Genomic DNA, 113,733 nt, shown 5'->3' with positions numbered 1-113,733 from the left:
GGCGTACGTAGTCCCGGCGCAGTCCCTCCCGCAGCAGCCGCTCGCACTGTTCGAGCAGGGCGGCGGCGACCAGGTCGGCGTAACCGTCGGGCCCGGTGGCCCACCGCCTGGCCGTCGCCGGGACGGGCGTGCCCAGGGCGTAGGCGAGCCAGCTCATGAGTTGCTCTCCCGAAATGGCGAACTTGGGTGCGATGACCACGCGGACACGGTCCAGGACCAGGACCCCGACGGTCGCGTCGGCCTTGAGCCGCCACCCGGTGCGCTCCCCGGTCAGGGTGAGGCAGCCCCGTGCCTGGAGGGCGTGCAGGCGGTCGACGTCCCGGGGAGTGAGCTGATCGGGTTCCAGCGTGGCGGACTCGTACTCGCCGAGCTGGACCGGGGTGCGGTCAGGCATCCGGGCCGGGAACGCCGCTGGTGAACTCGGTCGCCAGCGCGTCTGCCAGATCCTGCGGGGGCATGAAGAGCGCACGCCCGGTCTCGGCGTCGACCAGGCCGCCGAGAATACGGTGCAACAGGTCCGCCCGGCCGAGGCAGTAGTCCTCCAGGAGCGGGATCACCTCGTAGTGGAAGGCCGCGGCCAGATCCTCCTCGGTGGCGATCGGCTCACCGTCCCGCAGCAGGTAGGCGTGCCCGATCTGGTGGTCGGCGTCGAGATGGCGGGCGATGCGGGTATTGAGGGACTCGAAGAACGCGGCCAGGTCCAAGGGACCCACGGCCCCAGAGACCACGTCCGGGTCCGGGCCCACGGGCAGGAAGGCGAACCGGCGGCGAACTGCGGCGTCCAGGTGGCTGATGCTTCGGTCGGCGGTGTTCATCGTGCCGATGACCCGGACGTTCGGCGGTACGGAGAAGCGGCGCTTGCTGACGGGCAGGGCGACCGGAAGATTCCGTTTGTCGAGTTCGAGGAGCGTGATCAACTCACCGAAGATCCGCGGCAGGTCACCGCGGTTGATCTCGTCGATGATCAGCAGAAACTTCTGGTCGGGATGGGCCTCGGCGGCCCGGCTGCACAGATTGTGGAACAGGCCGTCCGTGAGGGTGAGGGTGAGCCCCGGGCCGGTGGCGCTCAGGTCCGGCTTGAAGCCCTCGACGAAGTCCTCGTAGCCGTAGGAGGGATGGAAGGTGACCAGGCGGACACGGTCGCCGTGCAGCATTTCGGCCTGCGCCTCGGCACGTTGGCCGGCGTCGGCACCGAGCACGCCCGCGCGGCCGTCCAGGGCGAGAGCGGCGGCAAGCGCGAGCCGGGTCTTGCCCGTACCGGGCGGCCCATGCAGGATCACCTGCCCCTTGCGCTCCAGCGCGTCCAGTACGACCTGCACGTCATCGGGCAGCGCGACGGGCGTGCCCGCCTGTGCCTGGCCCGTACCCGGGACGGAGTCGGAGCCGGAGTCGGCGTTGTGTGCGGTGAACCTGGCGAAGAGGGACGGGTCGACCTTGGCGAAGGTGGACCGCCACCCGTGCTGGGGCTTCGACAGTTTCTGCGCGTGGGAGACGTCCCAGGCCACCGGGACGACGTGGTGGAACTCCGGCCGGTCCGGGTCGTAGCGGTAGCTCCCGTCGACCCGGCCGGTGGCCAGGACCTCGTCCATCCCGCGGTTGGCGACGACCCGGTCTCCCGCCTCCAGGTCCCGGAAGGCCAGCAGCCGGCGGGCGAGGGTCAGGCTGCCGCCACTGCTGCGCGGCCAGTGCGCGTCCAGGGCCTGCTTCAGTTCCGTGTCGCTCTGATACTGGCCGAGATCGCCGAGCTCGTCCCACCCGACGCAGATGAACTCGCCTTCCCGGCATTCCTCCCACAGACGGCCGCGCTCGCCGGGGGCGATCTTCCAGATGGTGCGTTGCCTGGGATTGAAGTGCTTGTACAGGAAGCGCATCACTTCCTGTCCCGTCCAGCCCTCGAACTCCTCACGGGTCCGCACGAGTTCGCGCAGTTGACGGTTCGTGCGCGAGGCGGGGACGCCGGCCTGCGCCTCGCCGCCGAGCAGCCTGACGAACGTCCGCAGATGCTCGGCCGCGTAGATTGGCAGGAAGCGCTGGGGGAAGTAGGTCGCCAGGGACTTCGTCACCAACGTCGGTCCGTATCGCAGCACTTCAAGGTCGTCCAGCGCCTCGAAGTCTCCTGCCCCGACGGCGTCGAAAGCCCGGACGAACTGTCCGCGCAGTTCCGCCCAGGCGTCCTGCGGGCCCATACCCCTCAGCGGAGCGGCCAGCCGCCATTCGCCGGAGTTGTGGTGGTACATGATGTGCTTCGCGGCACTGCCGCCCCTGATGCTGCCAAGACTCGGGGTGAGGAACTCCAGCAGCCGGCAGTACGTCGGCGCCGAGCCGGGCGGCGCGGCCTGCCCGAGGGCGTAGCGCTCCAGCGGCAGCTCCGCCCACTTCTCCAGCGGGAACTGGGACAGCACCTGCTTGCGCTCGTCCTCGGCGGCCGCCTCGGTGTCCGCCACGGCGGTCCGGTCGAACTCGGCTGCCGCTGTGCGCAGATCCACCCCGTCTGTCATGGGGGCCATGATGCCGGAGCGCGACGTGGCGTTCCCATCGCCCGGCGAAGTTGGGCAACTTCCGGCGTGCGACTCAGGTGGCTGGCAGGGAAACACTGCAGGTACGCACTGAAGGAAGTTGCCGCAGGATCAACGCCCCTCAGCCGACGACGAGTCACCGGTACTCGGTATTCCGGGGATCGTCTGCGACCTAGGTCAGGACTCCTTCAGACAGGGCCTTGAACACGCGCGTACGTACCTGGAGGCCTGCGCCGCTGCCGGAACGGCTCGTGTCCCGGCAGCGGTGTCATTTCTCAACGCGTCGCGGTCAGAGCTCCCATACTTGATCCGGGTCGTCCAGTGCCGCCCGGACCTGCGAGAGGTCTCCGATGTCTGCGAGCGGCGAGCTCTTGGCGATGTCGACGATCCCCCGCACGACGGTCTGCAGCACTTCGCCGTTCCCCTCGTCGAGTGCCCTGTCCAGCCGGGTGAACATCTCCTCGTAGATGTTGCGTCGTTCCGCGAATGCCTGTGCGAAGTAGTCCTTGAGGATGGCTTCAGCGGCCCGGATCCGAGCGACTTCCGTGGCTTCGTAGGCCTCCAGCCGGGCTCTCTTGGTGCTCTCAACCTCGTGAATGTGGATGCACTCTCGGGTGGCATCGACAATCTGGTTCAACGCAGCGAAGCCGTCCATCGCCCGAACGGAGCCCTTGGCCGCGTTGACGACCTTGCCTACATGCACCTTGGGCCGGTCAGTCATCCTGAGTCTCCTCGGTCAAGGGTCTGTACCTGATGGTGAGGTTTGCGCTGCGCTCGTCCAGCTTGCCTTCACTGTCGACAATCGGAGTCGCTGCCACGTCGCGGACCGCCATGGTCAGTGTCATGGCCCGCTGGAAGCGCGCGGCGTGCCTCGGCGGATCGAACGGCTCGGACTCCAGAAGCTCCAGCGCGTCGAGCGCTCGGAAGGTGAGGTCCGTGAGAAGCCCGCGCAGCTCCGCGGCGCGGGCGTCGACGCCCTTCAGACGGGCGTCCGTCTCGTCAAGCTCAGCCATTGCCACGGCGATCTGCGCCTCGAACTCTCTCGCCCGGGTGATCGCCTTCGTGCCTTGACCCTTGACGACCAGGCCACCGACAAGCAGCGCGGGACCGATGGTGACGAAGTTGAGCGCCGTGGCTCCCAGGGCCATCCCGCCGCCACCCGATGCAAGCGACCCACCGCCCAGGAAGGCGAGGGCCGCACTCTCGGCCGCGGCACCCGTCAGGCCGGAGATCGCCACTCCGGTGCTCGCGACTCCGAAGCTGCTCGCTGCCGCCGTGATCCCAGCGCCCGCGCCCGCTCCCGCCGCCGCGGATCCGAGAGCCCCGCCGATCCATGCCACCGCGTCGACATCGAGGCCGCGAAGCCCGGGCATCTTGGTCATGGTGGCGTCGACGCCCTCCACCAGCAGCCGCTCGCTCTCGCGCACCTGTCGCTCGTGGCGACGCAGGAAGTCGCCCATGCGTACGACGACGTCGGTGAACGCCTGTCTCTGCTGCTCCCCCAGTGCCTCAAGGGCAGTGTTCGTCGCCGCCAGTGCGTCCTCGGTCTGGGCTCGGCGTCGCTCGTAGCCCTGGCCCGCCTCCTTGAGCCGGTCCCTCGAACGCTTCAGGTCGTGGAAGCCTTTGCCGCCGAGGATGGCCCCGCTACCACCGGTCGCCACCCCGACACCAATGAGCAGGACGGGTATGAAGAATGGCACGATCTCCCCCTTGGTACCCCATGACCCTGGGCGAACCAGTAACTTCAACCGTCTGTCCCCGTTGCTGGGTGCGGCGGAAGGGGCCACGCGTGCTATGGATGCGCCTTGTTGGCGCTTCAAGCATGGCGGTAGCTTGTTAGCGCCGTCAACGCGCTTGCGTGATTTCCGAGGATCCGAATTTGTGTACGCACTGGGGGTGCCGGGCCGGTCGAGCGATCCCGCCAAGGTGCTGCTACTGGGCGCCTCGGTTGGGCCGTTGAGTGCTTCAGTCGGCCACTACCGCAACTCCTGTCCGTCCTCGGGCGGCTTCGCGGTCCGGCGCGGCTCGTCGCGCCGGACGATAAGGGCCCGTACGTCGACACGCCCCGACGGCGGGGCCTGGGGCGGCCGGATGCCGGCCTCGTCGAGTTCCCGCTCGGTTGCACGCGAATCGGCGCCGCTCAGGGCCGCGATGGCGACGGCCCGCACCCCGATGCGCCCGGCCCGATAGGCCTCGACGGCCCGCTCCATGATCCGGCGCGGCGGACGCACGCGCGCCGCGGTCTCGCACTCCACGACGTACCGGGGACCCCAGCCGTAGGCCCGCGTCAGCTCCCGGCCCAGCTCATCCGATTGCTGGGGCGGTCCTCACTTCGGGGCTGTCGATCTCGGCCCAGGCGGTCCTGCCGCTCGGCGGGTACGGCTCCACGCCCCAGCGGTCGGCGCTTGGAAGCCCGTTGCCGCGTCGGCGCCGTTAGCCTGTCGGTATGTCAGAGCGTGTCATGTCCGGTCGCACGGACGGCCTGATCACCCTGAGTGTCGCGGACGCTCTGTGGGTCGATCTGACGGCCGACAGTGCTGTGCCGACGGCTTCTGGGGCATTCACCTGCTCTCCTGCCCATGCCCGGGTGGGGTACGTCCTGCTCGGCGGCCATGTGGTGGCGACGGTGAGGGCGAGCGGCGGTCAGTGGAGTGTTCCGGAGGGTGAGGTGCGCCGGGCGGCCGCGGAACTGAACGCGGTGGGGATGGATCGGCAGGACCTGGTCCGCATCGGTCCGTTTCGTGGGGCGCCGAGGCAGGAGTGCGACGAGGAGACGCCGCTGCGTTGGCGCCGACGCATCACGGGGGAACTGCGGGAGCCGGGCGGCCCCGAGCGGGCAGCACGACGTGACCTCGGCCGGCCGTACCATCTGGCGGGGATCGACTGGCGACAGTTGCTCGTGGAGCAGACCCGCGACGGGACGCAGCGGACGTGGTGGCTGCCGCGCGCCATGGTCAGGCTGCTCGACGCGGCCGAGCACGCCGAAGCGCAGTGGGTGCAAGCCGCGCGGACCCGCCGGGCAGGCGCAGCCGCCACCGAGCCGCCCTCCCACCCCGGGCGGGCCCGAGACGCCGACGGTCGGCGAGACGTCGACGGTCGGCGGACGACGAGCCCCGAGGGTCCCGCCGCCTCACCGCGCCCGTACAAGGCAGAGCTGGAAGGCCAGCTGTACTCGGTGCTCAGCAGGAAGCCCGGTACCTCCCGCAGGGTGGCCGGGTGGGCGTGCGCCGTCTGCCGCGGCGCGCCCGCCGCGGTCCTCGACCACTGCCACGAACACGGCTACGTCCGCGCCCCCGTCTGCCAGTCCTGCAACACACTGGAACGTCCCGACCACCTGTACAGCAACGACATCCGGGTGGCGAACCGCTACACACGCCTCTTCCACACCGACACCGACGACTGGCTCCGCCACTGGCACCGCTGCCCCGGCTGCCGCGCCCGCACCACCCTGCCCCTGCCGCACCTCGCCGCATGGACCGCCCACATAGCCTGCCGATCACTGCGCCCGACCCACCGAGTCCCCCGCGGGCGCACGCCGTGCGGTGTTCTGCGCGTGTCCTGGACGGGCAGTCAGAACGCGCCCCGTTCCTGCCTGCTCACTGTCGCCGTCGACTGCTGCCCCTCCGGCGAGCACCGTGTCCTGGCGCGAGTCCCCTACCGCGAAGCCGTCGAGCGGTTTCGCGTCTGGTTGGCCGAGACGGCCCCTGCCGTGGCCGCCGCGGCCGGTCCTGACCGCGTGGACGACCTCCCTGCCCAGTCCCGGCCAGTCATCGCGGACACCGGCGGCGAGGGCCTGGCACTGTTCTGAAAGACGTCCATCGGCGGGCGGCGCCGCGTGCTGTACGCGGACAGAGGGTCGTCGGCATCCATGGTGGGACCGCGCGGGATGGCTGGTTCGGGGGTCCGGGTCAGCGGTGCTTGCCCATGCGCTCGATGGTCTCAGGCCGCCGGCACTGGGTTGGCACTCGCGGGCGGACCATTCCGTGGGCCATGAAGTGGCCCCGCTCGGCTACGGAGGATCCCGGCCGGGGCCGTGACGCGACTGTCAGGCGCGGGCCTGGACGACGAGCGTGCCGATGTGCCCGGCTTTCGGGGCATCCACCACCGTCGCCTCAGCGGACGTGAAACCAGCCCGGAACAGGTGCCGCTCCCACACTGCGGGCTTGTAGCTGTACCGGTACGTGAACATGGCCTTCCCCGCGAACCCGCCCTTGTACATGCCCTGCGGCCCGTAGGCGCCCGGGATGGCCGGCGGCTGGGAGAACACGAAGACGCCGCCCGGGACGAGGTGCTTGTGGACGAGGGGGAAGAGACGGGACGGGTCGGTGAACCAGGCCGCGCCGAAGATGGAGTACACGGCGTCGTACCGCCCCTCGTCGGCGGCGAGCCAATCGACGATCTCTCCCGGCTCGATCCGCACCCCGAGCGGCGCCCACCTCTCGCCCGCGAGCGCCACCATGCGCGGCGACAGGTCGACCCCGGTGGCCTTGACGCCTTGTTGTGCGAGGTGGGCGAGGGCGCGGCCGGTGCCGCATCCGATCTCCAGCACGGTCTCCGGGCTGCCGAGGAGTTCGGGGCCGGGGCCGTGGCCGGGGTACTGGGTCCAGCAGAATGACGGCTCGGCGTCGTCCTTGAACGCGGACTCGGCGTATGCGTCCCACAGTTCGGTCTCGGCGGCGATGTCGTGCGGTACGGGCACAGCTGTTCCTCTGGTCGTCGGGATGCGGGAGCCCCCGCCCTCGGGGAGCCGTGAGGGCGGGGGCGACTGTAGCCGGGGTCAGTGGCTGTCGGGGACCTTGTCGTCGCACGGTGAGCAGTCCGTGCCGTCGATGGCCCACAGCTCCTCGTCGATCGCCCAGCCCTGGGAGCGGAGGAAGTCGCCGGTGCGCAGGCACAGGCCGTCGCGGCGGCGTTCGATGAACGGCGCGTGGTGCTTGAACCGACCGCCGTTGTACAGGCGGCAGATGCCCCACCAGACGGGGGTGTCGAGGATGAGCTGGTGGACGCCGATGTCGACGAGCTTGCCGACGCCCAGGTGGACGTCGGGGTTCTCGATGGAGCCCATGACGTACGTGACGGCGTTGCCGAGGATCCGTTCGGCCATGTCGCGGACCATGGTGTGGTCGCGCAGGAGCAGGGAGACCTCGCGGTCCCACAGGCTCATGCGTGCACCGGGCCGTGGCCGAGGGTCGGCACCCTCACCGTGTGCCCGCCGCTCACCGATCGCCACCACCGCGGCGGGACGCGGGCGGCAGCGACAGGACATCAGGCACGCGTGGGAAGTGCGGGGCGCAGTCCCGGCACGCGTACACCGTGAAGCCGGGACCGGAGCCCTGGTGCACCTCGGAGACGACGACCGGCGCATCGGTGATCGCACAGCAGCGCACACACATGCGCACCGGCGCACGCGTCCCACCCGGGGCCGCCTCGGAACGCTCGCTCTGCTCGCTCACCGGGCCACCGCCTCAGCGCCGAGCACATGCAGGTCAAGATCGATGCCAAAGTCCGCCGCCAGAACCATGGCGACACGGCGCTGCCGCTGCCGCGCCCGCTCACACTCCTGCTCAGCGACAACGACATACGGTCGGACCACGGCCGTCGCCTCGCCGGGCAACGGCTCTTCGAGGCCGTACGGCGACCGGCGCACCGGAGGCCACGGCGCGGGCGGGCGGGGCACCTCCGGCATACGAGCGAGGGTTTGCCCGGCGGGGCGTGTGTCCGCCCTACGCCTGCCGGTACCGGGCGCGAACAGGCCCAGGATCCACAGCGCGAAGGCGTGGATAATGCTCACTGTCATCAGCTCCTCAGAGGCTGGTGGCCATGCCCCCGGACCGGTCGGACGGTCGCGGGGGTCTTTCTGTCTGGACGGTAGCCCTGAGGACGGAGGCTTGTCTACCTATGTCTAATAGAAGCACCTGTATGTAGATGGACAAGCAGGGCTGTACCTCATTGCTTACGGTCAGACCCATGGGTGAGATCGACTACGGCTCGTACATCCCGCCGTACCAGCAGATCGCGGCGGAGATCATCGCCGACATCAAGAGTGGGGCGCTCCAGCCGGGCCGTGCGATCCCCTCCGAACCGCAGCTTGTGCAGCGATACGGCGTCGCACGCGCCACGGCCCGACGCGCAGTGGCGTACCTCCGAGATCAGGGGTACGTCTTCACGATCGCGCACAGAGGCAGTTACGTCTCGCTCGACCTTGCTGAGCGTGGCCTTCTGCCCGAGCCGCCCGTCGAGGCGTCTGAGGCTGACGAATCCGCCGACTGACGTATGACGCATGGAGTCCGGCCCGGTGTGCCCTGGCGACTCTGCGCCCGTTCATGGCCACTCCACCGAACGCGAACGCATCAAGGATGCCTAACTCCGCAGTCGGACGTGAGGAGTGGGCGCGGTTCGTGGGGTTCGCGGCGGAGGCCTGAGCGGCGCGGTCGTGTGAGGAGGCGGTCCTCGCGGGGCGTGTCGCACCGCCTCCTCACTTTGATGGCGCAAGTGGGGTCGGGCGTCTTGTCGCTTGGGTGACGGACGGTCCGCACGGCGAGGGGCTGAGCGGCGACCCCGTCCAGCGTCACGAGGCCGCCCCACGCCAGGGCGGCCTCGTGACAGGGGCGGGCTAGGCGACGCCCTTGCGCACCTCGTCCAGCCGCACCGGCCGGTGCTCCGCCACCGACAGGGTCGCCGCCTCGGCGATCCAGCTGGCCTCGATGGCGTCGGCGACGGTGCAGGGGGAGGTGCGGGTGCCGGCGACGACCTCGGTGAAGGCGATGAGTTCGGCGCGGTAGGCGGGGGCGAAGCGGTCCATGAAGAAGTTGTGCGGGGGGCCGGCGGGGAAGGTGACGCCCGGCTCGGCGGAGCGCAGGGGGAGCTGGGTGTCGAGGCCGGCGGCGATGCTGTCCTTCATGCCGTGGAGTTCCAGGCGGACGTCGTAACCGCGGGCGTTGTGGCGGGAGTTGGAGATGACGCCGATCGTGCCGTCGTCGAAGGTGAGGAGCGCGGAGGCGGTGTCGACATCGCCGGCCTCCTTGATGAAGGCCGCGCCGCGGTTGCCGCCGGTCGCGTAGACCTCCACGACCTCCCGGCCCGTCACCCAGCGGACGACGTCGAAGTCGTGCACCGCGCAGTCCCGGAAGATACCGCCCGAGGACGCCACGTAGCCGGCCGGCGGGGGCGCCGGGTCAAGCGTCGTGGAGCGCACCGTGTGCAGCTCGCCGAGTTCGCCGTTGAGGAAGGCCTCCCGTGCGGTCACACAACCCGCGTCGAAGCGGCGGTTGAAGCCGATCTGGACCTGCACGTCACTGGCCTGGACGGCCCGCAGCACGTCGAGGCTCGCCTCGATCGTCTTGGCCACCGGCTTCTCGCAGAACACGGGGATGCCCGCCTCGACCGCGGCCAGGATCAGCCCCGGGTGCGCGTCCGTCGCGGCGGTGACCACGACTCCGTCGATCCCGGAGGCGAACACGGCCTCGGGCGAGTCGGCCACCGTCGCGCCGAACTTCTCGGCGGCGGAGGCGGCGGCCGCGGCCAGCGGGTCGGAGACCACCAGCTGCTCCACGACGTCGAGCCCGGCGAGAGTCCCGGCATGGAAGGCGCCGATACGGCCCAGCCCCAGAATGCCAATGCGCATGACGAGTGTCCCTTTCGGAAAGTGCAGATGTAGCAGATGTGACGGGAGGGGAAGCAGGTCAGTCAGTCGGAGGTGCCCAGGACGTTCTGGTCCCAGTCGATCACCGAACCGGTCACCACGCCGCTGCGGGCGGACAGCAGGAGGACGACGAAGTCGGCGATCTCGTCGACCTGACCGAGCTTGCCCATCGGCAGGCTCGCGGCGGCCCGCTCGCGCCAGTCGTCGCCCGCGCCGTGGAAGTCCCGCTGGATCGCGTCCTCGCCCTCGGTCTCCGTCCAGCCGATGTTGAGGTCGTTGATGCGGATGCGGTCCCAGCGGTGGGCGTGGGCCGCGTTACGGGTGAGGCCCGCGAGGCCGGCCTTCGCGGCGGAGTAGGGGGCCAGGTGCGGTGGGCCGCCGTGCGCGCAGTTGGAGCCGATGTTGACGATCGTGCCGGGCGCCTCGCGGGCGACCAGGTGCTCCACCACCGCCTGCATGGCGAAGAAGGGGGCGCGCAGGTTGATCGCGATGTGGGCGTCGAACAGTTCGGGCGAGGTGTCGAGGAGCGAGCCCCGGGAGGTCAGACCGGCCGCGTTGACGAGGCTGTCGACCCGCCCGTGGGCCGCGATCACCTGTTCCACGGCGCCGCGCACCTGCGCCGGGTCCGCCAGGTCGGCCCGCACGAAGGTGGCGCCGGTGTCCGCCGCGAGCTTCTCGCCGACCTCGGCCCGGCGGCCCGTGAACGCGACGGTCGCGCCCTCGCGCAGGGCCGCCCGGACGATGCCCGCGCCGACGCCCTGGCTGCCGCCGTTGACGAGGACGACCTTGTCCTTCAGTAGTGCCATGTGAGGGCGTGTCCTTTCGATCGGCTCCCGGTCGGCTCCGGCGGGCCGTGCCGGAGCCTGTCACGGTCCAAGCCGTACGGCTTTCCCAGTCCACGGTCCAAGCCGTACGGGCTTTCCCAGCGCCGTCGCCTCTGTCAGTGTTGGGGCGCGGGGGCCCTCGTACAACCCGCAGCCGACCATCAAAAACCCATCATTCGGCCCACCGCCCGACCACCGCCCGACCACCGTCGGTCCACGGCCGGACCACCGCGAGATCCGGGACGCACCGCCATGACACACCCCTACACGATCCGTGAGATCGCCCGTCAGGCCGGGCTGAGCCAGGCCACGGTCGACCGGGTTCTCAACGGCCGGGGCGGGGTGCGCGAGAGCACCGCCCGCGAGGTGCACCAGGCCGTCAAGGACCTGGACCGGCAGCGGACGCAGGTGCGCATCGGCGGCCGTACGTTCATGGTCGACATCGTGATGCAGACCCCGGAACGGTTCTCCACAGCGGTGCGGGAGGCGCTGGAGGCCGAGCTGCCGTCCCTTCATCCGGCCGTCGTGCGGTCCCGCTTCCACTTCCGGGAGACGGGGTCCGCCTCGGAGATGGTGAGGGTGCTCGACCGGATCGGCCGGCGCGGTTCGCAGGGCGTGATCCTCAAGGCGCCGGACGTCCCGGAGGTGACCGCCGCCGTCGGACGGCTGGTCGCGGCCGGGGTGCCCGTGGTCACCTTCGTGACGGACCTGCCGAGCAGCCCGCGCGGCGCGTACGTCGGCATAGACAACAGGGCCGCCGGGGCGACCGCCGCGTATCTGCTCCGGCAGTGGCTCGGCGACCGGCCGGGTGCCGTGCTGGTGACGATCAGCCGCAGCTTCTACCGCAACGAGGAGGAGCGCGAGATGGGCTTCCGCGGGGTGATGCGGGCCGTCGAGCCGCGGCGGACCCTCGTCGAGGTCAACGACAGCGACGGCCTCGACGCCACCCAGCGGGACCTCGTCCACGAGGCGCTGAAGCGGGAGCCGGGGATCGCCGCCGTCTACTCGATCGGCGGCGGCAACACCGCGACACTCGACGCCTTCGTCGCGCTCGGCCGCGAGCCGCACGTCTTCGTCGCCCACGACCTCGACCACGACAACACCCGGCTGCTGCGCGAGCACCGTCTCTCCGCCGTGCTCCACCACGACCTCCGCCAGGACGTACGCCGCGCCTGCCAGATGATCATGCGCGCCCACCAGGCACTCCCCGACGAGGGCCCGTTCCTCCCGTCGGCGATCCAGGTGGTGACGCCGTACAACATGCCGCCGGGGGCCGGGGCGGTCACCGGCTAGCCCCGGAGGGGGCGTCGGTTCCCGCCCGGAAGGTACGTCGACACGTCAGCGGCGGTACTCCGATCGCCGCCTGTACGTGCAGGTGTAGGTGCCGACGCAGTGACGTGCCCGTGGCGAATCCGACGTGGCCGGTGATCTCGTCGACCGGGAGGTCGGTGGATTCCAGGAGGTGGCGGGTGCGGGCCACGCGTTGCTAGGCGAGAGAGCGAGCGGGCCGGGACTCAGGCCGACCTAGTCGTCGAAGCGGCGGGCGAAGGTGCGCAGGCTCATCCGGACGTACTGGGCGAGGCGTCGACCACGCGGCCTTCCCGTCGGCCGAGGCCGCCAGGGCACACGCTCACGGGGAGACCGACCGGACGAGGCAAGACCGTTCTCACGGTTCGTTGAGCAGGGCCCGTACGAGGTCGGCTCGCGGTGAGCCCGTCGGTCAGCTGGAGACGAGCTCGGCGGTCCGGCGCTCTGCGGGGGCCATCACGGCCACGCTCACCGTCTCGTTCACGGCCGCCGGGGCCGTCGGCACGTTCCGGCCCTCGCGGTGGCGGAACAGCCAGGCGATGTCCCGCCCGAACGACCAGAGCAGCGAGCCCAGCGCCAGTGCGACCAGGCCGAAGCCGGCCGCGTACGGCAGCAGGCCGGAGGCGGCGACCAGCAGGAAGACGCCCTGGACCGCGGCGACCGTCTTGCGGGCCATGCTGTGCGGGAGGGAACCGTTCAGCCACGGCGCGACCTTGGCGGCGGCGACGAAGACGTACCGCATGAGACCGATCAGCAGCACCCACGGGCCCATCGACATGGAGACGTACACGCTCAGCACCAGGATCAGGAACGCGTCGACCTCCATGTCGAAGCGCGCGCCCAGCGCGGTCGAGGTGTTCGTGCGCCGGGCCACCTTGCCGTCGACGCCGTCGAGGATGAGTGCCACGGCGGTCAGGCCGACGAAGAGCGAGACGGGCGGCGAGCTCTCGAAGGAGTCGGCGACCAGGGCGGTGACGGCGCCGACGAGTATCGCCCTGCCCAGGGTGACGCGGTTGGCGGGGCCGAAGGTGCGGGTCCGGGTGCGCAGCAGGGCGCGGTTGAGGACGGCCCAGGTGGCGAGCCCGAAGGCCAGCCCGGTCAGCCAGCCCGCCGGGCCCAGTCCGATCGCCGTGCCCAGGAAGGCGAGGAGCAGCACTTGGGCGCCCGCGCCCACGGTCGTCTCCGAGAGCAACAGCCGGCCGTTGTATGTGTTGATCAGGGCCACCGCATACCTTCCGAACGTGTGACAAGTGGATCATCGCCGCGTACCGTGTCCGCGACTTCCACCGCTGCGTACGTGGCGAACCGCCCGACCGTTCACGGAGACGCACATGAAACCGACAGCCAAGGCCTTCTGGCTACGCTCCCCGGGACAGGGTGAGATCCGCGAGGAGACGCTCGTCGAACCCGGCGAGAACGAGGTGCTCGTCCGTGCGCTGTACTCAGGAGTCAGCCGGGGCACCGAGACGCTCGTGTTCCGCGGCCAAGTGCCCGAGAACCAGCACGCGACCATGCGCGCGCCCTTCCAGGAGGGCGATTTCCCCGCTCCCGTGAAGTACGGCTATCTCAGCGTCGGGCGGGTGGAAGAGGGGCCGGACGCACTGCTCGGCAGGACTGTTTTCTGCCTGTATCCGCACCAGAGTCACTACGTCGTGCCCGTGAGCGCCGTCACGGTTGTGCCGGAGTCCGTGCCCGCGGCGCGGGCCGTCCTGGCCGGGACCGTGGAGACCGCCGTCAACGCCCTGTGGGACGCGGCTCCGCTCATCGGGGACCGGATCGCCGTCGTGGGCGGCGGCATGGTCGGCTGCTCGGTCGCCGCGCTGCTCGCCCGCTACCCGGGCGTGCGCGTCCAGTTGGTCGACGCCGACCCGGCGCGCGCCGGCGTCGCCCGCGCGCTCGGCGTCGACTTCGCGCTGCCCGAGGACGCGTTGGGGGAGTGCGACCTCGTCGTGCACGCCAGCGCCAGCGAACAGGGACTCGTCCGCTCCATCGAACTGCTCGCCGCCGAGGGCACGGTCATCGAGCTGAGCTGGTACGGCGACCGCCGGATCGCCCTGCCGCTCGGCGAGGCCTTCCACTCGCGCCGGCTCACCATCCGCAGCAGCCAGGTCGGAACCGTCTCCCCGGCCGGGCGCGTCGGACGTACGTACGCGGACCGGCTGGCGCTCGCCCTCGAGCTCCTCGCCGACGCCCGCTTCGACGCACTGGTCACCGGAGAGTGTGCCTTCGAGGAGCTCCCGGACGTCATGCCGAAGCTGGCGAGCGGAGAACTGCCGGGGATTTTGTGCCACCGGGTCCGCTACGGTGCCGAGTGAGCCGGAGGTCGAGCGTTCTGGGTTGTCCCACCCGCCCCTGAACTGCCCGAACGGAACATTGACCTCCAAAGAAACCGCAAAACTCGGCTGAACAACGGGTAGGGAGCAGCCGTACTACACGGCATGCCCCGGCCCGGGGGCAGACGTACCGCACTGGAGGGTCGTCCGTTGTTCAGCATCACCGTCCGCGATCACATCATGATCGCCCACAGCTTCCGCGGGGAGGTCTTCGGACCCGCGCAGCGCCTTCACGGCGCCACGTTCCTCGTGGACGCCACCTTCCGGCGCGCCGAGCTGGACGACGACAACATCGTCGTAGACATCGGGCTGGCCACGCAGGAGCTCGGTGCCGTGGTGAGCGAGTTGAACTATCGCAACCTCGACAACGAGCCCGTCTTCGCCCACACGAACACCTCGACGGAGTTCCTGGCCAAGGTGATCGCGGACCGCCTCGCCGAGCGGATCCACAACGGCGCCCTGGGGGAGAACGCCAAGGGCATCGCGGGAATCACGGTCACCCTGCACGAGTCGCACATCGCCTGGGCGAGTTACGAGCGTGCTCTGTGACCGACGTGACCATCGACCGGGCGGCCGTCGGCACCAGCGCCCAGGCAAACGGGGGAGAGCAAGTGAGGCTCGGCTATGTGCCCGTGCAGAACGCGGCGCTGAAGAACGCGGCCATCGTTCCGATGTCGCTGCGTTCCCTGCACTTCGTGATGCCGGGTGGCGTGGACGACCTGGCCCGGCCCAGCGGCGGCAACGCCTACGACCGCCGGATCTGCCTCGACCTGCCGGGCTTCGGCTGGCAGGTGCACAAGCACGCGATCGACGGCAGCTGGCCCAGCCCGTCCGAGACGGCACGCGCCGAACTCGCCCGTACGCTGCGCGAATTTCCCGACGGCACGGTCGTCCTCCTCGACGGCCTGGTCGCCTGTGGCGTCCCCGAGATCATCCTCCCCGAGGCCGAGCGCCTCTGCCTGGCCGTGCTGGTGCATCTGCCGCTCGGCGACGAGACGGGTCTGGAGCCCGAACTCGCCGCCGAACTCGACGCCAAGGAGCGGGCGACCCTGCGGGGTGTGTCCGCCGTGATCGCGACCAGCGAATGGGCCGTCCGCAGACTCGTGTCACACCACGGGCTCGCCCCCGAGCGGGTCCATGTCGCCGCCCCCGGCGCCGACATCGCACCCCTCGCCTCCGGCACCGACGGCGTCTCCCGGCTGCTGTGCGTGGCCGCGGTCACCCCGCGCAAGGGGCAGCACCGGCTGGTGGAGGCTCTCGCGACCGTCACCGAACTGCGCTGGAGCTGTGTGCTGGTGGGCAGCCTCGACCAGGAGCCCGAGTACGTCGACCACATCCGCACGCTGATCGCGAAGTTCGGGCTGGAGGACCGGTTCCACCTCGCCGGACCGCAGGCCGGCGCGCGACTCGACGCCAGCTACGCCGCCGCCGACCTGATGGTCCTCACCTCCTACGCCGAGACATACGGCATGGCGGTCACCGAAGCCCTCGCGCGCGGGATCCCCGTCCTGGCCACGGACGTCGGCGGTCTCCCCGAGGCCGTCGGCCGAGCCCCCGACGGCGGGGTCCCCGGCATCCTCGTACCGCCGGAGAACCCGGCGGCCATCGCGGCGGAGCTGCGCGGCTGGTTCGGGGAGGCCGACGTACGGCGTCGGCTGAAGGCCGCGGCGCGCGGGCGCCGGGCCGCGCTGGACGGGTGGGCGACCACGGCCCGTAGCCTCGCCCATGTACTGGGACGGTTGCGGCACGAACCTCGGAGGGCGGCATGACCACTTCTGCCGATATGACCGCGTCCGCGGGTGGGCCACTGTCCGTGGGTGGCACCGCCGCGGCGGGTGCGTCCGCTTCCGGGGCCGCGCTGAGCATGGCGGGGCGCGGTGGTGACACGCCGGCACCCGAGGGGCACCAGTACGCGCCGCAGTGGCTGGAGTTGCGCGAGAGCGCCGACGCCGACGCCCGCGCGGCGGATCTGCTGGACCCGCTGCGGATCCGCCTCGCGAACCTGCCCGGCCGGGCCACCGGGCTGACCGTCCACGACCTGGGCTGCGGCACCGGCTCGATGGGCCGCTGGCTCGCGCCCCGGCTGGACGGCGCCCAGCGGTGGGTGCTGCACGACCAGGACCCGAATCTGCTGCGGCTGGCCGTCGCGCGGGCGCCCCGCGCGGCCGCCGACGGCAGCCCCGTCACGGTCTCCACGCGGCGCGGCGACATCGGGCGGCTGACGGCGGACGACCTGGCCGGCGCCTCGCTGGTCACCGCGTCCGCGCTGCTCGACGTGCTCACCCGCGAGGAGATCGAGGCGCTCGCCGCGGCCTGCGCGGGCGCCGGGGTCCCCGCCCTGCTGACCCTGTCGGTCGTGGGACGCGTGGACGTCGTTCCCGCGCATCCCATGGACACCGAGATCGCCGAGGCGTTCAACGCCCACCAGCGCGCGAGCGATCTGCTCGGCCCGGACGCGATCACCACGGCCTGCGAGGCCTTCGCCCAGCAGGGCGCCACGGTCCGGGTCCACCCGAGCCCCTGGCAGCTCGACACGCGGCACACCGCCCTCACCGAGGAGTGGCTGCGCGGCTGGGTCGGTGCCGCCTGCGACCAGCGCCCCGAACTCACCGGGCGCGCCGACGCCTACCTCCGCGACCGCCTGGAGGCCAACGCGGCCGGCGAACTCCGCGTCGTCGTCCACCACAGCGACCTCCTGGCCCTGCCCCGGCCGACGGGCGGAGTGTCATGACGGCGCCGGCGGAGGAGACGGTCGCGGCCCACCCGCCGGCGACGGAGGACCGCGTACGCGTACGTCCACGCGGAGTCCGGGCCCGCGTGAGGGCGAGCACGCCCGGGGCGCGGGCGAGGGTACGCGCGCTCACACCCGGCGCGGGCCCGCGCGACCTGCCTGCCGCGGCGGTGGAACCGGGCACGGACCTGCGCGGGGCGGCCCCGGACGAGGGTTCCGAAAGGGGCTCGGCGGCGACGTCCCCGGCCGCGGCGGCCGGCCGTACCGCGTCGCCGACGGCCGCCTCGGACGTGGGCGCCGACTCGGTTACGCCGATCCTCGGTGCGACCTCGCTGTCGATCACCGCCTCTGAGGCCGCCTCCGACTCGTCCATGCCGCACCGCCCTACGGCGGTGCCCGTCGCGACGCCGGACGCCACCTCACCGGAGGCCCCCTCGACCGAGGCCTCCGCCCCGCCCCGCCCCGGTGCCAAATTCACCCGTGCCCTGCGCACCCACTTCGGCACGCTCGCCGGAACGGTCATCCTCGCCGTCGTCTTCTGGCGGATGGGTACCGGCGTGTTCGTGGACGGGCTGCGGCGGATCGACGTCGGGACGCTGGCGGCGGCGGTCGGGATCGGCGTGTTCACCACGGTGTGCAGCGCGTGGCGCTGGTGCGCGGTGACCCGGGCGCTCGGGATCAGGCTGCCGCTCGGGCCGGCCGTCGCGGACTACTACCGTGCACTGTTCCTCAACGCGGCACTGCCCGGCGGTGTCCTCGGCGACGTGCACCGCGCGGTGCGGCACGGCCGGAGTTCCGGGGACATGGGCCGGGGCGTGCGTGCGGTGGTGATCGAGCGTACGGCGGGCCAGTTGGTGCTGGCAGCCGTGGGCGTAACGGTTTTGCTGGTGCTGCCGTCGCCGGTGCTGGAGCAGACCCGTCACGTGGCGGGTGTGGCCGTGCTCGTCGGGCTCGGCGCGCTGGCGATCTGGGCGGCGGTCCGGATGGGCCGCAGGCCGAGCGCGGCAGGAGGCCGGGGCCGCAGGGTCAGGGCCGCCCTCACCGAGGCGCGCGGCGCGCTGCTGAACCGCGACAGCGGCCCGGCCGTGCTGGTCTCGTCGGTGGCGGTACTGGCCGGATACGTGGTGACGTTCCTGCTCGCCGCACGCGTCGCCGGGTCCGCCGCGACCCCGCTGGAGCTGCTGCCCCTCGCGCTGCTGGCCCTGATCGCCATGAGCCTGCCGCTCAACGTCGGCGGCTGGGGCCCCCGTGAGGGCGTCACCGCCTGGTCCTTCGGCGCCGCCGGTCTGGGCGCCTCCCAGGGGCTGACCGTGGCCATCGTCTACGGTGTGCTCAGCTTCGCGGCCGCCCTGCCGGGGGCCCTCGTGCTCGTCGGACGCTGGTACGGCTCCCTGCGGGCCCGCCGTCAGCCGACGGCCGAGGCGGGTGCCGACGGCGCCTCGGGCGGAACCGTTCCCTTGTCCCAGGTGTCCGAGGTGACCAACGAGAAGTACGCCCCGAAGGATTCGACGAACCCTGCCAGCAACTCCTTCCCCTTTTCGGCTGATGCCAGGGACGGACGGCCGATGACACCGGAATCGGTGTAGGCCGACATACCGAGGGAGAGGAGATGACGGCGGTCGTCGGCAAGGAAATCGGTGGTCTCGTGACCGGGCCGGACCAATTCGGGGTGGCAATGCAGAAGTATGGAGGTCTCTATTTCTCCCGCATGCATATCGCTGAGCAACGAGGTCTGTACGCCCGCCCGTTCGCGGGCGGATTCCCAGTCCTCCATCGCCGGGAAAAGCGCCATTCGATGTCCCGCCGCGGTGGATTCCTGGACGACATTGCCCAGAACGTAATTCCCGCCGTGTCCGTTCACCACCACCAGCGCCTCGACGCCCGACCGGCGCAGGGACGCGGCGATGTCGCGGACCATCGCGTGCAGGGTCGTCGCGGAAATGCTGACGGTGCCCGGCCAGGCCGCGTGCTCGTGCGAGCAGGCGATGGTCACGGGCGGCAGGAGATGCACCGGATACGCGGCCGCTATCTCCCTGGATATGGCGCAGGCGACGAGTGTGTCGGTGGCCAGCGGCAGATACGGGCCGTGCTGCTCGTAGCTGCCGACGGGAAGCACCGCGACCTGTCGGCCGGCCTCCGCCCCCCGCGCGCGGACGTCCGCGGTGGTGTCCGTCGGTACAAGACTCGAACTGCTCATCTTTTCAAGGCCTCTCGTCTCTGCTGATGCTCCGTCATTTTCGCATGACGCCAGGGCTTACCAGATTGGAATCAGATCATGACAGAAAATGTTGGTGTACTCGGCACGAACGCCCAGTCCTCCGGCGCCGTACGCGTGGTGAACGCCCCCCTGCCCACGACCTATGGTGACTTCGAGGCCGTAGGTTATCTCGACCAGGACCGCGGCGAGGAACAAGTGGCGTTGGTGTACGGCGACATCAGCGGCGGTGAGGGAATTCTCATACGGCTGCACTCGGAGTGCCTGACCGGTGACGCGTTCGGTTCCCAGCACTGCGAATGCGGCGAGCAGCTGGACAGCTCGCTCCGGGCGATAGTCGCCGAGGGGCGCGGCGTTCTCGTCTATCTGCGCGGCCACGAGGGGCGCGGTATCGGCCTGCTGGCGAAGCTCCAGGCGATGAAGCTCCAGGCGGAGGGCCTGGACACCGTCGAGGCGAACCTCGCCCTCGGGCTGCCGGTGGACGCCCGCGACTACCGGGTGGCGGCCGAGATGCTGCACGACCTCGGCGTACGGTCGGTCCGGCTGATGTCGAACAACCCGCGCAAGCGGGAGGCGCTGCTGCGCCACGGCATCGCGGTCTCCGAGCAGGTGCCGCTGCTGATCACGCCGTGCGAGGACAACATCACCTACCTGCGCACCAAGCGGGAGCGGCTCGACCACTACCTGCCGCACCTGGACGCGGTGGTCCACTCGTCCTGAGCTCCGGGGTTCGCGCGGCGGCCCGTTCCGGAGGCGACCTACGGCTCCGACATCGGCCGCCGCGCCCGCCCGGAGCCGCGCACGCACTGTTCCTTCGGCAAGTACGGGGGTGCTCCGCATGAACGTTCGCCCGCGGTGGAAGACCTGACTCCGTCGGGCCATCCGACCTCGGTCGGCCGAAAGGAGCGTTCGTGATCCGCAGCGCACGGGTCGTCGTCATCGGCGGAGGCGTCATCGGGACGAGCATCGCCTACCATCTGGCCGCCGCCGGAGTGGACGACGTCGTCCTCGTCGAACGCGACGAACTGGCCTCCGGATCGACCGCGAGGGCCGCCGGCGGGGTCCGCGCGCAGTTCTCCGACGAACTCAACATCCAGCTCGGCGCCCGCAGCCTGGAGGCGTTCGGCCGCTTCAGACAGGAGCTGGGCCACGACATCGGACTCCACCGGGTCGGCTACCTCTTCCTCCTGACGACCCCCGACGAGGTCGCCCAGTTCGAGGCGGGCGTACAGCTCCAGAACGACCTGGGTGTGCCCAGCCGCATGGTCGACCCCGCCGAGGCCCAGCGGCTCTCCCCGCTGATCTCCACCGAGGGTTTGCTCGCCGCCGCGTTCTCGCCCGACGACGGGCACTGCACCCCCGAGTCCGTGGTTCACGGCTACGCCGCCGGGGCCCGCCGCCACGGGGTGACCGTGCTGCGCAACTGCGAGGTCGTGGGCATCGAGACCTGGCGGGACACGATCACCGCGGTGGTCACCAGCAAGGGCCGTATCGTCACCGACACGGTCGTGTGCGCGGCCGGCGCCTGGTCCCGGTCCGTCGGCGCCATGGTGGGTGTGGACCTCCCGGTGGAGCCCCTGCGCCGCCAGATCGCCGTCACGGAAGCGGTCCCCGGCCTCCCGCCGAACCTCCCCATGACGATCGACTTCACCAGCAGCCTCTACTTCCACACCGAGGGCCCCGGCCTCCTTCTCGGCATGTCCGACCCGGACGAACGGCCCGGCTTCGCCACCGACACCCACGACCGCTGGATCCCCCGCCTGTACGAGGCCATGGAGCGCCGCGCGCCCGGCCTGCTCGACCTGCGCCGGACGGGCGGCTGGGCAGGCCTGTACGAGATCACGCCGGACCACAACGCCCTGATCGGCGAGGCCGGTTCGTGCTCCCGTTTCCTCTACGCGACCGGGTTCTCCGGCCACGGATTCCTCCAGGGTCCGGCGGTCGGCGAGGTGGTCCGTGACCTGTACCTCGGGCGCGTACCCTTCGTCGACATCAGCCCGCTGAGCGTCGACCGGTTCACGGCCGACTCCCTGCGCCCGGAGGCCAACCGCGTATGACCGATCTCCACTTGTGGCTCCGCCACGAGACCCGCGCCACCGAACGCCGCACCCCGATCGTGCCGTCCGACGCCCGGCGGCTCGTCGGGAGCGGAGTACGGATCACCGTCGAGGACTCCCCCCAGCGGATCTTCCCCGTGGAGGAGTACGAGGAGGCGGGCTGCCAGGTCGCCGACCCCGGCTCATGGGTGTCGGCGTCGGCGCGAGCGGTGATCGTGGGCCTGAAGGAACTACCCGACGCGCCGGTCGAGCTGACCCACCGTCATATCTTCTTCGGGCACGCCTACAAGGGGCAGCCCGGTGCCGGGACACTGCTGCGCAGGTTCGCGGCCGGGGGCGGCGCGCTGCTCGACCTGGAGTATCTGGAGGACGACCGGGGACGCAGGCTCGCCGCCTTCGGCTTCTGGGCCGGCTATCTGGGCGCGGCCCTCGCCGTGCTCCACCACCGGGGCGTCCTGCGGGCCCCACTGCGGCCCACGTCCAAGGAGGCGATGGAGGCCGAACTCCGCGCGTCGACCGGTGACGTGAGCGCGCTGGTGATCGGCGCCCTGGGCCGCAGCGGCCGGGGTGCGCGCGCGGCGCTCGCCGAGGCGGGCGTCGAGCCGACCTGCTGGGACCTGGCCGAGACCCGCGACCTGGACCGACCGGCCCTCCTGGCGCACGAGTTGATGGTCAACACGGTTCTGACGACCAGCCCGGTCCCGCCCTTCCTGACGGACAAGGACCTCGACGGCCCGGACCGCGGGCTCAGGACGCTCTGCGACGTCACCGTCGACGTCGGCTCACCGATGAACGTCCTGCCGGTCTACGACACGACCACGGAATGGGACCACCCCGTACGGCGGCTGCGCGAGCACCCTCCGCTCGATCTCATCGCCATCGACAACCTGCCCTCCCTGCTGCCCCGGGAGGCGAGCACCGACTTCTCGGCCGCGCTGCTGCCGCAGTTGCTGGACTTCGAGACCGGCGGGGCGTGGGGCCGCTGCCTGGACCGATTCCGTCAGGTGAGCGTCGAACTGGGGCTCACAGAAAGGTAGTTGCCCGATGACCGAGGTGGTCCCCGCGAGCGGTACCGTCCACTGGGTCGGTGCCGGCCTGTCCACGGGCAGCGGCCTGGCGGCGCTGTGCGACACCGCCGCCCGGGTGCGGCTGTGGCACCGCACCGAGGAGCGTGCCGGGCGGGCCCTGGCCGCGCTGGGCCTGGCGGACCGCGCCGAGCCCCGCGCGTACACGCTGCCGGGACTGGCGGCCGAGCTGGTCCCCGGGGACATCGTGGTCTCGATGCTCCCGGCCCCGGAGCACGGCCCGCTGCTTCACGCATGTGTCGGGGCGCGGGCCCACTTCGCCTGCTCCAGCTATGTCTCGGACGCGGTCCTGGAGCAGGTACCGGCGGCCGGGGCCGCGGGGGTCACCGTCCTCACCGAGGCGGGCCTCGACCCGGGCCTCGACCACCTCTTCGCACACAGCCTGATCACTCGGGCGACCGCGGCGATCGGACCGCGGACCGCCGCCTCCTACACCCTCACCTCGTACTGCGGCGGCGTCCCGGCCGTGCCCAACGACTTCAGGTACCGCTTCAGCTGGGCACCGGCCGGTGTGCTCAACGCCCTTCGCTCGCCCGCCCGTTACATCGAGGACGGCGCCGAGACGACGGCCGACCGTCCCTGGACGGCCACCCGCCCCCATGTCATCGACGGCGAGACCTTCGAGGCCTACCCGAACCGCGACAGCGTCCCCTTCGTCGCCCAGTACGGCCTCCCACCGGCCTGGAAACCGAGGACCTTCGTCCGCGGCACCCTCCGCCTCGACGGCTGGCTCACCGCCTGGGCGCCGGTCTTCGCGGAGCTGGAAGCCGGCGACGACCAGCGCATCGCCGCGCTGGCGGGGGAGTTGGCCGCCCGCTATCCGACCACCGACACGGACCGCGACCGAGTCGTCCTGGCCGTCTCCCTCGACGTGCGGGCAGGTTCGGGCGAGCACTGGTCCGGCCGCTACCTCCTCGACACCGTCGGCACGAAGGAGGAGAGCGCGATGGCCCGCCTGGTGTCCCGCCCCCTCGCCCTGGGAGTGGGCCACATCCTGGACGGCTCACTGCCGGCGGGCCTCAGCCGCGCGGCGGAAACAGGCGGGCGATCCGAGACATGGCTGGCCGAACTGGCCCAGTCCGGTGTGGAGTTCAGGTCGCGGACCGACTAGGAGGTGTGGTCCGCCCCTGTTCGGGAGCGCGGGGGTGTGTCCGATATACGGCTCCCCCGCGCGGGCGCGACAAGCCCTGCCCACCCGCGGTCATGCCACCGGGCTCAGCCCACCACGGCCTCATGCACCAGCCGCTTCAACTCCGGATACACGGAGAACGAGGACCTCCTCCGTACCTGCGTCATGAACTGAACGGTCAGATCACGCCGCGGATCCACCCAGAAGATCGTCGTCGCGGCGCCGGTCCAGCCGAACGTGCCCAACGAGGACGGGCATTCGGTCACGGAGGGGTCGATGACGACGGAGACCCCGAGTCCGAAGCCGACGCCCACATTGCCCGGCTGCCGGTGGAACGCACTGCCGTGGGTGTGGATGTCGGCGCCACCCGGCAGCTGGTTGGTGGCCATCAGGTCGACGGACTCGGCGGAGAGCAGCCGTACGCCGTCGAGTTCGCCGCGGCGCCGCAGGAACTCGGCGAAGCGGTGGTAGTCCCGGGCGGTGGCGGCCAGGCCGCCGCTGCCGGAGAGGAAGCGCGGCCGGCCGCGCAGCGGCAGACCGGGAACGGGCGCGATCGAGCCGTCCTCCTGCTCGCCGTACAACTCGGCCAGCCTGCCGCCCTGTTCGGGGGTGACCTGGAAGCCCGCGTCGGTCATGCCGAGCGGGCCGAGGATCCGCTCGGCGAAGAACTCGTCGAGGGCCTGCCCCGACACCACCTCGACGATCCGGCCGAGGACGTTGGTGGAGACGGAGTAGTTCCACTGCGAGCCCGGCTCGAACTGCAGGGGAAGGCGCGCGTACTGGGCGCACGTCTGCGCTAGATCGGCACCCGGCCGTACGGAGTTCTCCAGGCCCGCGTCGCGGTAGAGCGCGTCGACGGGGTGGTCGTAGTAGAAGCCGAACGTCAGGCCCGAGGTGTGGGTCATCAGATGGCGGACGAGGATCGGCTGCTCGGCCGGGCGGGTCCGGACGTCGGCGCCCGCACCGGACTCGTACACGCGCGGCTCGGTGAATTCCGGGAGGTAGCGGGAGACCGGGTCGGTGAGCGACAGTTTCCCCTCCTCGATCAGTATCAGTGCGGCGACCGACGTGACGGGTTTCGTCATGGAGTAGACCCGCCACAACGTGTCGGTCTCGACGGGGAGTCGTGCCTTGCGGTCGCGCTGTCCGTACGTCGTCAGGTGGGCGACGCGACCGCCGCGGGCGAGGGACAGCAGGTAGCCGGGCAGCCGGCCCTCGTCGACCTGAAGGGCCAGGTACGTGTCCAGACGGGCCAGGGTCTTCGGGTCGAGGCCCGCCTCGCGCGGCTCGACCTCTCGGCGCAGTCGTTCCATGGTGGTTCTCCTCCGGTGGCCCGGCCTACGGCTCTCGTTCATCGTCCTTGTCTTCATCGTTCCGTACTGATCGCGTTCCATCCCTCGCGGGGCGGGCGGGTCGGGGCATTCGTACGGCGAGAGGCGCGCCGAGCGCGGCCACACCGGCCAGGACCAGCAGCGCGGGACCCGTGCCGAGCGGCATGAGCGTGGTCGCGACGGCCACCCCCAGCGTGGGGCCGACGTTCATCGCCGTCTGCTGCAGCCCGCCCGCCACCCCCGCCGACTCCGCCGGCGCATGCCGTACGACGACGGCGGTCGCGGTGACCATCAGCGCGCCGAAACCGGCCCCCAGCAGCAGGAATCCGCCCCCGATCACCACCGTCGACGATCCCGGGCCGAGCGGGGACAGCGCCAGGACCCCGGCGGTGAGCAGCGCCGACCCCGTGAGGGCCGTGGGACGGGCGCCCCACCGGCGCAGCAGTACGGCCGACAGCGGCGCCCCGAGCACCATCATCACGCCGCCGGGCAGCGCGACGAGGCTTGTGCGCAGTGGATCCATGCCGAGTACGTCCTGGAGGACGAAGCTGCACACGAACAGCGCGCCGAGCATCGCCGCGGACGCGGCCACCAGCACCCCGAGCGCCGCACCCACCGTGGCCGAGCCCAGCAGGGCGGGCGGCAACAGCGGATCCGGGGTACGCCGTTCATGCCGTACGAGGGCGGCGGCGGACGCGGCGGCGATCAGCAGGCCGAGCACACCGGTCGCAGTCCAGCCGTGCTCCGCCACCCCGACCAGGGTGTGCACGAGAGCGGCCAGGGACACGGCGAGCAGCGCGGCGCCGGGCAGGTCGAGGCGGGTGCCGGAAACCCCCTTCGCGTCCGGTGTCTCCGGGGCGCGCACCACCAGCGCCAGCAGGCCCATCCCCAGCGCCGGTACGACGTTGAGGAAGAACACTGCCCGCCAGCCCAGCTGGGCGACGAGCACCCCGCCGACCAGCGGACCGGCGGCGACCGCCACACCGATGGCGCTGGTCCGCAGCGCGATGGGCATTCCCAGCCGGTCGGGCGGGAACGCGGCCCGCAGCATCCCGAGCGTGGCGGGCTGCAGCAGCGCGCCGAAGACGCCCTGGACGACCCGCAACCCGATCACCCAGCCCACATCGGGCGCGAACCCGATACCGGCGGAGGCCGCGCCGAACCCCAACACCCCCCAGGCGAAGACGCGTCGATGCCCGAACCGGTCACCCAGCCGCCCCGCGAACACCAACAGCCCCGCCACCGCGATCAGATAGCCGGTGCTGGTCCACTGCACCTCGGTGAGGGACGCGTCCAGGTCTCGCCGCAGGGTCGGCTGAGCGATCATCAGCACCGTTCCGTCGAGGGCGACGATCACGGCACCGAGCACGCTGTTCATGAGGGTGAGACGGCGGTGCGGCGCGGAGGTCGGTGCGCCGCGTTCGGCGCCGGCTTCCGTCGTGGCCGCCGTCATCGTTTCTCGCTCCCCAGGTGCGCGTCCAGCGCGGTGTGCAGCAGGGGCGTGAAGTCGTCCGCGCCAGTGGTGAGTTGGAGGCTGCCCCAGTTCCACAGCTGGGCGACGCCGTAGAGGTTCGCCAGCAACGCGCCCGCGACGAGCCGGGCGTCGGCGTCGGGCCGGGCCCGTCCGACGAGGTCCACCAGCAGGGAGAAGATCGGCAGGCTGGCGTCACGCAGCCCCAACTCGTTGCTCTCCAACAGATCGTGACGGAACATCAGTTCGTGCATGCCCCGGTGGGTGAGTGCGAAGTCGAGATACACGCGCCCCAGCGTCGCGATCTGCTCACGCGGGCTCGCCTTGCCGTCCCCGAGCGCGGTGATCCCCCTTCCCGCCAGCTCCTCGAAGCCCCGGCGAGCGATGGCCGACAGCAGCTCCAGGTGGGTCGGGAAGTAGCGCCGCGGTGCCCCGTGCGACACCCCCGCCCGCCGTGCGATCTCCCGGAGGGACAGCGCCTGGACGCCCTCCGCCGTGACCAACTCGATCCCGACATCGACCAGCCGGGACCGCAGCCCCGTGTTCGGCTCGCTCATAGACACTGTCTACCAAAGATGGGTAGACAGTGTCTACTTCGTGGTCCGTCTGTTCGGTCTACTTGCTGGTGTGGCCGGCCGCCCGCTCCAGTACGCACAGGACGCCTTCGTCGGGATCGCCGATGTATGTCCACAGGACGGGGTTCTTGGGCGTGCCCCGGGCCTCGTACTGGGCCCGAATCCCGTCGGGCGTGAACGTGATGTGGACCGTCGAGACCTGGCCGTCCGTCCCGATGTCCGCCCCGGTGCGGTGTTCCCAGCTGCCCGCGCCGGGAGCCGGGGTGACGACGTCATCGAAATGGTCGTCATCGTTGTCGTCGAAGTCGCCGCAGACCTTGTCCGAGACGAACGTCCCGTTCTCCTTGAGCGTTATCCGCCCGCCCTCCCCGTCCACCCAGGTGCCCGTGACCTCGGCCGTGCTCATGGCCAGGGGCTCCCCGTCGGGAATGGGGATCGACAGCCGGCTCACTATGAGCAGCAGTGCGAACGCGCCGATCCCGAGCAGGAACAGCAGCCCGCACCCCGCCGCGCCGGCGAGCGGGACGAGCAGGGCGATCTGCCAGCGCCGTCGACTCGTCTCGGCCGAAGGCCACCCCTGCCATGGCGGCTGGGTGGCTCTGTACGGGTCCTCGCCGCGCTTCAAAACGTCCCCCTGACGTGGTGCCGCGTTGTCGCGGCCATGCGGACATCATGCCGCTGAGCTGCGCGGGCCTCGCATCGGGGGCGCGCTCGTGCCGCCCGACGCCACGCACGGGTCCCCGGACACCTCGGGGGTGTCCGGGGACCCGGAGCGGAACCCGGTCGCGGCTCAGGCCGCGACGCGCTCCCGGTCGGTCTTCTCGCGCGGGGTGCGGACGCCGAGGAGCTCGGTCGGGATCTTGTGGGTCTCACGGGCGGTGAGCGCGGCGATGACCGGAGGGATGCACAGGGCCGTGGTGAAGAGGGCCACGGCGAACCAGTCGTCGCCGTCCGGGCCGGCGATCTGCGCGGCGAAGGTGACGGCGAAACCGGCGACGGCGAAACCGATCTGGGTGCCGATGGCCATGCCGGACAGACGGACCCGGGTGGAGAACATCTCGCCGTAGAAGGAGGGCCAGATGCCGTTGGCCGCGCTGTAGACGACACCGAAGGTGACGATGCCGAGGACCAGGACCAGCGGGTAGGAGCCCGTGGAGATCGCCCACAGGTAGACGAACATCATCACCGCGCTGCCGGCCGCGCCGATCGCGAACACCGGGCGGCGGCCGACGCGGTCCGAGAGCGTGGCCCACAGCGGGATGGCGCCCAGCGCGACCAGGTTGGCGAGCGCGCCCACCCACAGCATGGACGACCGGGACAGGCCGACCGACTCGCTCGTGCCGTACGCCAGTGCCCACACGGTGAAGATCGTGGAGACCGAGGCGACCAGCGCGCCCGCGATCACCCGCAGCACGTCCGCCCAGTGCTCGCGCAGGAGGATGGCCAGCGGCAGCTTCGCGACGCCCTCGGACTCGGTCTGCTGGGTGAAGGCCGGGGTCTCCTCCAGCGTGCGGCGGATGACGTAGCCGACGACGGCGACCGCGATGCTCATCCAGAACGGGACGCGCCAGCCCCAGGACAGCAGCTGGTCCTCGGGGAGCGCGGCGATCGGGATGAAGACCAGGGTGGCGAGCAGCTGCCCGCCCTGGGTGCCGCTGAGGGTGAAGCTGGTGAAGAAGCCACGCCGGTCCGACGGCGCGTGTTCCAGCGTCATGGAGTTCGCGCTGGCCTGCTCGCCGGCCGCCGAGATGCCCTGCAGGACACGGCAGAGCACCAGGAGGACCGGGGCGAGGGTGCCGACCTGGTCGCGGGTGGGCAGGCAGCCGATCAGGAACGTCGACAGACCCATCAGGATCAGCGTGAAGACCATGATCTTCTTGCGGCCCAGCCGGTCGCCGAAGTGCCCGAGGAACAGCGCGCCGATCGGCCGCGCCGCGTACGCGACACCGAAGGTGCCCAGCGACAGCAGGGTCGCGGTGGCCGGGTCGGACTCGTCGAAGAAGACCGTCGGGAAGATCAGGGCGGCGGCGCTGCCGTAGATGAAGAAGTCGTAGTACTCCAGGGCGCTGCCGATCCAGGCGGCCGTGGCGGCCTTCTTGGGCTGGCCCGGAGGTGCGGCGGGGACGGACACGGCGTGCTCCTTCGAGGGATCTCCACCGTAGGCGGAGGGAGGCAGGAGGAAGGCAGGTGCTGCTGGGGGAGGCAGGCGCTGGGGGGAGGGGTGCCGGATCCCTGGGGGTGGCGGGACGGCCGTGCCGGGTGCTACCCGGCTAGTTAACGCACTGGATAGTTAATAGCGGTTGGCTACGGATGGTGCGCCGACGTTTCCCGGGTGTCAAGAGGTCGTGCCGAAGGGCCTGGTGCCGGGAGGGTGCGGGCTCAGACCGCCGCGCGGTCCGCCGTCAGGTAGGCGATCACCATGTCGCCGAGCATCTGGCGGTAGTGCTCGCGCCGGCCGGGGTCGATCAGGTCGCGGCCGAAGAGGGCGCCGAAGGTGTGCCGGTTGGCGACGCGGAAGAAGCAGAAGGCGCTGATCATCGCGTGCAGGTCGACCGCGTCGACGTCGGCCGTGAACAGGCCCGACTTCTGGCCCGACTCCAGGATCCGGCGGATCACGTCCAGTGCGGGCGAGCCGATCCTGCCCAGCATCTCGGAGGAGGCGATGTGCTCGGCCTCGTGGATGTTCTCGATGCTCACCAGCCGGATGAAGTCGGGGTGCGCCTCATGGTGGTCGAACGTCACCTCGGCGAGCCGGCGGATGGCCGCGACCGGGTCCAGATGCTCGACGTCCAGCTCCTGCTCCGTCTGCCGGATCACGGAGTACGCCCGCTCCAGCACGGCGGTGAACAACTGCTCCTTGCCGCCGAAGTAGTAGTAGATCATCCGCTTCGTGGTGCGGGTCCGGGCGGCGATCTCGTCGACACGGGCGCCGGCGAACCCGGAACGGGCGAACTCCTTGCTCGCGACATCGAGGATCTCGGCCTTGGTGCGGGCGGCGTCACGGATGCGCCCGTTCGGTCGTGCCGGTTCTTCGACGCTGGTCATCGCGTTCCTTCGGGCAAGGGGCCAGTGTCCGCGATTGTAGAAGCCCGCGCCCGGCTGCCCGGCGCCGAGTTCCCTGTCGCCTTCCCGTCGCGTTCCCCGTCGAGTCCCCGGGCCGAGTCCCCGGTCGCGTCCGCGAAGGGGTCTTCCCCTGCTCGACTCCGGGTGCTATGACTAACGTACTAGTTCGTACATTAGTGAGTCGCTCAGGAGGCCCCGCCGTGCCCAAGGTCTCGGACCCTGTCTCTCCGCAGGACTCGTTTCTCGTCGGCCTCATCGGCTCCGGAATCGGGCCCTCCCTCAGCCCCGCCCTGCACGAGCGGGAGGCCGACCGGCAGGGCCTGCGCTATGTGTACCGGCTGATCGACATAGACGGCCTCGGAGTCGGGCCGGAGGCGGTCGGAGACCTCGTGCGCGCCGCCCGTGACCTGGGCTTCGACGGACTGAACATCACGCACCCGTGCAAGCGGCTCGTCATCGAGCACCTCGACGGGCTCGCCCCGCAGGCCGCCGCGCTCGGCGCGGTCAACACCGTCGTCTTCGAGGACGGCCGCGCCGTCGGCCACAACACGGACGTCACCGGCTTCGCCGCGTCCTTCGCCCGCGGCCTGCCCGACGCCCCGCTGGAGAAGGTCGTGCAGCTGGGCGCCGGGGGCGCGGGCGCGGCCGTTGCCCACGCCACGCTCACCCTCGGCGCGGAGCACGTCACCGTGGTCGACGCCATGCCGGACCGGGCGACCGACCTCGCCACCTCCCTCAACCGGCACTTCGGTCCGGGGAGGGCCGCCGCGGCGACGCCGGACGCGCTGACGGCGCTGCTGGGGGCGGCCGACGGGGTCGTCCACGCGACGCCCACCGGAATGGCCGCGCACCCCGGGCTGCCCTTCGCCGCGGAGCTGCTGCATCCCGGGCTGTGGGTGGCGGAGGTCGTGTACCGGCCGCTGGAGACGGAGTTGTTGCGGGTCGCTCGGGATCTTGGCTGTGCCACGTTGGACGGGGCGGGGATGGCGGTGTTCCAGGCGGTGGACGCGTTCCGGTTGTTCACCGGGCGTGAACCGGACGCGGTGCGGATGCTGGCCGACATCGCCGAGTTGGCCGGTGTCGCGGGTGCCCGCAACTGAGCGCCGACCGGGCGGGGCCGGACGTCGGCCGCGGGTTGGCCGTGGCCGGTCGCGCCCACGCGGCGCAGCCGCACGATGTCACGCCCCGCGCCCCCCCACGGGGCGCTGATGACGAGCGCGGCGTCACATCATGAGCCTCGAAGGAGCACCACCATGCGTACGTCCATCGCCACCGTCTCCCTCAGCGGGTCCCTCACCGAGAAGCTCACCGCCGCCGCGCGGGCCGGCTTCGACGGGGTGGAGATCTTCGAGAACGATCTGCTCGCCAGTCCGCTCGCGCCCGAGGAGGTGCGGGCCCGCTGCGCGGACCTGGGGCTCAGCATCGACCTCTACCAGCCGATGCGGGACATCGAGGCCGTGCCGGCGGAGGTGTTCGAGCGGAATCTGCGGCGGGCCCGGCACAAGTTCGAGGTGATGGGGCGGCTCGGCTGTGACACGGTCCTCGTCTGCTCCAGCGTGCATCCGCTCGCCGAGGACGACGACGCCCTCGCCGCGTATCACCTGCGTCAACTGGCGTCTCTGGCAGAGGAGTTCGGCATCCGGGTCGCCTACGAGGCGTTGGCGTGGGGGCGGCACGTCAGTACGTACGACCATGCCTGGCGCATCGTGGAGGCGGCCGGCCATCCGGCGCTCGGGACCTGCCTGGACAGCTTCCATATCCTGGCCCGGGGCTCCGATCCCAAGGGCATCGAGGACATTCCCGGCGAGAAGATCTTCTTTCTCCAGCTCGCCGACGCGCCGCTGATGGCGATGGACGTGCTGCGGTGGAGCCGGCACCACCGGTGTTTCCCGGGGCAGGGCGGCTTCGACGTCACGGGGCTGGTCGAGCGTGTCATGGCGGCCGGATACGACGGACCGCTGTCGCTGGAGGTGTTCAACGACGTCTTCCGGCAGGCCGAGGCGGGCCCCACGGCGGTGGACGCCCACCGTTCGCTGGTGATGCTCCAGGAAGCGGCGGGTATCGCCGCGCCGCCGGAGCGGGTGGTGCCCACGGGTGTCGCCTTCGCCGAACTGGTCACGTCCGACGCCGAACCGGTGGGTGCGCTGCTCGGAGCGCTCGGCTTCGCCCGGACCGCCCGGCATCGGAGCAAGCCGGTGGACCTGTGGCAGCAGGGCGAGGCGCGCGTGCTGGTCAACACCGGGCCGGTCGCGCGGCGCGACGGCACCCAGCTCGCCGCGATCGGACTGGAGTCACCGGACCCGGCCGGCGCCGCCCGCCGCGCCGAGGCCCTCCTCGCGCCGGTGCTGCCGCGCCGCCGCGCCGCCGAGGACGCGCCGCTCGACGCGGTGGCCGCGCCCGACGGCACGGAACTCTTCTTCTGCGCGACGGACCGTCCCGAACTCCCGAGCTGGACCGGGGACTTCCGCCCCGTCGCGCACACGGTGGCAGCGCGCCACATCCATCGCTTCGACCACCTCGCCCTGACCCAGCCCTGGCACCAGTTCGACGAGGCGGCCCTCTTCCACCGCACGGTGCTCGGCCTCAGGGCCAGCGACAGCGTCGATGTCGCCGACCCCTACGGTCTCTTCCGCAGCCAGCCGGTGACCAACGAGGACGGCAGCGTCCGGATCGCCCTCAGCGTCGGCCCTGCCCCGACCGACGACATCGCACGCGCCCAGCACATCGCCCTGACCACGGACGACGTGGTCGCCGCGGCCCGTTCCTTCCGCGCGGCCGGTGGCCGACTGCTGGCCGTCCCCACGAACTACTACGACGACCTGGCCGCACGGTTCGAGTTCGCCGACGGCGAGCTGGAGACATACCGCGACCTCGGCGTCCTCTACGACCGGGACGCGGACGGCGAGTTCCGTCACTGCTACACCGAGACCGTCGGCCGTGTCTTCTTCGAACTCGTCCAGCGGGACGGCGAGTACAGGGGCTACGGCGCGCAGAACGCGCCTGTGCGCCTTGCCGCCCAACACGTCCAACGACCGGCCAGGTGAACCGGGTCACTGGCGGCTGACGGTACGCGTCACACCCGTGACCACCGTCGTCGCCAGGATCCAGCCGGTGATGACGAGGACGTACGACAGCCACTGTGCCCAGCCAACGGGCGCGTATGCCCGCTCCTGCCCGAAGTCGATGATCGGCAGGAGCAGATCGAGGGTGTAGAAGACCGCGTTGAACGTCGGGGCCTCGTCCGCCTTGAGGGGACTCGGCGGTCGCACCGAGTACGCCACCGAGCCCACCGCCAACAGCGACAGCAGCCAGACGGCCGCCCACAGGGGACGGAAGCCGTAGCCGACGGTGGCGTCCTGGGCATAGCCCCAGAGCCGCCCGTACCAGCGGAGCGTGGCGCGACGGCGGCGCTGCTTGGCGAGCTGGACACGCCGGGCGGCGTCCTCGTCACCGATCCTGCGGTACGCGGCGGTCAACTGCTCGTAGGAGTACGGCAGATACGCCTCCTCGTCCCGCTCCAGCATCGGCAGCCTTCGTTGGGCGGGCTCGTGCGGGATGAGGGAGGTGTAGGTGAGACCGTTCAGGAGGACCGTGTCCGGCAGCATCTCCGGTTCCAGGAACAGCCCCTCTATCTGGGCGCGGCGCATATTGAGATCACCCTCCACCGGAGGGCCCTTGCGCAGCCAGAGTTCGCTGATGACACAGCTGCTCACCCGCAGCGCCGTGCCTCCGGGATTCGACAGCCGCGCGTACGACAGCTCCAGCCAGCCGCCCACCCGGGCACCGCGCAACTCGATTCGGCCGCGCACGTCCGCGTGCCGCAGCACCACATCGGACTCGGTGACGAGTGTCTCCGCGCTGAGAGCGGTGCCGCCGGGCCGGTGCAGCCGTGCCCGCTTCAGGTCGACCGCACCGGCGACATGGGCACCGCCGATCCGGACCTCGCCGTCCGCGCGCAGCCCGGGAGCGCACAACTCCTCCCCTATCTCCGCCTGGTTGAGCCGCAGCGCGGGCTCGTCGCCCGACGCGGTGAACTCGGCCCGCTCCATGAACAGCGTCCCGGAGATCTGCGCCCCGGTGAGGCTCACCGGCCCCCGGAACCGGCACCCCGTCAACCGCAGCCCGCCGTCGACCCGAATCCGCGCCGAACGCAGGCCCGGAAGCACGGACTTGCTCAGATTGAGGTAGGTGAACTGCGCGCCCGAGAAGTCGGGGACCTCGTCGAAGTGGCAGCCGCTCAGCCGTACGACGCTGTCGACCGTCGCGTACTTCAGTTCCAGTCTGCCGGTGATCCGGGCGCCCTCGATCTTGAGGGCGGCGACCTCGCCCTCCTGCTGGGGAGCGGTGAGCAGCAAGGCCCGCAGCACCCGGGACCGCACGGTCCTCCCCGGGCCCCAACCGGAGCCGTCCGCCCCGTCCTCGTCCTCGGTGGTCCCGAGGTCCACGGACCCGAAGTCCACCTCCGCGCCCAGTGGAAAGGCCTCCCACACCCGCCGCTCGGCCGCCGTCAGATCGTTGATCATCATCACTCGGGACTCTGACCCGGAAGCTTGTCCCTGTCAACAACCGGGATCCGGCCGCACGTTCCGGCCGGACCCAGGCCGACGTCACCGGCCGGCTAGTGCGCCCAGGCCTCGGCGTGGGCCCGGTGGGCGTCCGTGAGACCGTTCCTGAAGAACTGTTCGTAGTACTCGTTCTCCACGTGATGGACCTGGAGCCACACGCCCGGGACATGGATCGCGTCCGTGTGGGCCGGGAAGCGGCCGTGCGTGCGGAGGATGTACTCGCAGATGTCACGGGCGCAGTCGATCACCCGCTCCTCGTACTCGCCGGCCTCGGTGAGATAGCGCTGCCCGTAGTCCTCCCGGTAGATCCGGGCGAAGACGTCCCGGTCGGTGTAGACGCCGTCGCGGCCGAACTTCTCCTGGACGATCGTCTCCACGGCCTCCGACATCGTCCCGAACACGGGCGGGCACGCGGCGGCGATCAGCGGGGCGCCGCCGTCGGGGGACGGGAGCCGGACCGGGTGCGAGCGCACCTCGGCGTACTTCGGCAGGGGGATGTGCCAGCGCCAGATGTCGGCCGGGCGCCAGCGCGGGGTGACGAAGTCGAAGCCGAGCATCCTGCCGTACGCCCGGGAGAACTTCGGGTCGCCGAGGGCGATCTGCGGGTTGATGGTGGCGTGGATCCAGGCGCCCAGGCCCATCGCCTCGGCCGTGAGCATCAGGTTCTGGAGGAGCAGGTCCGCCTCGATCTGGGTGCGCATCGGGCCGAGGGAGCCGAGGGGCAGCTTCAGATCCCCGTTGAGGAAACCATTCTTCATCCACTTCTTCACCCCGGCCGGGCGGTAGAAGTTGCGGTCGTCCACAAGCGTCGGTCGGGCCCCGTCCGGCTGCGTGAGCAGATACATCAGCGCGTTCACGTACTGGTGGGAGAGGTCGACGACCGGGAACAGCAGGGTCGTGCCGGGAAGGTTGGACAGGAAGCGGTTGGAGTCCAGGTACGCCGGGAAGTCCCGCTTGCCCGGCGCGACGTCGAGACGGTGGTCCAGGACCTTCACCTTCGCCTCGCGCGCCCGCGCCACCAGGGTCTCGGCGTCGAACGGCTCGTCCGGCGCCGGCTTCAGCCTGCGCAGGAAGTACGTGCCCGAGTCGTTGACGAGGAAGAAGTGCGTGCCCTGCGCGTTGTCCGGGCTCCCGGCGGTGCGGCCCGCCATCGTCAGGTTGGGCTTGGACATGATGGGCGTGCCGTTGTCCGGGTCCTCGAAGGGCCGGTCGGGCATGGTCAGCCCCGTGGTGCCGGTGATCGCGATCAGCACCGCCTCCTCCAGCTCGGTCAGGGGCTGCACCGCGTTGCGGGAGGTGTAGGTCATGGTCCCGGCGGACACCTTGGCGCCACGGCTCACCCGGTGGGTACGGCGGCGCCACACGGTCCGCAGCAGCGGGCGCCCGAAGAGGTCGGCGAGTCCCGGGTGGGTGGTGGCGACGGTCGGGCCGGGCTGTTCGCGGACCGCGAGCCGTTCGCCCGCCCCGGGTATCGCGGACGGCTCGGCCCCGGGCAGCTCGGAGTGGTTGTCGGTGAACGTCATTCGCTTATCCCCCGTTGTGGTTCGGACCCGGGGTGTGTCGCACCCCGGGTCGTGTCACGGCGTCATGGTGAACCGCCGTCGCTCGTACCGGTGTCGCTCGTACCGGTGGTGGGCGTGCCGTGGTCGCTCGTACCGGTGGCGGGCCTGCCGCTGCCGCTCGTACCGCCGCCGTCGCCCGTCGTGTGCACCGTCCGCCACGGCGCGAAGGCGCTCGCGCCGCGCGGCAGCAGCGGGGCCAGCTCCGGGCAGTGGCGCAGGACCACGGAGTTCATGCCGCCCTTCTCGACCCAGTCGATGCCGAGCGGTGTGTAGACCTCCGGCCGGTAGTCGACGGTCAGGAACCGGTCGCTCTGCAGCCGTCGGCTGGCCATCAGGATGAAGACGCGGAACGCGGTGTCGCTGAACCCGAAGCCCTCCGGCGGGTTCTCCGCGAACAGCCCGACCACCGTGTCGATCTCGTCGACGTTCCGGTAGACGTCCTTGAGCCGCGCCAGCGTCTCCGGGTTCTCCGTCAGCTCCTCGAAGGACCGGATCCGCCCCCTGTGCAGCCCGGCCCGGAAGTCGTTGTAGCGCGGCACACCACGCCGGCGCGTCCGGACGAGGTCGACGACCGACAGGTCGATGATCTCCCCGTCACGCTCGAAGCGCTGCAGCGAGCGCGGGAAGTTGTGGAGCGTGATCGCGCCGGGATGGGCGATGCCGAAGGAGTACAGCGAGTTCGCGAGGCCCGTCTTGCGGATCTGCGACTCGGCCGCCCCGCCCTGGATGTCCATGAAGCCCACCGTCTCCAGCCGCCGCCCGAACTGGTGCTCCCGCAGCTCGTAGTCGTCCGGGATCAGCGGATGCATGCGGTAGACGGTCGTGAAGTCCTCGGTCAGCGAGTACGGCGCCGCGTGGTGGTCCGGCAGGGTCTTCGGGATGCCCGTCAGCGAGTGCGCCTCGAACAGCCACAGGCCCAGCTGGTTGAGCCAGTTCTTCGGCGGGCCCGACCAGTTGGTGTGCAGGGCGAGGTCGATGGCCTCGGTCGCCAGGATCGCCGGCGTCCACTCCACGGTGTGGATCTTCGCGATCAGCGCGGACACCACGAGCCGGGCCGTGTGGTAGATCTTCTCCTCGCTCATCGACGGATACTCGGCGCGCAGCGCGTCGCACACCGCGTTGTGCTCCCGCGCGAACAGCGTGTGCATCGCGCTGAGCCCCATCCACCAGCTCTCGTTGAACCCGGTGAGCGGCACGCCGTTCGGCCCGCCCGGCAAATGGCCGTCCTCCAGGCGGAGTCTCGCGCCCCCGCCCGGCTCGCGCAGGAAGCGGGCGGTCTTCTCGTTCTCGCCGTACACCTCGGAGCCGTCCCACCAGTGCGAGGCGGAGTTGGCGAACAGGATCGGCGGGCGGCCGGGCGCCTCGATGCCCTCGTTCTCCGCGAACCGCATCACCCGTTCCGTCGGCCCGCCCGGCACGTTCCGCCAGTCCCCCTCGAAGTCGGGCGGCAGCGGCACCTCCACACCGCGGTCACCGGTCCTGTACCGCCGGTGGTTCACCCAGTCGTGCACCTGGAACTGGATCCACGCAGCCGCCAGCACATTGAGCGAGGTCGCCGGCACGAAGCTCTCCCGGTACAGCAACTGCCTGCTGACCGTCACCGGGTTCGGGGTGTCGAAGAGATCCGGCCGGTAGTCCGGCGTCAGGTTCCGCCCGAAGGCGGCACCCACCGCGCCCATCCCCGGCTCCGACAGATCGTTGTACGTGCCGTCGTACGACCGCTCCGTGCGCAGCCGCTCCGGGACCGGCTCCGGCACGGGCTGGGCCTTCGGCGGCGCCTCACGCACCTCGGTGTCGATCAGATTCAGCCTGCGCAACACCTTCCGCAGGAACATCAGGTTCAGCAGGCTCGGCGACAACGGCAGCCGGTGCCACGGCACGGCACGGTTCAGCAGCCGGAAGACGGGACCCACGAGACGGCCGAGCAGCCTGTTGCGCAAGGGTTCCGCGGTGGCGAAGCGCTGCCCGAGCCGGTGTGCGCCACTTGCCCGGTACGCCGCCTTCCGCGCCCGGTTGATATTGCCCAGTGGCCGGAACGAGTCGGTCGTGTACCAGGGGTTGAAGGTCAGATCCTCGATACGCCGAGCGGCCGCCCGCGCCTCGGCGCCGTCCAGTTCCTGGGCGGGGACGGTGAGTCGGGCGATCGGCACCGCCGGTGCCACCGCGTCCTTCCACTCCACCGCCGCGTCCTCGACCGGTGTGCGCCGCTCGTCCACGTACCGCTGCACACACAGGTCGAACGCGATGTCCGCCTGCCCCAGCCGTCGCGCCAGTTCGCGGTGCAGAAAGTCCGGGTCCCGAAGGTCGGGCTCGGCCGCCGTCGGCGTACCGGGCGCGGGCCGCAACAGATACCGCACGGGCCCGGCCTCGCCCCACAGCATGGCCCCGCGACTCCAATAGGTCTCGTTCGCGAGGGAGTTGACGGTACGGCGGGTGGCGTCCCGGACATTGCGCCGCATCCGCGTCGCCGTCCCCGGCCCCACCGCCAACGGCAGTTTCACGAACAGCCCGAGCGCCTTGCGCAGCGGACTCCGGGCCCCCGCCATGGCCTTGGCGAACGCCACGAACTCCTGGGCGTCGCTCGCGTGCGACACGGGGTGGCTGGTGGCCAGCAGGTCATGGCTCACCTCGTCCGTCACCCGCACCCGCACCGCCGCGCCCCGGAGATCCGGCGAGCCGTCGCCCTGCCGGATGCCGCTCGCGTTGGACAGCCGGACCACCGCCGGATAGTCGGCACCCGGCTGCGCGAAACCGACCCGCAACGCCACCGGCAGATCGTCGTGGAACCGCAGCCGCGCGTTCTCCACACCCAACGGGGCCTTCGCGTGGAACGCCCGCGCGATCCCGCCGCCCCCGGCCCGCCGGTTCCTGACCTGGACCGCCATCAACTCCCGCGCCAACCGCTCGAACACGAGCCGCTCGGCCTCGGGGCTGCCACCCGCGTACCGCTCGTACCGCTGATCGTGCTGCCCGGTCTCGGCCATCGGCGTTTCCTTCGTACAGAGGCACACGGGATGCATGCGACGTGCGTACGGGACAGGGGTCGCACGCTACCGGCGGCGGGGTTCCGTCACAGCGACAGTTCACGCCATGTGTACATCTGATGATAATGCGGGTGAATATCGCATTCCGTCCCGCAGACGTCACCGAGAAGGGGCCCCGCGCCCCAGAGGGAGGGACGCGGGGAACTGCCGTACTCCGTCGCCTACTTCGTCGACTCGACCGCGTGCCCGCCGAACTGGTTCCGCAGCGCGGCGATCATCTTCATCTGGGGCGAGTCGTCCTGCCGCGAAGCGAACCGCGTGAACAACGACGCGGTGATCGCCGGCAGCGGCACCGCGTGGTCGATGGCGGCCTCGACGGTCCACCGTCCCTCACCGGAGTCCTCGGCGAAGCCGCGCAGCTTCTCCAGGTGCTCGTCCTGGTCGAGCGCGTTGACGGCGAGGTCCAGCAGCCAGGAGCGGATGACGGTCCCGTCCTGCCAGGAGCGGAACACCTCGCGGACGCTGGTCACCGAGTCGACCTTCTCCAGCAGCTCCCAGCCCTCCGCGTACGCCTGCATCATGGCGTACTCGATGCCGTTGTGGACCATCTTGGAGAAGTGCCCGGCACCGACCTTGCCGGCGTGGACGTAGCCGTACGGCCCCTCCGGCTTGAGCGCCTCGAAGATCGGCTGGAGCCGCTCGACGTGCTCCTTGTCGCCGCCGACCATCAGGGCGTAGCCGTTCTCAAGGCCCCACACGCCCCCGGAGACACCGGCGTCGACGAAGCCGATGCCCTTCGCGCCCAGCTCGGCCGCGTGCTTCTCGTCGTCCGTCCAGCGGGAGTTGCCGCCGTCGACGACGATGTCGCCGGGCGACAGCAGCCCCGCCAGCTCGTCGACGACGGACTGGGTGGCGCCGCCCGCGGGCACCATCACCCAGATCGTGCGCGGGCCGTCGAGGCGCTCGACCAGTTCGGCCAGGCTGCCCACGTCGGAGACGTCGGGGTTGCGGTCGTAGCCGACGACGGTGTGACCGGCGCGGCGGATCCGCTCGCGCATGTTGCCGCCCATCTTGCCGAGACCGATCAGGCCCAGCTGCATGGCTGTCATGTCAGTTCACGTCTCCCTGAGTGTCACGGACGTTTCGAAGGGACTTGTCATCGGTGTTCTCGCCGCCGCGCAGGGCGACGGCGTACATCTCGTCGGCGTCGAGGCGCCGCAGCTCCTCGGCGATCAGCTCGGAGGTGGGGCGCACCTTCAGGGCGAGGGTGCGGGACGGCTGGCCCGGCAGGGTGAGCGTGGCGAGCGGGCCCTCGGGGCGGTCGATGACGACGTCGCCCTTCGCGGTGCCGAGGCGCACACCCGTCACGACCGGCCCGGCGGTCAGCACGCGCTCGACGGACACACCGAGCCGGGCCTCCAGCCAGCGGGCCAGCAGTTCGGCGCTCGGGTTGTCGGCCTCGCTCTCGACGGCGGCCGAGGTGATGGTCTCCTTGGCCTGGTCGAGGGCGGCCGCCAGCATCGAACGCCACGGCGTCAGCCGGGTCCAGGCGAGGTCGGTGTCGCCGGGGGTGTAGGAGGCGCCCCGCTGTTCGAGCGCGGCGAGCGGGTTCTCCACGGCGTACATGTCGGTGATCCGGCGCTGGGCGAGCGCGCCCAGCGGGTCCTTCGCAGGGTTCTCCGGCGCGTCCACCGGCCACCACACCACCACCGGCGCGTCCGGCAGCAGCAGCGGCAGGACCACGGAGTCGGCGTGGTCGGAGACCTCGCCGTACGTCCGCAGCACGACCGTCTCGCCGGTGCCCGCGTCGGCGCCGACCCGTACCTCGGCGTCCAGGTGCGACTTGGTGCGGTCCTTCGGGGTGCGGGCGTGCCGCTTGATGACGACCAGGGTGCGCGAGGGGTGCTCGTGCGAGGCCTCCTCGGCCGCCCTGATCGAGTCGTACGCGTTCTCCTCGTCCGTCACGATCACCATCGTGAGGACCATGCCCACGGCGGGCGTGCCGATGGCCCTGCGGCCCTTCACCAGAGCCTTGTTGATCTTACTTGCCGTGGTGTCAGTCAGGTCGAATTTCATGGCCTGCGCCAGCTCCGTCCGTCTCGTGCGAGCATCTCGTCCGCTTCCCCGGGGCCCCAGCTGCCCGAGGGGTACTGCGCCGGCCTGCCGTGCTTGGCCCAGTACTCCTCGATCGGGTCGAGGATCTTCCAGGACTCCTCCACCTCCTGGTGGCGGGGGAAGAGGTTGGCGTCGCCGAGCAGCACATCCAGGATCAGCCGTTCGTATGCCTCCGGGCTGGACTCGGTGAACGACTCGCCGTACGCGAAGTCCATGGTGACGTCCCGGATCTCCATCGAGGTACCCGGCACCTTGGAACCGAAGCGCACGGTCATCCCCTCGTCCGGCTGCACCCGGACGACGATCGCGTTCTGGCCCAGCTCCTCGGTGGCCGTGGAGTCGAACGGGGAGTGCGGGGCGCGCTGGAAGACGACCGCGATCTCCGTCACTCGGCGGCCGAGCCGCTTGCCCGTCCGCAGGTAGAAAGGGACCCCCGCCCAGCGGCGGTTGTCCACGCCCAGCTTGACCGCCGCGTACGTGTCCGTCGTCGAGGAGCGGTCGATGCCGTCCTCCTCCAGATAGCCGGGCACCTGCTCGCCGCCCTGCCAGCCGGCCGCGTACTGGCCGCGCACGGTGTGCAGACCCAGATCGTCCGGCAGCCGCACGGCCTTGAGCGCCTTCAGCTTCTCGGCCAGCAGCGACTCGGCGTCGAACGCCGCCGGTTCCTCCATGGCGGTCAGGGCCAGCAGTTGGAGGAGATGGTTCTGGATGACGTCACGGGCCGAGCCGATGCCGTCGTAGTACCCGGCGCGACCGCCGATGCCGATGTCCTCGGCCATCGTGATCTGTACGTGGTCGACGTAACTCCGGTTCCAGATGGGCTCGTACATCTGGTTGGCGAAGCGGAGCGCCAGGATGTTCTGGACGGTCTCCTTGCCCAGGTAGTGGTCGATGCGGAAGACCTGCTCGGGGTCGAACACATCGTGCAGGACCGTGTTCAGGTCCCGGGCGCTGGCCAGGTCGTGGCCGAACGGCTTCTCGATGACCGCGCGCCGCCAGGACCCCTCGGGCGGACTGGCGAGCCCGTGCTTCTTGAGCTGTTTGACGACCTTCGGGAACATCTTCGGCGGCACGGAGAGATAGAACGCGAAATTGCCGCCCGTGCCGCGGGAGCTGTCGAGCTCCTCGACGGCTTTGCGAAGCCGCTTGAACGCCTCGTCGTCATCGAAGTCACCCGGGATGAACCGCATCCCCTCGGCCAGTTGCTGCCAGACCTCCTCACGGAACTCGGTGCGGGCGTGCTCACGGACGGCGTCGTGCACGATCTGCGCGAAGTCCTCGTCCTCCCAGTCCCGGCGCGCGAACCCCACGAGCGAGAAGCCCGGCGGCAGCAGACCCCGGTTGGCCAGGTCGTACACGGCCGGCATCAGCTTCTTGCGGGACAGGTCACCGGTCACCCCGAAGATGACGAGCCCGGACGGGCCCGCGATCAGGGGGAGCCGGCGGTCGTCGGCGTCCCGGAGCGGGTTGAGCCACTCTGCGGTCATTGCCCATCAACTCCCATGCTGTTCAAGGATTTCGCCACCATGCCCCACAGGTTCTGCCACGCCGCAACGAACGTGGAGACGCCCTCGCTCTCCAGCAGACCCACGACCTGGTTCGGCCGGTCCACGAGCCGCGCGAGCCGCTTGGCCTCGGCGACCGTCGCCGCGGTGTCGTGGGTCGGCCGGGGGCCGACCTCGATGGAGACCCGGCCGCCGCCCCGCCGTCGCGTCGTACACCGGGCGCGGGACGTCGTCGTCGGCGCATACGCCGGCGGTCGTCATCATCCGTACGTCCTCGTCGACCGTCACCCCGCGCACGGCGAGGTCGGCGAGCTGGTTCCCGTATTCGGTGGTCACAGTGATCATCTTCCTTCAGGCGCTCGCATCAACCGCGGACCGCGGTGCGGGATTCCCTCGCGGCGGTGACGACGTTCTCGGGGGCGAAGCCCCGTACGCGGCCAACAGGGTCTTCGCGTCGGCGGAGACGCCGAAGTGATCGAGGGAGACGATGCGGTCGTGGTCACCGACGTAGCGGTACCAGGTCAGGCCGATCCCCGCCTCGACCGCCACGCGGGCCCTCACAGACGGCGGCAGCACGCTCTCGCGGTATTCGCGCGGCTGTTCCTCGAACCACTCCACCGACGGCATCGCCCCTTTCGCCTTCGCAGGGAATCCCGCCCTTCAGGCAGGGCGGGAATGCGATCTTCGGCCCGGAGGCGCGAAGCGCCGGAGCTCTCTGCGTCTGCGGGGTGACGGCCAGGCCGGCCGTTTAGCGCGGTGACATACACCAAGCGTAATTGGGTCGGGTGGACTCGACCGGAGGGGGGCGGGCCGAGGTGATCCGTGCGTACAAGTTCCTCCTGCGGCCCACCGTCCGTCAGGCGCAGGCGCAGGCACAGGCACAGGCCGAGATGCTGCGGGATCACTGCGCCCTCTACAACGGGGCTTTCCCGCTGCGCCTCGCCCACCTCGCCCACCTCGCCGCCGGTTCGGCCGAGGCGGAGCGCCGGCCCGGTGACACCACCGCCGACTTCTCCACGTTCTTCCAGCTGCACACGGGGACCCGCACCGGTGGCGTTCCGGACGGAGATGCGGTGACCTCGCCGGGCAAGCATGGCCGAGGGGCTCCGCGCCGGTGCGCGGAGCCCCTCTTCGCCCAGGCCGACCTGCCGCTCAGCGGCCGAAGTTGAACCAGTTCACGTTCACGAAGTCCTGCGACTGGCCGCTCGTGAAGGTCAGATAGACGTCATGGGTGCCGGTGATCCCACTGATGTTCGCGGGCACCGTCCGCCAGGACTGCCAGCCCCCGGTGTTGGCGATCGAGAAACTGCCGACCGGTGTGCTGGTACGGCTGTCGAGTCTGACCTCGACCAGCCCGCTCACCCCGGAGTTGGCGCCGGAGGCCACCCGGGCGACGAACTGGGTGGCGGCCGTGGAACCGAAGTTGACGTTCTGGAACAGAGCCCAGTCGCCGTTGGCGAGCGAGCCGATGTTCTGGCCGCCGCCGGTGTCGGTCGTGGTCTCGGTGAGGGTGCCGCTCTGACCGTTGTACGACTCGGCCTGGATGGCGCTGTACGCGTCCCGGGTGCCCGTCGGCGGCGGAGTGGTGGTGCCCCCGCTCGCCGACAGCACCTGCACGTAGTCGACGACCATCGGGACACCGGACCGGGTGTCGCCGTCCAGGCCCCCGCCGAACGCGTCCGGGAAGGCGCCGCCCATCGCCACGTTCAGGATGACGAAGAACCCGTGGTTGGTGGCGTTGGACCAGGTCGTCGCGTCGACCTGGTTCGCGTTGACCGAATGGAACTGGGTGCCGTCGACGGAGAACCGGATCGTCTCGGGGGTCACCGAGCGGTCCCACTCCATGGTGTACGTGTGGAAGCCGGACTGGCAGGTCGTGTTGGGGCACGTGGTGGAGTTGCCGATGCCGGTCGTCTCGTTGCACGGGCCGCCGGGGTTGGTGCCGCAGTGGATCGTGGCCCACACCTGGTTGCGGCCCTGGACGTTCTCCATGATGTCCAGCTCGCCGACGCTGGGCCAGTTCTGGTAGTTGCCCCGGTAGGGGGCGCCCAGCATCCAGAACGCCGGCCAGTAGCCCTCGGCGGCCGTCCCGGTGACGTTCGGCATCTGGAGCCGGGACTCGACCCGCAGCTTGCCGCCCGCCGGGGGCTGGAAGTCGGTGCGGTTGGTCTCGATCCGGCCCGAGGTCCATCTGCCCGCCGAGTCGCGGACCGGGGTGATGCGCAGGTTGCCGCTGCCGTCGAGGGAGACGTTGGTGGTGCTGTTCGTCATCGTCTCGACCTCGCCGGTGCCCCAGTTGGCGGGGCCCCCGGGGTATGAAGTCCCGGTCGCGTACTGCCAGTTGGAGGTGTTGACACCGGTGCCTGCGCTGCCGTTGAAGTCGTCGACGAAGACCTGGGTCCAGCCGGCGGGCGGTGTGGGGGCGGCACCCTGCGCGGTCGTCGCCCAGGCCGTGGCCAGCGCCAACGCGCCGGCCATGGCGAGGAACGCGCGCCTGAGGGGGCGGCGGCGTCTGATGGGTATGCCGGAGGTTTCACTCATAGCGGCCTCTTCGGGTGTACGGAGTGAAATGTGCGGGTGGGGGGAGCGCTCCGTGGAGTCCCGTCCTGAGAGCGCTCTCAAGAAGAGCGTGCGGTCAATGTGCGCTCCGACGCTGCGGCCGTCAAGAGTTAAAGCGGAGAAAGTCCGTGCGGGAGGGGCGAGTTCACCTTGTGAAGGTCGGCTGTTCTCGGGCGGTAACCGGCCAAGGGGGCGAGACGACGGCCGCTCGGCCTCCGGCGGCGGCGCTCAGTCCCCGGCGGCGGACGTGGACGGCCGGGCCTTCGGCTCGTCCGGGCTCACCGAGAACGCCGTGTCACCGGCCACCGCCACGATCGCGTCGTCCACGAGCAGCACACGGGGCAGGGCCTCGGCCGCGATGTCCCCCGGGTCGTCGAGCGCGTCCGTACGCCACAACTCGCCGCCCGTGGTCTGCTCCAGGGCGAGCAGCCGGCCGAAGCGGTTGGCGAAGTAGATCTCGTCACGGGCCGCCGACACCACCGGAGCGGACAGGTTCTCCATGTCGGTGCTCCGCTGCCACAGCTCCTTGCCGCTCGTCGCCGACACCGCGGTGACCGACCCGTTGGTCCGCACGAAGTACACGACCCCGTCCACCAGCGTCGCCGAGCCGCGCAGCGCCCGCTCCAGCGGGATCCGGGTGGTCTTCCCGGTGTCCGGGTCCACCCGCAGGAACGCGTTGTACGGCCGCTCGTACCCGGCCTGGTACACCTCCTCGGTGGTCTGCGCCTTCAGGAACAGCGGCCGTCCGTCGACGGCGCCCAGGGCGAGCGACTTCTTGGTCAGCGCGGCGAGTTCCTGCCGCGTGCCGTCGTCCGGATCGAGCCGTACGAGTTCGAACGGTCTGGTGTCGAGGAAGTCGTCGCCCGTCCAGCACAGTTCGTACGGGTCGTCGCCGAGCACCGTGGGGACGCAGTGCACCGAGTCGGGCACGGACGATCGCCACAGTTCCTTGCCCGCCGTGGAGTAGGCGACCAGCTCCCGGTGGTCGGGCGCGAGGGTGAGGATGCCGCCGTCGTAGAGGTAGGGCGCGTCGGTGGCGCTGATGGACCGGGCCCACCGCTGCTTCCCTGTCCTGGTGTCCAGGGCCACCAGGCGCCGATGGGTGGTGTCGGGTTCCGCGTAGACGAAGGCCAGGCCGTCCCGCACGCCGATGGGGTGCGAGGTCTGGGGGAGGGTGCCGTGCCGCCAGCCCATCCTTCCGGTGCCGGCGTCGACCTTCGCGACGACGAAGCCCGTACCGCCGCAGTACAGGTCCGTTCCGTCCGTCAGACACCCCGGTTCCTTGTAGCCGGTCGCGACGTATTCGGAGGGGAAGCCGGTGTCGTTCCGCAGCGGGGTACGCCATGGCTGCCAGCCCTTGGGGAGGGACACGGAACGGTAGTCGACGGCGGTGTCGGTGGCGGACGGCGTCGCGCTGTCCTCGGCGCTCACGTACGCGAGCAGCGCGGCGCTCAGCGCGGTGACGGTGAGGGCGGCGCCGAGGCCGACGAGGATCAACTGCCGTCCGGCGCGGCGTTTCGCGCGGGGTTCGTGCGTCGGCCGGTCGCGCGCCGGTCGGTCGTTCGCCGTTGTGGTGTCCGCCTGTCCCCCTTCTGTTCGCCCATGGTCCGTGGGCCGGTCGGACGGCACGGGCGCGGCCTCGGTGGAAACGGGGCCGGCTTCGGGGGAGGTCGGCAACTCCAGGAACAGGCGGTGCAGTTCGGCGAGGTCCGGCCGGGCCGTGGGGTCCTTGTCCAGGCATCGTCCGGCGATGCTCCGCAACGGCTCGGGCACCGCGTCCAGCTTCGGTGCCTCGAACATGACCTGGTAGCCCGCCAGATAGGGGCTCTCCGCCTTGAACGGGCTGTGCCCGCTCGCCGCGTACACCAGCAGCGACCCCAGGGAGAACACGTCCGACGCGTTGGTGACGTCCCGTGGTGAGCGCAGTTGCTCCGGGGACATGAACGGCGGCGTCCCGATCACCCGGCCGGTCACGGTGAGTTGCAGGTTGTCAGCGGCACGCGAGATGCCGAAGTCGATGACCCGCGGACCGTCCTCGGCCATGAGGACGTTCGCCGGTTTCAGGTCCCGGTGCACGACGCCCGCCCGGTGGATGTCCCGCAGCGCCTCGACGAGCCCGAGCGCGAGCCCTCGGATGGCGGCCCCGCTCAGCGGACCCTCCTCGCGCACCAGATCGGAGAGGGTCGGCCCCGGCACGTACAGCGTCGCCATCCACGGCCGGGTCGCCTCGGGGTCGGCGTCGACCACGGGGGTGGTGAACGCCCCGCTCACCCGCCGCGCCGCGGCGACCTCCTGCCGGAACCGGGACCGGAACTCATCGTCGTCGCAGTACTGGGCGTGCACCAGCTTGATCGCGACCAGCCGCCCCGACGCGGACCGGGCGAGATAGACGATCCCCATGCCACCCGAGCCGAGCCGGTCCTGCAGGACATAGCCGTCTATGACGGTGGGATCGTCGTCCCTCAGCGGCATTTCCCACCACGCTCTTGTCGTACGACAGCTGCGGCGGATCAGCCTATGGGATGCGGGAAGGGGCGCCCTACCAGGGGCGCCGGAGAACGGTGCGAGGCCATGGCGCTGATCGGTGTCGCGGAGTCAGAGAGCGCTCCCGGCCTTCCAGTCCGACCAGGACAGGTTCCAGCCGTTGGGCGGCAACGGCAACGGCAACGGCAACGGCAACGGCAACGGCAACGGCAGGGTCAGGAGCCGGGGCAGGCACGGTGGCGGGAGCCGGCCGACGGCGGCTGTTGGCCGAGATCGCGGAAGGGCTGCGCCACGTTCTCGGCAGCCGCCACGCCACACCATCCGGCGGCAGCGGCAGCGGCAGCGGCAGCGGCATCCGCCGCCGGGGCGTGACGCGCGTCTCGGACACCGACAGCGAGATCCGGGGCAACGTCTTCGCGGCTGTGCCCTGTTTATTCGATGGCCCGGTCCGACGGCCACCCGTTACCTTCCCCTCATGGCGCTGACTCATGGCACGTGCACGGACCGGTTCGCCGCGGTACGCGAGGCGCTGTCCGCCTCGCTGGACGACAAGGACGTGGGGGCGTCGGTCGCCGTGTACGTCGACGGTGAGCCGGTGGTCGACCTCTGGGGCGGGTACGTGGACGCGGACCGCACCACACCGTGGGAGCGGGACACCATCACCCATGTGTGGTCCACCACCAAGACGATGACCGCCCTGTGCGTACTGATGCTCGCCGACCGGGGCGAACTGGACCTGGACGCGCCGGTGGCGACGTACTGGCCCGAGTTCGCGGCGGCCGGCAAGGAGGACGTACGCGTGCGCCATGTGCTCTCGCACACGGCGGGGCTGCCCCGCTTCGAGGCGCCCATGACGCTGGAGGACCTGTACGACTGGCCGACCGCCACCTCCCGGCTCGCCGCGCAGGCACCGGCCTGGGAGCCCGGCACCGAGGCCGGCTACCACGCCGTCACCCAGGGGTATCTGCTCGGCGAGATCGTCCGCCGGGTCACCGGCCGCAGCCTGGGCACCTTCCTCGCCGAGGAGGTCACGGGCCCGCTGGGCGCCGACTTCCACATCGGGCTCGCCGCCGAGCACGACCACCGGGTGGCACCGATCATCGCGCCGCCCTCCTCCCCGCCCCGGGGCGGCCCGCCGCCCAACCCGGCCATACCGGACGGCACCGCCAACACGACCGCCTGGCGCCGCGCCGAGATCCCGGCCGCGAACGGTCACGGCAACGCCCGCTCGGTCGCGGCCGTGCAGTCGCTGCTGGCCTCCGGCGGGGCGGCACGTGGTGTGCGGCTGCTGTCGGAGAAGGGGTGCGAACGGGTCCTGGAGGAGCAGTTCGACGGCACGGACAGCGTCCTGCGCGTCCCGATGCGCTACGGCATGGGCTACGGCCTGAACGGCGGCCAACTGCCCAACCCCCGCACCTGTTTCTGGGGCGGCTGGGGCGGCTCGATCGTCCTGGTGGACCTCGACGCCCGGATGACCGTGGCGTACATGATGAACCAGATGATCGACGAAGGACTCGGCGACGACCGGGCCTTCACGATCCTCGCGGCCGTCTACGAGGGCCTGTCGGCCTGAGCCCGGCGGCACAGCCGTATCGAACCGCACAGCCGCGCCGCCGTACTGGCCGCACCACCGCACCGGCCCGGGGGACCCCCGGGCCGGTGCGAGCCGTGCCACGGACTTCTGGCGAGATCAACTCTTCTCGGTGGAACCAGAACCCCGCATTCCCCCTCTCCGGACCTCGCGGCGGCGCGGTCCGCCCGGGCCGACGCGCTGGTGCGGCTGATGCGGTCCTCCTGGGTGGACGACTACCGGCGTGAGCCCTACGTCGTCACCCTCCAAGTCGCCCCGAGGGGCGGGGGGTTCCTGGTCACCGTGTCCTTCGCCAACGGCTCCGCCTGGCCCTGGACCGAGGCCGGCCTCGCCCTCCTCGCCCAGCGGTTGGCAGGTGCGCGACCTCGGCACGGCCACCACGGACCGCATCCGCTCCGGCGGCCGGTTCGCGACCCGCTGGGAGGTCACCCCGGCCTCGGGCACCGACCAGGGCCGGCTCACCTCACCGCCCGCGGGTGCCGTCGTGACGTACGCGGCACAGGCACGGGCCAAGACGTAGCAGGCGCGCGCCCTCAAGAACGCGCGCGTCCCGTCAAGAAGCAGAAGCGCCCCGGCCCGGGATCAGCGACCCTCGGCGGGGTTCGTCCGGACGCCAGCCCAGGGCGCGGGAGATCCCGCGTGCGGCCACCCGTACCGCGGGCGTCAACACCGGTACCTGGGCGCCCGCTTGGGGCACCACGACCGACACGGCGGCGACCACGGAACCGCCCGGGCCGCGTACCGGCGCGGCCACCGACAGCGCGTCCTCGGTGACCTGACGGCTGCTCACCGCCACGCCCGTGCGCCGGACTTCGGCGAGTACGCGCCGCAACCGGGGCGCGTCGGCGATGGTGTATGGCGTGAACGAGGCCAAGGTCCCCTGGCAGTAGGTCTCCTGGGACGAGGGGTCGCCGTGGGCGAGGAGTGCCAGGCCCACCCCCGTGGCGTGCAGGGGCCAGCGGCCGCCGACCCGGATGTGGACGCCGACGGCTGAGCGCCCGGAGAGCCACTCGATGTAGACGACGTCGTCGCCGTCACGTACCGCGAGCTGTACGTTCTCGTGCGTGGCCTCATACAGGTCCTCCAGGTACGGCAGCGCGATCTGGCGCAGTGCGAGCCCGCGCGGGGCGAGTGCCGCGAGCTCCCAGAGCCGCAGCCCGACGTGGTAGATCCCGTCCGAGTCCCGCTCCAGGGCGCCCCACTCGGTGAGCGCGCCCACCAGCCGGTGGGCCGTGGTGAGGGTCAGCCCGGCCCGGCGGCTGATGTCGGTCAGGGAGAGCGCCGGGTGGTCGTGGTCGAAGGCGGCCAGCACGGCGAGGAGCCGGTCGGGGGCGGAGCGGGCCGCTCCCGGGGGCTCGGCCTGCCGGGGCGCGGTCCCCGGCGACGCGGCCGGCCGGGGCACGGGTCCCGGTGACGGGAGCGCGTCGGTGGTCATCGTCATGGCGTCACCCCAGTCCGGCTTCGGCGACCTTCTGCAGCAGCACGTGGAGCGTCTCACGCTCGGCGGCGTCGAGGGGCTCCAGCAGTTCGTTCGTGACGCGCTGTCCGGCCTCGTCGGTGTCGCGGAGGAAGGACCGGCCGTCCTCGGTCAGGACGACGATCCGGCTGCGGCGGTCGTCGGGGGAGGGGCGCCGCTCGGCGAAGCCCAGCTTCTCCAGGTCGTCCACCAGGCCGACGATCGCGCTCGGGTCGTAGCCGAGCGACGCGCTCAGCTCGCGCTGGAGCGCGCCCGGGGCGGTCGCCAGGAAGCGCAGCAGCGCGTAGTGCCGCAGCCTCAGCCCCGACTCCTGGAGGGACGAGTTGAACAGCTGCCCGGACCGCAGCCCCAGGCGGTACAGCAGATAGCCCGTGTCCGCGTGCAGCCCGCGCATCCAGGGCTCGCGCGCGTCGATCGAGGCGGCGTTCTGCGTCTGCTGGCCGGCGATAGCGGGACTCCCTGTTCGAGGCCCCGAGAAAGGGGCGGCGCTGGTGTACCGACCCAGCATGACGCAACGCCCGGGGAACAACAACTATTGACGTCAACAACTATTGCTCTTAGCTTCGATCTCACAGCCGCAGTCGGCAGGCGCTCGGCAGCGTCGGCCGTCGCACCCCTCCGAAGGGATTTCCTCGTGCCCAGCATCGATCTCACCGGCAAGGTCGCCGTCGTCACGGGCAGTGGCCGTGGCCTCGGCCTCGCCTACGCACAGGCCCTCGCCGCCGCCGGCGCCTCCGTCGTCGTCAACGACATCGACGAGGCCGTGGCCGAAGCGGCCGTGAAGTCCATCACCGAGGCGGGCGGCAAGGCCGTCGCCGAGGTCGTCCCGGTCGGTACGACCGAGGCGGCCGACCGGCTGGTGGGCCGCGCGGTGGAGGAGTTCGGGCGGCTCGACATCCTGGTCACCAACGCGGGCATCCTGCGCGACAAGGTGCTGTGGAAGATGTCCGACGACGACTTCGACGCGGTGATCAACACCCACCTCAAGGGCACCTTCACCTGCGCCCGCGCCGCCGCGATCCGTATGCGGGAACAGGGCGAGGGCGGCTCCCTGATCCTCGTCGGCTCCCCGGCCGGCCAGCGCGGCAACTTCGGCCAGACGAACTACGCCGCCGCCAAGGCCGGCATCGCCGCCTTCGCCCGCACCTGGGCGATGGAGCTGGGCCGCGCGAACATCACGGTCAACGCGATCGTCCCGGTCGCCGCCACCGCGATGACCGAGACCATCCCGGTCTTCGCCCCGTACGTCGAGGCGCTGCGCGAGGGCAAGCCGTTCCCGGAGTTCCTGCGCAAGGGCGAGGGCTTCGGCACCCCCGAGGACTGTGCGGCGCTGGTCCCGTTCCTCGCCTCCGAGGCGGCGCGCGGTGTCACCGGCCAGGCCATCGGCATCGGCGGCGACAAGGTGGCACTCTGGTCGCATCCGCAGGAGATCAAGACGGCGTACGCGAACGGCGGCTGGACCCCCGAGGCCCTCGCCGACGTCTGGCCGACCTCGCTGGGCGCCGAGCCGCAGACCGTGGGCATCCCCGCCCCGAAGATCCCGGAGGCGTGATGAGTCCCGCAACGCCCGCCATGAACGTGGACGAGCTGGTCGCGATCGACGTCCACACCCACGCGGAGGTGTCCTCCAAGGGCAACTCCTCCCTGGCCGACGACCTGCATGATGCCTCCTCCGCGTATTTCAAGGTCGAGGGCAAGCGCAAGCCCACCCTGGAGGAGACGGCCGCCTACTACCGCGAGCGGAAGATGGCAGCCGTGATCTTCACGGTGGACGCCGAGTCCGCGACCGGCACCGAGCCCGTCCCGAACGAGGAGGTCGCCGAGGCGGCCGCCGCCAACGCGGACGTGCTGATCCCCTTCGCCTCCATCGACCCCTTCCGCGGCAAGGCCGGCGTGAAGCAGGCCCGCCGGCTGGTCGAGGAGTACGGGGTGAAGGGCTTCAAGTTCCACCCCAGCGTCCAGGGTTTCTTCCCCAACGACCGCGCGGTGGCGTACGCCCTGTACGAGGTCATCGAGGAGACGGGCACGATCGCCCTCTTCCACACGGGCCAGACGGGCATCGGCGCGGGCGTCCCCGGCGGCGGTGGCATCCGGCTGAAGTACTCCAACCCGCTGCACGTGGACGACGTCGCCGCCGACTTCCCGCACCTCAAGATCATCCTGGCGCACCCGTCCTTCCCCTGGCAGGACGAGGCGCTCGCGGTCGCCACGCACAAGCCGGGCGTGCACATCGACCTGTCCGGCTGGTCGCCGAAGTACTTCCCGCCGCAGCTCGTGCAGTACGCGAACACCCTGCTCAAGGACAAGGTGCTCTTCGGCTCCGACTACCCCGTCCTCACCCCCGACCGCTGGCTCGCCGACTTCGAGAAGCTGCCGATCAAGGACGAGGTCAAGCCGAAGATCCTGAAGGAGAACGCCGCCCGGCTGCTCGGACTGACGAAGCCATGACGAAACCGTGAGGGGTACCCCCCATGTGCAATGACGGACAGGGGCACAGACATGCGCAATGAGGGACTGGGGTCGTGGCCCGCCCGCCGGGCTCGCAAGACCCCGGAACGCACCGCGCTGATCCACGGCGACACGAGCATCACCTACGGGGAGCTGCACGAGCGCACCACGCGCCTCGCCCACGCCCTGCGCGCCTCCGGCGTACGCCGCGGCGACCGGATCGCCTACCTGGGGCCCAACCACCCCTCGTACCTGGAGACGCTGTTCGCCGCCGGTACCCTCGGCGCGGTCTTCGTCCCGCTCAACACCCGCCTCGCGGGCCCCGAGATCGCCTACCAGCTGGCGGACTCCGGGGCCAAGGCGCTCGTGTACGGGCCCGCTTTCACCGGGCTCGTCGCGGGGCTGCCGGGCGACACCGACGTCCGTACGTATGTCGAGACCGGCGCGGAGTACGAGGCGCTGCTCGCCGGGGCCGAGGCCGAGCCGATCGACCAGCCCGTCACCGCCGACGACACCTGCATCATCATGTACACCTCGGGGACGACGGGCCGCCCCAAGGGCGCGATGCTCACGCACGGCAACATCATCTGGAACGCCGTCAACGTGCTCGTCGACCAGGACGTCATCACCGACGAACGCGCCCTGGTCTCCGCCCCGTTGTTCCACACGGCCGGGCTGAACATGCTCACCCTGCCGGTGCTGCTCAAGGGCGGCACCTGCGTCCTGGTCGAGGCCTTCGCCCCCGAGGCCACCTTCGACCTCATCGAACGGCACCGGATCACGTTCATGTTCGGCGTCCCGACCATGTTCGACCAGGTGGCCCGACACCCGCGCTGGGCCGACGCCGACCTGTCGTCGCTGCGGATGCTGTCCTGCGGCGGCTCACCGGTGCCGACCCCGCTCATCGCCAGGTTCCAGGAGCGCGGGCTCACCTTCCTCCAGGGCTACGGCATGACGGAGGCGGCCCCCGGCACGCTCTTCCTCGACGCGGAGCACGCCGTGAGCAAGGCCGGTTCGGCGGGTGTGCCGCACTTCTTCAGCGATGTACGGGTCGTACGGCCGGACATGACCCCGGTCGGCGTCGACGAGCCCGGCGAGGTCGTGGTCCGCGGACCGCACGTCATGCCCGGCTACTGGGGGCTGCCCGAGGAGACGGCCGCGGTCTTCGCCGACGGCTGGTTCCGCAGCGGGGACGCCGCCCGCGTCGACGAGGACGGCTATGTCTTCATCGTCGACCGCATCAAGGACATGATCATCTCAGGGGGCGAGAACATCTACCCCGCGGAGATCGAGGACCAGCTCCTGGCCCACCCCGACGTCGTCGAGTGCGCGGTCATCGGCGTACCGGACGACAAGTGGGGCGAGGTGCCTCGGGCGGTCGTCGTGCCGCGGGAGGGCAGCGCCTTGGACGCGGACGAGGTGCTGGCCTCGCTGGCCGGGCGGCTCGCCAAGTACAAGATCCCGAAGTCGGTGGTCATCGCGGACGAGCTTCCGCGCACCGCCTCCGGAAAGCTCCTCAAGGCCCGGGTGCGCAAGCGCTACGGCACCGACTCCTAGACAAGGAACGTCATATGAGCATCACCGTGAACGGCATCGACGAACTCAAGAAGCTCGACGGCAGCGACCTCGGCACAAGTGAGTGGATCGAGGTCACCCAGGAGCGCATCAACACGTTCGCCGACGCGACCGGGGACCACCAGTGGATCCACGTCGACCCCGAGAAGGCGGCCGAGGGCCCCTTCGGCGCGCCGATCGCCCACGGCTACCTGACCCTGTCGCTGTTCATCCCGCTGTTCACCGAGCTGCTGGACGTGGAGGGCGTGTCGACGAAGGTCAACTACGGCCTGAACAAGGTGCGTTTCCCGTCGCCGGTGAAGGTCGGGTCGAAGATCCGGCTGGTGGCCAGGCTGGCGTCGGTGGAGGACGTGCCGGGAGGCGTGCAGATCACGGTCGACGGCACGATCGAGATCGAGGGCGCGCCCAAGCCGGCGGCTGTCCTGCAGAGCCTTTCCCGTTTCTACGCGTGAACGCTCCGCTCCACGCGTGAGCGCACCGCCGGGAGCGCCCCAGGAGTGCCGGGGCGTGGGGAACCGCGGGACCGCGTGGCCGGTCGCGCGGTTCCCCATGCCCCTGACAGGCCCTGGTGCTCAACGTACGTCCACGAACACCGGGTTCGAGTAGAACCACGTGTCCTCCCACGGGTTCCCGTCGCCCGGCGTGTGCGGGATCGGGCCATGGGGGTCGGTCGCGGCGCCCAGGTAGCCCGCCCCGTTGCGCTTGCCGTCGCTGCCCCGCAGGCGGAGGTAGAAGGACTCGTCGCCGGCCGTGACCGGGATGCGCAGGGTGTACGTGCCCTTGCGGCCGCTCACGTCCCTGGTGTGGACGACCTTGGTGGCGGGGGCCTGCCAGGCGTCCCGGTCGGTCACCGGGCCGCGCACCGCGCCCCGGATGACGTCGACATGGGCCAACTCCGGCAGGATTCCCTGGGGGTTGGCGCGGGACGCGGTCGTCACCGTCACCTCCAGGGTGATCCTCTCGCCCTTGCGGACCCGCAGCCGGCCGCCCAGGGTGACGCCCCGGCCGGGGCTGCGGTCACGCTTCACGCGGACGTCGAGGCCGTCGAGGAGGTGGCCGTGGTCGAGCCAGACGCGGCCCGCGCGCAGGCCCCTCATCACCGCGCGGTAGCCGATGGGGGCACCGCCCACACCGTTTAGGTAGTGGGGGAGGGTGACGCCCACGTGGGTGCGGCTGAACTGGCCGGGCCAGAAGTCGCTGCCGGGCTGCGGGGTGTCGGTGTTCACCGGGTCGGGCAGCTTGCCCGTGTTGTCGAAGTTCTGCCCGGCCGGCCAGTCGCCGTTCTTCCAGGTGTCGAAGACGATCCGGTGGGCGTCCGAGTTGGTGGTGATCGAGAACAGCCTGCCCTCGGCCAGCATGGCGTCCCAGAGACCGCCGACGGTCGCCGTCGACCAGTCGAAACCGCCGTACGTGAGGAACGCCTCCGCCGGGTAGCCGGGCCAGGACTGGGCCGACGGCTTGTTCTCGTACTCGCCGCGTATCGAGGTGGCCCCCCGCCAGCCGGGGATCGCCGCGCCCTGGGCGCCGGGCGCGCCCTCCATGCCGATCATGATCTCGGGGGCCGCGTCCCGCCAGTCGCGCATCTCGTGCGGGGAGTCGATGCCGAGGCGCAGCGGGTGGTTGGCGAGGACCAGTACGTCGTCGACGTAGCCCGAACGGCGTTGCTCGGCGAGCCACTTGATCGCCTTCACCGCGTGCGCCTCGTTGCGGGCGGTGTCCGCGCCGCCCGCGGAACCGTCCGTGTAGCCGAGCAGCTTGCCGTCGTACGCGCGCTCGAAGCGGGTGAGGAGGTCGACCTCGTGCCGGCCGGGGGTCGTGAAGACCGTGCAGTGCTCGGCGGCCGGGATGTACCACTCCAGGCCCTGGAAGATCAGCTGCCGCGGGTTCTCGGCCCGTGCCTTCAGGATCTCCTTGTGCTCCAGCGCGGCACCGAAGTCGGCGTGCCCGAAGTTGGAGTGCTCGGTGAACACCATCCAGTCGAGGCCGTACTTCGCGCCCGCCGCGGCGAGCTGGGAGAACGTGTACTTGGCGTCGTGGCTGTAGACGGTGTGGATGTGGTGGTCGCCGACGAGGTAGGCGAGGCGCGGGTCTTCGCCGCCGTAGGGGCGGGAATCGGCGGAGGCCGGTGCCGCCAGGGTGCCCGTGGTGCCCATCGCGAAGGCGGCGCCGAACAGGCCCGCGCCGCGCAGCAGGCCGCGGCGCGACACGCCCTGCGCGTCCAGGTCGGCGGAGGAGACGGACGGATCGGCCCAGGCGGGCAGTTGCTGTTCGTGCGTGCCGGACAGGTCGGACATGGTCTGGGCTCCTTGGCGTCTCAGTGGTTCATGAACGACTTGACGGGCAGCGCCCGTTCGACGATGCGGACGTCACCGAGCCGCCCGTGCAGGATCTGGTCGATCTTCCCGGCGTACTCGTAGCCGCCGAGGATCCAGGGCAGGCCCACCGAGGCCAGCCCGACGGAGGCCGCCTTCGGATTGCGCGCGACCGGGCAGCCCTGGACGTAGAGCGTGGTGTGCTTCCCGTCGTTGACGATCGCGAGGTGCCACCACGTCTCCAGCGGGGTCTCCTGGCCCCAGTTGGTCGCGATGCCCTGCTGGTTGAGCGGTCGCACCGCCCACTGCGGCTCCCGGTCGTTCGACAGCGACAGCGTGGCCAGCGGCTCGTCCGGGTCGTCGGCGGTCTTGCCCGCCGCGCCGCCCGTGCCGGTACGGCCGAGGACACCGGCCCAGGCGTGGTTCGACGGGTTCCAGTCGGCGGGCAGCCGGTAGAACGCCTCGATGGTGTAACCACCCTTGAACGTCGCCGAGTTGAGCGGAGCCCCGTCGACCGTACGCAGGTACGCGCCCTTCAGCGGGGGCTTTCCGCCGTGGAACTCCAGGCTGCCGTGGCCGGGCTGGTCCGGGTGGTGGTCGGCCGACCAGGTGAGCGTGCCACCGCCGACCGGGACCAGGCCGAGGTCGTTGCCGCGTCCCGAGCGGTCGCGGATCGTGCCGCTGACGGCCGCTCCGTCCTCCTGCCCGTCGAAGCGCCAGTACGCGACCGTGCCGGGCACCAGTAGCTCCGCGACCGGCCTCGACGCCCGCGCGGGCACCGGCGCGAAGCCGGCGAACCGCTTGTCGAAGTCGACCTCGACCGTGAACCGGTCCGCGTCACCGGAGAGTTCGCTCTCCTGCCGCTCCAGCTCGTTGAGCCCCTTGGCGGCCCGGCCCAGGATCCAGGGGGAGATCGTCTCGACGTCGATGGTGTTCCGGTCGAGGTCGAAGCGGTAGAGGCGGATCATCGCCGCGCCGCCGAAGTACCGGTTCTGGTAGTTGGTGAGATGCAGATGGACATCGTTGTCGGCGGTGTTCTTCCGTGTCGCGCGCGCCGCCGGCCAGTAGTGCCCGTTGAGGGTGAGGAAGATCTGGTCGTGGTCCTTGATCAGCTGGTCCCACAGGGTCTGCCCGTACGAGGAGAGGGAGTCGTCCCCGTCCACCAGCTCGTGCGTGGTGAGGACGACCGGCGTCCTCGGGTGCCGGGCCAGGACGTCCTTCGCCCAGGCGAAACCCTTCGCGGACAGCCGCCAGTCCAGGGCGAGCACCATCCACTGCCGGCCGCCCGCCTCGAAGAGGTGGAAGGAGTTGTAGCCGTCCGGGGAGGCGCCCCCGAAGGCCGGCCCGCCCTCGAAACGGGCGGGCCCGAAGACGTCCAGGTACGGGGTGGGACCCCGCTGGTCGTCGGTGGAGGAGCGCACGTCGTGGTTGCCCGCGAGGACGCTGTAGCCGACGCCCTCGCGGTCGAGCAGCCGGAACGCCTCGCCGATCGCCGCGGTCTCCTGGGCGGTGCCGTTCTGGGTGAGGTCCCCGAGGTGGGACAGGAACACGATGTTCTCGTCCTCACCGTGCTCCAGGAGGTGGCGCAAGGACGCCTCGACGGGTTTCCTGTCGATGCTCGGTCCGTCGAAGAGGTACTGGGTGTCGGGCATGACGGCGAGCGTGAAGCGGCGGCTCGCGGGGTCGGCCCTGCGGCGCCGCGATGCCGCCCGCGCCGCGGAGGTGGGCAGCGCGACCGTCGCCGCCGCGCCCAGCAGTGCCGTGGCGCGGAGGAAGTTACGTCTGCCCGAGTGGGTCTGGGCAGACTCCTGCCCCGGTTCGTGCGAGGTGCACACAGTGACTCCGTAGAAAGGGTTCGTGGGTCAGAGCGCCCGAAGCGTCCACGACCAGCGGTGGACGCCCGACGGGACGAGATACGGGGGCGAGGTGTCGGGCCCGCACGAGGCGGTGCCCAGCCCCCGGTGCGCCGCGTCGATGTGGACCACGCAGCCCGGCCGGGGTGTCAGTTCGTCGTGGTGCGCGGCGGCCGTGAGGTCCTGGGCGCGGTGGCGGGTGACGGAGACCTGCCGGGGTCCGTCCAGCCGAACCGACAGGACGTGGTCGTCGCCGGAGAGCGTGAAGTGCCGTACACCGTGCCGGCCCCCGCTCTCCTGCGGACGCAGATAAGGGGTGAACAGCTCGTCCACGGTGGCCGAGTGGTGTCCGACGGGTGCTCCGGCCGCACGGTCCGGGTAGCTCTCCCAGGGCCCCTGCCCGTACCAGGCGAGGCGGTCGAAGCCGTGCGCGGTCTCGAACACCGTGCCGACGCGGGCCACGTCCGTCAGCCCGTCGGGCAGCACGGCGGTCTCCTCGACGAGGATCCGGCCGTCCACCAGCGCCGTGAACGCCTGCTCGTGCTCGACGGCCCCGGCCCCCGTCGCCCAACGGGACCGGACCCGCACGGTCGGCCCCTCGCGCTCCACGGCGACCGGCTCGCGCTCCGCGCGGTCCAGGCCCAGTTCGCGCCAGCGCTCGGCCATGCCGCCGAGGACGTCGTTGTCGGTCGGGGCCCGCCACAGGCTCAGGACCGGCGGGGAGGCCAGCAGCGGGTGCAGCAGCAGCCCGGCCTCGTCCGTCTCCGGCGGCGGGACGTGCCCGAGGTCCTCCTCGGCGCCCACCACCGGCTCGCCCTCGTCCGCCGCGTACCACCGCACCTGCGGGCAGCACAGCTCGGTTCCGCGCGGGGCCCAGGGTCCGTCGGCGGCCGTCGTCACCCGCAGGGTCAGCCAGATCTCGCCGGCCCCGCCTGCCACCTCGGGCCGGTCGATGACCGCCGAGCCGCCGGGCGGTACGTCGGGCAGCCGGGCCGGCAGCGTCCAGGTGCCGCCGTCGGCCGCCGCGAACTCCCACTCGGCGGCCAGCCACGACAGATCGCGGAAGTGCTGCCGGTTGTGCACCCGCAGCACCCGCCAGGTGCCCTCGCCCTCCACGGACAGCCGCACCGGGGCGGCGATCTCCCGGTGCTCGAACATCACCGGCTTGGGCGTGCGGTCGGGGAGGACGACCCCGTCGGCGATGAAGGCGCCGTCGTGGATCGTCTCGCCGAAGTCGCCGCCGTAGGCCCAGCGCAGGCCGGGGCCCGCGACTCCGTTCTCGTACAGCCCGGCGCCCCCACGCCCGGCCGGTCGTCCGTCGTTCACATGCTGGAGGATGCCGTGGTCCCAGAACTCCCAGATGAACCCGCCCTGAAGACCCGGTGTGGCCTCGATGGCGGCCCAGGTGTCGGCCAGGGTGCCGTTGCTGTTGCCCATGGCGTGCGAGTACTCGCACTGGATCAGCGGTCTGGTCTGCTCGCCCGACAGCGCGTGCGCCACACAGTCCTCGATGGGCGCGTACATCGGGCACGCGATGTCGGAGGCGTCGTCCGTGGCCGCCCAGTCCAGCTTCGCGGCCCCCTCGTACTGCACCGGCCGCGTCGGATCGTGCCGCCGCAGCCAGCCCGCGGCCGCGTCGTGGTTCGCCCCGTAGTCGGACTCGTTGCCCAGCGACCAGATGATCACCGACGGATGGTTCTTGTCCCGGAGGACCATCCGGGAGACGCGGTCCACGAAGGCGTTCAGATAGCGCGGGTCGTCGGCGATCTCGTGCGCGTGGTCGTGGGACTCGATGTCCGCCTCGTCGACGACGTAGAAGCCCAGCTCGTCCGTGAGGTCGTACAGGGCCGGGTCGCCCGGACAGTGGGAGGTGCGGATCGCGTTGAAGCCGAACCGCTTGAGCGTCAGCAGATCCGCGCGCATGTCCTCGTACGACACCGTCCGCCCGGTCAGCGGGTGGAAGTCGTGCCGGTTGACGCCCCGGATGTAGACGCGCTCCCCGTTGACCAGCAGATCCCTGCCGCGGATCTCGACCTCGCGGAAGCCGACCCGGTGGTGCGAGGTGTCCGCGACCGTGCCGTCGGCCCGGTGCAGACGGACGGTCAGGTCGTACAGCTCGGGGGTCTCGGCGTTCCAGGTCCGTACGTCGGGGACGACCGTCCCCATACGGGCCTCGCCGAGGAAGTCGGAGACCCGGTCGTCCTCGGTGTTGAGCCGGTCGAACTCGCGGTCCTGGGCGAGGAGTTCGCCGTCCAGCTCCCCGCTGACGTACCACCCGGCGGGCAGCGCGCCCGTCCCCGTCCCCGCCGCCGAGCGCACCCGGCAGTCCACCCGCAGCTCCCCGTCGCTGTGGGCCCGCACGCTCACGTCCGCGAGATACAGCGGATCGGTGGCGTACAGCAGCACCGGGCGGGTGATCCCGCCGAGCCACCACTGGTCCTGGTCCTCGATGTGCGAGGCGTCGGACCACTTCACCACCGTGAGCCGCACGGTGGCCTTCTCTCCGGGCCTGACCAGGCCGGACAGGTCGAACTCGGCGGCCAGACGGGAGTCCTTGGAGATACCGGCCGGCCGCCCGTCCACATGGACGAGCAGCACGCTCTCGGCCGCGCCGACGTGCAGGACGATCCGCCGGCCGGTCCAGTCGGCGGGTATGGCGACCTCCCGCTCGTACACACCGGTCGGGTTCCCGGCCGGCGAGTCCGGCGGGAACTGGGGCCACGGCATACGGACGTTGGTGTACTGCGGGGGGTCCTCCGCCACCTGGAGGGCCCAGGAACCGGGGAGTTCGGCCCAGGACCAGGCGGGGCCGGGTTCCCGGTCGGGCGACGGCAGCAGCTGGAACCGCCAGCGGCCGTCCAGCGACAATGCCCGGTCGCGCCGGTCGACGGCGTTCATGGGCAGCCGCCCCCAGGAGGTCACCTCGGGTGCTTCCCAGGGGCGCAGGGCGAAGAGTGCGTCGGTCATGACCGTTCCGAAGTGGGTGGTGACAGGGGGGACATGGTCGGCCGGGGCAGGATGCGGCCCCGCAGGCCCCAGGCCGGGTCGACGGGGATGCCGAGACGGTCCAGGACGGTGGGGGCGATGTCGATGAGGCGGGGCGAGTCCAGCAGGGTGCCGCCGGACATCCCGGGTTCGGCGAGGACGACGAAGACCTCTCGCTCGGCGTGGGTGTCGCCTCCGTGGCCCCCGGTGTCGAGATGGCCGTGGTCCGTGGTGACCAGGACCGTCCAGTGCTCGTCCGCCCGGACCGGGTCGGAGCGCCGGGCGCCGATGGCGTCCAACAGCCGCCCGAGGTGGGCGTCCTGGACGAGGAGGGCCCGGTCGTAGGCGGGGCCGAGGGGGCCCGTGGCGTGGCCGGCCTCGTCGGTGGCGCCGAAGTACACGAACACGACGTCCGGGTCGTCCTCGGTGAGCCAGCGCACGGCGGTGTCGGCGACGAGCCGGTCCGCGCTCTCGTAACCGTCGCACTCGCCGTCGTACGGCACGCGCCGGCCGATGGCGGGGCCCAGGGTGCCGCGGTGGACCAGCTCCGGCCAGGACACCACGGCCGCCGTGCGCAGAGCGGGCCGCGCGGTGGCGGCGCGGCTGAGGAAGTCGGGGTGGCGGGCGTAGTCGGCGCCGGTGAAGTCGTTGCCGGTGACCCCGTGCCGGTCGGGCCACACCCCGGTCAGCACACTCGACCAGCCGGGGCCGGAGTCGGTGTAGGCCATGCTGGTGGACGGCCCGCCCTCGGCCTGACCGTCCACCTCGCCGTAGGGCAGCAGGCTGCTGCCGTGGGCGCCGGCGGTCATCAGGCCGTGCAGCACGGGTGCCGTGGACGGCGGGCGAAGCGAGAGGGTCGTCCGCCCGGCCGGGGGCCGGGGGAGGGGCAGCCGGTCGAAGCGCACGCCGTCCATCCCCACCACGAGCACCTTGCCGCGCCCGGGCCGTCCTCCACCGCCGACGACATCCACCATCGCGCACCTGCCTCCCGGGAGCGGTTCAGCTGCCCTGTACCGCGCCCTCGGTGGCGCCCGCGATGAACCCGCGCGCGAAGATCGCGAAGACCACGACCAGCGGGATGGACGCCATGAGCACACCGGCCATGACCATGCTGTAGTCGGTGTTGTGGCCGAGGTTGAGCTGGGCCAGCTCCACCTGGAGCGTGACGTGCTCGGGGTTGGTGAGCACGATGAGGGGCCAGACGTAGTCGTTCCAGGCGCCGACGAAGGCGTAGATGGCGAGGAAGGACAACGCGGGCTTGATCATCGGCAGCGCGACGTTCCAGTACTGGCGGAAGAACCCGGCGCCGTCGATGCGCGCCGCGTCCAGCAGTTCGTCGGGCACGCCGTTCTCGATGTACTGGCGCAGCCAGAAGATGCCGAAGGCGTTGGAGAGGGCGGGCCAGACCAGTGCCTTGAGCATGCCGACCCAGCCGACCTCGGACATGAGGATGAACTGCGGCAGGACGGCCAGCTGCAGCGGCAGCATCATGAACACCAGCAGCGTGCCGAAGAGCACCTTGCGCCCGGGGAACTCGAACTTGGCGAAGGCGAAGGCCGCCAGGGAGTCGACGAACAGCACCAGGACCGTGGTGACGCAGGCGACGACGACCGTGTTGAGCATCGACCCGAAGAAGTCGATGGTGTCGAGCACATGCCGGATGTTCTCCAGCAGATGGGAGCCGAAGGTCAGCTTCGGTGGACTCTTGTAGATGTCGCGGGTGGTGTTGGTCGCCATCACGATCGTCCACACGAACGGGAAGACCGAGATCAGGACGGCCAGGACGAGGAAGACGTGCGCGGACAGGCCCTTGGGGCGGCGCGGCCGCTTCGTGCCTGTGGCCGGCCGTGGCGTGGCGGCTGTCGTCATGACTTCCTCCCTCGTTGCACGATGCGCCAGTTGACGGCGACGAGCACGATGATCAGCACGAAGAAGGCCCACACGATGGCCGCGCCGTAGCCGTAGTCGTTGTCGAGGAAGGCCGACTGGTAGAAGTACAGCAGCGTGGTCAGGCCCGCCTGCCCCGGGCCGCCGAGGTTCTGGTTGGCGGCGTTGCTGGCGAAGAGCACCTGGGGTTCGCTGAAGCTCTGCAGACCGTTGATCGTCGAGATGACGACGGTGAACAGGATGATCGGCCGCATGATCGGAATGGTGATCTGGAAGAACGTGCGGATCGGGCCGGCGCCGTCCATCCGGGCCGCCTCGTAGATCGTCTGCGGGATGGCCTGGAGGCCGGCCAAATAGATGATCATGTTGTAGCCGGTCCACATCCACGTCATCAGCAGCGCGATGACGACCTTGATCAGCCATGGATCGCTCAGCCACGGGACGGGTGAGATGCCGACCATGCCCAGGATCGCGTTGACCAGCCCGAAGTCGTTGCTGAACACCGCGCCGAAGAAGATCGCCACGGCGACGATCGACGTGACGTTCGGCACGTAGAGGGCGATGCGGTAGAAACCCTTGAAGCGGCGCACCGAATGCAGCAGCGTCGCCAGCACCAGGGCGCCGAAGAGGGTGGGAACGGTGGACAGGACCCAGATCGCCAGGGTGTTGCGGATCGACAGCCAGAAGACCGGGTCGTTCCAGAGGAACTCGAACTGCTGCAGGCCCACGAACTGCTTGGTGCCCAGGCCGTCGTAGCGCTGGAAGGACAGATACAGCGAATAGAAGACGGGGACGAACGAGAAGACGATGAAGATCAGGTAAAAGGGCGAGATCGCCAGGTACTGCCGCCAGAACGACAGCGCCCCAAGACGTCGGGGCCGCGTGACGCCCGCGGGCGGGGTGCGCCGCGGGCGGAAGCGGGCCGGGCCCGGCCCGCCACGGTGCTCGTGCACCGTGGCGGTGCCGGTGACCGGAGGTGACGACACCTCAGTTCACCCCCTGCCGCCTGGCGATCTGCTTGGCCTGGCCGACCGCGTCGTTCCAGGCGTCGTCGGGCTTCTTGCCCTTGGCCTCGATGCTGGTCAGCTCGGCCATGAAGGGAGCCATGACCGCGGAGTCGGCGGGCGCCTCGTAGCTCACGGGAATGGCCTCGGCGGCCGGGCCGAAGACCTCGATGATCTTCTGTCCGCCGAAGAAGGCGTCGGGGCCCGTCATGGCCTCCATCGCGTACGAGTCCGGGGAGGCGGGGAAGATGGCGGCGTCGGTGAAGCTCTTGGCGTTGTTGTCCGGGCTGAGGATCCAGCTGATGATCTTGAATGCCTCTTCGGGGTTCCGGCACTGCTTGGGCAGGGTCAGATAGGAACCGCCCTGGTTGGCCGGCCCGCCCGGCGTCGCGCAGACCCGCCACTTGCCCTTGGTGCCCGGGGCCGCCGACTCGATGTCCAGCGCGTGCCAGGCGGCGCCGACCTCGGTGGTCAGGCTCTTGCCGACGGCGGCGTTCCAGCTCTGGTCGTTGATCTTGGCGTCGAGGCCGAGCGTGTAGGCGCGGACCGCCGTGTCCCACGCGGCGCGGATGTGGTCCTGGTCGCCGATGAAGTGGTTGTCCTGGTCGATGAACCGCTTGGTGCCCTGGCCGACCGCGATGTTGAACACCGAGCCCATGTTGTTGACCAGGAAGGTGCCGGGCAGCGCCTTCTTCAGTTCGGTGCCCAGTGCGAAGTAGTCGTCCCAGGTCTTGGCCTCGGCGGCGACCTTGGCCGGGTCGGAGGGCAGCCCGGCCTTGTCGAACTGGTCCGCGCGGTAGAAGAGCGCGGTGGGGCCGATGTCGATCGGGAACCCGATCTGCTTGCCGTCCTCGGTCTGGGCGAGCTTGGTCTTCCACTCCAGGTACTGGGACGAGATCTTCTTGAAGCCCAGGTCGTTCAGGTCGAGGAAGCGGTCGGCGTTGGGCAGGAAGGAGGCGATGTCCTCGCCCTTGATGCCGGTGATGTCCGGCACGGAGCTGCCGCCCGCCGCGAGGGTGGTGGTGAGCTTCTGCTTGAAGTCGCCGCCGATGGAGGAACTGGTCAGCTTGGTCTGGCCGCCGAAGTGCGTCTTGGCCTCGGCGACCACCTTGTCGCTGAGGGCTCCGCCCCAGTACCACATGGTGAGGCTCTTGCCGTTCTTGGTGCCGCCGGATTCCGAGTCGCCGCCGCAGGCGACGGTCAGGCCGGAGGCTGCCGCGGTGAGCACGGCAGCCTGGAGGAAGCCTCTACGAGAAAGGTCCACGGGTCACTCCTGTTTATTCCTGTTCGTGGTACTTCGGGGCAATTTCTGGGGGGATCAGGGGAGCCGTGCGGGCGGGGTGACCGGGGCGTGGCGCACCGGTGGGCCGACGTCGGCAGGGATGCGGTCCGTGAGGAAGCCGTAGGTCTTCTTCAGGTCCGGGTCGGTCAGTGAGCGCCACCAGCGGTCGACGCCGTACCAGCCGGGCGCCGCCAGGCCTCCGCCGTGGTGCCCCACGGACAGTCCGGCGGACAGGACGGCGAACCTCAGCCGCTCCACCAGCGGCCAGCCGCCGAGGGAGGCGGCCACGAAACTCGCGCCGAAGACGTCGCCGGCGCCCGTCGCGTCGAGCACCTCGACGTCCAGGGCCGGGACTTCCGCGTACTCCCCGGTCGTCTGGTCCACCGCGACCGCGCCCTCGCCGCCGCGGGTGACCACGGCCACCGGCACCAGCTCGCTCAGCGTGCCGAGCGCGGCTCCCGCGCTGTCGGTACGGGTGTACGCCATCGCCTCGGTCTCGTTGGGGAGGAAGGCGTGGCACAGGGTGAGTTGGTCGAGCAGAGCGCGGGACCACTGCTGGGTGGGGTCCCAGCCGACGTCCGCGTAGATGTGCGTGCCGTTCGCGGCGGCCTTGGCGAGCCACTCGCGCGGCTCGGCCTCGATGTGCACGAGCGCCGTGCGCGCGTCGGGCGGGTCGCCCATCAACACGTCCTGGGAGTAGGGCGGTTCCTGGCCGTGGGTGACCAGGGCCCGGTCGTGGCCGTATGCGAGGGAGACGGTGACGGGGGTGTGCCAGCCGTCGGAGGTGCGCGAGAGGGAGAGGTCGACGCCTTCCTGGCCGGCGAGGACGTCACGGCAGTGGACGCCGTAGTGGTCGTCGCCGAAGACCGTGGCCAGGGAGGTCCGCAGGCCGAAACGGGCGGCGGCCACCGCGAGGTTGGCGATGCCGCCAGGACCGCAGCCCATGCCGTCGGTCCAGATCTCCTCGCCGGGTGTGGGCGGCTTGCCCAGCCCCGTGAGCACGAGGTCGTAGAAGAGCAGCCCGGTCAGCAGCGCATCGGGCCGGTCGTCGTCCACGCGTGCACCCTCTCGTCGAGACTTTCGGGGATCACTCTTCAAAAGTCTTCAATTTCGGTGCACAGATCGTGCGCGCCTCCGAGAGGTTTGGCAAGAGTCGAGCAGAAGTGAGCATAGAAATGATTGGGAATGACGAGTACTGTTCAGCGCGTGCTGGCAGAGCGACGACACCAACTCATCCTGCGGGCCCTGCGATCAGGGGGCCCGGCGGCCGTCACCGACTTGTCCGAACAACTCGGTGTGAGCCCCGCCACCGTCCGGCGTGACCTCGTCAGGCTGGAGGAGGAGGGGCTGCTCACCCGTGTGCACGGCGGCGCGGTGGTGGACGAGGGCGACCAGCCCTTCGCCGAGGTCGCCGAGGTGCGGGTGGCCGAGAAGGACGCGATAGCGGCGCAGGCCGCCTCGATGGTCCGTGACGGTCAGTCCGTACTCCTCGACATCGGGACCACCGCCTACCGTCTGGCCCGGCAGCTGCACGGCCGCCGCCTCACCGTGATCACCAGCAACCTGGTGGTCTACGAGGAACTGGCCGACGACGAGGGCATCGAACTGGTGCTGCTCGGCGGCATGGTCCGCCGCGAGTACCGCTCCCTCGTCGGCTTCCTCACCGAGGACAACCTCCGGCAGCTGCACGCCGACTGGCTGTTCCTCGGCACGAGCGGAGTGCGGCCCGGCGGACAGGTGATGGACACGACCGTCGTCGAGGTCCCCGTCAAACGCGCGATGATCAAGGCCGGCGACAAGGTCGTCCTGCTCGCCGACTCCGCGAAGTTTCCCGGTACGGGGATGGCGCGGGTCTGCGGTCCGGGGGAACTCGACGTGGTAGTGACCAACGGGTCGGTGGACCCGGGCACCCGGTCCTCGTTCGAGGACGCGGGGGTCGAGGTGGTCACCGTATGACCGCCCGGGGACGGGGCGGCTGACACGTGTCGGGACGGCCCGCATGTATGCACGATCGGCAAAGGTGGTAGTTGCGTGAAGCTGACGATTCTGGGCGGCGGAGGATTCCGGGTGCCCCTCGTGTACGGGGCGCTCCTCGGGGACCGCGCCGAGGGCCGGGTCACCCATGTCGTCCTGCACGACCTGGACGCCGAGCGGCTCTCCGCCGTCACCCGCGTCCTGGCCGAACAGGCGGCGGAGGTGCCCGACGCCCCCGAGGTGACCGCCACCACGGACCTCGACGAGGCCCTGCGCGGCGCCGACTTCGTCTTCTCCGCGATCCGTGTCGGCGGTCTGGAGGGCCGCGCGGACGACGAGCGGGTGGCCCTCGCCGAAGGCGTCCTCGGCCAGGAGACCGTCGGTGCCGGCGGCATCGCCTACGGCCTGCGCACGGTCCCCGTCGCCGTGGACATCGCCCGGCGCGTGGCCCGGCTCGCCCCCGACGCCTGGGTCATCAACTTCACCAACCCGGCGGGCCTGGTCACCGAGGCCATGTCCCGCCACCTCGGCGACCGCGTCATCGGCATCTGCGACTCACCCGTGGGCCTCGGCCGCCGCATCGCCCGCGTCCTGGGCGCCGCGAATCCGAAGGAGGCATGGATCGACTACGTCGGCCTCAACCACCTCGGCTGGGTCCGCGGCCTGCACATCGCCGGCCGCGACGAACTCCCGCGCCTGCTCGCCGACCGCGACCTCCTCGGCTCCTTCGAGGAGGGCAAGCTCTTCGGTGTCGACTGGCTCCAGTCCCTCGGCGCGATCCCCAACGAGTACCTGCACTACTACTACTTCAACCGCGAGGCCGTACGCGCCTACCAGGCGGTCGAGAAGACCCGCGGCGCCTTCCTCAAGGACCAGCAGGCCCACTTCTACGAGGAGATGCGCCGCCCCGGCGCCCACGCGCTCAAGGCCTGGGACCGCACCCGCGCCGAGCGCGAGGCCACCTACATGTCGGAGAACCGGGAGACGGCGGGCGCCGGCGAACGCGACGCCGACGACCTCTCCGGCGGCTACGAGAAGGTCGCCCTCGCCCTGATGCGGGCCATCGCCCGCGACGAACGCACCACCCTCATCCTCAACGTCCGCAACAAGGGCACCCTCTCGGCCCTCGACACCGAGGCCGTCATCGAGGTGCCCTGCCTGGTCGACGCCAACGGCGCCCATCCGGTCGCCGTCGCCCCCCTGCCCGACCACGCCACCGGGCTGGTCTGCGCGGTCAAGGCCGTCGAACGCGAGGTCCTGGCCGCCGCGGAGTCGAGTTCGCGCGCGACCGCGGTGAAGGCCTTCGCCCTGCACCCGCTGGTCGACTCGGTCAATGTGGCGCGCAGGCTGGTCGAGGGGTACACCGAGGTCCACCCGGGCCTGGCGTACCTCAAGTAGGCTCACCGCCGGAAAGCGCTTTCCCCCGCTCGCTCCCTCCCTGGAGACCCGTCATGCACGACGAACGCCGCCGCATCGAGGAACGCGTCGAGCGCGTCCACACCCAGCGCGTCAAGCCCGCGATCTACGCGGCTTCCGCGCCCTTCGAGGTCGAGGCCTGGCAGGCGCCGGGCGAGCCCGTCCCCTTCGAGGAGGCCGCGGCCGCCTCGTACACCCCCTTCGCGATGGACACCCCGTGGGGCCCGCCGTGGGGCACGACCTGGTTCCGGATGCGCGGACAGGTGCCCGCCGAGTGGGCCGGCCGGCGCGTCGAGGCGGTCATCGACCTCGGCTTCGTCGGCGACTGGCCCGGCAACCAGGCCGAGGCCCTTGTCCACCTCGCCGACGGCACCCCGCTGAAGGCGGTCAACCCGCTCAACCAGTACGTGCCGATCGGCAACCCCGTCCGGGGCGGCGAGACCATCGACTACCTGGTCGAGGCGGCCTCCAACCCCGACATCCTCGCCGACAACTTCTCGAAGATCACGCCGATGGGTGACATCCTCACAGCCGGCGACAAGCCCCTCTACACCTTCCAGCGCGCCGACCTCGCCGTCCTCGACGAGGAGGTCTTCCACCTCGACCTGGACCTCCAGGTACTGCGCGAACTCATGGTCCACCTCGGCGAGCACGAGCCCCGCCGCCACGAGATCCTGCACGCCCTGGACCGGGCCATGGACGCCGTCGACCTCGACGACGTCTCCGGCAGCGCGACGGCCGTCCGCGAGATCCTCGCCCCCGTCCTCGCCAAGCCCGCCCACGCCAGCGCCCACACCATCTCCGGCGTCGGCCACGCCCACATCGACTCCGCCTGGCTCTGGCCCATCCGCGAGACCAAGCGCAAGACGTCCCGCACCTTCTCCAACGTCACCGCGCTGGCCGACGAGTACGAGGACTTCATCTTCGCCTGCTCCCAGGCCCAGCAGTACGAGTGGGTGCGCGACAACTACCCGCAGGTGTGGGAGCGCATCAAGAAGGCTGTCGACAAGGGCCAGTGGGTGCCGGTCGGCGGCATGTGGGTCGAGTCCGACGGCAACCTGCCCGGCGGTGAGGCCATCGCCCGCCAGCTCGTCCACGGCAAGCGGTTCTTCATCGAGAACTTCGGCATCGAGACCAAGGGCGTCTGGCTGCCGGACTCCTTCGGCTACAACGCCTCCTACCCGCAGCTCGCCAAGCTCGCCGGCAACGACTGGTTCCTCACCCAGAAGATCTCCTGGAACCAGACCAACAAGTTCCCCCACCACACCTTCTGGTGGGAGGGCATCGACGGCACCCGCATCTTCACCCACTTCCCGCCGGTCGACACCTACAACGCCCGCTTCAGCGGCGAGGAGATGGACCGCGCCGTCCGCAACTACCAGGAGAAGGGCGCCGGCACCCGCTCCCTCGCACCCTTCGGCTGGGGCGACGGTGGTGGCGGCCCCACCCGCGAGATCATGGAGCGCGCCCGCCGCCTCGCGGACCTGGAGGGCTCACCGAAGGTCGTCGTCGAACACCCCGACGAGTTCTTCGCCAAGGCCCGCGCGGAGTACGAGGACGCCCCCGTCTGGAACGGCGAGCTGTACCTCGAACTCCACCGCGCCACGTACACCTCCCAGGCCCGCACCAAGCAGGGCAACCGCCGCAGCGAGCACAAGCTGCGCGAGGCCGAACTCTGGGCGACCACGGCCGCGCTCCACACGCCCGGCTACGCCTACCCGTACGAGAAGCTCGACCGCCTCTGGAAGACGGTCCTCCTGCACCAGTTCCACGACATCCTGCCGGGCTCCTCGATCGCCTGGGTCCACCGCGAGGCGGAGGCGGAGTACGCGAGGGTGGCGAAGGAACTGGAGGAGCTGACGGCCGAGGCGGTCACGGCCCTCGGCGGCGGCGACCCGCGGGTCTTCAACACCAGTCCGCGCGACCGGGCCGAGGTGGTCCGTACGCCGACGGGTGCACCGTTGTACGTGACGGTACCCGCGAACGGCAGCGCGCCCCTCACCGCCGCCGAACCCCCGCACCCCGTCACCGTCTCCGGCCGCGTCCTCGACAACGGCCTGGTCCGGGTGGAGATCGCCGAGGACGGCACCCTCGCCTCCGTCCGCGACCTGCGTGCCGACCGCGAGGTGCTCGGCGACACGGGCAACCTGCTCCGTCTGCACACCGACCTCCCGAACTACTGGGACGCCTGGGACGTCGACAAGCACTACAAGAACCGCTACACGGACCTGCTGGACGCCGAGTCGGTCACCGTGGTCGAGGAAGACCCCCTGCTCGGCGCGATCCGCGTGGAGCGCTCGTTCGGCAAGGGCTCCCACATCACCCAGACGATCACCCTGCGCGCCGGCAGCCCCCGGATCGACTTCGAGACGGACATCGACTGGCACGAGGCGGAGAAGTTCCTCAAGGCCGGCTTCCCCATCGACGTCCGCGCGCCCCACTCCTCCGCCGAGATCCAGTTCGGCCATATCCAGCGCCCCACCCACACCAACACCAGCTGGGAGGCGGCCCGCTTCGAGGTCTCCGGCCACCGCTGGGTACACGTGGCCGAGCCCGGCTACGGCGTCGCGGTGATCAACGACTCCACCTACGGCCACGACGTCTCCCGCACGGTCCGCGAGGACGGTACGACCACCACGGTCCGCCTCAGCCTGGTCCGCGCCCCGCGCATCCCGGACCCCGAGGCCGACCAGGGCAAGCACCGCATCACCTACTCCCTGCTCCCCGGCGCGAGCATCGAGGACGCGGTCGCCGAGGGCTACGCCCTCAACCTGCCGCTGCGCGTCGCCGACGCGGCGGGCGCCCCCGAGCCGGTCGTCTCCGTGGACGGCGAGGGCGTGACCGTCGAGGCGGTCAAGCTCGCCGACGACGCCTCCGGCGACGTCGTGGTCCGGATCTACGAGTCGAGCGGCGGCCGGGCCCGGGGCGTCCTGCGCACCGGCTTCCCGCTCGCCGGGGCACAGATCACCGACCTGCTGGAACGCCCCCTGTCGGAGGCGGCCACGGACGGGAACGGCGTCCCGGTGACGCTGCGCCCCTTCGAGGTGCAGACACTCCGGCTGGCGGTGGGGGAGAAAAACTAGGGAACGAAAAACAGCTGGTCGCGGCGGGTGGACCGCCCGCCGCGACCACGGTGCGTTCCTTCCACGACACCTGGAATGCGCCCGTCGCCCCTGGGACACGGGGGCAACGTGACCGGCTCGACTACGGCACCCCGGACCACGGCACCTTCCGCCCCGGCTCGGCGACTGGTCCACCACCATCAGGTCCGGCCGCATCCAGCCGACCCGCGAGGCAGACCCGGCCTCGGAACTCCCGGCCCGTCTGGGGGAGTTGGCCGAGACTTGGGGCTACCTGAGCCCCTGCCCCTGAAAGGGGCGCGGGGAACCGTGCGACAAGCCCCCACCGACCCGCACCCGACCAACTCCCTCAGGGGGCCTGGGGTGGGGGCGCAGCCCCCGGGATGGGACGGGTAGGGGCGGCGGGGGCGAGAACCCTCGGCCCGTTCAGACAGCCAACGGCCGGTCGGCAGCCGGCTTGCACACCGAGGACGGCGCGACAGCCACCGGCCGCGGCTCCACGGCAACGGGCACCTCGGAAACGGGCACCTCGGAAACCTGATGCGGCATCGTGACCGCCCGCACCGGCCGTGTCCCCGACACCACCGTGTAGTCCTGCCCGAGCCGCGTGGGAACCACATCACCCGGGTCGTCGCCGAGCGCCAACCGCACAGCCGCCCAGGGGGCGTTGATGCCGCACAGCGCGAGCTGGTGCAGGCCCCCCGCCGGACGTGTGTTGACATCCATCAGCACCGGCTCGTCGCCGTACATGCGGAACTGGATGTTCGTCAGGTAGTGCAGCCCGAACCGCTCCGCGATCCGCCGCGCGGGCTCGATCCACGAGGGGTTCTGGCTGAACCCACGGCGCCGGCCGTTCTTCGTGCGGCCTACGGCCATCCGGACCCGCCCGTCGGGGCCGGTGAGGCAGTCGACGGACACCTCCGGCTGTCCGAGGCGCGGCATCACCATCCAGTCCACGGGCTCCTCGGCCGCACGCACCGCCTCCACGACCATGTCGAGATGCACGTAGGGGCCCGGGAACCCGTTGAGCTGATCGAGCGAGAAGGGGGCGCGTGTGACGACACGGAAGCCCACACCGCCCGCCCCGGCCGCGGGCTTGAAGCACGCTCTGTGCCCGCCGTCCTCCAACTCGTCGACGGCGGCGACGAGTTCCTCGGCGTTCGTCACCCGGAACCACGGCGGCACCGGGACCCCGTGCGCCTGGACGGCCTCGTACGCGGTCACCTTGTCCTCGAAGACCTCGATCGCCCCGGCGGTCGGCGCCAGCAGGACCGTACCGACGGCCGCGAACTCCTCGCGGTGCGCGGCCAGGGTCGCCTGGTGCAGCCGGGGCACGAACACGTCGATGCCGCGCTTGGCGCACTGGTCGAGCGCGTACTCGACGTACGCGGCGGGGGAGAGGCCCTCGGGCTCCAGGTCGGCGGTGTCGGCGGCGGCCAGTACGGGGGAGTCGGCGTCACCGTGCGTGGCATGGATGTCCACCGGACGAGCGTGCGGATTATGCCGCAGCTGATCCATGAAGAAGACGTTCTCCGCGTACGTGCGGTTGAGCCAGACGCGTACGCGAGAGACCATGCAGGCCGCCTTTCAGGGTTCGCGGGCACAGCGCAGCAGGCCGTGCCCGGCCAGGGGGGAAGGAGGTACGCCGAACCGCCGTACGCGAAAGACAGGCGTGGCGGTGGTGTAGGAGGGATCATACGGCCACCGGAGGCCAGGTTTCTGTCACGCGCGTGTTAATCCTCGCGCGGCGGGATCACCGGGACGTGGGTCCGGCGGCTCGGCAGGTCGGTCTTGTCCGCTGGTACGCCCGTGTGTTCTCGTGTTGATGTTCGACGTTCAGAAGGGAGTGCGGGTGGAGTCGAGTGTCGGGAGTCACGGAAATCTGCTGGCCATCAGTGATCTGCACATCGGCTATCCGGAGAACCGCGCCCTCGTCGAGCAGATGCGCCCCGAGACCGACGACGACTGGCTCCTCGTGGCCGGTGACGTCGCCGAGACCGTCGCCGACATCCGCTGGGCCCTGGAGACGCTCGCCGGCCGCTTCGCCAAGGTCGTGTGGGTGCCGGGCAACCATGAGCTGTGGACCCACCCCAGCGAGACCGTCCCGTACCGGGGCGTCGAGCGGTACGAGCACCTGGTCGCCCTCTGCCGGGAACTGGGTGTCGTCACCCCGGAGGACCCGTACCCCCGCTGGGAGGGGCCCGGCGGCCCGGTGGTGATCGCTCCGCTGTTCCTCCTGTACGACTACTCGTTCCTGCCCAAGGGCTGCGCGACGAAGGAAGAGGGCCTCGCGTACGCGCACTCCACCGGCATCGTCTGCACCGACGAGCATGTGCTGCACCCCGACCCGTACCCGAGCCGCGACGACTGGTGCCGCGCCCGGGTCGCCGAGACCGAACGCAGGCTCGCCGAGCTGCCGCCCGACCTGCCCACGGTGCTGGTCAACCACTACCCGCTGGACCGGCACCCCATGGACGTCCTGCACTACCCCGAGTTCGCCATGTGGTGCGGCACGGAACTGACCGCCGACTGGCACCGGCGCTTCCGCGTCGAGGTCATGGTCTACGGCCACCTGCACATCCCGCGGACCACCTGGCTGGACGGGGTCCGTTTCGAAGAGGTGTCCGTGGGTTACCCCCGCGAGTGGCGGCCGCGTCCGGGACCGCCGGGCAGGCTGCGCCGCATTCTGCCGATGGAGGTCCAAGCCGGTGATCGAGGAACTGCTCCCGGGAGCGGTCGTGGTCGTGGAGGCGCACGCCCATGACGCGGCCGCCGCCGAGGGGATCGAGCTGTACCCCGAGGAGGAGGCGGTCGTGGCGCGCGCGGTACCGAAGCGGCGCCGCGAGTTCACCGTCGTCCGCGGCTGCGCCCGGCGGGCCATGGAGAAGCTCGGCGTGTCGCCGTGCGCGATCGTGCCCGGCGAGCGCGGTGCCCCCGGCTGGCCGGACGGGCTGACCGGCAGCATGACCCACTGCGAGGGGTACGCGGCCGCCGCCCTGGTCCGCGTCGGCGACCTCGCCTCCCTCGGCATCGACGCCGAACCCCACGACGTCCTGCCCGAGGGCGTCCTGACGGCGATAGCCCTCCCCTCGGAGACGACCCGGCTGCGCCGGCTGACCGCCGACGACCCCTCGGTGCACTGGGACCGGCTGCTCTTCAGCGCCAAGGAGTCCGTCTACAAGGCGTGGTTCCCGCTCACCGGGCGGTGGCTGGACTTCTCGGAGGCCGACATCGAGGTGTCCGTCGACCCCGGCGGCCGCTCCGGCGCACTGCGCGCCGAACTCCTCGTGCCCGGTCCGGTGGTGGACGGCCGTCGCGTCGACGCCTTCGACGGTCGCTGGACGGTCCGGCAAGGACTGGTGGCGACGGCGGTGTCGGTGCCCTTCCCCACGGTGGACGAGCAAGCCGGATGAACTCCCTCTCCTCTGTGGATCTGCACAGACAGGTGTCGCCGGACATCGACGCGGAGATCGCGGCCGCCCTGGAAAGTCTCGGGCCCTCGTCCGAAGCGGTACGGAGATCCATATCCGGGCTGCTGGACCACCAGCGGCTGAGATACCCGCTGTCCGTGCTCCCGCTCCTCGTGCACGCCGCCGAGACGGGCACCCCGGGACCGGCCGTCCCCCTGGCGGCCGTGCATGTCCTGTGGTGGACCTCCGCGTGCTACCTCGACGACCTGGCCGACGGCCACGGCGCCCACACCCCCGCCGGACTCGACGGGAACGAGGCGCTGTTGGCGTCCGTCCTCTGCGGACAGGCCCTTCCCATCAGGATCGTCCAGGCCCAGCCGGTCCCGGACGCGGTGCGCAACGCCCTCACCGCCGAGATCGTCGGCTGCTGTATCGACGCCGTGGAAGGCCAGTTGCGGGATCTGCGCGGGGACAGGGAGAACATTTCGCGGGACGCGGTCGTCGCCGCCTGTCGAGGGAAGTCCGGTGCCCCTTTCGGCATGATCACGACGATGGCCGCGATTCTCTCCGGCGCCGGGACCGAACGAACCGAGCTGTGGCGGAGATTCGGCAGTACTTTCGGCATTCTCTGGCAGTTCTTCAACGACCAGGAAGACCTTCTCTCCGGCCGCGACGAGGACCTGCGCAACGGCACGGTCACCTACCTCCTCGCCTGCGCCCTGGAGGAGACGCCACCCGGATCGAGGGCGCGGGTCGCGGAACTCGGCGTCGCCGCACGGAGTTCCGCCCAGGCCCGCGCGGAACTCCGCGCGCTGCTGCTCGCCCCCGCCGTCCTCCGTCGCTTCGAGAAGGACCTCGCGGTGCTGCGCGCCGAGGCGCACGGTGTGCTCGACGAACTGGGCGGCGACGAGGCCTATGTGCCGGCCCTGCGCCGGCTGGTGGAGCAGGCCGGCGGGATGTACCTGACCTAGGTGTTCTGTCCACAGAGGTTGGTGACAGGGCGCAGTTCCAACAGGTCCTGGAGGATGCTCCAAGCAGTGCCGGGCCGGCCGGGAACGAAGCTGAACGCGCGGGCGGAGCAGGTGGCTACCGCTCCTACCTGCACCGGCACTCACTTGCACGATCTCGGAGAAGGCTGATCCGGTCCGCAACCGCGAGGCGGGACTCGGGGTGCGACATGGGCCGTCCACCCCATCGCAACACTGTCCCGACGAGGCGGCAGCCCGTTTCCATCACAGCCCCGGGCTTGATCACTGATGTTCCCAGAAGGCCCGCAGGCTCGCGGTGGCGTACCGGTTACCCGTCGGCCGCGAGACGGCCGAGCCATTCGTTGAGCAGGTGCTGCTCTGCGCTGCTCAGGGTTGTCTGTTCGGGCAGTGCGGCGCGCAGGGCCCGGGCCGCACCGGCCGGGCCCGGGTCCTGCACGTCGGGCTTCTGGTTGGTGACGGCGGCGACCATGGCTTCTCGCAGGCACATGAGCAGGGCCGGGTCGCGTTGATCGTCGGGCATCGACAACCAGGTAAGCACGGCCCCGCGCGCGGTCGCGTGGATGATCGCGGCCGCGAGGTGCTCCTCGACGCGTAGCCAACCAGCGGCGGCGAGACGGCGAATGCGGCCCAGCAGAATCTCCATGCCTGCCTGGAACGCGGCAGACGTCGTGCCGCGCCTGGGCTCGCCGTACATCATCGCGTACAGCGCGGGGTTGGCGAGCCCGAACTCGACGGCGAGGTCCCAGCCCGCGCGCAGGTCCTCGACCGGGTCGCTGGGGTTGGGGGCGGCGTGTTTGGCCGCCAGGAACGTGGCGTAGCCGTGCTCGGCCACCGCATCGAGCAGTTCGTCCATGTCGGCGAAGTGGCGGTAGATCGCCGGGGGCTGCAATCCGGCCGCGGCCGCGACCGCACGGGTGGTGACCGCATCGCGGCCCACGCGCGCGAGCAGGTCCGCGGCGGCCTCGATCACGCGTCGGCGGGTGAGCTCGCGCCCGCCGGGGGCGGGGGTGACGTCGTTCTTTGTTCCTCGAGGCATGGATCAATGATAAGAGCTGCGATGAATCATCGCCAGTATCAATGATACTGTCCAGGTGTTGCCGATGGAATCAGTCGAATGGATGCCGCTTGGTACCCGAGCCGGCGGGCAGTCCGGACGGCGGATTCGGCGCATACCGGCAGACGCGGCAGCACGTACCGCGAGTCGTCTCGGCAAGGCCCCGGGACCGAAGGGCATCGGCCGTTCGGGGCCCGCACGCGCTTGCCCCGAGAGGCATCACTGACAACAGGAGTACGCAATGCCGGACAAGATCAAGATCGTGGCTCTCGAGGAACACATCGCCCTGCCCGCGCTGCTCGACGCGTGGGCCAAGGCGGGGGTGCCGCAGATCCCGCAGCTCGGGTTCGGCGACGAGCCCTTCGCCCGGCGGTTGCGGGACTTCGGCGAGCAGCGCCTGGCCGATATGGACGACCAGGGCATCGACGTCGCGGTCGTGTCCCTGGCCTCGCCGGGCGTGCAGAACCTCAGCGCCGCGGACGCCGTCTCCGTAGCGCGCGAGGCCAACGACACGTTGGCCGAGATCGTGGCCGGGCGGCCCGACCGCTTTCAAGCCTTCGCCGCCATTCCCACCGCGGCGCCCGAGGCCGCCGCGGCCGAACTGGAGCGCGCGGTCACCCAACTCGGGTTCCCCGGCGCGATGCTCTACGGGCGCACCGGCGACAAGCTCGCCGACGCCCGGGAGTTCGACGACCTCTACGCGGCCGCCGCGCGACTGGGAGTCCCGCTGCACTTCCACCCGCAGACCCCTGTGAAGCCGGTTCTGGACGCGTACTACTCGGGCTTCGACGACGGCGTCGGGCCGGCGCGCAGCACTGGTATGGGGCTCGCGACGGCAGGGCTGGGCTGGTACTTCGACCTGGGCATCCAGTACCTGCGGATGATCTTCTCCGGGGTGTTCGACCGGCACCCCGAGCTTCAGGTGATCGCCGGCCACTGGGGCGAGGTCGTCCTGTTCTACCTGGACCACACCGGGATCATGGCGCACAACGCGAAGCTGGAACGCCCGCTGGCCGACTACTTCACGCAGAACTTCTGGGTGTGCGGCAGCGGCACGGTCAGCGAGCGCTACATGCGGTGGACCTCGGAGGTCGTCGGGACGGAGCGCATGATGTACTCCACCGACTACCCCTATACATTCGGGACCCGACCGGGCGGATTCCCCTTCCTCGACACCTCCAACGGGGTCGCCCGCTCGTTCCTCGAGCAGGCGCCGTTCAGCCATGAGGAAAAGGCCGCGATCGGATCCGGCAACTGGGAGAAGCTGACCGGGCAGGTCACGGCCAAACGCTGACCAAGGTATCCGGTCAGGGCCCGGCCACTGCCGGGGGCACTGTGCAAGCCTTCTCGCATCACGCCAAGCCGGCGCCGACTTCCGGGTGGAGGAAGGCCGAACGCTTCAACCGCACGCGCCCCGACCTCTCGGGTCAGTACACCTGGGGCGCCGGAGAACGTCGACGGTCCACCGGGACGCCCGGCGGACCGTCGCCGCCCCCGCTCAGACCTCCGGGCACCAGCTCCGCAACAACTGGAAGAACTCCTCCTCGTTGCCCGAGAGTCCCGCCGCCGCCAGTGCCTGCTCCGCCTCGGCGAGCGCGGCGGGCGGCACCACGGGTGGTCGGCGTGACTCCCCGGGCCCGTCGAACGCTGCTCGTACGGTCCCCAGCAGCCGCAGATAGGCCTGTACGGCGGCGCGCTCGCGGTCGGTCAGTACGGCGGTCGGCATCGAACGGCTCTCCCCTGGTCGGATCGGCGAAACTCCGTGCCCGCCCCGGCATACGGGTGGCACACTCCCAGCTTGCCGTCCGCCACTGACAATCCCGCTCTCCCGCGCGCGGATGTCGCGCGGGGGCTACCGCCGTGCCGTCCCCAGCACCGTCTCCCGCTCATGGTCCGTCAGCGGCGGTTCTGTCAACGGGGACTTGACCGGGCCGCGCAGCACCGCCAGCACGACCTCCGGTCTGACGAGGGCGCCGATCGGCTCGGTGAGGGTGACCACCCCGAGGTACGCCTTGCAGACCAGGGGCCGGCCGAGCGCCGTCCTGATCAGCCGCTCCACATAGCGGCCGAAGAGCCTCTGCACGGGGTTCGGCCGCTTGCCGATGGCCTCCGGGTAGCGGATGTCCGTGCCGGTGGCCAGCTCCCAGGCGAGGGAGACCGGAACCGCCACGGCCTTCTGGATCCGGCGCGCGAGCCGGGGGGCCGTCAGGCCGTGCGCGGCGACCCGATCTCGCAGCACCAGGGCGCTCTGGGCGGCGACGGACATGCCGTGGCCGTAGATCGGGTTGTACGTGGCGACCGAGTCGCCGATCGCGACGAAGCCGTCGGGCCAGTCGGACACCCTCTCGAAGAAGCGCCGCCGGTTGATCGTGCTGCGGGTGACCACGACGTCCGTCAAGGGCTCGGCGCGGGCGATCAGCTCACCGACGACCGGATGTCTGATGTCGCGTGCGAACGCCTCGAACTCCTCGGGGAGGGTGGTCGGTTGACCTCCTCGGGTGCCCGACAGCGTCACCAGCCAGCGCCCGTCCTCGATGGGCACGAGGGTGGCGCTGCGCCCCGGCACCGGCTGCGACCCGTCCGGCTGCACATTGACCACCGGGTACTCCTCGGTGCCCGCGGGCGCCCGGAAGATCCGGCTGGCGTACACGAGACCGGAGTCGACCTCGTCCATCGGCGCGGGCGGGACCCCGAGCGCGTCGAGCCAGGCGGAACCGCGCGAACCACGGCCGGTGGCGTCCACCACCAGATCGGCGGTGAGCACCCGCTCCTCGCCCTCGGCGGGACGGACCCGTAGCCCCGTCACCCGGGAGGCGTCGCCTGCCAGGCCCAGGATCTCGGTGCGGTCGAGGAGGGTGACCCGGGGCCCGGCGAGGAGCCGGGCGCGGACGACCGACTCCAGCAGATCGCGGCTGCACGCGATCATGAACTCCATCTCGGGCCAGCGCCGCACCCAGCCCTGGGCCGACAGGGAGACCAGACCGGTCGGCAGCGGGATGCGCCGCGCACCGGCCGCCAACCAGGCGTCCGTGACCCCCGGCAGCAGCTCCTCCATCGCGCGGGCACCGCCGGACCACAGCAGATGGGCGTGCCGGGCCTGGGGCACGCCCTTGCGGGGTTCGGGCCCCTCGGACAGCGCGTCGCGTTCGACGACGGTGACCTCGGCGTGGTCGCGCAGCGCGGCGGCGGCCAGCAGGCCGGCCAGGCCCGCACCGACGACGACGGCACGCCGGGAGGTCGTGACCGCGGTGTCGGGCGGGCCGCTAACGGGTTCGCTCATGGAAGTCGCTCTCTGACCTGGTCGCGGCGGCCCATTCACGGGCGGCCGCTACGACGGGTGACTGACGCAGGGCGATGGACATCCGTACGAGGTCACGGGGGTTCTCGGCCGGCGGGGCGGGGGCGTCGGCCGTGGCGGAGCTGATGACCCGGCCCTCCGGGTCGTCCTCCTTGGCCCGTACCGCCGCCGTCACCATCGCCGCGTCGGCCTCGGCCCGTGCCTGGACGGGCTCTGAACCCGCCGCGACGGCGGCGTCGTACGCCTTGGCACGCACCCCCGAGTCGAAGTACGGGTACAGGCTGAGCATGCCGTCGTGGATGTCGGACTCCCGCTGTGTCATCTGCAGCCGGGCCGGTGCCCACCAGGAGATTCGCACATCGTGGCTCGCCTGGGCCCAGACGGGGCGCAACTCCCGCCACAGCGGGCCGAGCCGACGGTACATGGACCAGATGGTCCAGGAGTCGCCGAGGCGTTCTCCGGCCAGCGGCAGACAGAAGCCGAGCGCGCAGATCTGCGCGCCGGCGGACGACAGCCAGGGGGCGACGTACGTGCTCAGGTAGTCCAGGTCGCCACCCTGCCAGCGGGCGACCACGGCGATCAGCTTGACCGCCGCGAACGGGACGTTGAGCAGGAAACCGAAGGCGATGATCACCAGCCCGGCACGCAGCCAGCCGCGCACCTGCAGCGCCCAGCGCCAGCACATGACGTTCATCGCGACGCCCGCGGCGGTGAACCCGATCAGATACAGCACGATCATCTCGCGCAGGAACGGGGTCGTGGCGTAGTACGTGTCGAAGTCCCGCACCCGCTCCACGGGGGCCTCGCCGAGCACGAACAGCAGCACGATCGCCGCGCACACCGCGCCGTACCCGGCGATCCAGCGGTGCGAGAGGCGACGCGTCGTCCCGGGCGGGCCGCCCCGCCAGTTGGTGATCAGTACCAGGCAGGAGCCGCTGAAGGCGCTCAGCAGGAGGTAGACCACGGCGGCCGAGACGTTGGTGACGCCGGTGACGCGGTTGACCTCGCTGATCGTCGGCGGCGCGGCGAAGCAGAAGACCAGGGCGGCCAGCGTCATCAGGGCGCACACCGACCTGATCAGGGGGTCGCCCCAGTTCCGCAGCAGCGCGGGTGTCTTCGAGGCGAGGGCGATCGTCATCGCGACGGCAGGTATGTAGTAGCTGGACCCGTCCATGGTTTCGGCGTCTCTGCGTCTCTGCGTCTCTGCGTTTCTGAGTCTCTGCGTCTCGGCTTTTCCGGCCGCTCAGCCCTGCGGTCCGCGGTAGCCCAGCGACGCCCCGATGCGGCCGGCCAGGTGATCGCGGCGCACCGGCCCGCGCAGCGCCGAACCGGCGAGCCAGGTACGGCACTTGCTGGCCAGCAGCAGTCCGAAGCTCTCGGCGTCCTGCTCGTCCGTCAGGTCGAAGCGGGTGCGGGCGGCGACCTTGAGCACCGTCGCGTGCAGATCGGCGTCCTGGCTCAATAAGCGTGCGGCGACCGTGGCACCCTCCACGTGCCGGCCACAGTGCCCGGCCTGCATGTGCCACAGCTCGTGGCCGAGGATCACCAACTGGTGGTCGGGCGCGGTGCGTTCCTCGATGACGACCAGGTCCTGCTCGGCCATGTCCAGCCACAGCCCGCTGGCCGTGCCCGGTGGGAAGGGGGCCATGCGGTAGTGGACGGGGCGGCCGCGGCGTCTGCTCATGGCGTCGCACAGGGCGCCGTAGAGGTCGGCGGGGTCCGCCGGTGCCGGCAGCGTGAGTTCGCCGACCAACTCGCCGCACAGACGGCGCATTTCCTTTCCGATGCCCACAGATCTCCCCCGGTCAGGACTCGGGCCGCTTGACGCTCTCCAGCAGCATGTCCAGCCACTCCGCCACCTTGTCGCGGTGCTGGTCGGTGGGCAGCTGTGCCGCCCGCCAGGCGATGGAGCGCACCCCGTGGTTCTGCAGCAGCCGCTGCAACGGGTCGTCCGCGGCCTCGGCCGCCGCGCGCTCACGGTCGGCGAGCTGCTGGAGAAGCTCCTGCTCGGTCCGCATCAGGGCGCTCGCCAGCGCCTCGGGGTCCTCGGCGGTGAGGAAACCGGCGTGTACGCGGAAGAAGCGCTGGATGGCGTCGCAGTGCTCCATCGTGGGACGCCGGTCCCCGTTGATCAGGGCACCCGCCTGCTGGCGCGACATACCGGCGCCGTCGGCGATCTCCTGCTGGGTGTACTTACGGCCGTTGGGCTTGAGCCGGGTGCGGCGCAACAGGTCCAGGCGCTGCAGAAAACGGGCCTGGACGTCGGGCTCACCGGCGCGCTGCCCGCTCAGCAGGGCTTTCACCACCGCTTCCGACACCCCCGACGCGACCGAGAGCCGTCGGGTGTCGAAGACCTCCATGTGCCGCACGCGCAGCTTGTCCGCCAGCGCGGTGACCCGGGCCACGACGGCCGGCAGCAGAACCGTCGCCGCGGCGTCCGGAACCTCGAAGCCATCCGTCACCGACAGATCTCCTACGTCTCTCTCAGGCCAATTTCGCGGTACTGCGGAATCCGTGGATCCAAGCCTGGCGCGAGACCCCGGTCTCGGCAAGTACACCGTGAACTGCGGGGAGACTAGCGGTTGGGTCGAACTCACATCCAGGTCTCGCCACAACTGTGGCGAGATTCAGCCGTCAACAGGCGCCGAATGCCACGATAGTTGACACAACTCCGCTTGGGGCAGCAGGATCAGGGCGCCGCGTGAAGGCCGCATAGGCAAGAGGGGTGACCTCCCGATGGCGTACCAGGCAGGAGGGCAGCGGTCGGTACCGCGGCCCGTCCCCGACAGTCTCGAAGCCCGGGAAGCACAGGCGTACCTACAGGACTACGGCGTGTTGCTGGATTCCGTCCTGTTTCCGTCCGTCGTCCTCGACCACCGCTGGGACGTCGTCCTGGCCAACGCCGCGTTCCGGAACCTCTTCCATGGCGTGGGACCGCACCCGACGGCCCTGCCGGACGACAACTTCATCCGGTTCGTGCTCTTCCACCCGGACGCCGCCACGGTCCTCGGTGACCACGAGTCCAGCTGGTGCCTGCCGATGCTCGCCCACTTCGCCGCCGCGGTGGAGCACCACCCCCAGGACCGTGGTCTGCAGTCCATCCGCCGGGACATCGCCCAGGACCCGATCATGGACGCCGCCTACCGCCACGGCCTCCCGCACTGGCTCCGCACGGTCGGCCCCCAGGCCGCCCGGCACGACGGCGCCGTACGCCCCCTGGTCCACCCGGACCCGCGCTGGGGTGCCACCCACTGCCGGGTCGTCGGCGAGAGCCCCGACACCCTCCGCGACATGGGCTACCACCGCATGACCCTCGTCCTGCGCGAGGTGGGCCGCCCGTCCGAACCCGTGCGCAGGACCCGCCGCCCCCGGCACGCCGCCACGAGCCATCTGAGCGTGGTGACCTCCCCCGGGAGGTGAGCCGCGCCCCCTCCGGCGCCGCCGGCGTTCAGGTCGCCGACGGCGCCGGGCCACGAGCGTCCCCTGACGTCACCCCTTGTCCAGGGGGACACCCCGCTTCGCCGCCTGGATCTGCTCGTACACATGGGTCCGCAGTTCCGCGAAGCGCGGTGCCACGCGGGTGTTCAGCTGGTCGCGTTCGGCGGGGAGGTCGATCGTGAGCTGTTCCCGCACGACGGTGGGGGAGGCGGAGAGGACCAGCACGCGCTCGCCGAGGTAGACGGCCTCGTCGATGTCGTGGGTGACGAAGAGGACCGTGATGCCCCGCTCCCGCCACAGGTCCCGCACGAGGTCCTCCAGATCGGCGCGGGTCTGGGCGTCGACCGCCGCGAACGGCTCGTCCATCAGCAGCACGTCCGGCTCGAACGCCAGCGCGCGGGCGATGGCGACCCGCTGCTGCATACCGCCGGACAGCTGCCAGGGATACGCGCCCGCCGCGTCGGACAGGCCGACGGAGGCGAGCGCGTCGTCGACCAGCTCACGCCGCCGGCTCCTGCTCGACCTCTTCTGCCTCAGCGGCAGTTCGACGTTGTCGCGGACCCGCATCCAGGGGAACAGACTGCGCCCGTACTCCTGGAAGACGACCGCCATGCCCGGCGGTGGACCGTCCACCGGCCGTCCCCCCAGGAGGATTTCACCGGCCGTGGGGTTCAGCAGCCCGGCCACACACTTCAGCAGGGTCGACTTGCCGCAGCCCGACGGGCCCACCAGACAGACCAGTTCGCCCGCGTCGACGGTGAAGGTGAGGTCCCGCACCGCCTCCACCCGGCGCCCGGAACCCTCGTAGACCTTCCGCAGGCCCCGTACGTCGAGCATCGCCCGCCGCCCCTCCTCAAGTGTCACCACGACCGCCGTGATGACGCGCGCAGACCGTGGTACCAGCCGAGCACGCGCCGCTCGACCAGCCGGAAGACGACGGACAGCAGGAACCCGATCAGACCGAGGACGAGGATGCCGGTCCACATCTCGGGGATCGCGAAACCGCGCTGGGCCTGGACGATGGTGTAGCCCAGCCCGTTGCTGGACACCGACATCTCGCTGATGACCATGAGGATGATGCCGAGGGACAGCGCCTGGCGCAGGCCCGCGAAGATCTGCGGGCTCGCCGAGGGCAGGACGACGTTCCGCAGCCGGGCCGTGCCCGTGATGCCGTACGACCGGGCCGTCTCGGACAGCACGGAGTCCACCGCCCGTACACCTTCGACGGTGTTGAGCAGGATCGGCCAGACGCAGCCGCTCGCGATGACGGCGATCTTCATCGTGTCGCCGATGCCCGCGAACAGCATGATGACCGGGACGAGCACCGGCGGCGGCACGGCCCGCAGGAATTCGAGGACCGGTTCGCACAGCGCCCGCACCCGGCGGTAGGAGCCGATGACCGTGCCGAGCGCGACACCGGCCACGGCCGCCAGCGCGTAGCCGGCGGACAGGCGCAGCAGGCTGGGCAGGACGTCGGCGCGCAGCCGCTCGGCCGTCCAGACGTCCGGAAAGGTGGTGAGGATCGTGCGCAGGGGCGGCCAGAACACATCGGTACTGCCGTCCGACGCGAACCACCAGACGGTGACCAGAACGAGGGGGAGGGCGACGGCGAACACCAGCCGCAGCAGAACCGGTCTCACACCGCCACCTCCCCGCGCACCGACTGGTGCCAGGCCAGCGCCCGCCGCTCCACCGTGCGGGCACCCACGTTGACGATCAGCCCCAGCAGCCCGGTCACCACGACCAGGGCGTACATCTCCGGAACCGCCTGCGAGGTCTGCGCGACCGAGATGCGCCGGCCCAACCCCGGCGCCCCGATGACGAGTTCGGCCGTCACCGCCAGAATGAGGGCCACGGCGGCGGCCAGCCGGACACCCGTCATGACGTACGGCAGGGCGGTGGGCCACAGGACGTGCCGGACCCGCGCCCAGGTCCCGAGGCCGTAGGAGCGGGCGGTCTCCTCGGCGACCGGGTCGACGTCCTGGACGCCGTACAGGGTCTGGATCAGGATCTGCCAGAAGGACGCGTAGACCACCAGCAGGAGCACCGACCGCAGTTCGCTGCCGAACAGCAGGACGGCCAGGGGGATCAGGGCGACCGAGGGGATCGGGCGCAGGAACTCGATCGTCGAGGACGTCGCCTCGCGCAGATACGGCACGACGGCGATGACGACCCCCGTGAGGATCCCGGCCGTCACGGCGATCAGGAGCCCGACCGCCCAGCCGGTGAGGGTGTCACCGAGCGCCCACCAGAACGCCTCGTCGGCGAGTTCGCGGGCGAGGGCGCCGGCGACCCGGCTGACCGGCGGGAGATAGTCGTCCTCGACGAGGCCGAGCCGCGGGACCGCTTCCCAGAGGGCGAGGAACCCCGCGAGCCCGGTCGCGCCGAGAAGCGCGTCGGCACCCCTCACGGCAGCAGCTTGTCCAGGTCCGGAGCCTTCTCGAACAGGCCGTCCTTCTGGCCCAAGTCGGCGAGCCGCTGGATGGAGTCGCGGTCCGGCTCGGCGGGCCAGTGGGGCAGGACCACCGTCTCCAGCAGGTTCTCCGGGATCTTCGTGTACGTGGTGATGATCTGGCGGACCTCGTCCGGGTGCTCGTCGGCGTACGCGAGCGACTCCGCCGTGGCCTCCTGGAACTTCTTCACCAGCTCCGGGTTCTTCTCGGCGTACTGCTGGGAGGTGAAGTACATGGCCACGGTGAGGAACGGGGACACGTCGACGAAGTTCGACGCCAGTACGGTGCCGCCCTGGGACTTGATGGTGGCGAGGGCGGGCTCCACGACACAGGCCGCGTCGACCTGCCCCTTGGCGAGCGCGGCCGGCATCTGGTCGAACGGCAGCTCCACGTACTCCACCTGGGACGGGTCGCCGCCGGCCTTGCGGACCGACTCGTTGACCGAGGTGTCGCAGATGTTGCCGAAGGTGTTGACCGCGACCTTCTTGCCCTCCAGATCGCTGGCGGACTTCATGGGGCTGCCCTTCTTCACGGCGATCTCCGCGAAGTCGGCGCCCACCCTGCCGGTGGAGGCGACACCGTTCACCACGGCCTTGACCGGCACGTTCTTGGACTGGGCGACCAGCAGGGAGGTCATGTTGCTGAAGCCGAAGTCGAACTGGCCGGAGACGACACCCGGCACGATCGCCGCGCCGCCCTGGGCGAGCGTCGGCTCCAGTTCGAGCCCGCGCTTCTTGTAGAAGCCCTTCTTCTCGCCCAGGTACATGGGGGCGACATCGATGATGGGGATCACACCGAGCCTGAGCGTGGTGGTGCCGCCGGACGAGGAAGCCCCGGAGCCGGACGAACCGCAGGCCGTCGCGGTGACGAACAAGGCACCGGCCGCGAGACCGATGAGCAGACGACGCATGACTCCCCCTGGTGGGAACGCTCTCCTACAGGCTGTGCGCACACCGCACAGAAGTGCTCAGCGGGAAGGTAGAACGCCATTCGTCGCGGGTCAATGGCCATGCCGTGCAAGGCCGTTGACAGTTGCAGAAGTGTGCTCCTAGCGTGCGCAGGACGCACCGTCGTGCGTACGGGACGCACGTGCGGAGCTTCGTTCGTGTGGCTTCCGTGCGGGCGCTGTGTGGATTCCGCGCGGTTTCCGTGCGTCCTCCTGGAGGCGACGATGCCCGATCGAGCCCGGTTCGGCGGAGCCCGCGAACCGCACTTCGTCCGGTCCTTCGAGCGGGGCCTCGCGGTCATCCGGGCCTTCGACGCCGAACATTCCGCACTGACCCTGAGCGAGGTCGCCAGGACCTGCGAGCTGACCCGGGCGGCCGCCCGCCGCTTCCTGCTCACCCTCGTCGACCTCGGGTACGTCCACACCGACGGCCGGCTGTTCCGGCTGACCCCGCGCGTGCTCGAACTCGGCTACGCGTATCTGGCGGGCTTCACCCTCCCCGACCTCGCCCTACCCCATCTGGAGCGGCTGGTCGCGCAGGTCGGGGAGTCGTCCTCGCTGTGCGTCCTGGACGGCGACGACATCGTGTACGTGGCGAGGGTCCCGGCGAGCCGCATCATGACGGCGACGATCACCGTGGGCACCCGCTTCCCGGCCCACGTCACCTCGGTCGGCCGGGTGGTCCTCGCGCATCTGCCGGACGAGGAGATCGACGCCCGGCTCGCCCGCGCCGACCTCAGGCCCCTGACCCGGCGCACCCTCACCTCCGCCGACCGGCTCAGGGCCGAGCTGCGCCGGGTGCGCCGGCAGGGGTACGCCGTCGTCGACCAGGAAGTGGAGGAGGGGCTCCGGTCGGTCGCCGCCCCGGTCCGGGACCGGGACGGCGAGGTGGTGGCCGGCGTGAACATCCCCGTCCACGCCGGCCGCACCTCGGTCGAGTCGGTACGCCGCGACCTGCTGCCCCAGCTGCTGGCCGCGGTCGCCCGCATCGAGGCCGACCTGTGCGTCACGGGGACGGCCACGGGCCGGGCGCGAACCGTGGCCCCGGCGCCGCCACGGGCCGGCAGGACACGGCGAACGGCCGAACCGGCGCCGCTACAGGTCGAGCACCAGCCGTGACCCCTGGCACCGGGACACACAGATGAGCATGGTCTCCCCGGCCTCGCGTTCCTCGTCGCTCAGCACCGAGTCGCGGTGGTCGGGGGTGCCCTCCAGGACGTCCGTCTCGCAGGTCCCGCAGGTGCCCTCCGTGCAGGAGAACAGCACCTCGACGCCGGCGGCGCGCACGGTGTCGAGCACGGACACCCCGACGGGCACGGTGACGGTCTTCCCCGTCCGCTCCAGCACGACCTCGAACTCGGTGTCCGGGCCCGTCTCCTGCTCCTTGGGCCGGAACCGCTCGACCCTGAGCGCCTTCCCGGGGCACCGCTCCTCGACCGCGTCGAGCAGGGCGCCCGGCCCGCAGCAGTAGACGAGGGTGTCCTCGGGCAGGCCGTCCAGCACGGACCCGAGATCGAGCAGCCCGGCCTCGTCCTGCGGGGCGACGGTGACCCGTTCCCCGTACGCACCCAACTCCGCCCGGAACGCCATGGATTCACGGCTGCGCCCGCCGTACAGCAGGGACCACTCCGCGCCCGCGGCCTCGGCCGCGGCCAGCATCGGCAGGATGGGCGTGATGCCGATGCCGCCGGCCACGAACCGGTAGCGGGGCACCGGCTCCAGGGCGAAGTTGTTGCGCGGTCCGCGCACCCGGACCTTGTCGCCCCGCGCCAACTCCGTGTGCACGTACGCCGATCCGCCACGCCCGTCGGGCTCCCGCAGAACCCCGATCCGCCAGGTGTGCCGGTCCGCCGGGTCGCCGCACAGGGAGTACTGCCGCTCCAGCTCCGGGCCCAGCAGCACGTCGATGTGCGCGCCCGGCTCCCAGACGGGGAGTTCCTCGCCCAACGGGTGCCTCAGGGTGAGCGCGAGTACGCCGTCGGCCGCGAACTCCCGGCTGTCGACGACGAGTTCGGCTTCGTACGACGAAGGCGAGAGTGACGCGGTCATGAGCTGTTTCCTTGCGGCTCGTGTCCTTGGGGGTGGGCGAGCATCCACTCCCACATCTCGATGGGGTCCTGCGCGGTGTGCTCGCGCCCGCAGTGACAGGTGCCGTGCAGGATGTCCGTGCCCGGCAGCCAGTTGATGCGGTAGACCTCCCCGGTCCGGAAGGTGGGCGGTGTGCTCACTGGACCTTCTCCACCGGCTTCTCACCCTGCTCGACCAGCCGGGCGAGGATACGCCGGGCGGCCAGACCACCGGTGTCGATGTTGATGCTCAGCTCCTGGTAGCCGGTGCGTTCGGTGCCCAGCGTCTCCTGGAGCAGGTTCAGCGCGACCACGTCCTGCATGACGACCGTGTGGTTGTTGCCCCTGAGGAACTCGGTGACCTCGTCGCTCTCGGTCGCCCAGTCCCGGGAGACCATCCAGAAGTCGTACACCTTGCCGTCCGCCGACGGGGTGATCGCGTACGTGATCTCGGTGTGGAAGCCGTTCGGGTCGCTGCCGTCGGCCTCGGGCACCACGCCCACGGGGGCGATCCGGCTGTGCAGCAGGTACAGGCACGGCGCGAAGTACTCGATGTCCTGCCAGCGGGTGATCCGGCCCTCGATGCCGGTCGACTTCGCGTAGAACGGCGGGCACTCCGCGTCGTCCATGTGCCGGCTCACCCGCACGACGCCCGCGCCCTCGTCGACCTCGGTGGTGATCGGCGTCTCGGCGACCTCGGGGGTGCCGATGTAGCCGCCGTGCAGATAGGTCTCGTGGGACAGGTCGAGGAGGTTGTCGACGAGCAGCCCGTAGTCGGCGTCGATCGGCTCCATGCCGCGCACGGTGCGCCAGCCGGGGGCGGCCAGGTGCTTGGCGCGCGGGATGGTCTGCGGGTCGGCGAGCGCCGGGTCGCCTATCCACACCCAGATCAGCGAGTCCTGCTCGACCACGGGGTACGAGGCCACGCGCGCCGTCCGCGGGATCCGCTTCTGCCCCGGCACGTACACGCACGCGCCCGTCGTGTCGTAGGTGAAGCCGTGGTACCCGCACACGATCCGGTCCCCGTCCAGCCCGCTCTCCGACAGCGGGTACCGGCGGTGCACACACCGGTCGTGCAGCGCCACCGGTGTGCCCTCCTCCTCCGTCCGGTAGAACACGAGCGGCTCACCCAGGATCGTCCGTCCGAGCAGCTCCCGCCCGACCTCTTCGGCGTAGGCGGCGACGTACCACTGATTCCTGGCGAAGGCGGTCATGTGAGGCATGGCGATCCCGTCCCTGAGAACCCTGAGCGCGGAGCCGCGTCGCCCCGCGTGCCACCACATTCCTGAGCGGACGCGGGGCCGGGCAATACCCCTTCCGTCAGACGGAAGCCCGCCGCACGCGGCTTTGCCCGGAGGTGGCGCGCCCGCCCGCCGCTGTTCGTACGCCGGACCCCCACGTGTCACACCCGCGCCACAGACCCTTCCCCGGCGTTGGTTCCTCTTGGACCATTCCTTCCGCGCAGGTCACATCCGACGCACCACGTCAGGACAAGAGGTCATCCACCCATGCCTGAAGTCAACCGGCGGCGATTCCTCCAGGTAGCGGGCGCCACGACGGCGTTCAGCGCACTGTCGGCCAGCATCCAGCGGGCCGCGGCGCTGCCCGCGCACCACCGTTCCGGCACGATCGAGGACGTCGAGCACATCGTCGTCCTCATGCAGGAGAACCGGTCCTTCGACCACTACTTCGGCGCGCTGAGAGGCGTCCGGGGCTTCGGCGACCCGCATCCGGTGACGCTGGACAACGGCAAATCGGTATGGCACCAGTCGGACGGCACCAAGGACGTGCTGCCCTTCCACCCCGAGGCCGACGATCTCGGCATGCAGTTCCTGGAGGGCCTGCCGCACAGCTGGCCGGACGGGCACGCCGCCTACAACGGGGGCAAGTACGACAGGTGGGTGCCGGCCAAGGGCACCACGACGATGGCGTATCTGACCCGTGAGGACATCCCGTTCCACTACGCCCTCGCCGACACGTTCACCGTCTGCGACGCCTACCACTGCTCGTTCATCGGCTCGACCGACCCGAACCGCTACTACATGTGGACCGGGTACACGGGCAACGACGGCAAGGGCGGCGGCCCCGTCCTCGGCAACGACGAGGTCGGCTACGACTGGACGACCTACCCCGAGCGCCTCGAAGCGGCCGGGATCTCCTGGAAGGTCTACCAGGACATCGGCGACGGCCTGGACGCGGCCGGCTCCTGGGGCTGGATAGCGGACGCCTACCGGGGCAACTACGGCGACAACTCGCTGCTCTACTTCAACAAATACCGCAACGCCAAGCCCGGCGACCCCTGGTACGACAAAGCCCGCACGGGTACGAACGCGAAGGCCGGCGACGGCTACTTCGACCGGCTGAAGGCCGACGTCAAGGCGGGTGAGCTGCCGCAGATCTCCTGGATCGCCGCGCCCGAGGCGTTCTCCGAGCACTCCAACTGGCCCTCGAACTACGGCGCCTGGTACATCTCCCAGGTCCTGGACGCGCTCACCTCCAACCCGGCCGTCTGGGCGAAGACCGCGGTGTTCATCACGTACGACGAGAACGACGGCTTCTTCGACCACCTCGTGCCGCCGCTGCCGCCGGCCGACGCCTCCCGAGGCAGGTCCACGGTCGAGGTCGGCCCGGACCTCTTCGCGGGCAGCCCGACGCAGGTCGCCGGACCGTACGGGCTCGGCCCGCGCGTACCGATGCTGGTCGTCTCCCCCTGGAGCAAGGGCGGTTACGTCTGCTCGGAGACCCTCGACCACACCTCGATCGTGCGCTTCATGGAGCGCCGGTTCGGGGTGCGGGAGCCGAACATCTCCCCGTGGCGGCGGGCCGTCTGCGGTGACCTCACCGCCGCGTTCGACTTCTCCCGCAAGGACAGCCGGCCGGCCGCGCTGCCGGACACGGACGAGTACGAGCCGCAGGACCGGGAGCGGCACCCCGACTACCGGCCGGCCGTGCCGGGCGACCCCAGCATGCCGAAGCAGGAACGGGGGCTGCGCCCGGCCCGGCCGCTCAGGTACGCGCCCAGGGTGGACGGTTCGGCCGATCCGAAGGCAGGGACCCTCACCCTCACGTTCGCCTCCGGCGGCAAGGCGGGTGCGGCCTTCCTCGTCACCTCCGGGAACCGTACGGACGGGCCGTGGACGTACACCACCGAGGCGGGCAAGGCCGTGTCGGACACGTGGAACTCCGCGTACTCCGGCGGCTCGTACGACCTCACGGTGCACGGTCCGAACGGCTTCCTGAGGGTCTTCGAAGGGCCGGGGAAGACGTCGACGGCCGGGCCCGAGGTGACCGCGCGACACATCGGCGACGATGTGGAGCTGACCTTCACCAACAAGGGCTCCGGCACGGTGAGTCTGAAGGTCACGAGCGCGTACGGTGGCCGGTCCCGCAGTGTCGGGGTGCGGGCCGGGGCGACCGTCCGCGAGGTCTTCGACCTCCGGTCGAGCCGCCGCTGGTACGACCTGACCGTCACCGCCGACGGGGGCTTCCTCCGGAGGTTCGCCGGGCACGTGGAGAACGGGCGGGCGGGGGTGAGTGATCCGGCGCTGGGGTGGCGGTAGGGCGCCTGGTAGCGCGGGGGAGCGCGCTGTCGGGCGATCCCGGCTCGTACGTGGCTGATCGCGCGGTTCCCCGCGCCCCTGGAGGCCTCCGGCCCCAGGGGCGCCGCGGTCGTATGGGCGAGGAGACCCGGGTGGCACCCCCACCCGGCCGCGGCGGGAGTCAGGTCCGCGTGTCGTAGCTGCGGGCAGTCGTGCCGCTGGGGCGATGAGGGCACCTCCCGCGCGAGCGAAGCCGAGCGTGGGGGAGGGGGGAGGGTGGGCGCAGCGGCACCCTGTCGGCGCCGGTGAGCGCCTCCTCCCCCCGCCCGTACGTCAGAGGGGGGTGAGGTGTCCCGGCGCCGGGGAGCTCGGCAGGCGGGGGAGCAGGGACGGTTCCGTCGGGGCGTGTCGGGGTTCCAGGGCGAGGACGGCCGCCACCGGGTGCTCCTCGTCCACCGGGGCAGGACCCATCGGACGGATCTCGACCGCCGGCGCCACCCGGGTCAACAGCACCACACCCCGTGCCGCCACCCCCGCTCCCGCCACCGCGAGCGACACCCCCGCGACGCCGCCCCGCAGACCCTCACCGAGGAGGGAGAGGCCGATCACGGCGGCGGCCAGGGGGTTCGCCAGGGTCACGACCGAGAGGGGCGCGCCCAGGCCCCCTCGATACGCGGTCTGGGAGAGCAGGAGGCCGCCCACGGCGAACGAGGCGACCAGCAGGGCCACCACGACGACCTCGACGTCGAGGAGGGAGCCCGAGCGGTCGGTCGCGGCGACCGTGACGGTCTGGGTGAGCGCGGAGGCGACGCCCGAGGCCATGCCCGACGCGCCGGCGTGACGCAGTCCGGGCCGGGTGCCGGGACGGGAGAGGAAGCCGATCAGGGCGGCGGTCGCGCCGGCCACGCCGACGGCCTCCGGGACGCTCAGCACGTCGTCGGGGGCGGGCCCGGACGCGGCGATCAGGATCGCGGCGAGTCCGGCCAGCGTGAGCGCGGTGCCACGCCACTCCGTCGCGGTGACCCGGCGCCCGGCCACCCGCGCCCCGAGCGGCACCGCCGCCACGAGGGTGAGCGCGCCGAGGGGCTGCACGACGGTGAGGGGGCCGTACTTGAGGGCCACGACGTGCAGCAGCGCGGCGCCCGCGTTCAGCGCGACCGAACTCCACCAGGCACCGCTGGCGAGCATCCGCCGTACGCCCGTGTCGACGCTGCGGGAGGCGAGCCGCTCCTGGGCCACGGCGGCGGCCGCGTAGGCCACGGCGGAGACCAGGGACAGGGCGACGGCGACAAGGGTGGCGTTCATCGGACCGCTCCCACCAGGACGGGCTCCTCGGTTGGTACGAGGGCCTTGGAGTGCTGCCCGGCGGTCGTGGCCGTCCGGTGCGGGAGCTGGATCACGGCGAGGGCGACGGCGAGCAGGGTGCCCGCCACGATCGCGTCCAGCCAGTAGTGGTTCGCGGTGCCGACGATCACGGCCAGGGTCACCAGCGGGTGCAGCAGCCACAGCCAACGCCACCGGGAGCGGGTCGCGGCGATCAGGCCGATCGCGACCATCAGGGCCCAGCCGAAGTGCAGCGAGGGCATCGCCGCGAACTGGTTCGCCATGGAGTCGGTCGCCGGCACCGCCGAGTAGACCGTCGGTCCGTACACCTGTCCGGTGTCGACGAGGCCGGCCACGTCCAGCATCCGCGGCGGGGCCAGCGGGAACGCGAGGTGCAGCAGCAGGGCGGCGGCGGTGAGGGCGGCGAGGACCCGGCGCGCCCAGACGTAGTGCGCGGGGCGCCGCAGGTACAGCCAGACGAGGAAGGCCGCGGTGGCCGGGAAGTGGACGGTCGCGTAGTAGACGTTCGCGATGTGGACCAGCGTGTCGCCGTGCAGCAGCGCGGCCTGCGCGGAGCCCTCGCCCGGCAGACGCAGGGCCCGCTCCCAGTCCCACACGAGGTGGGCGTTGCGGTACGCCTCGGTGGTGTGGCCGTCGGCCAGCGTCCGGCCGAACTTGTAGACGAGGAAGAGCCCTGCGACGAGCAGGAACTCACGGACGAGGGGTGGCCGCGATATCGCGGCCGCCCGCTCTTCCGCAGGCTCGGTGTGGCATTCCATCCCCCGGCCCTTTCACTGATGGCGCTGGTGGCGCTGGTTCTCATGGCGGTACAGGCAATACGGGTGGTGCAGGTGGTGCAGGTGGTGCAGGCGATCGATACGCCCTAGTACCGATACGAGAGTGTACCGATACGCCACTGTACCGAAACGGGGGGGTATCGATACGCCACTGTACCGATACGGCGGCGTTCCGGTACAGTGGCGTACCGACAGGCCTTTCGGCTGGGGACGACCGAAGGAGACACGAGCCATGACGTCGCAGGCAGCGGACGGGCCGGAGACGGCCGTCGCCTCGCGCCGCTCCAAACTCACGCCCGAGCGTGAGCTGGAGTTCTTCGACGCCGTGCTCGAACAGATCCGTGAGTGCGGTTACGACTCGGTGACCATGGAGGGCGTCGCCGCGACCACGCGGTGCAGCAAGTCGACGCTCTACCGGCAGTGGAGGACGAAGCCGCAGTTCGTGGCGGCCGCGCTGCGCGCGCGCCGTAGTGTCCGCTTCGCGGGGATCGACACCGGCACCCTCGCCGGTGACCTGCGCGAGGTGGCCCGGCACGCCGGTGAGGGCTACGTTCTGGAGGCTCGGCTGTTCCAGGCCCTCGGCCAGGCCGTCGTGCAGGACGAGGAGTTGCGGGCGGCCCTGCGGGACGCGCTGGTGGAGCCGGAGATCGACGCGTTCCGGGCGATGATCGCCCGCGGCGTGGCGCGCGGCGAGGTCACCGCGGACCATCCGGCGCTGGAGTTCGTCCCGGCACAGATCTTCGGCGTACTGCGGGCCCGCCCTGTCCTGGAGGGCCGGGACGCCGACGAGACATACATCATCAAGTTCATCGAGGCGGCCGTGCTACCGACGCTCGGCCTCGAGTGAGGCTCAGGCCGCCGTCCGTGGACTGAACCGGACGACGACCTGATCGCGCCGCACCGTGGGGACGGGGGCGGCGCGTACCCCGGCCGGGTGGGGTTCCTCTGGAGCGGAGAGGAACCCCACCCGGCCGACTTTTCCGGCCGATCGGCCGGAGCGGGACGGGCGTGCGAAGAGTCACACGTCCTGACCGCTGCCGCCCCCGCTGATCGCCGCCTTCTTGATGCCGTTGGTGATGTCGTCGATGACCGACTGCTTGGGCGCCTCGCCGCTCACGTCGATGCCGAAGCGGACCACGACGAGCTGCTTGGAGTCGGCCGGTGAGGGGAAGGCCAGCGACTCGACGTAGCCGTCGTCGCCCTTGCCCGTGACCACCTTCCAGCGGACGTAGTAGCCCTTCTCGCCGGCCACGGTCACCGCCTTGGAGGCCAGCTCCTCGTGGGAGGTGATCTTCCCGTAGCCCTCGGAGCCGTAGGCGTCCTCGGCGGCCTGGGAGATGTCCTCCTTGGCGGCCGCCTCGGCGGTGGTGGCCTTCAGCTTCAGCAGCTCGGCGGGCGACGAGTAGGCGCCGCCGCGCGTGCAGGTCTTCGTGGCGTCGGCCGGGCACTCGTACGACGCCTCCGTCGTCACCTGGGCGCCGGCCTGCAGGGGCGAGCCGAGCCAGCCGTCGGGCACGGGGATGCTGATGCCGCTGGTCGTGTCGGTGGCGTACCCCTCCTCGGTCTGCGGCGGCTGCCCGGAGCCGTCCGGCGCGGGGGTCTGGCCGTCCGAGCCGCCCGATCCACCGGGTCCGCCCTGGCCGCCGGAGCTGGAGCCCGGCCCGCCCGATCCACCGTCGGTACCGCCCTGGCCGTTCTGCCCGCCGGAGCCCTGGGACGTCGTACTGCCTTCGCTGCCACTGTCGCCGCGTGTCAGGGCGTACACGCCCACCCCGATGCTGGCCAGCACCGCGGCCGCCACGGCGATGGCTATCCCGATGCGCAGGCCGCGCTTCGGAGGCGAGACCGGATAGCCGGGATATCCGGGGTACCCCGGGTGGCCCCCGGCCCCTGGCGGGTACGGACCGGCGCTCGGCGGGTACGGACCGGCGCCCGGCGGGTGGACCGGGGGGCCGAACCCCGCGGCCGAACCCGCGGGCCGGATCTGGTCCGTCCACGTCTTGCCGTCCCACCAGCGCTCGGTGGCGGGCGCGTCACTTGTCTGGCCGGGGTCGGGGTACCAGCCGGGAGGAGTCACCTGCGTCATGGTGCAACCGTATGAGGCCGGAGTGAAAAGCGGATGAGAGGGGGACGGTTATCCGCGCGCCCGCCACGATTTCCCCGCCGACCGGCCGAGTCCGACGACACCGGCCGCAGCGGAACACACGACGGGGGCGTCCGGCGCGGGCACGGGGCGAACGCCCTTACCGCGGGCGTGGCATCCGCGACCGTGCGGGCGGTGAGAAGGGTGAGGGGCGCGACGACGTCCGCCGGGCGCGGCACCGGAAACTCGGCCGGCGCGGCGCGCGGACAGCCGCCGTGGAACAGCTCCTTGCCCGTGGTCCTCGGCGCGGGCCGCGCGCCTTGCTGTCCCTGTCGGAAGGCCGGCGTCTCGTCCAGCCGCAGCCGCAGCCGCAGTCGCAGCCGCAGCGCGCCGAGGCCGAGCGCCGGCGTCAACAGGAACGGAAGCCGCCACCCCCACGACTTCAGTTCTCCCGAGGACAGGACGGCGGCCGGCAGGGCGGCCACTCCCGCCCCGCCCAGCAGCCCCAGCGCCACCGTGAACGACTGCCACGCCCCGTACAGCCCCTGCCTGCCCGGTGGCGCGGACTCCCTCAGCACCGACACCGCGCCCTTGAGCTCCCCTCCCACGGGGCCCTGATGAGCGGATGAGGTCATTCCGGTTCCTGGCGGGTGCGGACCCGCCCACAGCGGAGAACCGGAGAACCGGCCTCCGATCACGGGCAGTTGACTGCCCATCACTTTCGACGTGGCCGGTGGGCGGCCGGACGCGTCGCGCCGGAGCCGTCCGATGTCACCCGACACGGCAACAGGTGCCCGGACCAGCCTCCACTTCGGCAGTCGGAGGACTACGCTCAATAACCTGTACGTCGTTCGGGCGGCGCTTGGGGAGGTAGCGGGATGACGGAGGGACGGCCCGATCCGGCCGCCTCGGCTTCTCTGTGGGAGCGCGACGCGGAGATCGCCGCCATCACACAGGCGATCGACGAACTCCGCGTCGACAAGGCATCCCCGGGAAGTGTCCTGGTGTTCAGCGGCGAGGCGGGCATCGGCAAGACCGCCCTCCTCGCCGAGGCCCGCCGGATCGCCGGGGAGCGGGGCTGCACGGCCTGGTACGCACGCGGCGGCGAGACCGTCGCGTCGGTCCCCTTCAACGTCGTACGGCAGTTGCTGCAGCCCGCGTTGATCGGGTTGATGGAGGGGGAGATCCGCGAGTACCTGGGGGACTGGTACGACATCGCCGGACCCGCACTGGGGCTCGTGGAGCCGGGCGAGGGCCCGGCCGACCCGCAGGCCGTGTGCGACGGCCTGGTCGCCGTCGTGAACCGGCTCTCCCGGCGGACCTGGCCGCTCGTGCTGCTCATCGACGACGCGCACTGGGCGGACCAGGAGACCCTGCACTGGCTGTCCGCCGTCGCCGAGCGCCTCACGGAGATGTGCGTCCTCGTCCTGGTGGCCCGCCGCCCCGGTGAGGCCACCGGCGAGGGAACCCGCCATCTGGCCCGGGTCGCCGCCAGGGCCCGCCCGGTCGCCACGGTCAGGTCGCTCACGCCCGAGGCCACCGCCGGGCTCACCCGCGCCACGATCGGCGAACACGCCGACGACCCGTTCTGCCGCGAGGTGTGGGCGGTGACCGGCGGCAACCCGTACGACACCGTCGAGCTCCTCGCCAAGGTGCAGGACAGCGGGCTGGAACCGGCCGAGGGCTCCGCCGCCGAACTGCGCGCCCTGAACCGGGCGGCACGTGGAATCGGCCTCGTCGCCCGCCTGGAAGCGCTCGGCGTCGACGCCACCCGCTTCGCCTATGCGGCGGCCATCCTGCACACCGGCATCTCCGTGGAGATCGTCGCCCGGCTCGCCTCCCTGAGCCGGGAGACGGCGGCGGAGTGCGCTCACCTGCTGACCGAGGCCCGCATCCTCACCGAATCCAGTCCGGCCAACCGCCGGGCGGGGGCCGGCGATCTGGAGTTCGTGCACCCGTTGATCGCCACCGCGGTCTACAAGTCGATCCCGTCGGGCATCCGCACGGCGTTCCACGGCGTGGCCGCGACAGTCGTCAGCGAGTCCGGGCGGGGCGCCGCGGCGGCCTCACGCCACCTCGTCGAAGTGCACGCCGACGGCGACCCCGAACTGGTCGAACAGCTGCGCGCCGCAGCGCGCGAGCACCTCGCCGTGGGCGCCCCGGACGCCGCCCGCCGCTGTCTGGAGCGTGCCCTGAAGGAGCCGCCGGAGCAGGACGTCCGTGTCCGGGTGCTCTACGAACTGGGCTGCGCCACCCTTCTCACCTCGCCCGCCACCACCGTCGAGTACCTCCGCTCGGCGCTCGCCGAGCCGGGCCTGGACAGCGCCGAGCGCGTGAACGCGGTCTTCCGTCTCTCCCAGGCGCTGCTCCACAACGACCAGTTGGAGGAGGCGGTCCGCACGGTCGACGCGGAAGCTGCCCGGATGGAACCGGGCCCGGGCCGGATGCGGCTCCAGGCCGCCCACTACATGTGGTCGGTCATCCACGCCGACGTGGAACTCTCACCGACCCACTCCCAGGAGCTGTCCGCCCTCGCCGCGGCCTGCACGGGGAAGGACAACTCCGAGCGCGCGCTGCTCATCCTGCGCGGTTTCGACGCCGTGGTGCGGGGTGAGAACGCCGAGGAGGTCGTCGAGTTCTGCGACCGCGCCCTCGTCAACGGCCGACTGGCGCCGGGCCTCGGCTGGACCGCCGGCGAGTGGGACATCGAACTGCCGCTGATGCTGGCCATCGCGTACGCCTACGCGGACCGGCTCGACCGGGCGGAGAGCCTCTACACGGAGGCCCTGCGCACCTACGAGAGCGCCGGGTGGAGCGGCGGCCATCTCGCCCTGGCCCACGCCTACGTCGGACACGGACATCGCATGCGGGGCCGCCTCAGGGAGGCGGAGGAATCCCTGCGCAAGTCGCTGGCCTTCGCCGAGCGGGTGGGCCGCGGGCTGCCGCTGCACTGGTCGTCGACCTGCAACCTGGTCGACACACTGCTCGCCCGCGGCCATGTCCAGGAGGCCTGGGCGGTCGCCGAGGAGCACGGTTTCGCGCCTCCGTATCCGTCCACCGTCGTGCTGCCCGACCCCCGTTCCGTACGGGGCCGGCTGCTGCTCGCCGTCGGCCGCACCAAGGACGGCATCAACGAACTGGAGGCCGCGGAGAAGGCGGCGGCCGCCCGGGGCCACCACAACACGGTCATCGCCCCTTGGGGAGGAGACCTCGCCCGCGCGCTTGTCTCCGAGGACCCGCGCCGCGCCGCCGAACTCGCCGTGAGCGTCCGCCGCCGTGCCGAACGCCTCGGCACGGACACCGCCATCGGTGAGGCTCTGCGCGTCGAGGCCTTTCTCGCCACCGGCAAACAGGCCGCCTCCCTGTACGCCCAGGCGGTCACCTACCTCGCGGCCTCGCCCTCGGCCTACGAGCACGCGGCGGCCCGCGTCGACCACGGCATCGCCATCCGCTCGGTCTCCGAGCTCAACCGGGGCCTGACCCTGGCCGAGTCCTGTGGCGCGGACGGACTGGTCGAGCGGGCGAGGAAGGCGCTGGACGGACTCATGTAGTTGGGTCCCGGTCCGCGTCCTCCTCCGCCAGTACCCGCTGGGCCGTCGCGAACGCGGAGTTCGCCGCCGGGACTCCGCAGTACACGGCGGTCTGGAGGAGGACGGCGCCGATCTCCTCCGGGGTGAGGCCGTTGCGGCGGGCCGCGCGGATGTGCATGGCCAGTTCGTCGTAGTGGCCGTGGGCGACCAGCGCGGTCAGTGTGATCATGCTGCGTTCGCGGTGGGACAGTGTGGGGTCGGTCCAGATCTCACCCCAGGCGTAGCGGGAGATGAAGTCCTGGAAGCGGGCCGTGAACGGCGTCTGCCGGGACTGGGCGCGGTCCACGTGCGCGTCGCCGAGGACCTGACGGCGCACCTCCATACCGCGCTTCGCGTATCCGTCGAAGTGCCCGCGCAGCGCCGCCAGTACGGCTTCCGGGCGCTCGGCGGGCGCGAGATGGGACGCGCCGGGGATCTCCGTGAGTGACGATCCGGGCACCGCGTCCGCGATCTCCCGCAGCTGCGCGGGCGGCGTCGCCGGGTCCTGCCGGCCGGCCACGAGGAGCGTGGGCGCGGAGATTCTGGGCAGGTCCTCGCGGATGTCGAACGCGCCGAGCGCGTCGCAGCAGGCGGCGTACGCCTCCGGGTCGGCGTTCCGGTGGTCGTCGACCAGCTCCGGCACGGTGAAACCGGGCGTGAACCAACGCGAGTCGGCGCTTTCCGCGAGCCCGGCCAGCCCTTCCCGGCGCACCAGTTCCGCCCGTTCCCGCCACGGCTTGGCCCCGTTGAAGTGCGCCGAGGAGCAGATCACGGCGAGGGACGAGACCCGCTCCGGGTGGTGCGCGGCCAGCTGCAGACCGACCGCGCCGCCCAGGGACACACCCGCGTAGGCGAACCGCTCGACACCCAGCGCGTCCGCCAGCGCCAGCACCAGTGCGGCCAGATCGCCGACCGTCGCACCCGGGGCGATCAGGCCGGCGGGGGAGTCGCCGTGCCCCGGCAGGTCCCAGCGGATCACCCGGTGCGTGATCGACAGCTCGGGCGCCACCTTGTCCCACAGCCTGGTCGACGTGCCGAGGGAGGGGCCGAGCAGCAGCGGAGGAGCGGACGGCGGACCCTCCACGCGGTGGTTGAGCAGCTTGTCGGTCAACGTCGCTCCAGGGCACGGTCGGTGAGGGCTCCGGCGGAGCCGGTGTAGTGGGTGGGATCGGTGAGTTCCGCGATGAGTGCGGGCGCGGCGTCCTTCAACTCCGGCTCCTCCAGCAGCAGTTCGCTCAGTGGCCGGCCCTCGGCGTGGACCCGTTTCGCCGTCCGGGTCAGCAGCTCCTTGGCGACGGCCCGGCCCAGCACCGGGGTCAGCTCGGCCGCCAGCCGCTCGGAGACGATCAACCCATGGGTGAGGTCCAGATGTCGGCGCATCACGTCGGCGTTCACCCGGAGTCCCCGCGTGAGGTCCACCGCGTCCCGCGCCGCACCCCCGACCAGCCGGAGCAGATCGCGCAACGGCTCCCACTCGGCGTGCCACGCCCCGGCCGGTCGCTCGTCCTCGGCGGTCAGCGCGCCGTACAGCGTCGCCGCCAGCTGGGGCGCCCGCCGGGCCGCCGCCGCGATCAGCGTGGACCGTACGGGGTTCGCCTTGTGCGGCATCGCCGACGAACCGCCCCCGCTGCCCTCAGCGACCTCCGCGATCTCCGTCCGGGCCAGGGTGAGTACGTCCACCGCGACCTTCCCCAGGGCGCCCGCGGCGAAGGCCAACGCTCCGGCGAGGTCCGCGATCGGGGTGCGCAGGGTGTGCCAGGGCAACTCGGGTTCACGCAGGCCGAGTTCACGGGCGTACGCGGCGACCAGGGCGTGCGGGTCGACCTGGGTCGCGGAGTCCGCCGCGGCCTGGGCGCCGGTCGTCCGGAAGACCGTGAAGGCCGCCAGCGTGCCCGCCGCGCCGCCGAGTTGGGCGGGCAGGTCTGCCCGTACGGCCGTGAGCCGGTCCCTGGCGTCCAGGATCAGCGAGCGCCAGCCCGCCGCCTTCAGCCCGAAGGTCGTGGGCACGGCGTGCTGGGTGAGGGTGCGGCCCGGCATCGCGGTGTCCCGGTGCGCGGCGGCGACGGCGGCCAGCGCGGACTCCGTACGGCCGAGGTCGGCCAGGATCAGGTCGAGGGTGCGGGCGGCGACCAGCATCGTCGCCGTGTCCATGATGTCCTGGCTGGTCGCGCCCCGGTGGACGTACGGGCCGTACTCGCCGCCGACCGCCGTCGTGAGGTCCGCGACCAGGGGGATCACCGGGTTGCCGCCGCCGCGGGCGCGCTCCGCGAGGGACCGCGTGTCGAAGGCGGCGGCATCCGCCGCCGAGGTCACCGCGGGCCCGGCCGCGGCGGGGGCCAGTCCCAGCGCCGCCTGGGCGCGGGTCAGTGCGGCCTCGGCGTCGAGCAGCGCCTGCAGGTAGGCGGTGTCGCCGGTCGAGGCCGCGGCCGGGGAACCGGTCCACCCGGGGGCGAGCAGACCGGTGTCGGCGTCGGCAGAAGTCACTGGAACTCCAGGAATACCGTCTCGCCTTCGCCCTGAAGGCGGATGTCGAAACGGTAGGTGCCGTTGCCCTGGTCCGCGGCGATCAGCGTGCTCCGGCGCGCCTCGTCCACCCGGGAGAGCAGCGGGTCGGCGGCGAGCGCGGCCCCGTCGCCCGGCAGGTAGATCCGGGTGAACAGATGCACGAGCAGGCCGCGCGCGAAGACGCACACGCTGAGGTACGGCGCGTTCCGCCCGCGCGCGCCGGGCCGCAGCGTACGCGCGGTCCAGTGCCCGATGGTGTCGGTCTGGACGCGGCCCCAGCCGGTGAACTCCACGCCGTTGCGGCCCATGAAGCCGCCGCTCGCCGTGTCGCGCCGCATGGAGCCGTCGACCTGGGAGAGGTTGCCGTCCGGGTCGGGTCCCCACAGCTCCAGGAAGGCGTCCGGCAGCGGGTTGCCCTCGCCGTCGAGGATGTAGCCCTGGAGCGTGATCGTGTCGGGGTGGCCGGCGGGGGCGATGTCGCCGCCGCCGGGGAAGGGCAGGGCGTGGCCGTAGAAGGGGCCGACGGTGTGCGACGGGGTCGGGAGCACCGTTTCCGGGCGGCTTGTGTCGATCTTCGTCATGGCAGGTCAGCGTCCTTCTTCGATCCAGGTGGCCTTCGGGCCGTCGAGCACGATGTCCCAGACGTAGCCCATCGAGAACTCAGGCACCGACAGGCTGTGGTCGTAGGTCGCGACGAGCCGCTGGCGGGCCGCGTCGTCCGTCACCGACTGGATGATCGGGTCGTACGGGAACAGCGGGTCGCTCGGGAAGTACATCTGCGTCACGAGCCGCTGGGTGAACGCCGTGCCGAAGAGCGAGAAGTGGATGTGGGCCGGCCGCCAGGCGTTGACGTGGTTGCGCCACGGGTACGGGCCCGGCTGGATCGTGGTGAAGTGGTAGTGCCCGTCGTCGTCGGTCAGCGTGCGGCCGACGCCGGTGAAGTTCGGGTCCAGGGGCGCGTCGTGCTGCTCGCGCTGGTGGGCGTAGCGGCCGGCGGAGTTGGACTGCCAGATCTCGACCAGCTGGCCGCGCAGCGGGCGTCCGTCGTGGTCGAGGAGCCTGCCGGAGAGGGTGATGCGCTCACCGATCGGCTCGCCGTTGTGCTGCCGGGTCAGGTCGTTGTCGATCTCGGTGATGTCCCGTTCCCCGAAGGCGGGGGAGGACAGTTCCACCAGCTCCGGGTCCTTGGTGACGTCGATGCCGATGGGCGGCTGTTTCGGGTGCCGCAGCACCGAGGACCGGTACGGGGCGTAGTCACGGCGCGGCTGGTGCTCGACCGGCGCACCGTCGGCGACCCGCTTCTCGTACGCGGCGTGCTCGGCCGCGATCTCCTGGTCGATGTCCGCTTGGGTGAGAGTCATGGGGGTTCCTTAGCGCTCCAGAACGAGGGCGAGGCCCTGGCCGATGCCGATGCCGATGCCGAGAGTGGAGGCGCCGACGGCGAGTGTCGCGCCGTCCGGTACATCGGCCACCGCCTCCAGCGCTGTGGCGACCACCTTGTCCATCCGCGAGGCCCCGTCTCGTCCGAGCACCCGGCGATCAATTGATCAGGGCACTGAGCATTTCGGTGAAGTTTCCTTCACGCTGCCACCTGACGGTTCCCTCGTCAAGGTCCCACGAGAAAGGCAGGGCCACTTGTCCGCCCGGTGATGGACATGTCCCGCCGGGTGGCGGATATTGGTCAGTGCACAAACGAATCGTCGTCGTTGCCTGGCGGTGAAGGTAGACGGTCGACGAAGCCGACCCGTCCGAGTCGAGGAGCGAACATGGCCGCGGTGGACCTCTCCGCCCACCCCGGGCACCTGGCCCGACGACTGCAGCAGGCCCACTATCTGCTGTGGAACGTGATGGTCTCCGAGGAGACCACCTCGCCGCAGTTCGCGGTCCTCAACACGCTCGTCGCCGAGCCGGGGCTCGACCAGCGCACGGTGGGGGAGCGGGTGGGGCTCGACCGGTCCACGATGTCCGAGGTCATCAGCCGGCTCGGGCGCAGGGGTCTCCTCGACAAGGTGCGCGATCCGCAGGACGGGCGGCGGTTCCTGCTGCGGCTCACGGAGGACGGCGTGCGGACGCATCGCAAGCTCACGGTGCGGACGGCTCGGATGAACCAGGTGTTCCTGGCGCCTTTGTCGGCGGAGGAGCAGGAGGTCTTCTTCGAGCTGATACGGCGGGTCGCCGACGCGGCGGAAGAGCTGCGCAGCCCGGCCGAGTCCTCGGGTGCGCGGTAGCTTCGCCGGTGGGTCGTCGGCCGGCCGCGGGCGGATCGTGGCCCGGCCCGCTCACGCCTTCGCGTACACCACCCACACCTGGCCCTCCGCGAAGTTCATCGGTTTGCCGTCCGTCGTCGTGAAGCTCGTGCCGTCCGTCGGGGCCTTCCGCTTCCAGGTCGTGTCGAAGACCTGGCCGTCCCGCAGTATCTCCGCGCGGCCGGAGCCCACCGTCTCCGTGTACGGGGTGTTGTTGCCCAGGTAGTCGTGGAACCGGGACTCGCGGATCGTCACGTACTGGACGACCACCGTGGCCGGGGCGACTCGGGTGTCGTCGGTGGTGACCGTCGGGGTGCCGTCCATGGAGACCTGCCAGCGGCGGCTGTCGTCGGACCAGGTGAAGGTGAAGCGGGCCGCCGGATAGCGGACCGTGCGGGAGTCCTCGGGGGCGCCGCCGGCGGGGGCGGGGCCGAAGCGGAAGCCGGTGGTGAGGGCGTCGGCGCCGGGTGGGGAGTCGATCAGCTCGTCGGGGCGCAGGTACAGGTTGTGCGGGATGGGCTTCTCGTCGCCCCGGAAGTACGCGTCCTCGGCGTCCTCGGGGGTTTCCGCCCGCAGGGGTGCCCTGTCTATCAGGGGAAGGAGCTTGCCCTGCGCGCCCGAGAAGGCCAGGGTCGGCTCGTGGAACTGGCGCAGCAGCTCCAGGTCGGATTCGCGGGCGCTGCGCACCGGGCCGACCGTCTCCGGGAACTCGGTCGCGAACACGGCCATCAGCCGGCTGAGGCCGCCCTCGACCTGCTCGGCGTAGACGATGTCGGCGGCGTCGAGGCCGGTCTGGGGGCGGGCGGCGGAGACGTTGTCGATCTTCACGGCGAGTACGGAGCCGACGGGCGGCGCGCTGACCTGACCGTCCCGGCGGCCGTCGTCCCGTCCACGTCCGTCGCCGTCCGTGCCGGTCACGGTGCAGCCCGCCAGCAGGGCGGCCGCGGTCAGGGCGGCGAGCAGGGGTCCCGCCGACGAGCGGTGCCGCGCCCGCCGTGCGCGGAGTTTTCTGTGCGCCGTGGTCATCTCATTCATCGTGCCTTCGAGTGTGCGCTTAAAGGTGCATAGATGGCCATACTCGATCGTTTCTGAGTGGTTCGGGGGTGGGGCCCCGGGTACTCGTGCCGAACCTGCTGGCGAGGCGAGGGAACGGAGCGTGGGCGCGATGAAGGCAGTGACGTGGCACGGCAAGCGGGACGTACGCGTGGAGACCGTGCCCGATCCGGTGATCCAGGAGCCGACGGACGCGGTCATCCGGATCACGTCCACCGGGCTGTGCGGCTCCGACCTGCACCTGTACGAGGTGCTCACCCCGTTCATGACGCCGGGCGACATCCTCGGCCACGAACCCATGGGCATCGTCGAGAAGGTCGGCGCCGGGGTGCCGGACCTGTCGGCCGGGGACCGGGTCGTGGTGCCGTTCCAGATCGCCTGCGGCGCCTGCTGGATGTGTCTCACCGGGCTCCCCACCCAGTGCGAGACCACCCAGTGCACCGGCGAGGGCATGGGCGCGGCCCTCTTCGGCTACACCCGGCTGTACGGCTCGGTGCCGGGGGCCCAGGCCGAGTACCTGCGCGTCCCGCAGGCACAGTTCGGGCCGATCAAGGTGCCCGAAGGGCCGCCCGACGACCGGTTCCTCTACCTCTCGGACGTACTCCCCACCGCCTGGCAGGCGGTCGAGTACGCGCACATCCCGCCCGGTGGCACCGTCGCCGTGCTCGGCCTCGGCCCCATCGGGGACATGGCCTGCCGAGTGGCCCTGCAACGCGGCGCCGAGCAGGTGTTCGGGGTCGACCTGGTGCCCGAGCGGCTCAGCCGGGCGCGCGCACGGGGCGTCGAGACGTTCGACCTCAGGGACTTCGAGAACGAGAAGGACCTGATCGGCGCGATCCAGGACCGGACCGCCGGACGCGGACCCGACTCGGTGATCGACGCCGTCGGCACGGAGGCCCACGGCAGTGCTGCCGCCCGGCTCATCCAGAACGCGGCCGGACATCTGCCCCGTGCGATCAGCTCGCGATTCGCCGAGCACCTCAGCGTGGACCGGCTGGCCGCCCTCTACACGGCCATCGACCTCGTACGACGCGGCGGCACGATCTCCCTCTCCGGCATCTACGGCGGCAAGGTCGACCCCCTGCCGCTGCTCACCATGTTCGACAAGCAGATCCGGCTCCGCATGGGCCAGGCAAACGTCCGCGCCTGGAGCGACGACATCCTGCCCCTCCTCACGGAGGACGACCCCCTGGGCGTCGACGACTTCGCCACCCACCGGGTGCCGCTCACCGATGCCCCGCAGGCGTACGAGATGTTCCAGCACAAGCAGGACGGGGCGGTCAAGATCGTGATGCAGCCCTGAGCCCCGTGATGCAGTCCTGAGCCCCGCCGGTGATGGACGGTGCCGGGACCGAGCGACCGGCCGCTCGACCGTCGCGGTCGGGTTCCGGGACCCACCGTCACCGTCCGGTGTCGGGCCCGAGGATCTCCGCCAGGTCGTAGTTCACCGGCTCGTCCAACTGCGCGTAGGTGCAGCTGTCCGCTGTACGGTCCGGGCGCCAGCGGCGGAAGCGGGCCGTGTGGCGGAAGCGGACCCCGTTCTCCATGTGGTCGTACGCGACCTCGGCGACCCGCTCGGGCCGCAGCGGCACCCAGGAGAAGTCCTTCTTCGTCGACCACCGGCTCGGCGCGCCCGGCAGCCGAGCCGTCTCGTGCGCGGCCTCGTCGGACCAGGCCGCCCAGGGGTGCTCCCCGACGTCCGCCAAACGCAGCGGTTCAAGCTCCTCCACCAGTTCCGCGCGTCGCTTCATGGTGAAGGCCGCGCACACGCCGATGTGTTGGAGGGTGCCGCCGCCGTCGTACAGGGCCAGCAGCAGGGAACCGACCACCGGCCCGCTCTTGTGGAGGCGGTAGCCGGCGACCACGACGTCCGCCGTCCGCTCGTGTTTGATCTTGAACATGGCCCGCTCGTCCTGCCGGTAGAGCAGCTGGAGCGGCTTGGCGATCACCCCGTCCAGACCCGCCCCCTCGTACTGCTCGAACCACTGCTCGGCCAGCTCGCGATCCGTGGTCGCCGGGGCGACATGGACCGGGGCCATGACCCCCGACAGGGCCAGCTCCAGGAGCGCGCGCCGGTCGGTGAGGGGGACGTCGAGCAGTGACTCCTCGTGCAGGGCGAGCAGGTCGAAGGCGACGAAGGAGGCCGGGGTCGTCTCCGCCAGCATCCGGACGCGGGAGTCGGCGGGGTGGATACGCTCGGTCAGGGCGTCGAAGTCCAGCCGCCCGTCCCGGACGATCATGACCTCGCCGTCCATCACACAGCGCTCCGGCAACCGCTCCCGCAGGGCCTCCACCAGTTCGGGGAAATACCTGTTCAGCGTCTTCCCCGTCCGGCTGCCGATCTCCACCTCGGGCCCGTCGCGGAACACGATCGCCCGGAAACCGTCCCACTTCGCCTCGTAGTGCATGTCCGGCGGGATCTTCGCCACGGACTTGGCGAGCATCGGTTTCACGGGCGGCATCACCGGAAGATCCATGCCTCCGATTCTGCGACCGCGCTTGTGCGACCGCGCGGTGAGATTCGCCCGGTATGCGGCATCCGGTCGTCCCGCCTACCGTGGCCCGCATGGGTGAAGCGGTGGAGCTGGAGGCGGCGGGGCGCACGGTACGGCTGTCCAGCCCGGGAAGGCTCTTCTTCCCGGAGCGCGGCTTCACCAAGCTGGACCTCGCCCAGTACTACATCGCCGTGGGCCCCGGCATCCTGCGGGCCCTGCGCGACCGGCCCACCACCCTGGAGCGCTATCCGGAGGGGGTGACGGGCGAGAACTTCTTCCAGAAGCGGGCCCCCAAGAACATGCCCGACTGGATCCCCACCGCCCACATCACCTTCCCCAGTGGCCGCAGCGCCGACGAGATGTGCCCCACCGAGGTCGCCGCCGTCGTGTGGGCCGCCCAGTTCGGCACGCTCACCTTCCACCCATGGCCGGTCCGCCGCGACGACGTCGACCGCCCCGACGAACTCCGCATCGACCTCGACCCCCAGCCCGGCACCGACTACGCCGACGCGGTGCGCGCCGCCCACGAGCTGCGCGAGGTCCTGCACGAGTACGGCGGGCTGCGCGGCTGGCCGAAGACCTCCGGCGGCCGTGGCCTGCACGTGTTCGTGCCGATCCGGCCCGACTGGACCTTCACCCAGGTCCGCCGGTCCGCCATCGCCGTCGCCCGCGAACTGGAACGCCGGATGCCGGAACAGGTGACCACGGCCTGGTGGAAGGAGGAACGCGGGGAAAAGATCTTCGTCGACTACAACCAGACCGCCCGCGACCGCACCATCGCCTCCGCCTACTCCGTACGGCCCCACCCGCACGCACCCGTCTCCGCTCCCCTCACCTGGGACGAGGTGGGCGTCGCCGTCCCGCGCGACTTCGACCTGGCGACCATGCCGCGGCGCTTCGCCGAGGTCGGTGACGTGCACGCCGACATGGACGACCACGCGTTCTCCCTGGAGGCGCTGCTGGAGCTGGCCGCGCGGGACGAGCACGATCACGGGCTCGGGGATCTGCCGTATCCGCCGGAGTACCCGAAGATGCCGGGGGAGCCGAAGAGGGTGCAGCCGAGCCGGGCGAAGAAGACGTGACGGTGACCCGCGTCCCTCGCGGGGCGCGGGTCACCGCGGTTCCCTACAGTTCCTTGATCCGGATGTCCCGGTAGGAGACGACATCCGTCGTGCCGTGCACCTGGAGGCCGAGGTGGCCGGAGGCGAACCGGCGTCCGTCCGTGCCCGGGTCGTCCGAGCGGGGCGGGGTGAAGTCCTGGCCGCCGGTGTTGTCGAACTCGTTGATCAAAACGCCGTTGCGGTAGACGGAGTAGTGCTGGTCGACCACGCGGATCTCGTAGTCGTTCCAGGTGCCCTTCTGGGTGACGCCCGCGCCGGCGAGCCCCACCCGGTCGAAGCCGTAGACCGAGCCCGTCTTGTACATGTCGCCGTCGGGCCGGTCCAGGACCTGCACCTCATGGCCGTACTTGATGGCCACCCACTCCGGCCGTGGCTCCTCCGGGTGGTCGTGGACCCCGGGGAAGCGCACGAACACACCGGAGTTGGCGTTCGACGTGCCGGGCGCGTCGTCACGCCACTGCAGGCGCAGCGAGAAGTCGTCGTACTTCCGCTCGGGGAACCACAGCATGCCGAGCCCGGCCTTCGTCGTGCCCGAGGTGATCGAGCCGTCGGGGTTCAGCCCGAACGAACCGCCGCCCACCTGCTGCCACTTGGCGAACGACTCGGCGGTGCCGTCGAGGATCGTCCGGTAGCCCTCCGTCTGCCCGGGCCTGCCGATGCCCGACTCCGCCGCCGCTTCCTTCACGGCGTCGTACTCGCGCGGGTCGACGACCCCTTCCCTGAACAGCTTGTCGAGGACGGTGTCCACGTGCTTCAGGAACAGCGCGTGAGACGTCCACTCCTTCTCGTCCTCGATCAACTCATTGATACGGCAACGGTTGTTGGTGACCCGGTTCGGTACACCCGAGTCGACCGTCCCGACGAAGACCGTCAACCGCTCGTCGTACTCGGCGCAGTTGGGCGCGGGAACCCCGCCGCCCGAGACGACCGTGAAACTGACGGAACGGGCCGCGGCCGTGTTCCCCGCCTTGTCGCTCGCCCGGTACGTCACCGTGTGCGTGCCCGCGCGGTCGACCGGCACCGGTGCGGTGTACGCCAGATAGGGGCCGCCGTCCAGCGAGTACTCGATCGCGGCGACCCCCGAGCCGCCGTGGTCCGTGGCGCCGACGGTGACCTTCGCGCTCCTGAGGTACGCGCCGGCGGAGTTCCGGTCGCCCTCGACGGTCACACCCGTCACCGGGGGAGTCGTGTCGTCGGCCGGCGGGGCGACGACGGTGAAGCCGACGTTCTTCTCGGCGGAGACGTTCCCCGCCTTGTCCGTGGCCCGGTACCGCACCTGGTGCGTGCCGACCTCGTGCACCATCACGGGCGCGGTGTACGGCTGCCAGGCCCCCGAGTCACCGAGCGCGTACTCGATGGTGTTGACCCCCGACCCGGTGTCCGACGCGGAGACGGTGACGGTCGCCATGGACACGTAGTGGCCCTGCGGGTTCTGCTCACCGGCCACGGTCGCCGAGGTCTCCGGCGCGGTCGTGTCGTCCGTCGGCGGCGCCACGACGGTGAACGCGACGCTCTTCTCGGCCGCCGTGTTGCCCGCCCTGTCGATCGCCCGGTAGCGGATTCTGTGGGCGCCGACCTGGTCGATCACGACGGGGGTGGTGTACGGCAGCCAGACGCCGCTGTCGCCGGTCGCGTACTCGACGCGCTCGACCCCCGAGCCGCCCGTGTCGGTCGCGCTCACCGCCACGGACGCCGAACCGACGTACGCGCCCTGGGCGTTCTGTGTGCCGCTGACCCGGGCCGCCGTCTCCGGTGCGGTGGTGTCCTCGCCGGTGCCCTCGGTCACCACGAGGATGCCCTGCATCTGACCGTGGCCGGGGATCGTGCAGTAGAACCGGTACCGGCCCGGGGTGAGCGTGACCTCGGCGGTGTGGCGGCCGCCCTGGTCGTCGCCGGGGTTGGCCAGGATGTTGAGCGGGACGTCGTTGTTGTACTCGGGGTCGGAGACGTCGAACGTCAACGTGTGCGGCATCCCCATGGTGTTGCCGGTCGCCGTGCTGTTCTCGAAGACGATGGTGGTCGGGCCCGCCACCGCGGTCCGCGGGGCGGTCAGGTACTTGGTGATGTCGTCGCCCGCGGTCCAGCTGAGCGTCTGGGCGGCGGCGGCCGGCTCCCGGTCCTCCGCCGTGCGGCCGGCCGCGGGTGTCGACGTGAGCCCGAGCACCATCAGCAGGGCCGCCAACAAGACCGCCCACGAGTGTCTTTCCCGCATCACTCCGCCTTCCTCGCCAGCTCGTCGGCCGCCGGCGTCAGACCGCCGCCCGTGTAGGTGACGCGCCACAACGCCGACTTGGCGTCCGAGGTGAAGAAGCCGCGCCCGTAGTCCAGGACGTACAGCGCGCCGTCCGGCCCGAACTTCCAGTCCATGAGGTTCCTGATGCCGTTGGTCCCGACGGGCACGATCTTCTTC

At 71.1% G+C, this 113,733-nt stretch carries 99 protein-coding genes and 4 pseudogenes (2 of these 103 only partly in view); 36 read left to right on the top strand and 67 right to left on the bottom strand.

All coding sequences use genetic code 11. The features are described from left to right. The 5 genes from OG622_RS10235 to OG622_RS10215 all read right to left on the bottom strand — a co-directional run. A protein-coding gene (locus OG622_RS10235) for an McrC family protein (RefSeq protein WP_371575035.1) crosses the window boundary here: on the bottom strand, positions 1-394 show its start. Its footprint begins 854 nt before the window's first position; 394 of the gene's 1,248 nt are visible here — the first part of the coding sequence; its start codon is at positions 392-394; the stop codon falls past the left edge of the window. Beyond that, positions 387-2,498, bottom strand: coding sequence for an AAA family ATPase (locus tag OG622_RS10230; protein WP_371575034.1), 2,112 nt, complete (start codon positions 2,496-2,498; stop codon positions 387-389). Before OG622_RS10230 ends, OG622_RS10235 begins: the two co-directional genes overlap by 8 nt. Positions 2,499-2,805: 307 nt before the next feature. Continuing rightward, a complete protein-coding gene (locus OG622_RS10225; RefSeq protein WP_371575032.1) occupies positions 2,806-3,237 on the bottom strand; it encodes a hypothetical protein in 432 nt (143 codons plus the stop codon). Then, on the bottom strand, positions 3,230-4,216 hold the full coding sequence (locus tag OG622_RS10220) for a hypothetical protein (protein ID WP_371575031.1): 987 nt from the start codon (positions 4,214-4,216) through the stop codon (positions 3,230-3,232). Before OG622_RS10220 ends, OG622_RS10225 begins: the two co-directional genes overlap by 8 nt. Positions 4,217-4,492: 276 nt before the next feature. Further along, positions 4,493-4,747 (bottom strand): hypothetical protein, encoded by a 255-nt coding sequence (locus tag OG622_RS10215; protein WP_371575030.1) that lies wholly within the window; start codon positions 4,745-4,747, stop codon positions 4,493-4,495. Between the two features lie 215 nt (positions 4,748-4,962). Between OG622_RS10215 and OG622_RS10210 the strand changes: the two genes are divergently transcribed. Further along, on the top strand, positions 4,963-6,324 hold the full coding sequence (locus OG622_RS10210) for an endonuclease domain-containing protein (RefSeq protein WP_371575028.1): 1,362 nt from the start codon (positions 4,963-4,965) through the stop codon (positions 6,322-6,324). 237 nt (positions 6,325-6,561) lie between these two features. Here OG622_RS10210 and OG622_RS10205 read toward each other — a convergent pair whose 3' ends face one another. From OG622_RS10205 to OG622_RS10190, 4 genes are all read right to left on the bottom strand, one after another. Then, positions 6,562-7,215, bottom strand: a complete 654-nt coding sequence (locus tag OG622_RS10205) for a class I SAM-dependent methyltransferase (RefSeq protein ID WP_371575026.1) — start codon at positions 7,213-7,215, stop codon at positions 6,562-6,564. A gap of 78 nt (positions 7,216-7,293) precedes the next feature. Further along, on the bottom strand, positions 7,294-7,680 hold the full coding sequence (locus OG622_RS10200) for a hypothetical protein (protein ID WP_371575025.1): 387 nt from the start codon (positions 7,678-7,680) through the stop codon (positions 7,294-7,296). A 52-nt stretch (positions 7,681-7,732) separates the two neighbouring features. Next, positions 7,733-7,969: a hypothetical protein gene (locus OG622_RS10195; RefSeq protein WP_371575023.1), complete on the bottom strand. Its 237-nt coding sequence runs from the start codon at positions 7,967-7,969 to the stop codon at positions 7,733-7,735. Next, positions 7,966-8,313, bottom strand: coding sequence for a hypothetical protein (locus OG622_RS10190; RefSeq protein ID WP_371575021.1), 348 nt, complete (start codon positions 8,311-8,313; stop codon positions 7,966-7,968). The genes OG622_RS10195 and OG622_RS10190 overlap by 4 nt, the downstream gene beginning before the upstream one ends. Positions 8,314-8,483: 170 nt before the next feature. Here OG622_RS10190 and OG622_RS10185 point away from each other — a divergent pair, with 170 nt between their 5' ends. After that, positions 8,484-8,786 (top strand): GntR family transcriptional regulator, encoded by a 303-nt coding sequence (locus OG622_RS10185; protein WP_371575019.1) that lies wholly within the window; start codon positions 8,484-8,486, stop codon positions 8,784-8,786. A gap of 343 nt (positions 8,787-9,129) precedes the next feature. Here OG622_RS10185 and OG622_RS10180 read toward each other — a convergent pair whose 3' ends face one another. Beyond that, a complete protein-coding gene (locus tag OG622_RS10180; protein WP_371575017.1) occupies positions 9,130-10,140 on the bottom strand; it encodes a Gfo/Idh/MocA family oxidoreductase in 1,011 nt (336 codons plus the stop codon). Positions 10,141-10,202: 62 nt separating this feature from the next. Continuing rightward, positions 10,203-10,964: an SDR family oxidoreductase gene (locus OG622_RS10175; protein ID WP_371575015.1), complete on the bottom strand. Its 762-nt coding sequence runs from the start codon at positions 10,962-10,964 to the stop codon at positions 10,203-10,205. Positions 10,965-11,234: 270 nt separating this feature from the next. Here OG622_RS10175 and OG622_RS10170 point away from each other — a divergent pair, with 270 nt between their 5' ends. Beyond that, on the top strand, positions 11,235-12,275 hold the full coding sequence (locus tag OG622_RS10170) for a LacI family DNA-binding transcriptional regulator (protein WP_371575013.1): 1,041 nt from the start codon (positions 11,235-11,237) through the stop codon (positions 12,273-12,275). On the opposite strand, the pseudogene OG622_RS10165 reads toward OG622_RS10170, so the two are convergent. Beyond that, positions 12,265-12,563: pseudogene (locus OG622_RS10165) on the bottom strand (helix-turn-helix domain-containing protein); the annotation flags it as partial. The gene OG622_RS10170 and the pseudogene OG622_RS10165 sit on opposite strands and share 11 nt — an antisense overlap. Positions 12,564-12,702: 139 nt before the next feature. Further along, a complete protein-coding gene (locus tag OG622_RS10160) occupies positions 12,703-13,515 on the bottom strand; it encodes a CDP-alcohol phosphatidyltransferase family protein (RefSeq protein ID WP_371575011.1) in 813 nt (270 codons plus the stop codon). Positions 13,516-13,621: 106 nt separating this feature from the next. On the opposite strand from OG622_RS10160, the gene OG622_RS10155 reads away from it, so the two are divergent. From OG622_RS10155 to OG622_RS10135, 5 genes and pseudogenes are all read left to right on the top strand, one after another. Next, a complete protein-coding gene (locus OG622_RS10155; RefSeq protein ID WP_371575009.1) occupies positions 13,622-14,605 on the top strand; it encodes a zinc-binding alcohol dehydrogenase in 984 nt (327 codons plus the stop codon). 168 nt (positions 14,606-14,773) lie between these two features. Continuing rightward, positions 14,774-15,172, top strand: a complete 399-nt coding sequence (locus OG622_RS10150) for a 6-pyruvoyl tetrahydropterin synthase family protein (RefSeq protein WP_371575007.1) — start codon at positions 14,774-14,776, stop codon at positions 15,170-15,172. Continuing rightward, complete coding sequence (locus OG622_RS10145) at positions 15,169-16,392, top strand: glycosyltransferase family 4 protein (RefSeq protein ID WP_371575005.1); 1,224 nt, start codon at positions 15,169-15,171, stop codon at positions 16,390-16,392. The genes OG622_RS10150 and OG622_RS10145 overlap by 4 nt, the downstream gene beginning before the upstream one ends. Then, positions 16,389-17,354, top strand: coding sequence for a methyltransferase domain-containing protein (locus OG622_RS10140; protein ID WP_371575004.1), 966 nt, complete (start codon positions 16,389-16,391; stop codon positions 17,352-17,354). The genes OG622_RS10145 and OG622_RS10140 overlap by 4 nt, the downstream gene beginning before the upstream one ends. Continuing rightward, positions 17,351-18,646 (top strand): annotated as a pseudogene (locus OG622_RS10135) (lysylphosphatidylglycerol synthase domain-containing protein); the annotation flags it as partial. The gene OG622_RS10140 and the pseudogene OG622_RS10135, both read left to right, overlap by 4 nt. Positions 18,647-18,759: 113 nt before the next feature. On the opposite strand, the gene OG622_RS10130 reads toward OG622_RS10135, so the two are convergent. Then, complete coding sequence (locus OG622_RS10130) at positions 18,760-19,551, bottom strand: creatininase family protein (RefSeq protein WP_371575002.1); 792 nt, start codon at positions 19,549-19,551, stop codon at positions 18,760-18,762. A gap of 78 nt (positions 19,552-19,629) precedes the next feature. On the opposite strand from OG622_RS10130, the gene ribA reads away from it, so the two are divergent. From ribA to OG622_RS10110, 4 genes are all read left to right on the top strand, one after another. Further along, on the top strand, positions 19,630-20,289 hold the full coding sequence (gene ribA, locus OG622_RS10125) for a GTP cyclohydrolase II (RefSeq protein ID WP_371575001.1): 660 nt from the start codon (positions 19,630-19,632) through the stop codon (positions 20,287-20,289). Between the two features lie 191 nt (positions 20,290-20,480). Beyond that, on the top strand, positions 20,481-21,626 hold the full coding sequence (locus tag OG622_RS10120) for an NAD(P)/FAD-dependent oxidoreductase (RefSeq protein ID WP_371574999.1): 1,146 nt from the start codon (positions 20,481-20,483) through the stop codon (positions 21,624-21,626). Beyond that, on the top strand, positions 21,623-22,663 hold the full coding sequence (locus OG622_RS10115) for a saccharopine dehydrogenase (RefSeq protein WP_371574997.1): 1,041 nt from the start codon (positions 21,623-21,625) through the stop codon (positions 22,661-22,663). The genes OG622_RS10120 and OG622_RS10115 overlap by 4 nt, the downstream gene beginning before the upstream one ends. A 7-nt stretch (positions 22,664-22,670) precedes the next feature. Further along, positions 22,671-23,822 carry a saccharopine dehydrogenase family protein gene (locus tag OG622_RS10110; protein ID WP_371574995.1) on the top strand — a complete coding sequence of 384 codons (1,152 nt, stop codon included), beginning with the start codon at positions 22,671-22,673 and terminating at the stop codon, positions 23,820-23,822. Between the two features lie 104 nt (positions 23,823-23,926). Here OG622_RS10110 and OG622_RS10105 read toward each other — a convergent pair whose 3' ends face one another. From OG622_RS10105 to OG622_RS10080, 6 genes are all read right to left on the bottom strand, one after another. Continuing rightward, positions 23,927-25,153: a serine hydrolase domain-containing protein gene (locus tag OG622_RS10105; protein ID WP_371574993.1), complete on the bottom strand. Its 1,227-nt coding sequence runs from the start codon at positions 25,151-25,153 to the stop codon at positions 23,927-23,929. Positions 25,154-25,178: 25 nt separating this feature from the next. Further along, the gene (locus OG622_RS10100; protein WP_371574991.1) at positions 25,179-26,624 is read right to left on the bottom strand and encodes an MFS transporter; all 1,446 of its coding nucleotides are present in this window, start codon (positions 26,622-26,624) and stop codon (positions 25,179-25,181) included. After that, positions 26,621-27,199 (bottom strand): TetR/AcrR family transcriptional regulator, encoded by a 579-nt coding sequence (locus OG622_RS10095; protein ID WP_371574989.1) that lies wholly within the window; start codon positions 27,197-27,199, stop codon positions 26,621-26,623. The genes OG622_RS10100 and OG622_RS10095 overlap by 4 nt, the downstream gene beginning before the upstream one ends. A gap of 58 nt (positions 27,200-27,257) precedes the next feature. Next, positions 27,258-27,842: a hypothetical protein gene (locus tag OG622_RS10090; protein ID WP_371574987.1), complete on the bottom strand. Its 585-nt coding sequence runs from the start codon at positions 27,840-27,842 to the stop codon at positions 27,258-27,260. A gap of 165 nt (positions 27,843-28,007) precedes the next feature. Beyond that, complete coding sequence (locus tag OG622_RS10085) at positions 28,008-29,348, bottom strand: MFS transporter (RefSeq protein WP_371574985.1); 1,341 nt, start codon at positions 29,346-29,348, stop codon at positions 28,008-28,010. A 248-nt stretch (positions 29,349-29,596) separates the two neighbouring features. Next, a complete protein-coding gene (locus OG622_RS10080) occupies positions 29,597-30,262 on the bottom strand; it encodes a TetR/AcrR family transcriptional regulator (protein WP_371574983.1) in 666 nt (221 codons plus the stop codon). Between the two features lie 218 nt (positions 30,263-30,480). Here OG622_RS10080 and OG622_RS10075 point away from each other — a divergent pair, with 218 nt between their 5' ends. Both OG622_RS10075 and OG622_RS10070 read left to right on the top strand, forming a co-directional pair. After that, the gene (locus OG622_RS10075; RefSeq protein ID WP_371574982.1) at positions 30,481-31,380 is read left to right on the top strand and encodes a shikimate dehydrogenase; all 900 of its coding nucleotides are present in this window, start codon (positions 30,481-30,483) and stop codon (positions 31,378-31,380) included. A gap of 153 nt (positions 31,381-31,533) precedes the next feature. After that, entirely contained in the window at positions 31,534-33,324 is a 1,791-nt protein-coding gene (locus tag OG622_RS10070) for a bifunctional sugar phosphate isomerase/epimerase/4-hydroxyphenylpyruvate dioxygenase family protein (RefSeq protein ID WP_371574980.1), read from the top strand. A 6-nt stretch (positions 33,325-33,330) separates the two neighbouring features. Here OG622_RS10070 and OG622_RS10065 read toward each other — a convergent pair whose 3' ends face one another. The 8 genes and pseudogenes from OG622_RS10065 to OG622_RS10030 form a co-directional block, all read right to left on the bottom strand. Next, the gene (locus OG622_RS10065) at positions 33,331-34,806 is read right to left on the bottom strand and encodes a pentapeptide repeat-containing protein (RefSeq protein ID WP_371574978.1); all 1,476 of its coding nucleotides are present in this window, start codon (positions 34,804-34,806) and stop codon (positions 33,331-33,333) included. Positions 34,807-34,898: 92 nt separating this feature from the next. Further along, positions 34,899-36,368 carry a hypothetical protein gene (locus OG622_RS10060; RefSeq protein WP_371574976.1) on the bottom strand — a complete coding sequence of 490 codons (1,470 nt, stop codon included), beginning with the start codon at positions 36,366-36,368 and terminating at the stop codon, positions 34,899-34,901. A 62-nt stretch (positions 36,369-36,430) separates the two neighbouring features. Beyond that, positions 36,431-39,391 carry a peroxidase family protein gene (locus tag OG622_RS10055; protein ID WP_371574975.1) on the bottom strand — a complete coding sequence of 987 codons (2,961 nt, stop codon included), beginning with the start codon at positions 39,389-39,391 and terminating at the stop codon, positions 36,431-36,433. A gap of 221 nt (positions 39,392-39,612) precedes the next feature. Continuing rightward, positions 39,613-40,491 (bottom strand): phosphogluconate dehydrogenase (NAD(+)-dependent, decarboxylating), encoded by an 879-nt coding sequence (gnd, locus tag OG622_RS10050; protein ID WP_371584054.1) that lies wholly within the window; start codon positions 40,489-40,491, stop codon positions 39,613-39,615. A gap of 10 nt (positions 40,492-40,501) precedes the next feature. Further along, a complete protein-coding gene (gene opcA, locus OG622_RS10045) occupies positions 40,502-41,467 on the bottom strand; it encodes a glucose-6-phosphate dehydrogenase assembly protein OpcA (RefSeq protein WP_371574973.1) in 966 nt (321 codons plus the stop codon). Beyond that, positions 41,464-42,993 carry a glucose-6-phosphate dehydrogenase gene (gene zwf, locus OG622_RS10040; RefSeq protein WP_371574971.1) on the bottom strand — a complete coding sequence of 510 codons (1,530 nt, stop codon included), beginning with the start codon at positions 42,991-42,993 and terminating at the stop codon, positions 41,464-41,466. Before zwf ends, opcA begins: the two co-directional genes overlap by 4 nt. Before the next feature lie 101 nt (positions 42,994-43,094). Then, a pseudogene (locus OG622_RS10035) lies at positions 43,095-43,335 on the bottom strand (transaldolase family protein); the annotation flags it as partial. A gap of 40 nt (positions 43,336-43,375) precedes the next feature. Then, a pseudogene (locus OG622_RS10030) lies at positions 43,376-43,641 on the bottom strand (transketolase); the annotation flags it as partial. A gap of 155 nt (positions 43,642-43,796) precedes the next feature. Here OG622_RS10030 and OG622_RS10025 point away from each other — a divergent pair. Further along, the gene (locus OG622_RS10025) at positions 43,797-44,180 is read left to right on the top strand and encodes a hypothetical protein (protein WP_371574969.1); all 384 of its coding nucleotides are present in this window, start codon (positions 43,797-43,799) and stop codon (positions 44,178-44,180) included. Here the strand turns inward: OG622_RS10025 and OG622_RS10020 are convergent. Together OG622_RS10020 and OG622_RS10015 are read right to left on the bottom strand one after the other, a co-directional pair. Beyond that, positions 44,164-45,552: a glycoside hydrolase family 16 protein gene (locus OG622_RS10020; RefSeq protein ID WP_371574967.1), complete on the bottom strand. Its 1,389-nt coding sequence runs from the start codon at positions 45,550-45,552 to the stop codon at positions 44,164-44,166. The two genes, OG622_RS10025 and OG622_RS10020, sit on opposite strands and share 17 nt — an antisense overlap. Before the next feature lie 246 nt (positions 45,553-45,798). Then, a complete protein-coding gene (locus tag OG622_RS10015; RefSeq protein ID WP_371574965.1) occupies positions 45,799-48,042 on the bottom strand; it encodes a PQQ-binding-like beta-propeller repeat protein in 2,244 nt (747 codons plus the stop codon). 487 nt (positions 48,043-48,529) lie between these two features. Between OG622_RS10015 and OG622_RS10010 the strand changes: the two genes are divergently transcribed. Together OG622_RS10010 and OG622_RS10005 are read left to right on the top strand one after the other, a co-directional pair. Continuing rightward, the gene (locus tag OG622_RS10010) at positions 48,530-49,627 is read left to right on the top strand and encodes a serine hydrolase domain-containing protein (protein WP_371574963.1); all 1,098 of its coding nucleotides are present in this window, start codon (positions 48,530-48,532) and stop codon (positions 49,625-49,627) included. A 373-nt stretch (positions 49,628-50,000) separates the two neighbouring features. After that, entirely contained in the window at positions 50,001-50,165 is a 165-nt protein-coding gene (locus OG622_RS10005; protein WP_371574961.1) for a hypothetical protein, read from the top strand. 33 nt (positions 50,166-50,198) lie between these two features. Here the strand turns inward: OG622_RS10005 and OG622_RS10000 are convergent, their stop codons facing one another. Then, positions 50,199-51,086 (bottom strand): IclR family transcriptional regulator, encoded by an 888-nt coding sequence (locus tag OG622_RS10000; RefSeq protein ID WP_371574959.1) that lies wholly within the window; start codon positions 51,084-51,086, stop codon positions 50,199-50,201. Positions 51,087-51,090: 4 nt separating this feature from the next. Further along, positions 51,091-51,516, bottom strand: coding sequence for a MarR family winged helix-turn-helix transcriptional regulator (locus OG622_RS09995; protein ID WP_371584053.1), 426 nt, complete (start codon positions 51,514-51,516; stop codon positions 51,091-51,093). Between the two features lie 240 nt (positions 51,517-51,756). Between OG622_RS09995 and OG622_RS09990 the strand changes: the two genes are divergently transcribed. Genes OG622_RS09990 through OG622_RS09975 form a run of 4 tightly spaced genes read left to right on the top strand, consistent with a single transcriptional unit; the run spans position 51,757 to position 55,597 of the window. After that, a complete protein-coding gene (locus OG622_RS09990; RefSeq protein WP_371574957.1) occupies positions 51,757-52,674 on the top strand; it encodes an SDR family NAD(P)-dependent oxidoreductase in 918 nt (305 codons plus the stop codon). Between the two features lie 20 nt (positions 52,675-52,694). Beyond that, positions 52,695-53,570: an amidohydrolase family protein gene (locus OG622_RS09985; RefSeq protein WP_046703723.1), complete on the top strand. Its 876-nt coding sequence runs from the start codon at positions 52,695-52,697 to the stop codon at positions 53,568-53,570. Between the two features lie 51 nt (positions 53,571-53,621). Next, positions 53,622-55,127: an o-succinylbenzoate--CoA ligase gene (menE, locus tag OG622_RS09980; RefSeq protein ID WP_371574956.1), complete on the top strand. Its 1,506-nt coding sequence runs from the start codon at positions 53,622-53,624 to the stop codon at positions 55,125-55,127. Positions 55,128-55,141: 14 nt separating this feature from the next. After that, positions 55,142-55,597, top strand: a complete 456-nt coding sequence (locus OG622_RS09975; RefSeq protein WP_371574954.1) for a MaoC family dehydratase — start codon at positions 55,142-55,144, stop codon at positions 55,595-55,597. Between the two features lie 120 nt (positions 55,598-55,717). On the opposite strand, the gene OG622_RS09970 is transcribed toward OG622_RS09975, so the two are convergent. From OG622_RS09970 to OG622_RS09935, 8 genes are read right to left on the bottom strand one after another with little or no spacing between them, the layout of a single operon-like run. After that, positions 55,718-57,439 carry a PHP domain-containing protein gene (locus tag OG622_RS09970; protein ID WP_371574952.1) on the bottom strand — a complete coding sequence of 574 codons (1,722 nt, stop codon included), beginning with the start codon at positions 57,437-57,439 and terminating at the stop codon, positions 55,718-55,720. Positions 57,440-57,459: 20 nt separating this feature from the next. Continuing rightward, positions 57,460-59,292: a LamG-like jellyroll fold domain-containing protein gene (locus OG622_RS09965; protein WP_371574950.1), complete on the bottom strand. Its 1,833-nt coding sequence runs from the start codon at positions 59,290-59,292 to the stop codon at positions 57,460-57,462. A gap of 27 nt (positions 59,293-59,319) precedes the next feature. Next, positions 59,320-62,277, bottom strand: a complete 2,958-nt coding sequence (locus OG622_RS09960) for a glycoside hydrolase family 2 TIM barrel-domain containing protein (RefSeq protein ID WP_371574948.1) — start codon at positions 62,275-62,277, stop codon at positions 59,320-59,322. After that, the gene (locus tag OG622_RS09955) at positions 62,274-63,269 is read right to left on the bottom strand and encodes an alkaline phosphatase family protein (protein ID WP_371574946.1); all 996 of its coding nucleotides are present in this window, start codon (positions 63,267-63,269) and stop codon (positions 62,274-62,276) included. Before OG622_RS09955 ends, OG622_RS09960 begins: the two co-directional genes overlap by 4 nt. A gap of 25 nt (positions 63,270-63,294) precedes the next feature. Then, positions 63,295-64,164 (bottom strand): carbohydrate ABC transporter permease, encoded by an 870-nt coding sequence (locus OG622_RS09950; protein ID WP_371574944.1) that lies wholly within the window; start codon positions 64,162-64,164, stop codon positions 63,295-63,297. After that, positions 64,161-65,135, bottom strand: a complete 975-nt coding sequence (locus OG622_RS09945) for a carbohydrate ABC transporter permease (RefSeq protein ID WP_371584052.1) — start codon at positions 65,133-65,135, stop codon at positions 64,161-64,163. The genes OG622_RS09950 and OG622_RS09945 overlap by 4 nt, the downstream gene beginning before the upstream one ends. 34 nt (positions 65,136-65,169) lie before the next feature. Beyond that, positions 65,170-66,450 (bottom strand): ABC transporter substrate-binding protein, encoded by a 1,281-nt coding sequence (locus OG622_RS09940; RefSeq protein ID WP_371574942.1) that lies wholly within the window; start codon positions 66,448-66,450, stop codon positions 65,170-65,172. A 54-nt stretch (positions 66,451-66,504) separates the two neighbouring features. Continuing rightward, a complete protein-coding gene (locus tag OG622_RS09935; RefSeq protein ID WP_371574941.1) occupies positions 66,505-67,524 on the bottom strand; it encodes a carbohydrate kinase family protein in 1,020 nt (339 codons plus the stop codon). A 150-nt stretch (positions 67,525-67,674) separates the two neighbouring features. Here OG622_RS09935 and OG622_RS09930 point away from each other — a divergent pair, with 150 nt between their 5' ends. The 3 genes from OG622_RS09930 to OG622_RS09920 all read left to right on the top strand — a co-directional run bounded on the left by OG622_RS09930 (position 67,675) and on the right by OG622_RS09920 (position 72,941). Then, the gene (locus OG622_RS09930; protein WP_371584051.1) at positions 67,675-68,424 is read left to right on the top strand and encodes a DeoR/GlpR family DNA-binding transcription regulator; all 750 of its coding nucleotides are present in this window, start codon (positions 67,675-67,677) and stop codon (positions 68,422-68,424) included. A gap of 75 nt (positions 68,425-68,499) precedes the next feature. Further along, positions 68,500-69,840, top strand: a complete 1,341-nt coding sequence (locus OG622_RS09925; RefSeq protein WP_371574939.1) for a 6-phospho-beta-glucosidase — start codon at positions 68,500-68,502, stop codon at positions 69,838-69,840. A gap of 53 nt (positions 69,841-69,893) precedes the next feature. Next, positions 69,894-72,941, top strand: coding sequence for an alpha-mannosidase (locus OG622_RS09920; protein ID WP_371574937.1), 3,048 nt, complete (start codon positions 69,894-69,896; stop codon positions 72,939-72,941). A 423-nt stretch (positions 72,942-73,364) separates the two neighbouring features. On the opposite strand, the gene OG622_RS09915 is transcribed toward OG622_RS09920, so the two are convergent. Then, positions 73,365-74,513 carry an ATP-grasp domain-containing protein gene (locus OG622_RS09915; RefSeq protein ID WP_371574936.1) on the bottom strand — a complete coding sequence of 383 codons (1,149 nt, stop codon included), beginning with the start codon at positions 74,511-74,513 and terminating at the stop codon, positions 73,365-73,367. A 250-nt stretch (positions 74,514-74,763) separates the two neighbouring features. On the opposite strand from OG622_RS09915, the gene OG622_RS09910 reads away from it, so the two are divergent. Genes OG622_RS09910 through OG622_RS09900 form a run of 3 tightly spaced genes read left to right on the top strand, consistent with a single transcriptional unit; the run spans position 74,764 to position 77,319 of the window. Further along, the gene (locus OG622_RS09910) at positions 74,764-75,702 is read left to right on the top strand and encodes a metallophosphoesterase (protein ID WP_371574934.1); all 939 of its coding nucleotides are present in this window, start codon (positions 74,764-74,766) and stop codon (positions 75,700-75,702) included. Then, the gene (locus OG622_RS09905) at positions 75,647-76,351 is read left to right on the top strand and encodes a 4'-phosphopantetheinyl transferase (protein WP_371574932.1); all 705 of its coding nucleotides are present in this window, start codon (positions 75,647-75,649) and stop codon (positions 76,349-76,351) included. Before OG622_RS09910 ends, OG622_RS09905 begins: the two co-directional genes overlap by 56 nt. Further along, entirely contained in the window at positions 76,348-77,319 is a 972-nt protein-coding gene (locus OG622_RS09900; protein WP_371574930.1) for a polyprenyl synthetase family protein, read from the top strand. Before OG622_RS09905 ends, OG622_RS09900 begins: the two co-directional genes overlap by 4 nt. Before the next feature lie 325 nt (positions 77,320-77,644). Here OG622_RS09900 and OG622_RS09895 read toward each other — a convergent pair whose 3' ends face one another. Beyond that, positions 77,645-78,373 (bottom strand): TetR/AcrR family transcriptional regulator, encoded by a 729-nt coding sequence (locus OG622_RS09895; protein ID WP_371574929.1) that lies wholly within the window; start codon positions 78,371-78,373, stop codon positions 77,645-77,647. A 259-nt stretch (positions 78,374-78,632) separates the two neighbouring features. Here OG622_RS09895 and OG622_RS09890 point away from each other — a divergent pair, with 259 nt between their 5' ends. Then, complete coding sequence (locus OG622_RS09890; RefSeq protein ID WP_371574927.1) at positions 78,633-79,685, top strand: amidohydrolase family protein; 1,053 nt, start codon at positions 78,633-78,635, stop codon at positions 79,683-79,685. Positions 79,686-79,889: 204 nt separating this feature from the next. On the opposite strand, the gene OG622_RS09885 is transcribed toward OG622_RS09890, so the two are convergent. The 5 genes from OG622_RS09885 to OG622_RS09865 form a co-directional block, all read right to left on the bottom strand. Then, on the bottom strand, positions 79,890-80,117 hold the full coding sequence (locus OG622_RS09885; RefSeq protein ID WP_371574925.1) for a hypothetical protein: 228 nt from the start codon (positions 80,115-80,117) through the stop codon (positions 79,890-79,892). A 126-nt stretch (positions 80,118-80,243) separates the two neighbouring features. Next, positions 80,244-81,671 (bottom strand): FAD-dependent monooxygenase, encoded by a 1,428-nt coding sequence (locus OG622_RS09880; protein ID WP_371574924.1) that lies wholly within the window; start codon positions 81,669-81,671, stop codon positions 80,244-80,246. Then, positions 81,655-82,863, bottom strand: coding sequence for an MAB_1171c family putative transporter (locus OG622_RS09875; protein ID WP_371574922.1), 1,209 nt, complete (start codon positions 82,861-82,863; stop codon positions 81,655-81,657). The genes OG622_RS09880 and OG622_RS09875 overlap by 17 nt, the downstream gene beginning before the upstream one ends. A 69-nt stretch (positions 82,864-82,932) precedes the next feature. After that, a complete protein-coding gene (locus OG622_RS09870; protein ID WP_371584050.1) occupies positions 82,933-83,463 on the bottom strand; it encodes a toxin-antitoxin system, toxin component in 531 nt (176 codons plus the stop codon). Positions 83,464-83,494: 31 nt separating this feature from the next. Then, positions 83,495-84,151, bottom strand: coding sequence for a helix-turn-helix domain-containing protein (locus OG622_RS09865; RefSeq protein WP_371574920.1), 657 nt, complete (start codon positions 84,149-84,151; stop codon positions 83,495-83,497). 274 nt (positions 84,152-84,425) lie between these two features. Here OG622_RS09865 and OG622_RS09860 point away from each other — a divergent pair, with 274 nt between their 5' ends. Further along, positions 84,426-85,109, top strand: a complete 684-nt coding sequence (locus OG622_RS09860; RefSeq protein ID WP_371574919.1) for a hypothetical protein — start codon at positions 84,426-84,428, stop codon at positions 85,107-85,109. A gap of 69 nt (positions 85,110-85,178) precedes the next feature. On the opposite strand, the gene OG622_RS09855 is transcribed toward OG622_RS09860, so the two are convergent. Genes OG622_RS09855 through OG622_RS09840 form a run of 4 tightly spaced genes read right to left on the bottom strand, consistent with a single transcriptional unit; the run spans position 85,179 to position 88,490 of the window. After that, positions 85,179-85,964, bottom strand: coding sequence for an ABC transporter ATP-binding protein (locus tag OG622_RS09855; RefSeq protein WP_371584049.1), 786 nt, complete (start codon positions 85,962-85,964; stop codon positions 85,179-85,181). Positions 85,965-85,987: 23 nt separating this feature from the next. Beyond that, positions 85,988-86,767 (bottom strand): ABC transporter permease, encoded by a 780-nt coding sequence (locus tag OG622_RS09850; RefSeq protein ID WP_371574918.1) that lies wholly within the window; start codon positions 86,765-86,767, stop codon positions 85,988-85,990. After that, on the bottom strand, positions 86,764-87,537 hold the full coding sequence (locus tag OG622_RS09845) for an ABC transporter permease (protein ID WP_371574916.1): 774 nt from the start codon (positions 87,535-87,537) through the stop codon (positions 86,764-86,766). The genes OG622_RS09850 and OG622_RS09845 overlap by 4 nt, the downstream gene beginning before the upstream one ends. Then, positions 87,534-88,490: an ABC transporter substrate-binding protein gene (locus OG622_RS09840; RefSeq protein WP_371574915.1), complete on the bottom strand. Its 957-nt coding sequence runs from the start codon at positions 88,488-88,490 to the stop codon at positions 87,534-87,536. The genes OG622_RS09845 and OG622_RS09840 overlap by 4 nt, the downstream gene beginning before the upstream one ends. A 261-nt stretch (positions 88,491-88,751) precedes the next feature. Between OG622_RS09840 and OG622_RS09835 the strand changes: the two genes are divergently transcribed. Next, complete coding sequence (locus OG622_RS09835) at positions 88,752-89,645, top strand: IclR family transcriptional regulator C-terminal domain-containing protein (protein ID WP_371574913.1); 894 nt, start codon at positions 88,752-88,754, stop codon at positions 89,643-89,645. On the opposite strand, the gene OG622_RS09830 is transcribed toward OG622_RS09835, so the two are convergent. From OG622_RS09830 to OG622_RS09820, 3 genes are read right to left on the bottom strand one after another with little or no spacing between them, the layout of a single operon-like run. After that, positions 89,622-90,575, bottom strand: coding sequence for a 2Fe-2S iron-sulfur cluster-binding protein (locus tag OG622_RS09830; RefSeq protein ID WP_371574911.1), 954 nt, complete (start codon positions 90,573-90,575; stop codon positions 89,622-89,624). The genes OG622_RS09835 and OG622_RS09830 overlap by 24 nt on opposite strands. Further along, positions 90,572-90,754 carry a hypothetical protein gene (locus OG622_RS09825; RefSeq protein WP_371574909.1) on the bottom strand — a complete coding sequence of 61 codons (183 nt, stop codon included), beginning with the start codon at positions 90,752-90,754 and terminating at the stop codon, positions 90,572-90,574. Before OG622_RS09825 ends, OG622_RS09830 begins: the two co-directional genes overlap by 4 nt. Continuing rightward, on the bottom strand, positions 90,751-91,815 hold the full coding sequence (locus tag OG622_RS09820) for a Rieske 2Fe-2S domain-containing protein (protein ID WP_371574907.1): 1,065 nt from the start codon (positions 91,813-91,815) through the stop codon (positions 90,751-90,753). The genes OG622_RS09825 and OG622_RS09820 overlap by 4 nt, the downstream gene beginning before the upstream one ends. A 285-nt stretch (positions 91,816-92,100) precedes the next feature. Between OG622_RS09820 and OG622_RS09815 the strand changes: the two genes are divergently transcribed. Continuing rightward, positions 92,101-94,152: a phosphocholine-specific phospholipase C gene (locus OG622_RS09815; protein WP_371574905.1), complete on the top strand. Its 2,052-nt coding sequence runs from the start codon at positions 92,101-92,103 to the stop codon at positions 94,150-94,152. A 312-nt stretch (positions 94,153-94,464) separates the two neighbouring features. Here OG622_RS09815 and OG622_RS09810 read toward each other — a convergent pair whose 3' ends face one another. Together OG622_RS09810 and OG622_RS09805 are read right to left on the bottom strand one after the other, a co-directional pair. Then, entirely contained in the window at positions 94,465-95,436 is a 972-nt protein-coding gene (locus OG622_RS09810; protein WP_371574903.1) for a hypothetical protein, read from the bottom strand. Beyond that, positions 95,433-96,233, bottom strand: a complete 801-nt coding sequence (locus OG622_RS09805) for a phosphatase PAP2 family protein (protein WP_371574901.1) — start codon at positions 96,231-96,233, stop codon at positions 95,433-95,435. The genes OG622_RS09810 and OG622_RS09805 overlap by 4 nt, the downstream gene beginning before the upstream one ends. Positions 96,234-96,483: 250 nt before the next feature. On the opposite strand from OG622_RS09805, the gene OG622_RS09800 reads away from it, so the two are divergent. Further along, a complete protein-coding gene (locus OG622_RS09800) occupies positions 96,484-97,098 on the top strand; it encodes a TetR/AcrR family transcriptional regulator C-terminal ligand-binding domain-containing protein (RefSeq protein ID WP_371574900.1) in 615 nt (204 codons plus the stop codon). Between the two features lie 171 nt (positions 97,099-97,269). On the opposite strand, the gene OG622_RS09795 is transcribed toward OG622_RS09800, so the two are convergent. Continuing rightward, a complete protein-coding gene (locus OG622_RS09795) occupies positions 97,270-98,337 on the bottom strand; it encodes a DUF2510 domain-containing protein (RefSeq protein WP_371574897.1) in 1,068 nt (355 codons plus the stop codon). Continuing rightward, positions 98,334-98,969 carry a hypothetical protein gene (locus OG622_RS09790; RefSeq protein ID WP_371574896.1) on the bottom strand — a complete coding sequence of 212 codons (636 nt, stop codon included), beginning with the start codon at positions 98,967-98,969 and terminating at the stop codon, positions 98,334-98,336. The genes OG622_RS09795 and OG622_RS09790 overlap by 4 nt, the downstream gene beginning before the upstream one ends. A gap of 243 nt (positions 98,970-99,212) precedes the next feature. Between OG622_RS09790 and OG622_RS09785 the strand changes: the two genes are divergently transcribed. After that, the gene (locus OG622_RS09785) at positions 99,213-101,885 is read left to right on the top strand and encodes an AAA family ATPase (RefSeq protein ID WP_371574895.1); all 2,673 of its coding nucleotides are present in this window, start codon (positions 99,213-99,215) and stop codon (positions 101,883-101,885) included. On the opposite strand, the gene pcaD is transcribed toward OG622_RS09785, so the two are convergent. The 5 genes from pcaD to OG622_RS09760 are packed head-to-tail and all read right to left on the bottom strand — an operon-like array spanning position 101,878 to position 105,913. Continuing rightward, positions 101,878-103,014 (bottom strand): 3-oxoadipate enol-lactonase, encoded by a 1,137-nt coding sequence (gene pcaD / locus OG622_RS09780; RefSeq protein WP_371574894.1) that lies wholly within the window; start codon positions 103,012-103,014, stop codon positions 101,878-101,880. The genes OG622_RS09785 and pcaD overlap by 8 nt on opposite strands. Further along, complete coding sequence (gene pcaB / locus OG622_RS09775) at positions 103,011-104,387, bottom strand: 3-carboxy-cis,cis-muconate cycloisomerase (RefSeq protein WP_371574893.1); 1,377 nt, start codon at positions 104,385-104,387, stop codon at positions 103,011-103,013. Before pcaB ends, pcaD begins: the two co-directional genes overlap by 4 nt. Beyond that, entirely contained in the window at positions 104,384-104,989 is a 606-nt protein-coding gene (gene pcaG, locus OG622_RS09770) for a protocatechuate 3,4-dioxygenase subunit alpha (protein ID WP_371574892.1), read from the bottom strand. The genes pcaB and pcaG overlap by 4 nt, the downstream gene beginning before the upstream one ends. A 6-nt stretch (positions 104,990-104,995) precedes the next feature. Then, a complete protein-coding gene (gene pcaH / locus OG622_RS09765; RefSeq protein WP_371574891.1) occupies positions 104,996-105,769 on the bottom strand; it encodes a protocatechuate 3,4-dioxygenase subunit beta in 774 nt (257 codons plus the stop codon). Positions 105,770-105,778: 9 nt separating this feature from the next. Next, positions 105,779-105,913, bottom strand: a complete 135-nt coding sequence (locus OG622_RS09760; RefSeq protein ID WP_371574890.1) for a hypothetical protein — start codon at positions 105,911-105,913, stop codon at positions 105,779-105,781. A gap of 261 nt (positions 105,914-106,174) precedes the next feature. Here OG622_RS09760 and OG622_RS09755 point away from each other — a divergent pair, with 261 nt between their 5' ends. Next, on the top strand, positions 106,175-106,636 hold the full coding sequence (locus tag OG622_RS09755) for a MarR family winged helix-turn-helix transcriptional regulator (RefSeq protein ID WP_371574889.1): 462 nt from the start codon (positions 106,175-106,177) through the stop codon (positions 106,634-106,636). A gap of 51 nt (positions 106,637-106,687) precedes the next feature. On the opposite strand, the gene OG622_RS09750 is transcribed toward OG622_RS09755, so the two are convergent. Next, a complete protein-coding gene (locus tag OG622_RS09750; protein WP_371574888.1) occupies positions 106,688-107,680 on the bottom strand; it encodes a DUF3048 domain-containing protein in 993 nt (330 codons plus the stop codon). 139 nt (positions 107,681-107,819) lie between these two features. Here OG622_RS09750 and OG622_RS09745 point away from each other — a divergent pair, with 139 nt between their 5' ends. Then, positions 107,820-109,010 (top strand): zinc-dependent alcohol dehydrogenase, encoded by a 1,191-nt coding sequence (locus OG622_RS09745; RefSeq protein ID WP_371574887.1) that lies wholly within the window; start codon positions 107,820-107,822, stop codon positions 109,008-109,010. Positions 109,011-109,107: 97 nt separating this feature from the next. Here the strand turns inward: OG622_RS09745 and OG622_RS09740 are convergent, their stop codons facing one another. Then, complete coding sequence (locus tag OG622_RS09740; protein WP_371574886.1) at positions 109,108-110,184, bottom strand: ATP-dependent DNA ligase; 1,077 nt, start codon at positions 110,182-110,184, stop codon at positions 109,108-109,110. Between the two features lie 89 nt (positions 110,185-110,273). Here OG622_RS09740 and ligD point away from each other — a divergent pair, with 89 nt between their 5' ends. Then, complete coding sequence (ligD, locus tag OG622_RS09735; RefSeq protein WP_371574885.1) at positions 110,274-111,284, top strand: non-homologous end-joining DNA ligase; 1,011 nt, start codon at positions 110,274-110,276, stop codon at positions 111,282-111,284. Positions 111,285-111,327: 43 nt separating this feature from the next. Here ligD and OG622_RS09730 read toward each other — a convergent pair whose 3' ends face one another. Together OG622_RS09730 and OG622_RS09725 are read right to left on the bottom strand one after the other, a co-directional pair. Next, positions 111,328-113,535 carry an OmpL47-type beta-barrel domain-containing protein gene (locus tag OG622_RS09730; RefSeq protein ID WP_371574884.1) on the bottom strand — a complete coding sequence of 736 codons (2,208 nt, stop codon included), beginning with the start codon at positions 113,533-113,535 and terminating at the stop codon, positions 111,328-111,330. After that, positions 113,535-113,733, bottom strand: partial view of a ThuA domain-containing protein gene (locus OG622_RS09725; protein ID WP_371574883.1) — the 3' portion only. It continues 2,282 nt past the right edge of the window; 199 of the gene's 2,481 nt are visible here — the last part of the coding sequence; the start codon falls outside the window, past its right edge — the gene reads right to left on this strand; the stop codon is at positions 113,535-113,537. The genes OG622_RS09730 and OG622_RS09725 overlap by 1 nt, the downstream gene beginning before the upstream one ends.

The sequence above is a fragment of the Streptomyces sp. NBC_01314 genome, assembly GCF_041435215.1.
In the GTDB taxonomy this organism is placed as follows: domain Bacteria; phylum Actinomycetota; class Actinomycetes; order Streptomycetales; family Streptomycetaceae; genus Streptomyces.
This window is presented reverse-complemented; position numbering and strand designations above follow the sequence as displayed.

Excerpts from the sequence above, each read along its gene's own strand:
- OG622_RS10230 (WP_371575034.1), bottom strand. The coding sequence starts at position 2,498 with ATGACAGACGGGGTGGATCTGCGCACAGCGGCAGCCGAGTTCGACCGG.
- OG622_RS10225 (WP_371575032.1), bottom strand. The coding sequence starts at position 3,237 with ATGACTGACCGGCCCAAGGTGCATGTAGGCAAGGTCGTCAACGCGGCC.
- OG622_RS10210 (WP_371575028.1), top strand. The coding sequence starts at position 4,963 with ATGTCAGAGCGTGTCATGTCCGGTCGCACGGACGGCCTGATCACCCTG.
- OG622_RS10200 (WP_371575025.1), bottom strand. The coding sequence starts at position 7,680 with ATGAGCCTGTGGGACCGCGAGGTCTCCCTGCTCCTGCGCGACCACACC.
- OG622_RS10190 (WP_371575021.1), bottom strand. The coding sequence starts at position 8,313 with ATGACAGTGAGCATTATCCACGCCTTCGCGCTGTGGATCCTGGGCCTG.
- OG622_RS10185 (WP_371575019.1), top strand. The coding sequence starts at position 8,484 with ATGGGTGAGATCGACTACGGCTCGTACATCCCGCCGTACCAGCAGATC.
- OG622_RS10180 (WP_371575017.1), bottom strand. The coding sequence starts at position 10,140 with ATGCGCATTGGCATTCTGGGGCTGGGCCGTATCGGCGCCTTCCATGCC.
- OG622_RS10175 (WP_371575015.1), bottom strand. The coding sequence starts at position 10,964 with ATGGCACTACTGAAGGACAAGGTCGTCCTCGTCAACGGCGGCAGCCAG.
- OG622_RS10170 (WP_371575013.1), top strand. The coding sequence starts at position 11,235 with ATGACACACCCCTACACGATCCGTGAGATCGCCCGTCAGGCCGGGCTG.
- OG622_RS10155 (WP_371575009.1), top strand. The coding sequence starts at position 13,622 with ATGAAACCGACAGCCAAGGCCTTCTGGCTACGCTCCCCGGGACAGGGT.
- OG622_RS10140 (WP_371575004.1), top strand. The coding sequence starts at position 16,389 with ATGACCACTTCTGCCGATATGACCGCGTCCGCGGGTGGGCCACTGTCC.
- OG622_RS10130 (WP_371575002.1), bottom strand. The coding sequence starts at position 19,551 with ATGAGCAGTTCGAGTCTTGTACCGACGGACACCACCGCGGACGTCCGC.
- ribA (WP_371575001.1), top strand. The coding sequence starts at position 19,630 with ATGACAGAAAATGTTGGTGTACTCGGCACGAACGCCCAGTCCTCCGGC.
- OG622_RS10115 (WP_371574997.1), top strand. The coding sequence starts at position 21,623 with ATGACCGATCTCCACTTGTGGCTCCGCCACGAGACCCGCGCCACCGAA.
- OG622_RS10110 (WP_371574995.1), top strand. The coding sequence starts at position 22,671 with ATGACCGAGGTGGTCCCCGCGAGCGGTACCGTCCACTGGGTCGGTGCC.
- OG622_RS10105 (WP_371574993.1), bottom strand. The coding sequence starts at position 25,153 with ATGGAACGACTGCGCCGAGAGGTCGAGCCGCGCGAGGCGGGCCTCGAC.
- OG622_RS10100 (WP_371574991.1), bottom strand. The coding sequence starts at position 26,624 with ATGACGGCGGCCACGACGGAAGCCGGCGCCGAACGCGGCGCACCGACC.
- OG622_RS10095 (WP_371574989.1), bottom strand. The coding sequence starts at position 27,199 with ATGAGCGAGCCGAACACGGGGCTGCGGTCCCGGCTGGTCGATGTCGGG.
- OG622_RS10080 (WP_371574983.1), bottom strand. The coding sequence starts at position 30,262 with ATGACCAGCGTCGAAGAACCGGCACGACCGAACGGGCGCATCCGTGAC.
- OG622_RS10070 (WP_371574980.1), top strand. The coding sequence starts at position 31,534 with ATGCGTACGTCCATCGCCACCGTCTCCCTCAGCGGGTCCCTCACCGAG.
- OG622_RS10065 (WP_371574978.1), bottom strand. The coding sequence starts at position 34,806 with ATGATGATCAACGATCTGACGGCGGCCGAGCGGCGGGTGTGGGAGGCC.
- OG622_RS10060 (WP_371574976.1), bottom strand. The coding sequence starts at position 36,368 with ATGACGTTCACCGACAACCACTCCGAGCTGCCCGGGGCCGAGCCGTCC.
- OG622_RS10055 (WP_371574975.1), bottom strand. The coding sequence starts at position 39,391 with ATGGCCGAGACCGGGCAGCACGATCAGCGGTACGAGCGGTACGCGGGT.
- gnd (WP_371584054.1), bottom strand. The coding sequence starts at position 40,491 with ATGCAGCTGGGCCTGATCGGTCTCGGCAAGATGGGCGGCAACATGCGC.
- opcA (WP_371574973.1), bottom strand. The coding sequence starts at position 41,467 with ATGAAATTCGACCTGACTGACACCACGGCAAGTAAGATCAACAAGGCT.
- zwf (WP_371574971.1), bottom strand. The coding sequence starts at position 42,993 with ATGACCGCAGAGTGGCTCAACCCGCTCCGGGACGCCGACGACCGCCGG.
- OG622_RS10020 (WP_371574967.1), bottom strand. The coding sequence starts at position 45,552 with ATGAGTGAAACCTCCGGCATACCCATCAGACGCCGCCGCCCCCTCAGG.
- OG622_RS10015 (WP_371574965.1), bottom strand. The coding sequence starts at position 48,042 with ATGCCGCTGAGGGACGACGATCCCACCGTCATAGACGGCTATGTCCTG.
- OG622_RS10010 (WP_371574963.1), top strand. The coding sequence starts at position 48,530 with ATGGCGCTGACTCATGGCACGTGCACGGACCGGTTCGCCGCGGTACGC.
- OG622_RS10000 (WP_371574959.1), bottom strand. The coding sequence starts at position 51,086 with ATGACGATGACCACCGACGCGCTCCCGTCACCGGGACCCGTGCCCCGG.
- OG622_RS09995 (WP_371584053.1), bottom strand. The coding sequence starts at position 51,516 with ATGCGCGGGCTGCACGCGGACACGGGCTATCTGCTGTACCGCCTGGGG.
- OG622_RS09985 (WP_046703723.1), top strand. The coding sequence starts at position 52,695 with ATGAACGTGGACGAGCTGGTCGCGATCGACGTCCACACCCACGCGGAG.
- menE (WP_371574956.1), top strand. The coding sequence starts at position 53,622 with ATGCGCAATGAGGGACTGGGGTCGTGGCCCGCCCGCCGGGCTCGCAAG.
- OG622_RS09975 (WP_371574954.1), top strand. The coding sequence starts at position 55,142 with ATGAGCATCACCGTGAACGGCATCGACGAACTCAAGAAGCTCGACGGC.
- OG622_RS09970 (WP_371574952.1), bottom strand. The coding sequence starts at position 57,439 with ATGTCCGACCTGTCCGGCACGCACGAACAGCAACTGCCCGCCTGGGCC.
- OG622_RS09960 (WP_371574948.1), bottom strand. The coding sequence starts at position 62,277 with ATGACCGACGCACTCTTCGCCCTGCGCCCCTGGGAAGCACCCGAGGTG.
- OG622_RS09955 (WP_371574946.1), bottom strand. The coding sequence starts at position 63,269 with ATGGTGGATGTCGTCGGCGGTGGAGGACGGCCCGGGCGCGGCAAGGTG.
- OG622_RS09950 (WP_371574944.1), bottom strand. The coding sequence starts at position 64,164 with ATGACGACAGCCGCCACGCCACGGCCGGCCACAGGCACGAAGCGGCCG.
- OG622_RS09920 (WP_371574937.1), top strand. The coding sequence starts at position 69,894 with ATGCACGACGAACGCCGCCGCATCGAGGAACGCGTCGAGCGCGTCCAC.
- OG622_RS09915 (WP_371574936.1), bottom strand. The coding sequence starts at position 74,513 with ATGGTCTCTCGCGTACGCGTCTGGCTCAACCGCACGTACGCGGAGAAC.
- OG622_RS09910 (WP_371574934.1), top strand. The coding sequence starts at position 74,764 with ATGTTCGACGTTCAGAAGGGAGTGCGGGTGGAGTCGAGTGTCGGGAGT.
- OG622_RS09900 (WP_371574930.1), top strand. The coding sequence starts at position 76,348 with ATGAACTCCCTCTCCTCTGTGGATCTGCACAGACAGGTGTCGCCGGAC.
- OG622_RS09895 (WP_371574929.1), bottom strand. The coding sequence starts at position 78,373 with ATGCCTCGAGGAACAAAGAACGACGTCACCCCCGCCCCCGGCGGGCGC.
- OG622_RS09890 (WP_371574927.1), top strand. The coding sequence starts at position 78,633 with ATGCCGGACAAGATCAAGATCGTGGCTCTCGAGGAACACATCGCCCTG.
- OG622_RS09885 (WP_371574925.1), bottom strand. The coding sequence starts at position 80,117 with ATGCCGACCGCCGTACTGACCGACCGCGAGCGCGCCGCCGTACAGGCC.
- OG622_RS09880 (WP_371574924.1), bottom strand. The coding sequence starts at position 81,671 with ATGAGCGAACCCGTTAGCGGCCCGCCCGACACCGCGGTCACGACCTCC.
- OG622_RS09875 (WP_371574922.1), bottom strand. The coding sequence starts at position 82,863 with ATGGACGGGTCCAGCTACTACATACCTGCCGTCGCGATGACGATCGCC.
- OG622_RS09870 (WP_371584050.1), bottom strand. The coding sequence starts at position 83,463 with ATGCGCCGTCTGTGCGGCGAGTTGGTCGGCGAACTCACGCTGCCGGCA.
- OG622_RS09860 (WP_371574919.1), top strand. The coding sequence starts at position 84,426 with ATGGCGTACCAGGCAGGAGGGCAGCGGTCGGTACCGCGGCCCGTCCCC.
- OG622_RS09855 (WP_371584049.1), bottom strand. The coding sequence starts at position 85,964 with ATGCTCGACGTACGGGGCCTGCGGAAGGTCTACGAGGGTTCCGGGCGC.
- OG622_RS09840 (WP_371574915.1), bottom strand. The coding sequence starts at position 88,490 with ATGCGTCGTCTGCTCATCGGTCTCGCGGCCGGTGCCTTGTTCGTCACC.
- OG622_RS09835 (WP_371574913.1), top strand. The coding sequence starts at position 88,752 with ATGCCCGATCGAGCCCGGTTCGGCGGAGCCCGCGAACCGCACTTCGTC.
- OG622_RS09830 (WP_371574911.1), bottom strand. The coding sequence starts at position 90,575 with ATGACCGCGTCACTCTCGCCTTCGTCGTACGAAGCCGAACTCGTCGTC.
- OG622_RS09820 (WP_371574907.1), bottom strand. The coding sequence starts at position 91,815 with ATGCCTCACATGACCGCCTTCGCCAGGAATCAGTGGTACGTCGCCGCC.
- OG622_RS09815 (WP_371574905.1), top strand. The coding sequence starts at position 92,101 with ATGCCTGAAGTCAACCGGCGGCGATTCCTCCAGGTAGCGGGCGCCACG.
- OG622_RS09810 (WP_371574903.1), bottom strand. The coding sequence starts at position 95,436 with ATGAACGCCACCCTTGTCGCCGTCGCCCTGTCCCTGGTCTCCGCCGTG.
- OG622_RS09805 (WP_371574901.1), bottom strand. The coding sequence starts at position 96,233 with ATGGAATGCCACACCGAGCCTGCGGAAGAGCGGGCGGCCGCGATATCG.
- OG622_RS09800 (WP_371574900.1), top strand. The coding sequence starts at position 96,484 with ATGACGTCGCAGGCAGCGGACGGGCCGGAGACGGCCGTCGCCTCGCGC.
- OG622_RS09795 (WP_371574897.1), bottom strand. The coding sequence starts at position 98,337 with ATGACGCAGGTGACTCCTCCCGGCTGGTACCCCGACCCCGGCCAGACA.
- OG622_RS09790 (WP_371574896.1), bottom strand. The coding sequence starts at position 98,969 with ATGACCTCATCCGCTCATCAGGGCCCCGTGGGAGGGGAGCTCAAGGGC.
- OG622_RS09785 (WP_371574895.1), top strand. The coding sequence starts at position 99,213 with ATGACGGAGGGACGGCCCGATCCGGCCGCCTCGGCTTCTCTGTGGGAG.
- pcaG (WP_371574892.1), bottom strand. The coding sequence starts at position 104,989 with ATGACGAAGATCGACACAAGCCGCCCGGAAACGGTGCTCCCGACCCCG.
- pcaH (WP_371574891.1), bottom strand. The coding sequence starts at position 105,769 with ATGACTCTCACCCAAGCGGACATCGACCAGGAGATCGCGGCCGAGCAC.
- OG622_RS09760 (WP_371574890.1), bottom strand. The coding sequence starts at position 105,913 with ATGGACAAGGTGGTCGCCACAGCGCTGGAGGCGGTGGCCGATGTACCG.
- OG622_RS09755 (WP_371574889.1), top strand. The coding sequence starts at position 106,175 with ATGGCCGCGGTGGACCTCTCCGCCCACCCCGGGCACCTGGCCCGACGA.
- OG622_RS09750 (WP_371574888.1), bottom strand. The coding sequence starts at position 107,680 with ATGACCACGGCGCACAGAAAACTCCGCGCACGGCGGGCGCGGCACCGC.
- OG622_RS09745 (WP_371574887.1), top strand. The coding sequence starts at position 107,820 with ATGAAGGCAGTGACGTGGCACGGCAAGCGGGACGTACGCGTGGAGACC.
- OG622_RS09740 (WP_371574886.1), bottom strand. The coding sequence starts at position 110,184 with ATGGATCTTCCGGTGATGCCGCCCGTGAAACCGATGCTCGCCAAGTCC.
- ligD (WP_371574885.1), top strand. The coding sequence starts at position 110,274 with ATGGGTGAAGCGGTGGAGCTGGAGGCGGCGGGGCGCACGGTACGGCTG.
- OG622_RS09730 (WP_371574884.1), bottom strand. The coding sequence starts at position 113,535 with ATGCGGGAAAGACACTCGTGGGCGGTCTTGTTGGCGGCCCTGCTGATG.